Annotated in this window: 112 protein-coding genes, 3 tRNA genes, 1 pseudogene and 1 other annotated feature (1 of these 117 only partly in view); of the genes and pseudogenes, 63 read left to right on the top strand and 53 right to left on the bottom strand. The window is 41.9% G+C overall.

Features of this window, described 5'->3' with window-relative positions; all coding sequences use genetic code 11:
- Together V7K98_RS14920 and modB are read left to right on the top strand one after the other, a co-directional pair.
- On the top strand, positions 1-716 hold the 3' portion of the coding sequence (locus tag V7K98_RS14920; protein WP_335023061.1) for a class I SAM-dependent methyltransferase. The gene continues 184 nt to the left of window position 1, outside the view; 716 of the gene's 900 nt are visible here — the last part of the coding sequence; its start codon lies off the left edge, out of view; it ends in the stop codon at positions 714-716.
- A 162-nt stretch (positions 717-878) separates the two neighbouring features.
- Positions 879-2,681 (top strand): molybdate ABC transporter permease subunit, encoded by a 1,803-nt coding sequence (modB, locus tag V7K98_RS14915; protein WP_335023059.1) that lies wholly within the window; start codon positions 879-881, stop codon positions 2,679-2,681.
- A 394-nt stretch (positions 2,682-3,075) separates the two neighbouring features.
- Here modB and V7K98_RS14910 read toward each other — a convergent pair whose 3' ends face one another.
- From V7K98_RS14910 to V7K98_RS14880, 7 genes are all read right to left on the bottom strand, one after another.
- Positions 3,076-3,447, bottom strand: coding sequence for a four-helix bundle copper-binding protein (locus V7K98_RS14910; protein WP_335023057.1), 372 nt, complete (start codon positions 3,445-3,447; stop codon positions 3,076-3,078).
- 630 nt (positions 3,448-4,077) lie between these two features.
- Positions 4,078-4,350 (bottom strand): cupin domain-containing protein, encoded by a 273-nt coding sequence (locus V7K98_RS14905; protein WP_335023055.1) that lies wholly within the window; start codon positions 4,348-4,350, stop codon positions 4,078-4,080.
- A 22-nt stretch (positions 4,351-4,372) separates the two neighbouring features.
- Positions 4,373-4,732, bottom strand: a complete 360-nt coding sequence (locus V7K98_RS14900) for a Mo-dependent nitrogenase C-terminal domain-containing protein (RefSeq protein WP_335023053.1) — start codon at positions 4,730-4,732, stop codon at positions 4,373-4,375.
- 369 nt (positions 4,733-5,101) lie between these two features.
- A complete protein-coding gene (locus tag V7K98_RS14895; protein WP_335023051.1) occupies positions 5,102-6,547 on the bottom strand; it encodes a protein kinase domain-containing protein in 1,446 nt (481 codons plus the stop codon).
- Positions 6,548-6,595: 48 nt separating this feature from the next.
- Positions 6,596-7,144 (bottom strand): GIY-YIG nuclease family protein, encoded by a 549-nt coding sequence (locus V7K98_RS14890; protein ID WP_335023049.1) that lies wholly within the window; start codon positions 7,142-7,144, stop codon positions 6,596-6,598.
- Positions 7,145-7,197: 53 nt separating this feature from the next.
- Positions 7,198-7,527 (bottom strand): hypothetical protein, encoded by a 330-nt coding sequence (locus V7K98_RS14885; RefSeq protein ID WP_335023047.1) that lies wholly within the window; start codon positions 7,525-7,527, stop codon positions 7,198-7,200.
- A 335-nt stretch (positions 7,528-7,862) separates the two neighbouring features.
- Positions 7,863-8,060, bottom strand: a complete 198-nt coding sequence (locus tag V7K98_RS14880) for a hypothetical protein (RefSeq protein ID WP_335023045.1) — start codon at positions 8,058-8,060, stop codon at positions 7,863-7,865.
- Between the two features lie 738 nt (positions 8,061-8,798).
- Between V7K98_RS14880 and V7K98_RS14875 the strand changes: the two genes are divergently transcribed.
- Entirely contained in the window at positions 8,799-10,661 is a 1,863-nt protein-coding gene (locus V7K98_RS14875; protein WP_335023043.1) for a GAF domain-containing protein, read from the top strand.
- A gap of 7 nt (positions 10,662-10,668) precedes the next feature.
- Positions 10,669-12,168, top strand: a complete 1,500-nt coding sequence (locus V7K98_RS14870; protein ID WP_335023040.1) for a hybrid sensor histidine kinase/response regulator — start codon at positions 10,669-10,671, stop codon at positions 12,166-12,168.
- Between the two features lie 97 nt (positions 12,169-12,265).
- Here V7K98_RS14870 and trhO read toward each other — a convergent pair whose 3' ends face one another.
- Positions 12,266-13,186, bottom strand: a complete 921-nt coding sequence (trhO, locus tag V7K98_RS14865) for an oxygen-dependent tRNA uridine(34) hydroxylase TrhO (RefSeq protein WP_335023038.1) — start codon at positions 13,184-13,186, stop codon at positions 12,266-12,268.
- A gap of 71 nt (positions 13,187-13,257) precedes the next feature.
- Here trhO and V7K98_RS14860 point away from each other — a divergent pair.
- The 3 genes from V7K98_RS14860 (at position 13,258) to V7K98_RS14850 (ending at position 15,566) form a co-directional block, all read left to right on the top strand.
- Positions 13,258-13,330, top strand: a tRNA-Ala gene (locus tag V7K98_RS14860).
- Between the two features lie 264 nt (positions 13,331-13,594).
- Complete coding sequence (locus V7K98_RS14855) at positions 13,595-14,041, top strand: DUF2127 domain-containing protein (protein WP_335023036.1); 447 nt, start codon at positions 13,595-13,597, stop codon at positions 14,039-14,041.
- A gap of 118 nt (positions 14,042-14,159) precedes the next feature.
- Positions 14,160-15,566, top strand: a complete 1,407-nt coding sequence (locus V7K98_RS14850; protein WP_335023034.1) for a lysophospholipid acyltransferase family protein — start codon at positions 14,160-14,162, stop codon at positions 15,564-15,566.
- Between the two features lie 306 nt (positions 15,567-15,872).
- Here the strand turns inward: V7K98_RS14850 and rplL are convergent, their stop codons facing one another.
- The 8 genes from rplL to rplS form a co-directional block, all read right to left on the bottom strand.
- The gene (gene rplL / locus V7K98_RS14845) at positions 15,873-16,265 is read right to left on the bottom strand and encodes a 50S ribosomal protein L7/L12 (protein ID WP_335023032.1); all 393 of its coding nucleotides are present in this window, start codon (positions 16,263-16,265) and stop codon (positions 15,873-15,875) included.
- 94 nt (positions 16,266-16,359) lie between these two features.
- The gene (gene rplJ / locus V7K98_RS14840) at positions 16,360-16,974 is read right to left on the bottom strand and encodes a 50S ribosomal protein L10 (protein WP_335023030.1); all 615 of its coding nucleotides are present in this window, start codon (positions 16,972-16,974) and stop codon (positions 16,360-16,362) included.
- Positions 16,975-17,036: 62 nt separating this feature from the next.
- Positions 17,037-17,205, bottom strand: a sequence feature (ribosomal protein L10 leader region).
- A 64-nt stretch (positions 17,206-17,269) separates the two neighbouring features.
- On the bottom strand, positions 17,270-17,983 hold the full coding sequence (rplA, locus tag V7K98_RS14835) for a 50S ribosomal protein L1 (RefSeq protein ID WP_335023028.1): 714 nt from the start codon (positions 17,981-17,983) through the stop codon (positions 17,270-17,272).
- 113 nt (positions 17,984-18,096) lie between these two features.
- Positions 18,097-18,522: a 50S ribosomal protein L11 gene (gene rplK, locus V7K98_RS14830; protein ID WP_335018284.1), complete on the bottom strand. Its 426-nt coding sequence runs from the start codon at positions 18,520-18,522 to the stop codon at positions 18,097-18,099.
- Between the two features lie 6 nt (positions 18,523-18,528).
- On the bottom strand, positions 18,529-19,170 hold the full coding sequence (gene nusG / locus V7K98_RS14825) for a transcription termination/antitermination protein NusG (protein ID WP_335023026.1): 642 nt from the start codon (positions 19,168-19,170) through the stop codon (positions 18,529-18,531).
- The gene (gene secE / locus V7K98_RS14820) at positions 19,170-19,391 is read right to left on the bottom strand and encodes a preprotein translocase subunit SecE (RefSeq protein WP_094331819.1); all 222 of its coding nucleotides are present in this window, start codon (positions 19,389-19,391) and stop codon (positions 19,170-19,172) included. Before secE ends, nusG begins: the two co-directional genes overlap by 1 nt.
- 265 nt (positions 19,392-19,656) lie before the next feature.
- Positions 19,657-19,729 (bottom strand) — tRNA-Trp (locus V7K98_RS14815).
- Between the two features lie 146 nt (positions 19,730-19,875).
- Positions 19,876-20,238 carry a 50S ribosomal protein L19 gene (gene rplS, locus V7K98_RS14810; protein WP_334861752.1) on the bottom strand — a complete coding sequence of 121 codons (363 nt, stop codon included), beginning with the start codon at positions 20,236-20,238 and terminating at the stop codon, positions 19,876-19,878.
- Positions 20,239-20,397: 159 nt separating this feature from the next.
- Between rplS and V7K98_RS14805 the strand changes: the two genes are divergently transcribed.
- Complete coding sequence (locus tag V7K98_RS14805; RefSeq protein ID WP_335023024.1) at positions 20,398-21,342, top strand: glycosyltransferase family 2 protein; 945 nt, start codon at positions 20,398-20,400, stop codon at positions 21,340-21,342.
- 457 nt (positions 21,343-21,799) lie between these two features.
- Here the strand turns inward: V7K98_RS14805 and V7K98_RS14800 are convergent, their stop codons facing one another.
- Both V7K98_RS14800 and V7K98_RS14795 read right to left on the bottom strand, forming a co-directional pair.
- Entirely contained in the window at positions 21,800-22,207 is a 408-nt protein-coding gene (locus tag V7K98_RS14800; RefSeq protein WP_335023022.1) for a hypothetical protein, read from the bottom strand.
- Entirely contained in the window at positions 22,204-22,905 is a 702-nt protein-coding gene (locus tag V7K98_RS14795; RefSeq protein ID WP_335023020.1) for a DUF433 domain-containing protein, read from the bottom strand. The genes V7K98_RS14800 and V7K98_RS14795 overlap by 4 nt, the downstream gene beginning before the upstream one ends.
- Positions 22,906-23,279: 374 nt before the next feature.
- On the opposite strand from V7K98_RS14795, the gene V7K98_RS14790 reads away from it, so the two are divergent.
- The 3 genes from V7K98_RS14790 to V7K98_RS14780 all read left to right on the top strand — a co-directional run bounded on the left by V7K98_RS14790 (position 23,280) and on the right by V7K98_RS14780 (position 25,509).
- Complete coding sequence (locus tag V7K98_RS14790) at positions 23,280-23,765, top strand: hypothetical protein (RefSeq protein ID WP_335023018.1); 486 nt, start codon at positions 23,280-23,282, stop codon at positions 23,763-23,765.
- A complete protein-coding gene (locus V7K98_RS14785; RefSeq protein WP_335023016.1) occupies positions 23,719-24,141 on the top strand; it encodes a hypothetical protein in 423 nt (140 codons plus the stop codon). The genes V7K98_RS14790 and V7K98_RS14785 overlap by 47 nt, the downstream gene beginning before the upstream one ends.
- 321 nt (positions 24,142-24,462) lie before the next feature.
- Positions 24,463-25,509: a glycosyltransferase family 4 protein gene (locus V7K98_RS14780; protein ID WP_335023014.1), complete on the top strand. Its 1,047-nt coding sequence runs from the start codon at positions 24,463-24,465 to the stop codon at positions 25,507-25,509.
- Positions 25,510-25,583: 74 nt separating this feature from the next.
- Here the strand turns inward: V7K98_RS14780 and V7K98_RS14775 are convergent, their stop codons facing one another.
- From V7K98_RS14775 to V7K98_RS14765, 3 genes are all read right to left on the bottom strand, one after another.
- Positions 25,584-26,240 (bottom strand): hypothetical protein, encoded by a 657-nt coding sequence (locus V7K98_RS14775; RefSeq protein WP_335023012.1) that lies wholly within the window; start codon positions 26,238-26,240, stop codon positions 25,584-25,586.
- 440 nt (positions 26,241-26,680) lie between these two features.
- Positions 26,681-29,935: an efflux RND transporter permease subunit gene (locus tag V7K98_RS14770; RefSeq protein ID WP_335023010.1), complete on the bottom strand. Its 3,255-nt coding sequence runs from the start codon at positions 29,933-29,935 to the stop codon at positions 26,681-26,683.
- Between the two features lie 62 nt (positions 29,936-29,997).
- On the bottom strand, positions 29,998-31,548 hold the full coding sequence (locus V7K98_RS14765; RefSeq protein ID WP_335023008.1) for an efflux RND transporter periplasmic adaptor subunit: 1,551 nt from the start codon (positions 31,546-31,548) through the stop codon (positions 29,998-30,000).
- Positions 31,549-32,228: 680 nt separating this feature from the next.
- Between V7K98_RS14765 and V7K98_RS14760 the strand changes: the two genes are divergently transcribed.
- Both V7K98_RS14760 and V7K98_RS14755 read left to right on the top strand, forming a co-directional pair.
- Positions 32,229-32,771: a phycobiliprotein lyase gene (locus V7K98_RS14760; RefSeq protein ID WP_335023006.1), complete on the top strand. Its 543-nt coding sequence runs from the start codon at positions 32,229-32,231 to the stop codon at positions 32,769-32,771.
- A 268-nt stretch (positions 32,772-33,039) separates the two neighbouring features.
- Positions 33,040-33,390, top strand: coding sequence for an RNA recognition motif domain-containing protein (locus V7K98_RS14755; RefSeq protein ID WP_335023004.1), 351 nt, complete (start codon positions 33,040-33,042; stop codon positions 33,388-33,390).
- An 81-nt stretch (positions 33,391-33,471) separates the two neighbouring features.
- On the opposite strand, the gene phnE is transcribed toward V7K98_RS14755, so the two are convergent.
- The 4 genes from phnE to V7K98_RS14735 form a co-directional block, all read right to left on the bottom strand.
- Positions 33,472-34,266: a phosphonate ABC transporter, permease protein PhnE gene (phnE, locus tag V7K98_RS14750; protein ID WP_335023002.1), complete on the bottom strand. Its 795-nt coding sequence runs from the start codon at positions 34,264-34,266 to the stop codon at positions 33,472-33,474.
- A gap of 226 nt (positions 34,267-34,492) precedes the next feature.
- Entirely contained in the window at positions 34,493-35,227 is a 735-nt protein-coding gene (locus V7K98_RS14745) for a phosphonate ABC transporter ATP-binding protein (protein ID WP_335023000.1), read from the bottom strand.
- A gap of 56 nt (positions 35,228-35,283) precedes the next feature.
- Positions 35,284-36,258 (bottom strand): phosphate/phosphite/phosphonate ABC transporter substrate-binding protein, encoded by a 975-nt coding sequence (locus V7K98_RS14740; RefSeq protein ID WP_335022998.1) that lies wholly within the window; start codon positions 36,256-36,258, stop codon positions 35,284-35,286.
- 152 nt (positions 36,259-36,410) lie between these two features.
- On the bottom strand, positions 36,411-37,718 hold the full coding sequence (locus tag V7K98_RS14735) for a Rid family detoxifying hydrolase (RefSeq protein ID WP_335022996.1): 1,308 nt from the start codon (positions 37,716-37,718) through the stop codon (positions 36,411-36,413).
- Between the two features lie 216 nt (positions 37,719-37,934).
- Here V7K98_RS14735 and V7K98_RS14730 point away from each other — a divergent pair, with 216 nt between their 5' ends.
- The gene (locus V7K98_RS14730) at positions 37,935-38,246 is read left to right on the top strand and encodes a hypothetical protein (RefSeq protein WP_335022994.1); all 312 of its coding nucleotides are present in this window, start codon (positions 37,935-37,937) and stop codon (positions 38,244-38,246) included.
- Positions 38,247-38,303: 57 nt separating this feature from the next.
- On the opposite strand, the gene V7K98_RS14725 is transcribed toward V7K98_RS14730, so the two are convergent.
- A complete protein-coding gene (locus V7K98_RS14725; RefSeq protein WP_335022992.1) occupies positions 38,304-38,735 on the bottom strand; it encodes an NUDIX hydrolase in 432 nt (143 codons plus the stop codon).
- 13 nt (positions 38,736-38,748) lie between these two features.
- Positions 38,749-38,916: a hypothetical protein gene (locus V7K98_RS14720; RefSeq protein ID WP_335022990.1), complete on the bottom strand. Its 168-nt coding sequence runs from the start codon at positions 38,914-38,916 to the stop codon at positions 38,749-38,751.
- Positions 38,917-38,930: 14 nt separating this feature from the next.
- Between V7K98_RS14720 and malQ the strand changes: the two genes are divergently transcribed.
- A complete protein-coding gene (gene malQ, locus V7K98_RS14715) occupies positions 38,931-40,439 on the top strand; it encodes a 4-alpha-glucanotransferase (protein WP_335022988.1) in 1,509 nt (502 codons plus the stop codon).
- Positions 40,440-40,558: 119 nt separating this feature from the next.
- On the opposite strand, the gene V7K98_RS14710 is transcribed toward malQ, so the two are convergent.
- The gene (locus V7K98_RS14710) at positions 40,559-41,371 is read right to left on the bottom strand and encodes a helix-turn-helix domain-containing protein (protein WP_335022986.1); all 813 of its coding nucleotides are present in this window, start codon (positions 41,369-41,371) and stop codon (positions 40,559-40,561) included.
- Positions 41,343-42,158: a pseudouridine synthase gene (locus tag V7K98_RS14705; RefSeq protein WP_335022984.1), complete on the bottom strand. Its 816-nt coding sequence runs from the start codon at positions 42,156-42,158 to the stop codon at positions 41,343-41,345. The genes V7K98_RS14710 and V7K98_RS14705 overlap by 29 nt, the downstream gene beginning before the upstream one ends.
- Before the next feature lie 258 nt (positions 42,159-42,416).
- On the opposite strand from V7K98_RS14705, the gene V7K98_RS14700 reads away from it, so the two are divergent.
- Positions 42,417-43,130, top strand: coding sequence for an LmeA family phospholipid-binding protein (locus tag V7K98_RS14700; RefSeq protein ID WP_335022982.1), 714 nt, complete (start codon positions 42,417-42,419; stop codon positions 43,128-43,130).
- A gap of 388 nt (positions 43,131-43,518) precedes the next feature.
- On the opposite strand, the gene V7K98_RS14695 is transcribed toward V7K98_RS14700, so the two are convergent.
- From V7K98_RS14695 to cbiT, 3 genes are all read right to left on the bottom strand, one after another.
- Positions 43,519-44,400: a phosphatidate cytidylyltransferase gene (locus tag V7K98_RS14695; protein ID WP_335023430.1), complete on the bottom strand. Its 882-nt coding sequence runs from the start codon at positions 44,398-44,400 to the stop codon at positions 43,519-43,521.
- Positions 44,401-44,407: 7 nt separating this feature from the next.
- Positions 44,408-44,530, bottom strand: coding sequence for a hypothetical protein (locus V7K98_RS14690; RefSeq protein ID WP_335022980.1), 123 nt, complete (start codon positions 44,528-44,530; stop codon positions 44,408-44,410).
- Between the two features lie 166 nt (positions 44,531-44,696).
- Positions 44,697-45,299 carry a precorrin-6Y C5,15-methyltransferase subunit CbiT gene (gene cbiT, locus V7K98_RS14685; protein WP_335022978.1) on the bottom strand — a complete coding sequence of 201 codons (603 nt, stop codon included), beginning with the start codon at positions 45,297-45,299 and terminating at the stop codon, positions 44,697-44,699.
- A gap of 95 nt (positions 45,300-45,394) precedes the next feature.
- Between cbiT and V7K98_RS14680 the strand changes: the two genes are divergently transcribed.
- The 3 genes from V7K98_RS14680 (at position 45,395) to tatA (ending at position 48,387) form a co-directional block, all read left to right on the top strand.
- Positions 45,395-46,819 carry a serine/threonine protein kinase gene (locus tag V7K98_RS14680; protein ID WP_335022976.1) on the top strand — a complete coding sequence of 475 codons (1,425 nt, stop codon included), beginning with the start codon at positions 45,395-45,397 and terminating at the stop codon, positions 46,817-46,819.
- Between the two features lie 165 nt (positions 46,820-46,984).
- The gene (locus V7K98_RS14675; protein ID WP_335022974.1) at positions 46,985-48,067 is read left to right on the top strand and encodes a DNA-methyltransferase; all 1,083 of its coding nucleotides are present in this window, start codon (positions 46,985-46,987) and stop codon (positions 48,065-48,067) included.
- A gap of 146 nt (positions 48,068-48,213) precedes the next feature.
- Entirely contained in the window at positions 48,214-48,387 is a 174-nt protein-coding gene (gene tatA / locus V7K98_RS14670; protein ID WP_094344717.1) for a twin-arginine translocase TatA/TatE family subunit, read from the top strand.
- Between the two features lie 57 nt (positions 48,388-48,444).
- Here tatA and cphA read toward each other — a convergent pair whose 3' ends face one another.
- A complete protein-coding gene (gene cphA / locus V7K98_RS14665; protein WP_335022969.1) occupies positions 48,445-51,150 on the bottom strand; it encodes a cyanophycin synthetase in 2,706 nt (901 codons plus the stop codon).
- Between the two features lie 377 nt (positions 51,151-51,527).
- Entirely contained in the window at positions 51,528-52,391 is an 864-nt protein-coding gene (locus V7K98_RS14660; RefSeq protein WP_012412065.1) for a cyanophycinase, read from the bottom strand.
- A gap of 538 nt (positions 52,392-52,929) precedes the next feature.
- Here V7K98_RS14660 and trmD point away from each other — a divergent pair.
- The 7 genes from trmD (at position 52,930) to argH (ending at position 58,756) form a co-directional block, all read left to right on the top strand.
- A complete protein-coding gene (gene trmD, locus V7K98_RS14655; protein ID WP_335022967.1) occupies positions 52,930-53,661 on the top strand; it encodes a tRNA (guanosine(37)-N1)-methyltransferase TrmD in 732 nt (243 codons plus the stop codon).
- Positions 53,601-53,765 carry a histidine kinase gene (locus V7K98_RS14650; RefSeq protein ID WP_335022965.1) on the top strand — a complete coding sequence of 55 codons (165 nt, stop codon included), beginning with the start codon at positions 53,601-53,603 and terminating at the stop codon, positions 53,763-53,765. Before trmD ends, V7K98_RS14650 begins: the two co-directional genes overlap by 61 nt.
- 10 nt (positions 53,766-53,775) lie before the next feature.
- Complete coding sequence (gene ispF, locus V7K98_RS14645) at positions 53,776-54,261, top strand: 2-C-methyl-D-erythritol 2,4-cyclodiphosphate synthase (protein ID WP_335022963.1); 486 nt, start codon at positions 53,776-53,778, stop codon at positions 54,259-54,261.
- 63 nt (positions 54,262-54,324) lie between these two features.
- Complete coding sequence (locus tag V7K98_RS14640; RefSeq protein ID WP_335022961.1) at positions 54,325-56,106, top strand: ABC transporter substrate-binding protein; 1,782 nt, start codon at positions 54,325-54,327, stop codon at positions 56,104-56,106.
- A gap of 87 nt (positions 56,107-56,193) precedes the next feature.
- On the top strand, positions 56,194-56,982 hold the full coding sequence (gene larB / locus V7K98_RS14635; protein WP_335022959.1) for a nickel pincer cofactor biosynthesis protein LarB: 789 nt from the start codon (positions 56,194-56,196) through the stop codon (positions 56,980-56,982).
- A 106-nt stretch (positions 56,983-57,088) separates the two neighbouring features.
- Positions 57,089-57,295: a hypothetical protein gene (locus V7K98_RS14630; RefSeq protein WP_335022957.1), complete on the top strand. Its 207-nt coding sequence runs from the start codon at positions 57,089-57,091 to the stop codon at positions 57,293-57,295.
- A 75-nt stretch (positions 57,296-57,370) separates the two neighbouring features.
- Entirely contained in the window at positions 57,371-58,756 is a 1,386-nt protein-coding gene (gene argH / locus V7K98_RS14625; RefSeq protein WP_335022955.1) for an argininosuccinate lyase, read from the top strand.
- A 173-nt stretch (positions 58,757-58,929) separates the two neighbouring features.
- On the opposite strand, the gene V7K98_RS14620 is transcribed toward argH, so the two are convergent.
- Together V7K98_RS14620 and V7K98_RS14615 are read right to left on the bottom strand one after the other, a co-directional pair.
- Positions 58,930-59,097 carry a hypothetical protein gene (locus V7K98_RS14620; protein ID WP_012412073.1) on the bottom strand — a complete coding sequence of 56 codons (168 nt, stop codon included), beginning with the start codon at positions 59,095-59,097 and terminating at the stop codon, positions 58,930-58,932.
- Between the two features lie 406 nt (positions 59,098-59,503).
- Entirely contained in the window at positions 59,504-59,995 is a 492-nt protein-coding gene (locus tag V7K98_RS14615; protein ID WP_335022953.1) for a PEP-CTERM sorting domain-containing protein, read from the bottom strand.
- A gap of 522 nt (positions 59,996-60,517) precedes the next feature.
- Between V7K98_RS14615 and V7K98_RS14610 the strand changes: the two genes are divergently transcribed.
- Both V7K98_RS14610 and V7K98_RS14605 read left to right on the top strand, forming a co-directional pair.
- On the top strand, positions 60,518-61,012 hold the full coding sequence (locus tag V7K98_RS14610; RefSeq protein ID WP_335022951.1) for an NUDIX hydrolase: 495 nt from the start codon (positions 60,518-60,520) through the stop codon (positions 61,010-61,012).
- Between the two features lie 200 nt (positions 61,013-61,212).
- Positions 61,213-62,025, top strand: coding sequence for an alpha/beta fold hydrolase (locus V7K98_RS14605; protein WP_335022950.1), 813 nt, complete (start codon positions 61,213-61,215; stop codon positions 62,023-62,025).
- A gap of 259 nt (positions 62,026-62,284) precedes the next feature.
- Here the strand turns inward: V7K98_RS14605 and V7K98_RS14600 are convergent, their stop codons facing one another.
- Positions 62,285-63,067 (bottom strand): pantothenate kinase, encoded by a 783-nt coding sequence (locus tag V7K98_RS14600; protein WP_335022948.1) that lies wholly within the window; start codon positions 63,065-63,067, stop codon positions 62,285-62,287.
- A 143-nt stretch (positions 63,068-63,210) separates the two neighbouring features.
- Here V7K98_RS14600 and V7K98_RS14595 point away from each other — a divergent pair, with 143 nt between their 5' ends.
- From V7K98_RS14595 to V7K98_RS14575, 5 genes are all read left to right on the top strand, one after another.
- The gene (locus V7K98_RS14595; protein ID WP_335022946.1) at positions 63,211-64,935 is read left to right on the top strand and encodes a diflavin flavoprotein; all 1,725 of its coding nucleotides are present in this window, start codon (positions 63,211-63,213) and stop codon (positions 64,933-64,935) included.
- Positions 64,936-65,033: 98 nt separating this feature from the next.
- Entirely contained in the window at positions 65,034-66,746 is a 1,713-nt protein-coding gene (locus V7K98_RS14590; protein ID WP_335023429.1) for a diflavin flavoprotein, read from the top strand.
- Between the two features lie 72 nt (positions 66,747-66,818).
- Positions 66,819-67,292: a hypothetical protein gene (locus V7K98_RS14585; RefSeq protein WP_335022944.1), complete on the top strand. Its 474-nt coding sequence runs from the start codon at positions 66,819-66,821 to the stop codon at positions 67,290-67,292.
- A gap of 105 nt (positions 67,293-67,397) precedes the next feature.
- The gene (locus V7K98_RS14580; RefSeq protein ID WP_335022942.1) at positions 67,398-67,778 is read left to right on the top strand and encodes a hypothetical protein; all 381 of its coding nucleotides are present in this window, start codon (positions 67,398-67,400) and stop codon (positions 67,776-67,778) included.
- Positions 67,779-67,874: 96 nt separating this feature from the next.
- A complete protein-coding gene (locus V7K98_RS14575; RefSeq protein WP_335022940.1) occupies positions 67,875-69,848 on the top strand; it encodes an ATP-binding protein in 1,974 nt (657 codons plus the stop codon).
- Positions 69,849-70,094: 246 nt separating this feature from the next.
- Here V7K98_RS14575 and V7K98_RS14570 read toward each other — a convergent pair whose 3' ends face one another.
- The 3 genes from V7K98_RS14570 to V7K98_RS14560 form a co-directional block, all read right to left on the bottom strand.
- Complete coding sequence (locus tag V7K98_RS14570) at positions 70,095-70,460, bottom strand: hypothetical protein (protein ID WP_335022938.1); 366 nt, start codon at positions 70,458-70,460, stop codon at positions 70,095-70,097.
- A gap of 475 nt (positions 70,461-70,935) precedes the next feature.
- Entirely contained in the window at positions 70,936-71,604 is a 669-nt protein-coding gene (locus V7K98_RS14565) for a (2Fe-2S) ferredoxin domain-containing protein (RefSeq protein WP_335022936.1), read from the bottom strand.
- Between the two features lie 58 nt (positions 71,605-71,662).
- Positions 71,663-71,926 (bottom strand): Asr1405/Asl0597 family protein, encoded by a 264-nt coding sequence (locus V7K98_RS14560; RefSeq protein WP_335022934.1) that lies wholly within the window; start codon positions 71,924-71,926, stop codon positions 71,663-71,665.
- A gap of 458 nt (positions 71,927-72,384) precedes the next feature.
- Between V7K98_RS14560 and V7K98_RS14555 the strand changes: the two genes are divergently transcribed.
- Entirely contained in the window at positions 72,385-72,939 is a 555-nt protein-coding gene (locus V7K98_RS14555) for a Dps family protein (RefSeq protein ID WP_265274903.1), read from the top strand.
- Between the two features lie 348 nt (positions 72,940-73,287).
- Here the strand turns inward: V7K98_RS14555 and V7K98_RS14550 are convergent, their stop codons facing one another.
- Entirely contained in the window at positions 73,288-73,410 is a 123-nt protein-coding gene (locus tag V7K98_RS14550) for a hypothetical protein (protein WP_335022932.1), read from the bottom strand.
- Positions 73,411-73,540: 130 nt separating this feature from the next.
- Here V7K98_RS14550 and carB point away from each other — a divergent pair, with 130 nt between their 5' ends.
- From carB to nblB, 8 genes are all read left to right on the top strand, one after another.
- Positions 73,541-76,807, top strand: coding sequence for a carbamoyl-phosphate synthase large subunit (gene carB / locus V7K98_RS14545; protein WP_335022930.1), 3,267 nt, complete (start codon positions 73,541-73,543; stop codon positions 76,805-76,807).
- Positions 76,808-76,882: 75 nt separating this feature from the next.
- Entirely contained in the window at positions 76,883-77,014 is a 132-nt protein-coding gene (locus V7K98_RS14540; RefSeq protein ID WP_335022928.1) for a hypothetical protein, read from the top strand.
- A gap of 374 nt (positions 77,015-77,388) precedes the next feature.
- Positions 77,389-78,345 carry an RNA polymerase sigma factor, RpoD/SigA family gene (locus V7K98_RS14535; RefSeq protein WP_335022927.1) on the top strand — a complete coding sequence of 319 codons (957 nt, stop codon included), beginning with the start codon at positions 77,389-77,391 and terminating at the stop codon, positions 78,343-78,345.
- Between the two features lie 253 nt (positions 78,346-78,598).
- Positions 78,599-78,952, top strand: a complete 354-nt coding sequence (locus V7K98_RS14530; RefSeq protein ID WP_335022925.1) for a DUF760 domain-containing protein — start codon at positions 78,599-78,601, stop codon at positions 78,950-78,952.
- Positions 78,953-79,202: 250 nt separating this feature from the next.
- Positions 79,203-79,613 (top strand): 8-oxo-dGTP diphosphatase MutT, encoded by a 411-nt coding sequence (gene mutT / locus V7K98_RS14525; RefSeq protein WP_335022923.1) that lies wholly within the window; start codon positions 79,203-79,205, stop codon positions 79,611-79,613.
- 102 nt (positions 79,614-79,715) lie between these two features.
- A complete protein-coding gene (locus tag V7K98_RS14520) occupies positions 79,716-79,859 on the top strand; it encodes a hypothetical protein (protein ID WP_335022921.1) in 144 nt (47 codons plus the stop codon).
- Positions 79,860-79,917: 58 nt separating this feature from the next.
- A complete protein-coding gene (locus V7K98_RS14515; protein ID WP_335022919.1) occupies positions 79,918-80,382 on the top strand; it encodes a CBS domain-containing protein in 465 nt (154 codons plus the stop codon).
- Between the two features lie 44 nt (positions 80,383-80,426).
- Entirely contained in the window at positions 80,427-81,092 is a 666-nt protein-coding gene (gene nblB / locus V7K98_RS14510; RefSeq protein ID WP_335022917.1) for a phycobilisome degradation protein NblB, read from the top strand.
- A 258-nt stretch (positions 81,093-81,350) separates the two neighbouring features.
- Here nblB and V7K98_RS14505 read toward each other — a convergent pair whose 3' ends face one another.
- Both V7K98_RS14505 and V7K98_RS14500 read right to left on the bottom strand, forming a co-directional pair.
- A complete protein-coding gene (locus tag V7K98_RS14505; RefSeq protein WP_335022915.1) occupies positions 81,351-81,980 on the bottom strand; it encodes a PEP-CTERM sorting domain-containing protein in 630 nt (209 codons plus the stop codon).
- 425 nt (positions 81,981-82,405) lie between these two features.
- Positions 82,406-82,924, bottom strand: coding sequence for a DUF456 domain-containing protein (locus V7K98_RS14500; protein WP_335022913.1), 519 nt, complete (start codon positions 82,922-82,924; stop codon positions 82,406-82,408).
- A gap of 265 nt (positions 82,925-83,189) precedes the next feature.
- Between V7K98_RS14500 and V7K98_RS14495 the strand changes: the two genes are divergently transcribed.
- Positions 83,190-84,122, top strand: coding sequence for a M48 family metallopeptidase (locus V7K98_RS14495; protein ID WP_335022911.1), 933 nt, complete (start codon positions 83,190-83,192; stop codon positions 84,120-84,122).
- 183 nt (positions 84,123-84,305) lie between these two features.
- Here the strand turns inward: V7K98_RS14495 and V7K98_RS14490 are convergent, their stop codons facing one another.
- Complete coding sequence (locus V7K98_RS14490; RefSeq protein ID WP_335022909.1) at positions 84,306-84,959, bottom strand: cofactor assembly of complex C subunit B; 654 nt, start codon at positions 84,957-84,959, stop codon at positions 84,306-84,308.
- A gap of 103 nt (positions 84,960-85,062) precedes the next feature.
- Complete coding sequence (gene rpaB / locus V7K98_RS14485; protein ID WP_335022907.1) at positions 85,063-85,791, bottom strand: response regulator transcription factor RpaB; 729 nt, start codon at positions 85,789-85,791, stop codon at positions 85,063-85,065.
- Positions 85,792-85,961: 170 nt separating this feature from the next.
- Here rpaB and radA point away from each other — a divergent pair, with 170 nt between their 5' ends.
- The 5 genes from radA (at position 85,962) to V7K98_RS14460 (ending at position 91,653) form a co-directional block, all read left to right on the top strand.
- Positions 85,962-87,518: a DNA repair protein RadA gene (gene radA / locus V7K98_RS14480; protein ID WP_335022905.1), complete on the top strand. Its 1,557-nt coding sequence runs from the start codon at positions 85,962-85,964 to the stop codon at positions 87,516-87,518.
- A gap of 96 nt (positions 87,519-87,614) precedes the next feature.
- The gene (locus tag V7K98_RS14475) at positions 87,615-88,385 is read left to right on the top strand and encodes a Uma2 family endonuclease (protein WP_335022903.1); all 771 of its coding nucleotides are present in this window, start codon (positions 87,615-87,617) and stop codon (positions 88,383-88,385) included.
- A 188-nt stretch (positions 88,386-88,573) separates the two neighbouring features.
- Entirely contained in the window at positions 88,574-88,789 is a 216-nt protein-coding gene (locus tag V7K98_RS14470) for a DUF2283 domain-containing protein (protein ID WP_335023427.1), read from the top strand.
- A gap of 186 nt (positions 88,790-88,975) precedes the next feature.
- A complete protein-coding gene (locus tag V7K98_RS14465; protein WP_335022901.1) occupies positions 88,976-89,830 on the top strand; it encodes a Uma2 family endonuclease in 855 nt (284 codons plus the stop codon).
- Positions 89,831-90,399: 569 nt separating this feature from the next.
- Positions 90,400-91,653: a serine/threonine-protein kinase gene (locus tag V7K98_RS14460; protein WP_335022899.1), complete on the top strand. Its 1,254-nt coding sequence runs from the start codon at positions 90,400-90,402 to the stop codon at positions 91,651-91,653.
- A gap of 203 nt (positions 91,654-91,856) precedes the next feature.
- On the opposite strand, the gene V7K98_RS14455 is transcribed toward V7K98_RS14460, so the two are convergent.
- Positions 91,857-92,765, bottom strand: coding sequence for a c-type heme family protein (locus V7K98_RS14455; protein WP_335022897.1), 909 nt, complete (start codon positions 92,763-92,765; stop codon positions 91,857-91,859).
- Positions 92,766-93,059: 294 nt separating this feature from the next.
- Here V7K98_RS14455 and V7K98_RS14450 point away from each other — a divergent pair, with 294 nt between their 5' ends.
- Both V7K98_RS14450 and V7K98_RS14445 read left to right on the top strand, forming a co-directional pair.
- On the top strand, positions 93,060-94,949 hold the full coding sequence (locus V7K98_RS14450) for a serine/threonine-protein kinase (RefSeq protein WP_335022895.1): 1,890 nt from the start codon (positions 93,060-93,062) through the stop codon (positions 94,947-94,949).
- A gap of 319 nt (positions 94,950-95,268) precedes the next feature.
- Positions 95,269-95,493, top strand: a pseudogene (locus tag V7K98_RS14445) (SDH family Clp fold serine proteinase); the annotation flags it as partial.
- Between the two features lie 30 nt (positions 95,494-95,523).
- Here V7K98_RS14445 and V7K98_RS14440 read toward each other — a convergent pair.
- On the bottom strand, positions 95,524-96,225 hold the full coding sequence (locus V7K98_RS14440; RefSeq protein ID WP_335022893.1) for a peptidoglycan-binding domain-containing protein: 702 nt from the start codon (positions 96,223-96,225) through the stop codon (positions 95,524-95,526).
- Between the two features lie 699 nt (positions 96,226-96,924).
- On the opposite strand from V7K98_RS14440, the gene V7K98_RS14435 reads away from it, so the two are divergent.
- From V7K98_RS14435 to V7K98_RS14405, 7 genes are all read left to right on the top strand, one after another.
- Entirely contained in the window at positions 96,925-98,322 is a 1,398-nt protein-coding gene (locus V7K98_RS14435; protein WP_335022891.1) for a hypothetical protein, read from the top strand.
- A gap of 217 nt (positions 98,323-98,539) precedes the next feature.
- Positions 98,540-99,001 (top strand): ribosome maturation factor RimP, encoded by a 462-nt coding sequence (rimP, locus tag V7K98_RS14430; protein ID WP_335022889.1) that lies wholly within the window; start codon positions 98,540-98,542, stop codon positions 98,999-99,001.
- 156 nt (positions 99,002-99,157) lie between these two features.
- The gene (gene nusA / locus V7K98_RS14425) at positions 99,158-100,441 is read left to right on the top strand and encodes a transcription termination factor NusA (protein WP_335022887.1); all 1,284 of its coding nucleotides are present in this window, start codon (positions 99,158-99,160) and stop codon (positions 100,439-100,441) included.
- A gap of 148 nt (positions 100,442-100,589) precedes the next feature.
- Positions 100,590-100,859 (top strand): YlxR family protein, encoded by a 270-nt coding sequence (locus tag V7K98_RS14420; protein ID WP_292709822.1) that lies wholly within the window; start codon positions 100,590-100,592, stop codon positions 100,857-100,859.
- Between the two features lie 482 nt (positions 100,860-101,341).
- A complete protein-coding gene (gene infB / locus V7K98_RS14415) occupies positions 101,342-104,503 on the top strand; it encodes a translation initiation factor IF-2 (RefSeq protein WP_335022881.1) in 3,162 nt (1,053 codons plus the stop codon).
- 103 nt (positions 104,504-104,606) lie between these two features.
- On the top strand, positions 104,607-105,236 hold the full coding sequence (locus V7K98_RS14410; RefSeq protein ID WP_335022879.1) for a low-complexity tail membrane protein: 630 nt from the start codon (positions 104,607-104,609) through the stop codon (positions 105,234-105,236).
- A 187-nt stretch (positions 105,237-105,423) separates the two neighbouring features.
- Positions 105,424-105,621, top strand: a complete 198-nt coding sequence (locus V7K98_RS14405) for a hypothetical protein (protein ID WP_012412012.1) — start codon at positions 105,424-105,426, stop codon at positions 105,619-105,621.
- Here the strand turns inward: V7K98_RS14405 and V7K98_RS14400 are convergent.
- On the bottom strand, positions 105,618-105,755 hold the full coding sequence (locus V7K98_RS14400) for a hypothetical protein (protein ID WP_335022877.1): 138 nt from the start codon (positions 105,753-105,755) through the stop codon (positions 105,618-105,620). The two genes, V7K98_RS14405 and V7K98_RS14400, sit on opposite strands and share 4 nt — an antisense overlap.
- Before the next feature lie 402 nt (positions 105,756-106,157).
- Here V7K98_RS14400 and V7K98_RS14395 point away from each other — a divergent pair, with 402 nt between their 5' ends.
- Both V7K98_RS14395 and V7K98_RS14390 read left to right on the top strand, forming a co-directional pair.
- Positions 106,158-107,852 carry a DUF1565 domain-containing protein gene (locus tag V7K98_RS14395; protein ID WP_335022875.1) on the top strand — a complete coding sequence of 565 codons (1,695 nt, stop codon included), beginning with the start codon at positions 106,158-106,160 and terminating at the stop codon, positions 107,850-107,852.
- Between the two features lie 217 nt (positions 107,853-108,069).
- Entirely contained in the window at positions 108,070-108,768 is a 699-nt protein-coding gene (locus V7K98_RS14390) for an ankyrin repeat domain-containing protein (RefSeq protein WP_335022873.1), read from the top strand.
- 118 nt (positions 108,769-108,886) lie between these two features.
- On the opposite strand, the gene V7K98_RS14385 is transcribed toward V7K98_RS14390, so the two are convergent.
- Positions 108,887-109,168 (bottom strand): DUF3493 domain-containing protein, encoded by a 282-nt coding sequence (locus V7K98_RS14385; protein WP_335022871.1) that lies wholly within the window; start codon positions 109,166-109,168, stop codon positions 108,887-108,889.
- Positions 109,169-109,201: 33 nt separating this feature from the next.
- Here V7K98_RS14385 and V7K98_RS14380 point away from each other — a divergent pair.
- Positions 109,202-109,273: transfer RNA gene (locus tag V7K98_RS14380), tRNA-Thr, on the top strand.
- Between the two features lie 531 nt (positions 109,274-109,804).
- Here the strand turns inward: V7K98_RS14380 and V7K98_RS14375 are convergent.
- The 4 genes from V7K98_RS14375 to V7K98_RS14360 all read right to left on the bottom strand — a co-directional run bounded on the left by V7K98_RS14375 (position 109,805) and on the right by V7K98_RS14360 (position 111,382).
- Positions 109,805-110,242 carry a hypothetical protein gene (locus V7K98_RS14375; protein WP_335022869.1) on the bottom strand — a complete coding sequence of 146 codons (438 nt, stop codon included), beginning with the start codon at positions 110,240-110,242 and terminating at the stop codon, positions 109,805-109,807.
- Positions 110,243-110,370: 128 nt separating this feature from the next.
- The gene (locus tag V7K98_RS28915) at positions 110,371-110,730 is read right to left on the bottom strand and encodes a hypothetical protein (RefSeq protein ID WP_442940419.1); all 360 of its coding nucleotides are present in this window, start codon (positions 110,728-110,730) and stop codon (positions 110,371-110,373) included.
- 51 nt (positions 110,731-110,781) lie between these two features.
- Positions 110,782-111,126, bottom strand: coding sequence for a type II toxin-antitoxin system PemK/MazF family toxin (locus V7K98_RS14365; RefSeq protein WP_335022865.1), 345 nt, complete (start codon positions 111,124-111,126; stop codon positions 110,782-110,784).
- On the bottom strand, positions 111,113-111,382 hold the full coding sequence (locus tag V7K98_RS14360; protein WP_335022863.1) for a DUF2281 domain-containing protein: 270 nt from the start codon (positions 111,380-111,382) through the stop codon (positions 111,113-111,115). Before V7K98_RS14360 ends, V7K98_RS14365 begins: the two co-directional genes overlap by 14 nt.
- Positions 111,383-111,708: 326 nt before the next feature.
- On the opposite strand from V7K98_RS14360, the gene V7K98_RS14355 reads away from it, so the two are divergent.
- The 3 genes from V7K98_RS14355 (at position 111,709) to V7K98_RS14345 (ending at position 114,147) form a co-directional block, all read left to right on the top strand.
- Positions 111,709-112,770, top strand: coding sequence for a hypothetical protein (locus V7K98_RS14355; protein ID WP_335022861.1), 1,062 nt, complete (start codon positions 111,709-111,711; stop codon positions 112,768-112,770).
- A 74-nt stretch (positions 112,771-112,844) separates the two neighbouring features.
- Positions 112,845-113,804, top strand: a complete 960-nt coding sequence (locus tag V7K98_RS14350; protein ID WP_335023425.1) for a CHAT domain-containing protein — start codon at positions 112,845-112,847, stop codon at positions 113,802-113,804.
- A gap of 10 nt (positions 113,805-113,814) precedes the next feature.
- Entirely contained in the window at positions 113,815-114,147 is a 333-nt protein-coding gene (locus V7K98_RS14345) for a hypothetical protein (protein ID WP_335022859.1), read from the top strand.
- Positions 114,148-114,363 lie beyond the last annotated feature (216 nt).

The following is a 114,363-nucleotide window of genomic DNA, read 5'->3' as shown; positions in this document are numbered from 1 at the left end:
AAGATTATACTCTACTAACTGGCACACCTGGAGGGACATGGAACAAATTTCCATTGAATAAATCTGTTGGCACTATTCTAGAGATTGGTTCTGGTTATGGACGCGCACCTTTGCATCTCTCGAAAGCGAAAAATCTCAAATGCGAAAAATATTACGGTATTGATATTTCTGAACCTTTATTACGGCGGTTAATCAAGGTAAAACAAGAATATAATTTTTTCCCAGAAGCTGAATTTAACTTGATTTGCACTTCTGCTGAAATTTTACCTTTAGAAGAGAATTCTATAGATTTGGTAATTTCCAATTGCGTCTTTATGCATATCCCAGATGCACAATTAAGGAATTTGTTAGCTGATATATCTCGCGTACTAAAACCTGGCGGAATTTTTGTTTTCAATCATTCCTTTCACAATAAATCTTGTCCTTCTCATATTATCCACAATTTTATCAGAAAGCTAAACCCATTTGTGAGAAATCCAGTTTATCTCAAGCAATATTCTGCTGTTGAAATAAATCAAATGTTAGCAACTGCTGGTCTACAAACTAAGTGTCCAGAATACATTGTGGAACCAACGCAAGAATATGCAATTTTGCCGGAAACTATTAAAGGAATTCCAATACCCTTTGCTAATGCTATTAACAGAAGTCTTAAACCATCAGATGCTTTAAAAGAAACTTTGGCTTATGGTTTTAGTGCCTACAGCAGTCAACTATAGCAATCTTAAATAATTCGCAAACAATCAGATCCCCGACTTCTTAGAGAAGTCGGGGATCTTGTTTTTTAGGAGTTGTTATGTAACTTACCAACTTTTCCCGACATATTTAAATTAAAGTTGGTAAATTAGTAATTACTTAAGCTAATTCTTCCCTACGCAACTATGCCATCGGATTTATCGCCCCTTTGGATATCACTCAAAACTTCATTACTTGCCACATTTATCACTTTCTTTTTGGGTATCGCTGCTGCCTACTGGATGTTGGGATATCGTGGGAAAGGTAAATCGTTAATTGAGGGTATCTTTATTGCACCCTTAATTTTACCGCCTACAGTTGTCGGTTTCTTGTTGCTGCTATTTTTTGGCAAAAATGGCCCTGTAGGGAAACTCATGGAGACTTTTGACTTCACCATTGTCTTTACTTGGTATGGTGCTGCGATCGCAGCTACAGTAGTTTCTTTCCCATTAATGTATAAAACTGCATTGGGAGCCTTTGAACAAATAGATGGCAACTTACTACGAGTAGCTAGAACCCTTGGTGCAACCGAAGCTACAATCTTTTGGCGCATCAGTTTACCCTTAGCACTACCTGGGATTGTAGCGGCTACAATGCTCGCTTTTGCCCGTGCTTTGGGAGAATTCGGCGCGACATTAATGCTAGCTGGTAACATTCCTGGACAAACGCAGACAATTCCAATGGCGATTTATTTTGCTGTGGAAGCGGGAGCAATGAATGAAGCGTGGTTTTGGGCGATCGCAATTATGGCGATTTCTCTATCTGGAATAATTGGGGTTAACTTCTGGCAAGAATTGCGGGAAAAGAAGGGGGGAGTAGGGAGTGGGGAGTGGGGAGTGGGGGGAGAAAATCTTTATACTCCGCAATCTAGCTTTGAATCAGGGAGATTGTTAGTCAATATTGAAAAAATCCTTCCTAGCTTTGATTTAAAAGTTGCTTTCACTACTGATGAGCAACCTTTGGGATTGTTGGGGGGTTCTGGAGCAGGTAAGAGCATGATTTTACGCTGCCTTGCGGGAATAGAAACGCCAACAAGAGGGCGCATAGTTTTAAATGGCAGAGTCCTGTTTGACTCAGAACAAGGAATTAATTTACCCAGCCGCGATCGCCGCATTGGTTTTTTGGTGCAGAATTACGCCCTGTTTCCGAACATGAGTGTGGCGCAAAATATTGCTTTTGGCTTACCCAAAAAACTATCTGCCGGAAGCATTAGAGTGCAAGTAGAGGAGCAACTTATAGCCATGCAGTTGCAGGGATTAGGCGATCGCTATCCACACCAACTTTCTGGGGGACAACAACAACGGGTAGCCTTAGCAAGAGCATTAGCCAGTCAACCGGAAGCATTACTTTTAGATGAGCCGTTTTCGGCACTTGACACCCATTTGCGTAGTCAATTAGAGCAGCAAATGACAGAAACTCTGGCTGATTACCAAGGTGTGACTCTATTTGTCACTCATAATATGGAAGAAGCTTATCGGATTTGCCCGAATCTTTTGGTATTGGAGCATGGTAAAGCCGTTCATTATGGTAGCAAATACGATATTTTCCAGCATCCTGCTACCGTTGGTGTAGCTCAACTCACTGGATGCAAAAACTTTTCCCGTGCTGTTCTCCAGTCATCACAACAGGTAGAAGCGATTGATTGGGGTTGTAGTCTCCAAGTAATTGAACCAGTCACGAGCGAATTATCCCACATCGGCATTCGTGCCCATCAGTTCATTTTTACCAACGACTCATCACAAGAAAATACTTTTCCCTGCTGGGTAGTACGAATCAGTGAAACGCCCCATCGAATGACATTGTTTCTCAAACTACATTCTGCTGGTAAGAATTCTCAAGATTACCATCTGCAAGCAGAAGTCTTCAAAGAAAAATGGGCAACTATCAAAGATCAGCCTTTTCCTTGGTATGTGCGTTTAGATCCTCTGCGGTTAATATTGATGGAATGAACGCAGATATCTACGTCACAGGGGGTATTGCATATTTGGGCGTTGCATAAAATGCTTGTGGAGCGTGGGGTTAGAGTACAACCTGGAAGTTGTCAAACTCCAGTTCTCTGTGAAGTAAAAATCCCATCGGCTAAGGAACGTCGATTAAATAAAATGCAAAACTTCATCCTATCTCTAGCTTCCCTCTCCTTTATAAGAAGGAGAGGGATTGAGGGTGAGGTAAGCGAGGGACATAAAATTCCGACTCAGATTTTGTGGTGTAAACGTAGTTCCACAAAAGTGTGGGTAATACTAATTCTTTTTTTCGTTAAATCTTTACTTCAAGCGCCCAGACTCCAAAGAGTCTGAGCGCTTGAATATTAGGTTGCAGAGAAACTTCTGCTAGTTACGAGAATTAAACAGGCATCATTTGCATACTTCTGCAAGACTCTGCACACTTACGGCAAGCAGCAGCACATTCCATCATTTTCATGTCATCGCTCATCATCTCACAGGCCATTGCAGTGCGATCGCACATTTCAGCGCAAAGCATACAAGTGCGTCCCATAAACTCAGAACCGCTCATCATCATATTCATGCACATCATGCACATTTCAGCGCAATCACGCATCATGCTCATCATGCTCATCATATTCTTGTCCATCTGCATACCACCTTTGGCCATGCAGTAAGTCATGGTTTCCATGCACATTTTATGACAGTCCATACAAACTTCCATGCAGGCTTGCATTTCGGCAGTCATAGTTTCAGCCATCATCATCATCATAGGAAATACCTCTTGATTTGTTGATGCATAAATAGTGTCCTTAAAAGGACTGCTACTAACATTAATACTATCATTTTAAAGAGTCAATGGTAGTTTTTAATCCATAATTCATAAGACTACTATCCCGATATAATTACCGGGAATTGGGAGAAATTCTACAAAAGTTTAGTGTTGTTTTATTAGTTGTTCTTACAGATTAAGGCTTAGATACTCCCTCTCAGAAGTGGGGTTTGTTGAGCAAGCCAACTTTTACATCGGGGATCGCAAATTACAGTCAAGTAAACCGATGATAATTAATATTTTAAGCTATGTTAAGAAATCTAAATATAGGTAAGTTGCCACACATCATCAACAATTCCAGGTGCTTTATGCGATATGTTAAAGCACCATACCAGGACTTACGCAAAAAATAGCCCAAACCTTGAGTTTTCGGTAGGGGCAATTCATGAATTGCTCCTACGACGGATCTGGTTTTTTAAATCATCTATACTTGGTCTTTCCTATCAATGCGTAAGTCCTATATTTTTAATCAAATGCGTCAAAAAATTGAGCGCTATTTTGGTAGTTATCTTAACCAAACAAACCAATATAAAAGTTGTCAAATCGACGAGAATCGCTTTTGTCTATTGGTTAATCAAAGTAATAATGTTTTTTCACATCACTTGTAACTTCCCAGATACAGGACATGCCAGCAGGAAAAATCACCAAATCATCTTTACCCATTTGCACTGGCTGTCCACCATCAGGAGTAACAATTACATTTCCTTCCAAAAAGTAGCAAGTTTCTTGAGAATCATAAGTCCAAGGGAATTTTGAGACTTCCTTTCTCCAAATTTCCCATTTAGACACACCCAATTCATTGAGGCGTTCTTGTCTGGGCTGATGCTCAATTTGAATTTCCATATTGTGCTTTTTCTAGTTATGTTTAGCAGTAGGATTGAATATCCTCTCCACACTGATCTACTAGATAACACAAAGCGCGAAAACGCAAGTATACAAGTTCGTCATAAAGTGGATTTAGCTTGCACATTGGCGGAATATGGGCTATTTTGCGACCAAAAAGCATGATATCGCGCTCGAATGGACACTGGGCTGGAATTAGTTTAGCAATAAATTTGGCTAATTTCCGATTCTGAATCTCAATTGTGTCTAGCCATTGGCGTAATGGTTGCAGCAAATCTAATTTAGATTTAGCTAATTGGTTTTTACTATCTGCTTGATTATTTTGTCCTAAAGGCTGAATAAAAGCAGATAGAAAAATACGCCGATTGTTTGTTTTAAGCATAGTTTTAGGCAAGGTTTTCCTTGTGTAGACGAACTATTTGCCGATTGGGAATATTACCATCTCATTTCTCTAGTCAGTTTGTACTTTGCTTGTTTGTAAAGAAAGAAGCAAAATAAGTACAACCGAAAGAATTTACATGCATCTTTGGAGGTAAATGGTTCAACTAATTGTTATTTAAACCCACCAAATCAAGAAGAACTGTCCCGTTAAATACAAAATAACAAAGAAAATATAAAAATGGCATTTCTTTAACTTAGAGATTTCTAATCTTGTAGATAGTAATTTTATATATTAAATATAAATACCTGGTTCGTAAACGGTCTAGTATCTAGATTAGGTATATTTTTAAATGGTATAATGATAAAAATTTTATTTTTTAAAATATCTTAAGCCGTTACGATCTTGATATGTGTTGATATAGTCTACATTCTGTTGCTCGACTTTTGATAGCAATTTAGGTGGAAATTCTTGCGATGGATATATAGAACGATACCAAGGTTGGTTATTAAAGTAATATTGTAATTCAAGAGTATCAAAACGGCGGCCATGACTGGCAAAAATTGAATTTCGCATAATATCTAGCTCAAAACCATCTTTCCCATCCAAATCTGCATCAGTTACAAGTCTTTGGGAAAGCCAGAAATAAGTGTTGACAGCTGTAGTGGTAAGTGGTGCTATTGATTTAGCTGGGGAAGGTGTGGATTGAGCAGGAAGAAATGGGGTAGCTGGTATAACTTTGGGAGTTTCTACTACGGGGCTTGTGATAGTTGATGGTGTTTCTGAAGATGTAGATTGAGTAGATTTTGGTAACACTTGACTAATAATCACAGATGCACCAACTAACCCACCTGCGATTAAAGTGCCGATAAGAATATTATTCTGACTCTTACCTTGAGGAGTCGGCTGTGGTTTGACAGGCATTGCCTGATTTGCCGGTGCAGAGACTACAGTTAGTTGAGTCAAGAGGGGTTGTGTCGGTGGAATTGGATTTGCTATGCTCTGCAAAGCATCTAGCATTGCTCTGGCTGTGGGGTAGCGATCGCGCGGATGATAAGCGATCGCTTTATCCATAACTTCTGCCATAATTGGGCTAACATGACCAGCATACTGTCGCCAGACAATCTCACCAGTCTGGGAATCGGTTTCTAGTTGTTGCGCCTGTTTACCAGTCAGCAAATAAATTACCGTCATTCCTAAACTATATAAATCACTAGAAAAAACTGGTCTACCTGCGGCCTGTTCACTCGGCATATAACCAGGTGTACCAATCACAATCGAACTCGTAGGATTGCCTTGAGAGTTCACCACCGTTCCCATTGATTCCCGGACAGCACCAAAATCAATTAGCACTGGTTTACCATCTTGTTCACGGACAATGATGTTATCCGGCTTAATATCGCGGTGAATGATATGCTTAGAATGAACGTAATCCAGGACGGGTAATAAATTCAGAAATAATTCTTGGACAGCGCTTTCACTAAATAGCCCCTGCTTTTGAACTTTTCCAGTTAGGGTATCGCCTTCAATCCACTCCTGAACTAAGTAAAATTGTCCCTCAGAAGAAAAATAGGCATATAACGCCGGAATTTGGGCATTTGCGCCACCGAGTTCTTCTAAAATTGCTGCTTCGCGTTGAAACCTCTCTTGCACTAACTGGTAAATTTGAGGATTGTTGTGAATTGCTCTTAGCTGTTTAACGACACAACAGCGCTTTGAGGGCATATAGGTATCTTCAGCTAGATAGGTTTCACCAAACCCACCAGCCCCTAGTGTGCGGATAACTTGATAGCGATCGTTCAGCAGATGTATTGTCATGGAAGATTATAAGCGATATTCATGTCTATAGTTTTCCCAAAACAACCTTCATTTCAAATCTAGTAAACCTTCTTCTTTCAATTTAGGATTGAAACGAATTTGCATTTGCAAACCCCGCACTTCTAGCAATTGTGTTGAAATTTCTGCTTCTACTCTCCGCGCTACATTTTTAATAATTTTTATTTGTGCTAATTCATCATTAGCTGGGTTTTGATATTTTGCCTGTTCTTCAGGTGTCATGATTGCTTTGACATCAATGGGATGCGTCCATTTTTCCTTTTGCTCCCCATTTCCCCAAGGCACACTACCATTTTCACTAATCCAAGCATTTTCAGTATTTTCTAAAATTGCGCGACTAGGGCGTTCAATAGTTTGAATTTTCACCCAGTAGCAATGCTGTGGCTGGCGGACTAAATGCTGTTTTAGGCTGAGATAAACATCACGAGAATATCCTACAAATTGCAGATTTTTTTCTTGGTTAAAGATAGCATATACCCCGATTTTACCCTGAAATTCTTCGGGTAATTGACCAGAATTATCAATGTAAGGAATATATTCTAGGGCTGCTAAAGAAGAAAGATTAGTTTCAAGAGTCATACATTAAATATCAAGTTTAGTATTTGCCTATTAGGGAAAAATGAGCTTAAAAATTAACCATTGCCAAATTTTTGATAAATTGCACAAAGGCGACTGGGTTTGAAAATTTTAGAACTAAACATAAAATTTGGTGGTACATTAATGATGGCATATTCATCAGATTCATGATATTTTTCAAATTCTGCTGGCATTCCTTTAGTAGTAGTTAAGCTGTAAGGAACTGGTTGAAAAAGTAATTCTGTAAATTTAACTTGCTCACACTGCAACTGTTGACCAATTTGATTTAAGAAAGCAACGCTTGTCAATAAATTAAATAGAGTTTCTTGAGCTTGTGTTTCAAGTGTGAAACTGCCATCAAAGTCTTGAACGATTTTCAGGGGCATTTTCTGTATGGATAGTTATTAACGGCAAGTGAAAAATTACCACTTTAAGATCAGCCTATTAGATTGTGTGACTTCTGTCAGCCACAAGAGAAAGCTAACAGGATTAAGAATCATGAAGTTTAGCATATTTCAGCGATATAGCGGTTCTCGGTTGAGTGAGATACACCCGTAGGGGCACGGCAGTGCCGTTCCCTCACACCTTGCGATATGATGTTGTACTGCCCTCTCTAGAAATGATTCTTACACAAAAAAATGAGTAGATAATCGTGATTTAAACCACAAATATCCACTCAAAGTTTACTAAATGCGCGTTACTTGGGAAAAGTTCAAACCAATTAGCGTGACTCTGTTCCCTGATTGGGGCTACCTGCTACAGAATCCTCTCCTGGTGCTTCTGGTGTAGCACTGGGTTTAGCATCACTCTTTTCGGCATCGCCAGTTTTGCGGCTTTTTTCGTCGATGGGGGTTTGGTAGCCACCAGAAGCAGTAGGTGTGCTTTCTTGGTTAGATTTTTGTTTTTGTTCTTCAGCCATGACTACATTCCTAATCTTTTATTGTTGGAATTATCTTAGAAAAATCAGGAGTATGAGTGTATCTATCTAGAATATAGTTATCACTGATTTGCCCCTCTATCAAAAGTATTGTTTGGTAAGCCAAACAATATCTAATTTACATAATCGAATTAAACATAAGTCTTGTGGGGTGGGCAATATGAGCGCCCAGCTTATGCAATTTCAATGTGGAATAGCTTATGACTCATACATACTGACAAAAATCCAGAGTCAGTGAACTTCCTCACTCGACTGATATATCGATTATGTTGCAAAAACTGCCCATAGTTTGATAAAAATACTGATAGGGAATATTAGTTTTTTAAACCTACCCTTAAGCAACCTCAAGTACCTATTGACATAGAGTAAATTATTTTGAGAAAAAATAAACATCTTAACAATGTCTCTGAGTAACAACTTTAATTAAGGCATTTCCCAGAAAGAAATTATCCTATTTTATAGCGCTTCTCGAATAGAAGCAATACACTTTGACCTCTCTCCAGACCTCTCCCCTTGTATGGGAGAGGCTTTGAATCTTACTCCCCTTCCCTAGTAGGGAAGGCTGGGCTGGGGGTTAAGTCTGTATTTCGTGCAATTTAGAACCGCTATATTAGGAAAGATTATGATTTTAATTTCGCAAACTTTATCAAGTTTTAATCATATTTGGAGATTGAAACAAATTAAATATGGCACTTTTAAAAAAAATTAAAACAACCAATAATGCTACTTCCTGAAAATGAAAACCAACGGCTAGAAGTACTTAATCAGTATCAAATTTTAGATACGCTACCAGAAGAATTGTTTGATGAGCTAGCTCAACTAGCTGCTAACCTTTGTGAAACACCAATCGCTCTGATTAGCCTAGTTGATGCAGAACGGGAATGGTTTAAGTCCAAAATTGGGCTAACTACACCAGAAATTTCTCGAAGCATTTCTTTCGGTAGTTATACTATTTTGCAAAGTCAAATATTAATTATCCCTGACACTTTACAAGATGAAAGGTTTGCTAAAAGTCCTCTTGTAATATCAAATCATTATTTCCGCTTTTATGGAGGAGTTCCCTTAATTAACTCAAGCGGTTTTGCATTAGGTAGTCTTTGTGTGATTGATTTGATACCACGGAGCTTGACTATTAAAGAACAAGTAGCTTTACAACAGTTGGGTAGACAAGTCATGAGGTATTTAGAATTACATCGTCAGAATGTGATTAATTATATGCAGAATGCACAACGCAATTGGGGTGACTTTAGAACTCAGGTTCGGGATGCTGATTTCATCGATACGTCTTGGACTAGTGTTAAACTTTTAAATGGTCAAATTATTGGTATTGGACAAGATATCACAGAACGTAAGCGAACGGAACTAGCTCTAAAAGCTCAAGCCGAACGTGAGCAATTGATGCGAACTGTTGCTCAACGGATTCGTCAATCTCTAAATCTCCAAGATATTTTGAATGCAACAGTTCAAGAAGTGCGAGATTTACTTGGGGTTGATCGAGTAGTAGTTTATCAGTTTGACTCAGAGATGATCGGCACAATTGTGGCAGAGTCGGTAGAATCTGGATGGACAGTCTCTTTAGGTGTAGAGATTCATGATACATGTTTCCAAGCAGGCGAAGGAGCAGAGTATTATCAGAGACAGAAACGAGCGATCGCAAATATTTATAAAGCTGGGCTAACTGATTGTCATATTCGCTTGTTAGAACAGTTTGAAGTTAAAGCGAATTTAGTCGTGCCCATTTTACTAGAAGTCAGTTCTCAAAACCCTGGCTCTCGCCTTTGGGGTTTACTCGTTGCTCACCAATGCTCTAGTTTTCGAGAGTGGGAAGAAAATCAATTAGATTTGCTCGATGAACTTACAGTCCAATTAGCGATCGCAATTCAACAATCCAGCATCTTTGAGCAAGCTCAAACTGAACTAGTTCAAAGACAAAAAGCTGAAGTAAAGTTAAGACATGCCTTAGCTGAAAAAGAAGTCCTGTTAAAAGAAGTTCATCATCGAGTTAAAAATAATTTACAAATAGTCTCCAGTCTATTGCAACTCCAGTCTCAAACCCTCAAAGATCCAGAAGCGATCAAAGTTCTTCGAGAAAGTCAAAACCGAATTGAGTCAATATCTCTAATTCATAAAAATTTGTATACTTCCGCCAATATTGGACAAATTGATGTTGGTGATTATATCCAGAATTTAGCAGCAAGCTTACTGATTTCCTATCAAATATGGCCTGAAAAAATTGCTTTAGAAACTGATATAGATTCAGTCAGTTTGAATGTTGATCAAGCAATTGCCTGTGGACTGGTTATCAACGAATTAATCTCCAATGCTCTCAAACACGCTTTTCCCAACCAACAAGCAGGGAAAATAAGTATTAGTTTACGTAATATTAGCAAAAATATCGAGATGACAGTTCGAGACAATGGCATTGGTTTACCAGATAATTTAGATTGGACAAATACTGATTCTTTGGGTCTGTCGTTAGTATATGACTTAGTTACAGAACAATTAGAAGGCAATATTACTCTAGAACGCAATCATGGAACAGTATTTAAAATCCAATTTACGCAGTTAACTTTGCATCAGTAAATATCAAATGGGTCAAGCTAGGATTTTAGTTGTTGAAGATGAAGTGATTGTGGCTAGAAGTATTGCTAGCCAACTCAGTCAACTAGGTTATATTGTTACGGGAACAGCCTCATCTGGAAAAGTTGCCATTGCCAAGGCATTGGAAACTCACCCAGAATTAGTATTAATGGATATTATTCTTAAAGGTGAGATGGATGGTATTGCTACCGCTAGTAAGATTCGTGAACAGTTAGACGTACCTATAATATTTTTAACTGCTTATGGTGACGATCATACTTTAGAAAGAGCAAAAATTACCCAACCTTTTGGATACATAGTTAAACCATTTACGACAAAAGATTTAAAAATAGCGATCGAGATCGGTCTTTTAAAACATCAGTTAGAGCGTGAACTGCGGGAGAGTCGAGATCAGTTAGCAACCCTTTTAAACTCAATGAGTGATGCTGTCATCGCTACAAATGAGCAGGGAAAAGTAACATTTATAAATCCCGCAGCTGAGGCGCTAACCGGCTGGCAGCAAAAAGATGCTTTAGGAAATGAGGCGGCAAAGATTTTTCATCTTGTTAATGAAGTTACAGAAACTATATTAGAAAACCCAGTCACAAAAGTGCTACGGGAACAACAGGTTGTTTATTTAGAAGAATTCACATCCCTAATTAGAAGAGACGGAAAAAGAGTTCCAATTGGCGATAGTGCTTCACCATTAAAAGGACGATCTGACCAGATCAATGGTGTAGTAGTTGTTTTCTGGGATCTTAGCGAACGGCACCAAACAAAATTGCTAGAACAAGCATTAGAAAAAGAGCAAGAGCTTAACCGTCTCAAGTCTTTATTTATCTCCACCGTATCTCATGAGTTCCGTAATCCCTTAACTGTTATTCAAACAGCAGTAGAACTTATAGAAATGCAGGGAGCAAATTTGACAGATGCAAAAAGAGGCATTTATTTAAAGCGGATTCAAGCTGCTGTGCAATCTTTAGAAAAACTTATGGAAGAGGTTCTATTTATGGGTCGAGCGGAGGCAGAAAAACTCGTATATAATCCTGCGCCCCTTAACTTAGAGCATTTTTGTCGGGAGTTAATCAAAGAGTTTTCTATTGTTGAAAATAGCGGATGTGAAATTGTTTTTACCTGTAGTAGCATTTGTAACGACGCTGTAATGGATGAAGGACTGTTACATTATATGTTTGGAAATCTCCTCTCAAACGCGGTTAAATATTCTCCCAAAGGTGGTAAGATTCAGCTTGAATTAATATGCGATTCCATTGAGAAAGTAGCAATATTTTGTGTTCAAGATCAAGGTCTTGGCATTCCTGAAACAGACCAAGCCCGACTTTTTGAGTCATTCTATCGAGCCTCAAATGTCCAATCAATTCAGGGTACTGGATTGGGGTTAGTAATTGTTAAAAGGTGCGTTGATGCCCACAATGGTCAAATCAATGTTACAAGTGAAGTTGGAGTCGGTACTAAATTTACAGTAATTTTGCCTTTAAATTCCCAATTATAAGAATCTCGCCTGCAAAGCAAAAATTTTACTCCTCAAAATCCAAAAATACTTGAGGAGTAAATGTCTTTTCTGGTGCAGATTAAAATGATATTACAAGTTAGCTCAAATCCTGATTTTTGGAATTAGCAACTTGGCTTTGATAGTGCCGCCATTTTTTCTGTTGACGCGATCTTCTCTCCTCTGTGAGGCTATCAAAGCAATAGGCACAAGAGATACCTTCCTCATACTTTGAAGATGCCTTATCTTCCTCAGAAATCGGATACCCACAATTGAAGCACCGCTCATAATTCCCTTTCTCTAGTAGCCCATGACTAACAGCTACCCGCTCGTCAAAGACAAAACATTCTCCTTCCCATAAACTTTTCTCTGCTGAAACTTCTTCCAAGTATTTAAGAATTCCGCCCTTGAGATGATACACCTCTGCAAAGCCTTGGGCAAGCATGAAGGATGAAGCTTTTTCACAACGAATGCCACCTGTGCAAAACAGAGCAACCTTTTTGTGTTTAGTTGGATCTAAATGGTGGCGTACATAATCGGGAAATTCTCGGAATGAGCCGGTTTGAGGATTTTCTGCCCCTTGAAAAGTACCGACATTCACTTCATAATCATTGCGGGTGTCAATCACAGTTACTTCAGGATCGCAAATCAAATCATTCCATTCTTGGGGATTGACATAAGTACCCACTTGCTCATTTGGATCGATTTCAGGCAATCCCAAAGTGACAATTTCTTGCTTCAACCGTACCTTCATCCGCTCAAAGGGAGGGTTTTCGGTATGGGACTCTTTGTATTCTAGGTCTGCTAAACGGGGGTCAGTACGCAGAAACCAGAGAACAGAATCAATCGCCTGACGCGAACCCGCAATTGTACCGTTAATGCCTTCTTGTGCCAGCAAAATTGTCCCCTTGACACCTTGCTCTTGGCAGTAAGACAGTAGAGGATCTCGTTTCTCGGCAAAATCTGGCAGCTTGACGAATTTATACAGTGCTGCAACAACTTGGATATTTTCTGGCTTCATCCCTTTAGTAATGGAACAATATAAGTTACAATAACAACGGCAACCAAAGTTACCGACTATTTTAATTTTATGGGGGTTTGGCTCAGTTGGTAGAGCGCCTGCTTTGCAAGCAGGATGTCAGCGGTTCGAGTCCGCTAACCTCCATTACATGTGATTTGTGGCAATTTGCGATCTGCTTAGACTCTCCCAAGGAAACAGTCCTTACTAGGCAAATAGTAAAAGGTGAGATGCCCCTAATGAGAGGTCAATTGGTATTTCATCCAATTGCCTCAATCTTCAAAGCCCTACTTAATTAAAAAAATATCTAGGAAAGATAGTCCGAGAAAGTACTGCTACAATAAGCATCTTAGTTGGCATCATTAAGAGCCAGTTAATCAAAATTTGACTTATATATATTTAGGGGGTTATTTGAAAAAGCGTCCATTGGGGTTAGTGGCAATTGTTCTGTACAAATCATTTACCGCCTTGCTGCTTATGGTTACTTCAATCGCTTTATTATTGACGTTGAAAAATTATCAAAATTTAGAGGCTTTTTCAGACGATTATGTTTTAGAAGGTAAATCGATAATCATTGATTGGGTTTTACAAAAAGTTATCAACTTAAATCCCAGAACTCTGGCATTTAGCGGCATTGGCGCAGGAATATATGCTATTGTTACTAGTATTGAAGCTGTTGGGTTGTGGTACGAAAAACGTTGGGCACATATCTTAGTATTGGTGCTTGTGGGTATCAGTATCCCACCAGAAATTTATGAATTAATTCGGGGAATATCTCCTATAAAAGTATTAGTGTTTTTGCTGAATGTAGCAGTGTTTAGTTATTTATTACGAAATTTTCCTAAACATTCCACTTAATTTTTTATTCGGTTATGTAGTGCTGAGTTCTGAGTAAGAAGTAGTACTTATCAATCTTTTCACCCAGCACATTCCCAGCACATTTTACAATCGCTAGAAATACAATCTGGAGAGCGACTTGCCTAAAACGATTCACTCTACTCAACCACCACTAAAATTTATTCCCCAACGGCTTAATCTGCCAATACTCCAGATTGTTCGGTGGTTATTGCCGATCGCACTACGATTTCGTACTCGCCCTTGGCTACCGGCTGGTATTGTCAGCGTTGAAGCCCAGAATGTTGAGGTATTAGCTGAACTTTATCAACAATTCCAGGCTGGAAAAATTCGCCTTTTGTTGGCATTTCGTCACCCAGAGGTGGAAGATCCCCTCTGTATGTTGTATTTGCTTTCTCGCATTGTACCACGGGTGGCTCGTCAGAAAGGTATTACACTGCGATCGCTAGTTCATAGCTATTTTCTCTACGATCGCGGGATGACAGTTTGGGCTGGAGATTGGCTAGGTTGGTTGTTTTCACGACTCGGAGGTGTGCCGGTTCATCGCGGTAGGCGACTAGATCGACAAGCAATCCAAACAGCACGAGAGTTATTTGCTAATGGAAAAGTACCGATCGCAGTTGCACCCGAAGGAGGTACTAATGGTCATAGTGGCATTGTTAGCCCACTGGAACCTGGTGTTGCTCAAATGGGATTCTGGTGTGCAGAAGACTTACATAAAGCCAACCGGACTGAAACTGTAATCATTGTACCGATTGCCATCCAGTATCGTTACGTTAAGCCACCTTGGTCTAAACTGGATTGGCTGCTGAGTAAGTTGGAAACTGATAGCGGCTTGGGAGTAGGAAGAATTGATTCGGGCGATCAAGAAAAGATTTACTATCAACGCCTCTGTAGATTAGCAGAATATCTCATTACCGAGATGGAAGAATTTTATCGTCGCTTCTATCATCAAGACATTCCAAAAACCATTTCCACTGAAGAATCTACTAATCCTAATCAGGTGTTGATTGACCGACTACATCACTTGTTGGATAAGGCTTTACAAGTTACCGAGCAGTATTTTGGAGTTCAGGCGCAGGGTAATTTTATTGACCGATGTCGCCGCTTAGAAGAGGCTGGCTGGAATTACATTTATCGGGAAGATTTGCCAGATATCAATGCTTTACCACCATTTAAACGTGGTTTGGCAGACTGGATTGCAGAGGAAGCAGACTTACGAATGCGGCACATGCGGATGGTGGAAAGTTTTGTTGCAGTCACAGCGACTTATATTCAAGAACAACCAACGCCGGAACGCTTTGCAGAAACAGCTTTACTTTTATTCGATATGCTTTCTAGAATTCAGGATACAACACTTCCAGGACGACCGCGCTTAGGTTTGCGACAAGCACAAATTACAGTGGGAGAGCCAATTTCAGTTACAGAACGTTGGTCAAATTCTCATGGCGATCGCCAGGCATCTAAACAAGCTGTGAGTGATTTAACAAAAGATTTGCAAATCGCTTTAGAGAAAATGATTAGCTAAAGATTAAGCATTTCTTTTTATTGTGGGGTGGGCATCTTGCCTGCCCTATTAAACTGGGCAGGCAAGATGCCCACCCCACAAGATTGGATAATTTATTTGTTGGAAGTCCCTTAATTAAACCATATTACCTAATATCAAACTTTACATAGCGGTTCTCGGTTCAGTGAGATACAACCGTAGGGGCACAGCACTGCTGTGCCCTTACACTTTGCGATTAATGTTGTACTGCATCTGAATGGGAACCGCTATATAAAAAAAAGGAGCCTGAATCAGACTCCTTAATAAAAACTAGTAATCAAATTCTGATTACTTGATACTCACCTTACCGCCAGCTTCCTCGATGCGCTTCTTAGCATCTTCAGCAGCATCCTTAGTAATACCTTCTTTAACTGCCTTGGGCGCAGCTTCTACCATGTCTTTCGCTTCTTTCAGACCTAAACCGGTCAATTCCCGAACAATCTTCAGTACGGCAATCTTCTTATCAGCTGGGACTGATTCGAGAATCACTTCAAACTCGGTTTGCTCAACAACTTCCTCAGCAGCAGCAGCGCCACCAGGGCCAGCCATCATCATCATGCCGCCAACAGGTGCAGCAGCACTCACACCAAAAGCTTCTTCAATTTGCTTGACTAGCTCAGAAGCTTCCAGCAAAGAAAGGGTTTTTAGTTGTTCTAAAATGTTATCGGTTGCAGCAGACATGGATATAACTCCTGTAATTTTGATTATTTATTTGTCATGGGCCATTGGTCTGTAACTATAGACTTTTTGACTCTTGACTGATGAACCACGAAGTCTATTCAGCAGCAGGTTCAGTACTGCTATCAGCTTCAGTTGCGGTTTCGGTGCTGCTATCTTGGACAGCAGCAGTTTCGGTGCTACCACCACTTTGCTCTTGGTCAGCCACAGCCTGCAAAGCACGAGCTAGTGAACCAGGAACTTCGTTGATACCCACAGCAATCTTGGTAGCCAAAGCGTTGATAGCCCCAGCAATTTGTGCAATGAGTTGTTCCTTAGATGGCAAGTCTCCCAGTACCTTGACATCAGGTTCTTTGAGTAGGCGACCTTCCAATACACCACCGCGAAGTTCTGTCTTCTTGGTGACTTTTTGGAATTCTTGGTATGCCTTAATTGCCGATGAAAAATCTTCTTTTACCAGCAAAAAGGCGGAAGAGCCATTGAGCAATTCCGACAAAGGCTGCCATTTTTCATCATCTTTAATAGCAATGCCCATCAGGGTGTTCTTCGTCACCTTACAAACAGTGCCACTAGGACGCAGCCGCCGCCGTAAGTCTGTGATTTCGGAAACTGTTAGCCCCTGATAGTCAATTACCAGTGCCAGAGTTGACTTACTCAAAGTTTCTTTGAGGTCAGCTACTATTTCTTTTTTATTTTCTAGTGTTCTACCCATTCCAATCTCACCTCCTTAAAACAATCGGTGATTGCCCTACTTGTAAATTTCTTCTAAACCTGAACCCAAACAACAAACCCCAGCTAACTTAGCCGGGGTTGAGTATTAAGACTCGTGATGCCATAGTTATCACGCCTTTCGGGGTGGTAATTTTGACAATTAGAGTTTTAACCTCGGCAGGATATTTAAGCTATTAGCACCTGCTGTCTCCGGCTTTGCCTATTTAATTTTGTCATTAGTCATTTGTCCCTTGTCCTTTGTCTTTACAAATGACTAATAACTAATGACTAAAAAATTAACCAGCTTCGCTCAGTTTTAAATCTCGTAGGGCGGTGACATCAATTTTAATTGATGGCCCCATTGTGGCTGACACATAAAATGTGCGCCAATAACGACCTTTAGCTCCTGAAGGACGGTTACGGTCAATCGTCTCCTGCAATGCCTTCAGGTTGACTAACAAATCTTCAGGCGAGAAGCTTGTCTTACCAAACATAACATGGACAATACCAGTTCGGTCGGCTCGGAATTCTAGTTTACCAGCTTTGAATTCTGCGATCGCACCTGCTAAATCAAATGTTACGGTTCCACCCTTGGGCGATGGCATCAAACCACGTGGCCCAAGCAACTTACCCAGCTTTGCCACCTGTGGCATCACATCGGGCGTGGCAATCAGTTTGTCAAAATCCATTCTACCTTTTTGGATTTCGTCAATCAATTCTTCCGATCCGACTATATCAGCCCCAGCGTTGCTGGCTTCGTTTACCTTTTCGCCTCTGGCTATCACCGCCACCCGGACGATTTGTCCTGTGCCTTTGGGCAATGCTACAGTTGTCCGCAACTGTTGGTCTGTATATTTGGGGTCAATTCCCAACCGGATATGCGCTTCGGCAGCTTCAATAAATTTAGCTGTTGCTGTGTCTTTGAGAAGGGCTAAAGCCTCTAAAGGATGATAATCCTTATCTTCTACTTTTGCTTGCAGCGTCTTCAAACGACGCGATATTTTTACCATTTTTTTCTCCTGGGGTAATTCCGAAGCTTCGCCTCTCCCCCGATAATTTTTAGTTATTTGTCCTTTGTCATTTGTCCTTTGTCATTTGTTAATTTTTTACTAATGACCAATGACTAATCCGTGACTGTTATACCCATATTCTTAGCCGTTCCTGCCACAATCTTCATTGCCGCGTCGATGTCGTTGGCATTGAGGTCAGGAAGTTTGGTTTGGGCTATTTCTTGCAATTGTGCTTTGCTGATTGACCCAACCTTCTTTTTGTTGGGTTCATTGGAGCCTTTTTCAACCTTCGCCGCCTTCCGAATCAGAACTGATGCTGGTGGCGTTTTGAGTATAAATGTAAAACTCCGGTCTTCAAAAACCGAAATTTCTACAGGTATTACCATTCCAGCTTGGTCTGCTGTTTTGGCGTTGTACTCTTTGCAGAACATCATGATGTTAACACCATGTTGACCCAAGGCGGGCCCGACTGGTGGTGCTGGGTTGGCTTTGCCAGCATTCAGGGCCAGTTTAATGACCGCCACTACTTTCTTCGCCATTTGTATTTAACTCTGTTTCTCTACCTGATTAAATTCCAGTTCTACTGGTGTATCCCTGCCGAAAATTGAGAGCAAGGCTTTAAGTTTACTCCGTTCTGGAGACACTTCAATTACCTCGCCTTCAAAGTCTTTAAATGGCCCAGAAAGCACCAATATCTTATCACCAGTAGCCATGTCAATTTTGACAACAGCTTCTTGTTCGCTGGTTTGTTTGAATATACGTTCAACTTCTGAACCACTCAGTGGTATGGGGTGGACATGACCGCGACCCTTGCTGCTACCACGTTTTTGTTCTGAACCGACAAAGTTAATTACATGAGAGGTGTTTCGTACCACCTGCCAGGTATCATCATCCATCATCATCCGCACCAGCACATAGCCAGGAAAAACTTTTTCTTCTGTATGCTGGCGACTGCCATCTTTGCGGATTTTCACCGCCGGCGTTTGCGGAATTTCTACCTGGATAATTTTGTCGGCTACATCAAAAGTTTGAATGCGTTGCTCCAAGTTAGTCTTTACACGCTTTTCACAGCCTGAAGCTACTTGCACAGCATACCAGCGTGCTTCTTTTGACACTCCTTCTGCTGTTTCTCCTGTTTCGTCCGACTGCAACGTGGAGTTGCGAGGTTCATCTGTTGCAAAAGTCATCAGAACACCTGTTTTGCTGCCCAACCAAACAATCCATCGACCAAGTATATCAAAGATGCGGAGAGTGCCACCATTAACAATACAGCAGCAGATTCGCTCACTATCTGTTTCCGACTAGGCCAAACTACTTTGTCAAGTTCTTCTTTGGTTCCCTGTATGAAGTTGCCTAAGCTAAACCCGTTTGTAGTTTCTGGCAATTCTGCTTCACTTTTTTTAGCCACGACGGTTTATCCCCCGGTTTCTTAGTCAATTTTGGATTTTAGATTTTAGATTTATCCCATTTCAATCCAAAGTACTCGATTTAAGATTTTGGATTGAGAAGAAATCTAAAATTCGGTTATCCAGTTTTGCAGTTTCGACTCTATTTTACTTAGTTAACTGAAAGCAAAACAACTGCAAATACAATAAATTTACCCGAAATTATTATCGCTGGCTGCTAAATTAGCAACTGCGTAATTATTTCGGGCTTTGTTTTTTGCTCTTGAGCGCGCCCTGGAGGACTTGAACCCCCGACATCAGGTTTTGGAGACCTGCGTTCTACCAACTGAACTAAGAGCGCACAAGCTGTTTTTTACTCAGTTATTGCGCTGAACTAAATTTTAGTTTAACGCAACACGCGATTTCTATCATACTTCAATTTCGTTGAGAAAACAAGTTAGCGGCAGATGCCGCTTGAGATTTCTGCCACGATCAAAGAAGTTTGAATCACAAAGGGCGGTCAAACCGTTGCTTAATCCGGGTTGCCTTACCTACGCGATCGCGGAGATAATAAAGTTTAGCACGGCGGACTTTACCGCGACGTAATACTTTGATGCTGTCAATGCGGGGAGAATGCAACAAAAATACGCGCTCAACGCCTACACCTTGAAAAACCTTACGGACTGTAATAGTTTCGTTAATGCCACCGTTGCGCTTGGCAATGACTACTCCTTCGTAGGGTTGTACCCGGAATTTTTCGCCTTCTTTAATTTTCACTCCTACTTTTACTGTATCGCCCACATAAATGTCGGGCAGATTAGATTTTATGTGTTCCGCTTCAATGGAGCGGATAATCTCTTGAGCGTTCATAGTCTTTCTGTCTGCTTAAAAAAAACCCACGATCATCAATCATAAATCGATAATCCTATTTCAGTCTACTTCTACTTATTAGAGATTGAGAATTTTACTGAGACAAGACCCGATAAATCGAAGCTATATTGCAAAATGCTGTATCAGAAGTGGAAATCTATGAAATTTAGCGTCGTCATCAGTACTTATAATCGCTTGAACTTGCTGAAAAGAGCAATCGAGTCGGCTTGGAACCAAACCATTGAGTGTGAGGTGGTTGTTGCCGATGATTGTTCTTCTGATGATACCCAAACCTATCTCAAAAGCTTAGGGGATAAGGTTGTTTACCATCGGAACGAAGTGAACCTTGGCCATGCAGCAACGGTAAATGCTGGAGTTGCCAAAGCTAGCGGCGACTGGATTAAGTTTTTGGATGATGACGACTATTTAGCGCCTAACTGCATAGAAGAGATGGCTAAAGCGATCGCACTTCGTCCTGATGCTGTAATCTGCTCTTGTGTGGCGGCTCAGGTGGATGGTAATGAAGTTGAACTCAGTCGCACCCCACAAGTAGGCCCCGGTTTAGCTTTTTATATCCCCCAAGCCGATATTCACTACGGTATGCTATTGGAGCTTGTACCCTTTGGCACACCTGTACAAGTAGCTTGCCGTCGTGATGCTTTTCTGCAAACTGGTGGTTGGGATTCCACACTCGATGCTAACTGTGATGACATCGATTCGTGGATTCGCATTGCCCAGTTTGGCGATGCCATTTTCTTCAACCAGTGTCTTGCTTACCGCACTATTTGGCCCGGTGCGTATAATCAAAAGTTTTCTTTACCTCGGCGGTTGGCGACAAATATTTTGATGAAAGAAAAAATTTACGCCTTGGTAAATGAGCAACATCGCTCAAAGATTCCCAGATTTCAAGATATAAAAAATTACCTGAAGCTCCATTGGATTTTAGTCGCACTGAAGCAAAAAAATCTCAAGAGTCTTTTATCAATGATAGATTCTTCTATACTTTCTCCTAATTCTTGGAAGTTTTTGCTAACTGCTGCCTCATCACGCCGTTCTCAGGGACAAAATTCTGAGGTTCGTAAACTTGTGTTGATTGAGTCCTAATTTTTTAAGCGTTGGCGATGGTTTTTGCTGTCAAAACTTAGCATTTACAAAAGTGAATCAATAGACATCTCCAGAAATTAAAGATGCGTAACCTGAAACCCTTGTAGAGATGCGAAATTTCGCGTCTCTACATTCATTGTCGGAGATGTCTAATAGATGATTTTGTAAAGATTTTCAGCCTGTTATCTCAAAAGCAAATCTGAATTAACTGCGATAGACGCTTTTAGGAAAAATGATCACTCTTAGCTCTGCCTAGTAAGAGTGGATACTTGTGTGTCCAAGCTAAAAGGGATGCTTTTGGTGAGATGTAACAAGGCGCAGTGGTTGAAAAATTCTTTAGGTAGTGGAGCGATGGCGTAACCGCCCATCGCAGGGATCGCTATTCACCGAAGCAAAGCTGATTGCTCTTGACACCTATCGCAACGATGGTTTTATAAAAACCGCTTCAATTCTTCTGTTAGCGTTTGGTCATCTTTCCACATAGAAACCTTCCGTCCCCATAGATTTTAGCGATGAAGGGGGCGGGATGCTTGTGAACAAATCTTTGCATCGGTCCGATCGCTTTTAAAAAAATTTCTACCATGTCTTCCCCTGTGATATTTTGGGAAGCAAACACAAGCAACTTGACTTGAGCGCTTGCAACAGCAATTCTTTCTAAACAGTTATTAATAATTCTGCTATCTTTGGTCAGAACAACCCAGTCTCTTTTGCCAACTTCTGGCAACCAAGCTACATCTTGAGCATTATGGTCAAAGTGGTCATGATGAACTTCAATAGTAAGTCCTGCACCCTTAAGTGCCGATATAATGACTTTGGAACATAAGCATCGATCTATAAAAAAAGTGATGGACTGGGATTGTTTCATGCAGCAACGAACTTCTCGCAACGAATAGCTTCTTCAATTGCGAGGCGATCGCAGTCGTAATCATCGGCAAGATAGTCAATTGAGTCACCTGCTTGATAGCGTTCTGCTAACACGCGGGTAGCAATCCCTGTCCCAGCAATAACAAGGCGACCGAAAGCGATTCGGGAGTCCATGACAACGAATCGAGGATTGTCTTCCTCGTGAGAGCGAGTAAAGGGATAAAGTTTAATTGCAAGCCCAGTGTCATCGGGTTCAATCCGTTCGAGATGGGCATTCAAAGCGTCTTTCATTTCCGTTTGCCCGCGTTTAGAGGCATTAACGAGAGAGCCATATCGCTCAATGAAGAGGTCAACGCCATCAGTACGAAAGCGCTCACCTGCTAAGGGGCGGGATACTTGAAACTCCTCCTCGATGAAATCAAGGGCGTATCGCACCTTGTCCAAGTCAATTTCGTGGTGTTTACGAATCGCTCTTAGAACATGAACTTCAATTAGGTTAGTAAATGAGAGAAGTTTTGGCTTGAGATCGCGAATTGGAATCAGGGGTTTGAAGAAGTTGGAACCCTTTGTGATTTTATAGTGCCGCCCAACTGTCCAAGAGCGAATTGTGCCTGCTGGAATGTGTAAGTAACGAGCGGCATCACTAATGGAGTAGGTCGGAATGTCTCTAGGGTCAATTCCTCCGTAAAGCTCGGTCATAAGCGTGCCTGCCAGAGATGTGTATTTTTATTATCTCAAATACTAATATATATTGAACCAGGTAAAGCTTTAGCTTTGTGAAAAATTCTTCAATAAGTGGAGCGATCGCTTTGCTTGGAAGGCTCGACTTGATTGGATAGCTAGCTATCCAATTGTAAAACAAGCCGATCGCGCTTCGATTGCTTCTGTAACAGAAATAATCAAACATCCGCTTTTGTCTAATTGCGGAAGACAGCGAGTATCTATTGTCATAGAATAAAAATGTAGGGTGGCAACACCCGATAAGTAAAATTCTAAATACAGTTTGTAAAAGTCAAAAAGTTATTTAACTCTGTTGTTGTCCAGGAATAGCAGTAAATTGGGAGAGTGTAGCGGTGTCCACTGCGATCGTGATTTTTACTCATGAGTTTGAGCAGATTCGCCAAAGAAAAATCAGCCCATCATCGAATTTTGAGCAATTAACAGCCAAAATTCGTAAGTTAACCCGTAGAGTTAAGCAGGAGTGGAGCAATATTTCTGTTGAAGACCGCGAAGGGCTAAAAGAGTTTGCGTATGATTGGCTCGAACCATCTGCAAAAGGTGTGTTTGGCTTAAAAAGCAAAATTTGGTCAAAAATTTATCTATTGTTTTTAGTCGTAACCAATCAGACAGAAGCTTTTATGTCTTGCATTAAAGCTTTAGATACACTGGTTGACACTATTTTGGATGCTGTTGAGCGTCAAGATCCCAGTTATCAAGCGGTTTTATCTGATACTCTAGAACAATTGTACTCAGGTACAATCCAGGGGAAAGAGTTAAAGACAGAGGAAACCCGTGACTGGTTGCGAAGCATATCGGATAGAGCCATTAGAGAGGTTTGAGATTAGCCTCGAAAAGTTAATTAAAAGTCACTACCGTAAAAATGAAAGAGCTAGGAATTCTTTTTTGGAGTTAGTTAATGACTATATTGGTCAACTCCGCGAGAATCCTAGCTCTAATTCATTTTCAGACGACGAAGGTTTTCCCAAAGGAACGTATAAATCAGATTTTAAATTTAGAAAAATTCGATTTAGAGCGCCTGAGTTAGATGGAGCGGCAAAGAAATGTCGCTTCATGTATGTGGTTAACGAGGCAAAGCGCGTTGTTTATCTGTTGTGGATATACACCCACGAAGAATTTCGCACAAGACCGTCTGACGACGATTTAAGAAGAGAATTTGTAGGCATTCAACAAGAGCCAGAGCAGGAACAAGTCTAACCCCCTGAAAATTATTCATAACCCCACCCCCGAACCTGACAATCATTACATTAATTTCGCCGCATCATCTTGGCAGGACTAGCCCTTTCAAGGTGGGATGCTCCCATTGCTGCTTTTGGTAAGACATTAGAATTTTGGAGTTTTTCCCCGATTTCTTGAGCCGTTATTGAATAAATCTTTAAAGCTAAGTAAGTAGTTAGAAGCGCTATTGGTCAATTTTTTGCGCTGCTGACTAATCTTGAGTTGTTGCTAAATACCTCAAGAATTATGTTGGTTTACACTTATTACTTATCTTTATTTTTTATACATATCTCAAAGATTATGCGAATCATACATATTTTGAACCACGTTCAAGAAATAGGTAACGGTATTGTAAATGTGGCTGTGGATCTGGCTTGTTTACAGGCAAAATCTGGCTGTGAGGTAGCGGTTATTTCTGCTGGTGGTGAATACGAGAAATTATTAAATATATGTGGTGTCAAACACTACCAACTAGACCAAACGAGAAAACCGATAAGTATTATCAAAGCGGCTGTGCGCTATAGAGCGATCGCAGCAGAATTTCAGCCGGATATCGTTCATGCTCACATGATGACGGGGGTAATTTTAGCACGAATTTTTAAAGGCAATAAATATACTTTAGTTTCCACAGTTCACAACGAATTTCAGCGTTCTAGTTTGCTGATGGGTTTAGCTGATAAGGTTATTGCCGTTAGCAAGGCGGTGCGAGATTCTATGGCAAAGCGGGGTATCCCAGAAAATAAGTTGCGGGTAGTATGCAATGGAACTTTGGGCAGTCCCCGTACCCGGCAAATACAAGATTATCAGCCTTTAGGGTTACAACGTCCAGCGATCGCTACTGTAGCCGGTATGTATCAACGCAAAGGTATTGCTGAGTTAATCGCTGCCTTTGAACAAATTGCCCCAGATTTTCCCCAAGCACACCTTTATTTGGTAGGAAATGGCCCGGATAAACAGCTATTTGAGGCACAAGCACAAGCAACTTCTGTAAAAGAACGGATTCATTTTGAAGGCTTCCAGCCACAACCTCAACGCTATCTGATATCTTGTGACATATTTGTGCTAGCTTCTCATCGCGATCCTTGCCCTCTGGTACTTTCAGAAGCTAGGGAAGCTGGAATTGCGATCGTTGGTACTGAAGTAGATGGGATTCCTGAAGCTTTGGACAATGGGCAAGCAGGTCTTTTAGTGCCAGCAAAAGATAGTAAGGCTTTGGCTGGGGTTTTAGTCCAATTACTCAGTAATGCCGATATGCTGCATGAGTGGAAAAATCGGGCAAATCAAAACCTCGAATGGTTGAGTGTTGCCCGCGTTCATCAGGAAACATTGGCAGTCTATCGTAATTAAAGGGAATTGGGAATTGGGAATTGGGAATTGCTACTGTCCCCAGTCCCTAGTCCCTAGTCCCCAGTCACCAGTCCCTAATAACCAAGCGATCGCTTTAATTTTAAAGCTACGCCTAAAGCAGCAAAGGCTACTACACCCAAAACGTTAGTTGACTCAGGAATGGCGGTGTAATAAGCAGCGACTCTAATAGGCCCATCTTTATCTGCTTTATTTGATGGCACTGGTGGAATGATTCCAGCGCCTGGTGCTAGATTTGGTAGGGTAGCGAAGGGATTGTAAAACAGGCTTCCGTTTGGAATTACGCCACCACTAAAAGTAATAGTACTGCCACTGATTGTAATGTCTGTAAAAATATCCTTTAGATTGGGGTTATTGGAATAACCAATCTTTCCATCTCCATTAACATCTCCCCACTCCACAGGCTCATTATTATATGCTGGAGTAGAATCAGCATTACTATAGGACAGCGTTTTTAAATCAAAGACTAAGCTTTCTATATCGTACCCAGTGTTATTTAGAAAGTTATTAGCTACATCTGGAACACCATATTCTATTACTTGCCCTGGTTGATAATCTGTAAGAATTCTTGGGCTTTTAGTGTTGAGTATGTCTTGATCTTGAGTCGTCACAATGGATTCTACCAAGATAACGGCTTTTGCTGGTGTCAAAGACAAAAAACTAATTCCTACTGCTCCTAGAAAAGATAAGGCTATTTTGGTTACTATTGTCATATTTCTGTCCTCTTCGATATTGGTTGATAAAATGCTATGCCGGGTGGGTTAAATCAAACAGCAAAACCTCACTTTTTAACTGCTATATAATACTTGCTAGATAAATAGCGGTTAATGTGTGCTTGCTGAGTGAGTTTACATATACTCGTATGTTGATTTATAAAGCAATTCTTGTAAAGCTTTATCACAATAACTAGTAATTTCATGCAATCTTTATAAAAAAGCTCAGTTAGAACTTATATGTTGACAAATTCAGCAATATGTGCTTTGAGAAATGTGATTTATATCCTCAGTGTGCCGTCTCCCTACCTACGGTATACACAAAGTTGAAACCTCACCCTGGTTCTGCTACGCAAAACCTGTCCCTCTCCTTGGTAAGGAGAGGGATTAAAGTCAAGGCAGGGTGAGGTTTTTGTTTTGGTTAATTCGATATCAAGAATTCAAATCCATTTTTTCGTAAATCCACGCAACCTGTTTAACACTGGCTTCGCCCAATTTCCACCCATCAAATCGTGCAGCAGAGTATAAAAACAGGGGATGATAAACAGCGTCAGCACTGTTGCTAAAGACAAACCCGAAAACACTACTACACCTAATGGTTGCAAAAATTCTGAGCCTTCCCCAATTCCTAACGCTAGGGGGAACATACCTAAAACAGTGGTAATAGTTGTCATTAACACTGGTCGTAGGCGTTGAGGTGCAGCTTTCAAAATGGCAGTTTTCCGATCAACCTTTTCTCGTTCCAGAATTTGATTCGCCAATTCCACCATAATGATGGCGTTATTGACCACAATACCCACCAGCAAAACTGCACCGACAATCACTGTCGCCCCAATTGCAGTTTTGGTGATGTAAAGCCCGAAAATCCCCCCAGCTAAGGCTAAGGGAATTGTAAACATAATTACTAGCGGGTCAATAAGGGAATTGTATTGCACCGCCATCACTACAAAGACTAGAAAGGCAGCTAATCCACCTAAAAGTTGCAATGAACTTTGCAACTGCTGATTAGATTCAGCTGCTGCACTGGGTAAAACGGTAATCCCTTCAGGTAAATCTATACTATCTAGTACCGTACTCACCTGTTCTAGGGCAGTACTGAGACTAGCTCCCTGAGTCAAGTTGCCAGCAATTAATAAAACCTGACGCTGGTTAATTCGCTGAACTTCTCCTGGTGCTTGAGCTTCGGTAATTTTGGCAACATCACTCAAGCGGACTTGCCGATTGTTATTCACAAATAAAGGCAATCTTTCCAATTGAGAAGGTACTTGTACTGATGCTTCATTCAACTTTACCCGGACATCAACTAGACGGTTGCCGCGTTGCAACTGAGTTGGTACACTTCCTTCGATCGCAGTTTGAATTGTTTGTCCTATCTGTGTAGCAGTTAGCCCCAAAGCTGAAACCCTCTCCCAGTCAGGAAGAATTTGAATTTCTGGTTGGCGAGCGTCTGCATCAGGACGAAATCTTGCTAGGGTGGCTTGGTCTTCTAAGGCTTTTAACACCTGACGACTAGCTTCTTCTAAAGCATTTTCGTCATTTCCCTGAAGGATTACGTCAACATCAGCACCACGGACAGGAGAGTTGCTGAGAACCAAACCCCGTACTTGACCGGGGGCAAGGCGGAGGCGAATTCCTGCTAAATTTAGCTTGTTCAACTCTTGGGTAACTCTTTCTACGTAAGCTTGCACATTAGTACCCGTTTTCAAGGTAATATTGCTAGAAGCTCGTAGGGCATTAGCATTAGTAGTGTTGCCAAAGAGAGAGCCACCAATTGTAGAGAAAACATATTCTGTTTCTGGCTGCTTGCGGATAATCTCATCCACCGCAACCATAACTTTTTGGTTAGTTTCTAAAGGTGTACCGGGAGGAAACTGGGCATTTAAGTTAGCTTGTCCGGTGTTGATGCGGGGGAGAATTTCTTGGGGAATTTGCGGAGCCATCCACAAACTGCCGCCGCCGAAAACGATAATAGCGATCGCTACCGTAACCAATCGCCAGCGTAATATCCCAGTTAAAAAACTGCCATAACCCCTCGTAGAAGCATCAAAACGGTTATTAAACTGCCGCAACAGCCAAAAATTGCTCAAACCACTAGAAAACTTCCATGCCAACATCCGGGAGGCGAACATCGGTACAACGGTTACAGCAATTAAAATTGAAGCGGCTACAGAAAAGGTGATGGTAAGAATTAACTCATTGAATAGTAATGCGATAAAACCACCAATGAGCAAAAATGGCAACACCGCTACCAAGTTCGTACTAGTGGAAGCAACCAAAGCTGATTCTACTTCTTGGCTACTTTTTTCTGCTTGAGAAATTAGTTCTTGGGAATTTAGGCGGCTTTTATTATCCTTACCGGGAGTCATCCCAGCACCCTCGGCAATGTTCTCCAACATGACGATGGAGTTATCTACCACAATACCTACACCCAGCGCCAAACCACCCAAACTAAAAACGTTGATAGATAAGCCAAAAAGCCCCATCAAGATGATGGCAGCTAGGGTTGCTAAGGGGATGGCGAGAACGATGATGAAAGTTTGTCGTAGAGAACCGAGAAATAACAGAACTGCGATCGCTGCTAGTGCAGTACCGATCAATCCAGAACTGGTAACATTCGAGATCGAGTTACGAATAAACCGCGACTCATCCAAGGTTGGTGTCAGAACTGTCCCTTTGGAAATTACCCCAGATTGCCGGAGTTCTTCCAAGCGTTTTTTCACACCCTCGACAACGTTGATGGTATTAGCATCCGGCTGCTTTTGAATACTGACTTTTACAGCTTCTTCCCCGTTGAGGAGGACGTATACCCGTTGTTGTTCTGAGCCATCAATGACTTCGGCGAAGTCGCGCAAATAGACGCGGCGGTTGGGTGTAGAGGAGGTGGGGGGAGATGAGGAAGTGGAGGTAGTCGAGGAAGCAGGGGAAGAGACTTCAAAAGAAAGATTATTGATTTCATTGGCATTTTGGAATCGCCCGACTGTACGGGTTAATGGTTCAGCATTCTGCCCTAAAAGCCGACCGCCAGAGATATCTAGGTTCCGATCTCTGAGTTCATCTAAGATATCGGTCAAACCTACACCTACAGCTTGCAAGCGATCCAAATCAATATTGACCCTAACTTCTTCTAGAACTCCGCCCGATATGTCTACCCCTGCGACTCCGGGTACAACACCCAGTTCGCGGGCTAATTCTTCTTCAGCAAAAACCCGCAAATCCACGCCTTCTAAGGAGGGTGAAGTTAATGCCAATTCGTAAACAGGTAGCTGGGAAGGATCAACTTTAAATAAGCGTGGTTCTTCGATGGTTTCTGGTAATGTGTTTCTAGCTCTGTTAAAGGCAGCCGTAGCATCATTTAAAGCTTGGTCAATATTGCCACCTGGTTGAAAATACAGATCCAAATTTATCTGTCCCTCACGAGTTTGAGAAAAAATTTGAATCACGCCCTCGGTAGCACTAAAGGCTTCTTCTAGTGGCCTTGTGACTTCATCAACTGCTACCTCTGGGGATATTCCAGGTGCTTCTATTCGCACACCAATCCGAGGATAGGTAATTGATGGTAGTAAATCCACGGGCAATTTTACGACAAAAAAGACACCCATCACGATCACTGCCAACGTCAGCATCAGTGTCCCAATATGTTGACGGATTGATATGGCACTAATACTAAATCCGCCACTTTTGTTTAGTTGTTGCATTACTATTGCTTTGCTCCAATTAAAAAGGCAAAATTAAAAATTCTCAAAGAGATTTAGAATTTTTAATTTTCTTTAGGACTTACGTCTGCTGTTTCAGAAATAATCGATAAACGTACAGCGTCTCCATCTTTTAAGGGTTGACCACTGCGAACAACATAGCGTTCTCCCGATCGCAAACCAGATAAAATTTCCACTTTGCCATCGGCTCTTTTTCCTAATGTCACAGCACGGGCTGCCACTTTAACTTTGCCGTCTGTTTCTTTGACCACAAATAGCGTCCCAGCAGGGTTTTCTGCCTCGGCGGTATTAACTGCATTGGCCGGGGAAGATGACTTACCTATACTCTTGGAGTTGTTGCTCCCTGCTTGTTTCTGAATAGCTGTTTGCGGTACAACTACGCGCTGTTGAGTCTGGTTTTCAAAGTTGACTCGCGCCAGCAGTCCACTGCCAATTTTGCCTTGTGCGTTAGGAATCACTACCTCTACAGGTATCAAACGAGCGATCGCATCCGCAGCTGGAGAAATGCGCGTAACTCTCCCAATTAATGTTTCCTTGGGAAAGGCATCTAAACGAACTTCTACAGATTGTCCAAGCTGAATTTGTGCTAGTTCTAATTCGGAAACTTGCACAACGACTTTGACACGGTTAAAATCGCCAATTTTTACGACTTCATTACCTGCTTGCAGAAGATTGCCCGGTTCTGTCGCTTTTTCTGTAACTACGCCAGTAATGGGAGATGTCAGCCGCGCGTAAGACCTGCGTTCTTTGGTTTGGGCAACCAATGCCTGCTGCGCCAAGACTCTACCTTCGGCGGCGGCGACGGCTTGCTGTTCTGTACGGACTTGCTCTTGGGCAGCCCGCAGTGCTTGGGCTGCTGTTTTTGCCTGGGTACGTGATTGCTGGGCAGTTTGTTCAGCGATCGCTCCGGCTTTGAATAAATTCTGTTGCCGTTCTGAGTCTGCCTGAGCTTGCACAACCTCCAACCGCGCCCGTTCAACGTCAGCACGGGCATTACTTACCTGATTGTTTGCCCTAGCTACTTCTGATTTTAGGGCTGCTAATTCTGCTTCTGCTTGCTTTAATTGGGTCGAAAGTATGGCATCATCTAACTGCCCGACGTTTTGCCCAAGCTTTACTGTATCGCCCACATCCAGATTCAAAGCCAACAAGCGGCCTTCTACTTGCGATCGCAGTGATACAATACGGAATGGTGTTGTATTACCTGTATATTCTGGTTGTTTTTGTAGCAAGTCAGTTCTAGCGATCGCCACATCTACAGGCGTTGTACTACTACGTTCCCGATTACCAGGACTCTGAGATTGTGCATCTGCTGATTCTTTGGGCGACGAGCCACAACTCGCTGTCAGCAGTCCAATAGCTACCAAACAGGACATTAATAAACTTCTTACATAAGTGGAGCAAAGGAAGTAATTTTTCCCTTTCCCTTTTCTACCTGTTGAACAAATACTGTTTGCAAGAAGTCTACTCTTGAAATCTGCGGTAGGCACCTCAGTTTTCACAACTGCATCTAACTGGCTATTAATTAGTTGGTTAGCGACTACGGGATCTTTCATTTTCACCTGTTTGTGCGGCTTATTTGTGTCCAAAATCATTTGCTTTTCTCCTATTGGGGAGCTTTTGGGGTTAAACAGCCGTGTTATTACCAAGTAATTTTTAGAGATATCATTAACAAAAAACGGCGAGAATGTATAAGCTGTCTGACAGTAATTTTTGATGCCAAAAAGCACTGTTTTCCCACAAAATTCCAAAACTTCTCACCGCTCTACTTCTGACGCAGAGGTAGATAATCTTCTTGCAGCTAATAAATTATAAACTTAGTATAAATATTTTTCAGTTTTATAGAATCTACCTATAGGAGAAACCTAGTTTTTTCTAAAGATATGAAACTTTTTTGCTCTACATCATAATTTGAGCGGTATTACAACGATCGCTTTTGTTTTTATATACGACTTACGCAAAACTACACGCGGTAGGGGCAATTCATCAATTGCCCCTACTGGAAACTCAAGGTTTGGGCTATTTTTTGCGTAAGTCCTGTTATGGACTTGATTTATTCTAGTGTAGCTACTAGTATTTACTGATGCTTACTATTTTATTAAGAATATTAAAGATTTATTACTTTATTATGTCTATAATCGTAGTAGAAAACACTATTTATTCTTACCCCCTTTGCGTAATATGCCAAAAAACAAGGCGATAAGTACGTAGCAACAACCAGTAAGAATAAACTTTTTTGCCAAAAATATATTTACATAGGTGAGGAAGGTAAGGCGTGACATTTCTGTTCAAAACTGCACAAACCACTGATGAATCACAGATTTCTGAATTTTTCCAGGAATCAGCAGGTAAATGGCGATCGCAACGACGCTACTACACCCTACCGAAGGGAGAAACTAAGGAGATAGAGAGTATAGTTACAATCAATTTTCTAAAGCAGGGCTGTGATGAATTGCAAAAGCTAGCTCAGATGCATGATTTATCTGATGTAGGGAGTTTAATCTGTGGTGCAGCAGTTGTCTGGGAAAGTACTGATTTGCTCAAGACAAAGAAAGAATCGGAAGGTTCAACAATATTTGGAGTGAAGGGAAATACCTTGTACCGCGATCGCGGTTTTGCTATATCTAAACCAGTCACCGCCCAGTATTATTTCTCCAACCCGAAAACACTGTGTTTGCGAACTGAATACAACGGTTCAGTATTTGAAGAAGAGTTAAAGCTGATTGGCAGTCAATATCGCACCAGACAGACTATTATCTCTCGTGCTGGTGAGCAGTTGATGATTGGTCAATATTTAGAAAATAGAATAGAGAGTTAGTTTATCGGGTGGGTGTAGCTGACGGCTATAGCTTTACCCGCTTTGGAACTACCCATCACCTAGCTATCAACTGACAATATAACTTTTTATAACAGTTTTTCAAACTTTCCCCCAGAAAGTAAGTCGTCATGTAACAATGGGGAGTGAAATGAGAATTAATTCGGACGACAGTGTTTGATTTTAGTATTGACAGGCTTTTCCCTTTTGGTATTACAGACTTCTCTCCGAAATCTAAATCTCTACAAACTTATGATTTTGGAGACATTTAATGTCAATTTACGTTGGTAACCTCTCCTATGATGTTACACAAGATGCGCTGAGTACTGTTTTTGCAGAATATGGTTCTGTAAAGCGTGTTCAGCTACCTACTGACCGTGAAACAGGTCGTTTACGCGGCTTTGCTTTCGTGGAAATGAGTTCAGAAGACGAAGAAGCCAAAGCCATTGAAGCCCTTGATGGTGCTGAATGGCTGGGTCGTGACCTTAAAGTGAATAAGGCCAAACCCAGAGAAGACAGAGGCGGAGGTGGTTCCTTCGGTGGCGGCGGCGGTAATCGCGGCGGCGGTGGCGGCGGCTACAACCGTGGCGGCGGTGGCGGTGGCGGCGGTGGTCGCTACTAAGCTAAATAATTTAGTTTGATCTAGAAAAGGCTCAGGCATCAATGCTTGAGCCTTTTTTATGGAAAACTTGGACTTTAAATACTACATAGAATCGAGCCTATGACGTAATTGGCTACTAAAAGCATCAATGACGGTGACAACTACCAAAAGCACGAGCATCATGGTTGTTGCTTTGGTATACTCAAACCCGTCAATGTAACTTTTCAACTGAAAGCCGATACCACCGGCACCAACGACACCCAAGACAGAAGCAGCACGGATGTTGTACTCAAACATCCAAAAAGTGTAACCCAATCCCAAAGGTAGTACTTGAGGGAGAATGCCGTATTGAGCAATCTGTAGCTTCGAGGCTCCGATAACTTGCAATGATTCAAGAGAACGCGGATCAACCGCTTCAATTGCCTGTTGATAAAATTTAGCAAGGTAGCCGATGGTGTAGATTCCCAAAGCTAAAGTTCCTGCTGGTGCGCCTAACCCAGTAGCAGCAACAAAAATTAGCCCCAGAATAATTGAGGGGACAGAACGTACAGTATTTTGTAGTAAATTAGCTAGCGATCGCAACCACCCAGGCGCAACATTGCTGGCGCTAGCTACAGCAATCGGTACAGAAAGAATTGCTCCAATGGTGGTTCCCCATAAAGACATTTGTACAGTTTCAATTAGTGCCTTAACTGCAATATCTAAAACTTTCCAATCGGGAGGAAATAATCGGGTAATAAAATCGGTGATATAGGGCCAGCTAGATTGCAGCAGTTCAAAATCGAGTTTGAGTCCTCGCAAAGCCCAAGCATAAACGACAACGACAATTAATAAGATGAGTAGAGAACTCAGCCAAGGGTAGAAGCGTAAACGTTTTAATTTAAAAAAGGAACTCATACTGTATTAAATCTCATCTAGGTTGAGAAGCGTAGTCTTTGCGATTAGTCAAATTAATTACCCCCCCTTAATCCCCCCTTGGAAAGGCTACCGTGTACACACAAGTCGAATTACCCCCCTTAATCCCCCCTTGTAAAGGGGGGAAACCGGAAAATCCAGTTCCCTCCCCTTTATAAGGGGAGGGTTAGGGTGGGGTAAAACTGACGCGGTTTAATTCAAATCCCACTCAACTGGAAACTCTAGCAAATTTAGCTTGTAGGTTGTCACAAAGTCCTTGATAAACGACGCGTCCAGCATCTAAAACGATCGCTCGCCCTGCATATTTTTCTGCAATTCCCAAATCATGCAAAACTGCCACAATAGTCATACCTTGCTGAGTGTGTAACTCAGATAAAGTTTGCATGACTTGTTGGGATGCAATAACATCTAATCCAGTGATAGGTTCATCGACTAAAAGAATTTGCGGTGATTGAATTAATGTCCGGGCGATGGCTACTCTTTGTTGCTGTCCGCCACTAAGTTGACTGGTTTTTTGAAAAGCTAACTCTCCGAGTCCTAATTGATTTAGTAACTCTAGCGCTAAAATGCGATCGCGTTTAGAAAATCCCAACAGTGTTTGCCAAGTTGTCCTTTTACCAAGGCATCCGCACAAGACATTTTCTAGTGCTGATAACTGCCGAATCAATCCGCCACCTTGAAATAACATCCCAACATTATGCCGAATCTTTGGCAGTGTTCGGGAATTCATCTCAAGATTATTGATGATAATTTCTCCTTTTACTGATGGCACTAGCCCAACTAGCGATCGCAGTAAGGTAGACTTACCGGCACCGTTTAGTCCCAGCAAAACGACAAATTCACCCCGTTTAATCTGGCAATTAATCCCATTGAGAATCGGACGATTGAGAGATGCAGCGTAAGCTGTCTCTAGGTTATGACACTCAATCACATAATCATTCATAGTAATTTATTAGTTAACAGTTATTCACGATGTTTGCTGAATAACTGTTAACTGAATTATGGTTCAATGCCAGCAATTTGCAGAGCGTCACGCATAGTTGCTAGGTGACGATCGTGATTAACTCGCACTAATTCTGTGGAATTATACAAGTCGCTTAACAATTTATTATTTTCCGACTGATTTAATTTCAGTAAGGCGTTGATGATTTTTTCACGTGTTGGGGCTGGAACATCATCATCAATAGCAATACCGTGGGCAGGTACACCATTAATTTTGTGTAGAACTCGTAACTTACTCTTCTCTTCGGCGGTGATATAAGGTGGATTGAGAGCATATTCTGACACAACAGCCACATCAGCTTGACCGCGCACAACTGCTTGCAAGGCTTTGCTGTAATTGCCGCCATAAGAAACTTGACCAAAGAAATCATCTAAGCGATCGCGGTTGGGTACAAATTTTTGTTTGACCAACTCAGCGACAGGGATAATAAACCCAGAGCCAGAAGTAGGGGAAGTAAAAGCAATTTTTTTGCCCCGCAGTTGTTCTAAAGTGGCTTTAGCTGAATTTTGGGTTTTGAGGGGACTATTCTTAGGGACAACAAATGTTGAGCTATAGGTGTATCTTCCAGAATAAGTGGAACGAACTTCGGCTAGATACAAGCTGGCATTTGCTAATTGTTTTGCTTTTAAAGCCGGACGGCTACTTAAAAAAGCAACATCAGCCCGGTTTGCTCTCAAAGCTTCCACAGCAGCTGTATCATCACCAACTTGGGCGAGGACTGGAATTCCTAACTCTTTCGACAAAAAAGCTCCTACCGCATTTGCCTTATTTTGCAAGTCTGTAGAATCAGCACGACTAGGAAAAACTATTGTTAAAGTCTTCAGTCCTTGGGCAAGTAAGTGTGGCGGCTGTTGATTAGCGGTAGGATTGGCGATCGTTGCCTGTATAGCCCCTAATGTGCTGACTACTAAACCTGTAAGTACTGCAAATGCTGCGCCAGCACCCAATAAGCTCTTTTTTCTCACACTCATTTGCAACTCTCCATTAGGAAGTTTTCTAAGTTCTTTTGCTAATTAATTTTAATTAACCCCTAAAAAAGATTTATAGCTTTTAAGAACAAAAGTCAATAAGAAAGCCTAGTTTGTTTGGAGAGTTGTAGGCTTTTTTTGTGAGTGGATTGGGACTAAACGCTAATTACTGCGATCGCATCAATTTCTACTAACACATCTTTAGGTAAGCGCGATACCTGAACACAAGCCCGCGCTGGGGCTGTATCTTCCGGGAAATATTTAGCATAAATGGCATTCACTGCCGCAAAATCATTCATATCAGCTAAAAATACAGTGGTCTTCACCACATCTTGAAAAGTTGCTCCGGCTGCTGTGAGGATGGCTTCAAGATTAGCTAATACCTGCTCAGTTTGCTTTTTGACATCATCAGTGTAGACGACATCACCAAGGCGGGGATCGATGGCAATTTGTCCAGCAATGAATAGAAATTGACCTGAAGCTGCGATCGCTTGATTATAAGGGCCAACTGGTGCGGGTGCGTTATCAGTATTTATTACTTTACGGGTCATAGATATTACTTTCTCTAACGATGTTTCCTGTTTACCGATTTCTGCTTCAGCTGCGATCGGTTTGTAGATTTCTCCATCTGGCATTATCGCATCAGTCAGGTCTGCATCTTTAAAAGTTGCCCCATAGATATTTGCCCCAGTTAAATCAGCCCTTATCAAATTTGCTCCATCTAAATTTGCTTTGATTAAATTTGCCCATCGCAGATTGGCTTTTTCTAAATTCGCTCCTTGGAGAAATGCTTTTGTAAGGTTTGTACTTTGAAGAGATGCTGCGGTAAAATTTATATCAGCCAAATTCATGCCTGAGAGATCAACTTTGTACAGATTTGCTCTGTGAAATACACTTCCTTGGAGTTTGGCACTTTTCAATATTGCCTCAGTTAAGTTTGCCAGAGTAAAGTTTGATCCAATTAAGTACGCCTGACTCAAATCTGCCTTAGTTAGATCAGCTTTACTGAGATTAGCTTTAGCTAAAGAAGCGGCAGTCAGGTCTGCACTACTAAAATTTGCTCCACATAAATTTGCTGTATCTAAGTTTACGTAAATTAATTTTGCACTATTTAGATTTATATCTGTCAGGTTTGCCTGTTCTAAGTTTGCATAATTCAAATTTGCGCTATTCAGAGTTGACCGACTTAAGTCAGCACCATTGAGGTCTGTCCAAGCAAAAATTGCTGAAGAAGCACTTACAGAATTTAACTTTGCATCTGCTAGAGACGCTTTAGTGAGAGTTGTACTATTAAGCTTCGCTTTGGTTAGGTTTGCCCCACTTAAATCAACTCCAGTCAAATTTGCACTAGTTAAGTCTATCTCACTGAGTTCTGCACCTTTGAGATTTTCTTGACTCAAATTTACTGAATGAAATTTCCGTTCCCCTGCTGCGTATTTCTCTAAAAGTTCCTCAGCATCCATAATGCACCATTAAATACCACTGACACAGTATAATCACAAAAACTTTGTGTTAGGTATTCCTCTCTTTTCTTCCTCCGCGCCCTTTGCGCCTCTGCGGTTCGTCCCTCTTACCCCAACCTTGGACGTATCCCATAATGCCATCAGATCAGCATCTAGATCGCATTCGTATAATACTCTTACGACAAACTGCAAAACATCATTTATGAATAAACCAGAATGAATATTAAAGAAATACTCCTCCAAGAAATTGAATCATCCTCAGATGTTCTACTAGCCGAAACGCTAGATTTTTTGCGTTTTCTCAAAACAAAACCAAGAACCGAGCAAACATCTCTTGATGTTCTATCAACGGAAAAAAATGATGATACTTCCAATCATCAAACGAAACCGGAAATACGAGAAGCAACACCAATTCTTAGAGGCTCTAAAGCAGAAGACTTGCTAAAATTTGCCGGAACCTGGCAAGGAGATGATTTTGAAGAGTGCTTGCAACTAGTTTACGAAACCCGTTCTCAGGCTGAATTTTAGTGATATTCCTCTCCCCTCTTCTCTCCGCGCCCTCTGCGCCTCTGCGGTTCGTCCCTCTTACCCCAACCTCGGACGTATCCCATAATGCCGATATCGCCAATAATCGCGCAGAATGCGATCGTGGTCAAAACATAAATTACCAGGCACACACCAATACTCAAAAATGCCTACACCCTTGGCATCATCCCCAGCCACAGGTTCCCCCGTAGCCGTCGCTAAAAACACAATGCTAATCGTATGCTGACGGCGATCGCGATTAGGGTCAGAATACACCAGTAATTGTTCAACCAACTCCACCTGCAAACCCGTTTCCTCCTCAGCTTCTCGCCGCGCCGCCACTTCCACGGCTTCCCCATAATCTACAAACCCACCAGGAATAGCCCAACCAAGAGGAAGATTATGTCTTTCAATTAACACTATTGGCCGATGAGGTCGATCTACTAGTTCAATGATGATATCAACTGTTGGTGCAGGATTTCGGTAAGACATGGAATTTTGGATTTTAGATTTTAGATTTTGGATTAATTAGGAATTGGGAATTGGGCATGGGGCATGGGGCATTGGTTATTCTCTTTGTCTCCCTCATCTCCCTGATCTCCCACTCACTACTAACATCAGCTTTCAAAGCTAAACGTAGCATGATAGATTCGATGCGATCGCTCCCTCTCATAATTCAGGTTAATTATGCCTTTTCCTAGATCCAGTGGTATTTTGCTGCATCCTACATCCTTTCCCAGTCGATTTGGCGTTGGAGATTTAGGCTTAGAAGCCTATCGCTTTATTGATTTTCTCAAAGAGACTTATCAACAATACTGGCAAGTTTTACCCCTTGGCCCCACTGGATACGGTAATTCGCCGTATATGTGCTACTCGGCGATGGCGGGAAATCCTCTACTAATCAGCCCAGAAAAACTGCGAGACGAGGGTTTGCTAACAGAAGAAGACTTCGCCAATTTACCAGGATTTCCGGTAGAAAAAGTAGACTTTGACCAAGTTGTGCCGATTAAGATTGGGCTGCTGAAAAAAGCCTGTGAAAACTTCAAAACCAATGCTACGCCCATCCAAAAAAATGAGTTTGCAGGTTTTTGTGACAGCAAAGGCTACTGGCTAAATAATTACGCCTTATTTATGGCGTTGAAAGATGCCCATAATGGTGCAAGCTGGCATACATGGGAGACAGAATTTGTCAAGCGTGAACCAGAAGCATTAGCTGAGGTAGAAAGTCGGCTCAACGGAGATATCTTCTATTACAAGTTCGTCCAATTTGAGTTTTTCCGGCAATGGTCAGAGCTAAAAAGCTACGCTAACATGCGTGGTATTGATATTATCGGCGATATCCCGATTTATGTATCTCACGATAGTGCTGACGTGTGGGCACATCCCGACATCTTTTGTTTAGACGAAGAAACTGGAGAACCTGCTCAAATGGCAGGAGTCCCACCAGATTACTTTAGCGCCACCGGTCAATTGTGGGGCAACCCGGTTTATAACTGGGAAGAATTGCAAAAACAAGACTTTAAATGGTGGGTGCAACGCTTTGAAGCAATGCTGGATTATGTAGATATAATTCGCATTGACCACTTCCGAGGCTTCGAGGCTTATTGGTCAGTACCCAAAGGCGAAGAAACTGCCATGAATGGCGAATGGGTGGAAGCACCTGGAGACGCTTTTTTTGAAGCAATTAGACAAAAATTAGGTAAGCTACCTGTCTTGGCAGAAGATTTGGGAGTGATTACACCAGAAGTAGAAGCGCTACGAGACAAGTATGAATTTCCTGGAATGAAGGTTTTGCAGTTTGCCTTTGGTTCCGATCCCGGTAATCCATTCTTACCATTCAATTACCCGCGAAATGCTGTTGTTTATACAGGGACTCATGATAATGACACAACTTTAGGCTGGTTCAATTCAGCTAATGACTATGAAAAGCAAAACTTGTTGCTTTATTTAGGTTCTATTAGTCCTGAAGGCATCCACTGGGATTTGATTCGCCTAGCTTTGAGTTCGATCGCCAACCAAGCGATTATTCCCTTGCAAGATGTTTTGGGATTAGGAAACGAAGCGCGGATGAATTTTCCCAGCATTGCCGAGGGTAACTGGGGCTGGCGCTATCAAACAGAAGCGTTGAGAGATGAATTAAGCGATCGCTTAAAAGTTCTTACCAGGCTTAATGGACGCGCCCCACAAGCCCAGTAAGGAGTAGGGGAGCAGGGGGCAGGGGACTAGGGACTGGGGACTAGACAATATTCTTCATTCTTCCCAATGCCCAATGCCCAATGCCCAATGCCCAATTCCCAATGCCCAATTCCCATATTTCAAAACTTAGGTTTTGCAGCAATCCTAACCTCTTCTTCTTTTCCAGGTTCTCCCATCTCTTTGGCTTTCTCTTGATTGACGCTCATCAACACACCACCAGCATTATCAGTTTTCACTGTCAGTTGCTCTTGAGCTTTCCAAATCCGGTGAGTTCCCTCTGGGAGAATACCTTCAAACTCGGTTTTGCCATCGGCTACTACGCGAATCCAGGATGAGGCTTTCAAAGTGACACCAATTTGTACAACCTGTCCCTGTTGTCCACCGCTAGGGGGATCGCTGACAGGTTGAACTTTTAGTGAATCTTTTGGTTGGATTGGTTCTGGTTTTACAATGGACTTTTGATTTAGTGGTTGGTTTTCGCTATTACTTGCTTGTAGTACCGCGTTATTTAATAGCTGAGATAAGCCATTTACAGAGCATACAATTAGCAATATGTAAAGAAAGTAAAGATGAATCGGACGTAGTTGATTAATCGCTGAAGTGTTCCCCATCCCTTGGGGGTTTACTTGTGCAGAACTGATCGGAAAAGTGCCGGAAAATTCTACTCCATTCAAGCCTAATGCATCGGCAAATTGCCTGATTAAACCCTGAATATAGACTGGTTCAGGCAGATCGTTTAAATTACCTTCTTCGATCGCCTGTAATAATCGCTGGGGAATTCTGGTTAATACAACCACTTGCTCTAGAGATAGTCCCTGTTCTTGACGCAACGCCCAGAGTTGAGCGCCCAATTCTGCTAACTTTTCGGTTCGTTGTTGCTCTAATGAAAGTGATGGCTGGTGATTATTCTTCTTCTTTCTTAGCCATTTCATGCCTACTGACACTCCTTAACTCCGCTGAATCTTTAATAGGTTGCGTTATCTGATCTTGCAAAAAGCGAATCTCACGATCATTGAGGGAACGATATTTACCCTCTGACAATAAGGGTTGTTTTGGAGTTTGTAATTGAATAGGGCCGATAGCAGTTCGATGCAGCTTGATTACTGGGTATCCTAACTGTTGAGCTATCCGGCGAATTTGGCGATTTCTTCCCTCCTGCAACACTATTTCTAAAAAGCTTTGCTCGGCACGATATTCTATTAGGTGTACCTTAGCGGCTCTGGTTTTCCTCCCCTCTAACATCACACCCTCACGCCACATTTGTAGTACTGCTTCTGGGGGATGTCCTTTGACCAAAACACGATATGTCTTGGAAATGCTGTGACGGGGATGGGTTAATCCAAATGTCAGATTTCCGTCATTTGTCAGGATTAATGCTCCCGTAGAGTCTGCATCTAAACGCCCAACTGGGTGAATACCTGAACCCTCCCGTAATTCTTTCGGTAGTAAATCCAGGACTGTTGTTTTTCGATGAGGATCGTAGCAAGTCGAAACTACTCCCGCAGGTTTGTGCAGCAATAGATATATTAAAGCCGGACGCTGCTTTTCTGATACAGTTTTTCCATCAATTGCGATCGCATCTTTTTGGGGATCAACTTTTTGACCTAAATGTGCCAATACCCCATTGATTTGTACCCGTGAGTGCCTAATCATTTCTTCCGCTTCCCGACGTGAGGCGATGCCCCATTGAGCGAGAATTTTTTGTACCCTTTCCTCCATCTGGAATTGCTTATTTACTGTTAACAATTAAATGATATTTGCATTTTGTAGCGAGTAGGCATAAATGTTACATTTAAGACTTGTTTAATTTCTTAAAACAGAATTCAGGAGTCAGGAGTCAGAATTCAGAATTCAGCAATGTTTTCTGTGCTGCTGGCTGATAGCATCGGTAGCGAGTCCAGCAACGCCTTGATTCTGACTCCTCAATTCTTTTTCAAGTTCGCTTGTTGAGCAAATACTCATAAACAGATTGGTTAGATGCCAGAGCAATATTCCCAAACGACAAGTGCCAATAAAATCCGCATAATTACGCAGGTACTCACAAAAGCCCTTAAGCTCTGGTTAAGAACGCAGGTGAGCCAAATATCAGAATTAGAAGTGGAGATTAAAGCCAGCGATCGCCAACTTCTCTCTGGACGTATCCCCTTGGTATCTATTTTTGCTACTCATGCAGTTTATCAAGGTCTCCTGATTACACAACTTCAATTAACGGCAGAAAATATTCAGATAAACATTGGTTCCATACTTAAGGGTAAGCCTTTAAAATTGTTAGAAACAGTACCCGTGTTTGGCGATTTGATCGTAGACGAGAAGGATCTGAATGCTTCTCTCTCATCTGACTTATTATCGACTGCTTTGAGCGATTTACTGGTTAAGGTTTTACCAACATATTTCCCAAAGTCACAACCAATTAATTGGCAAGAAATTATCCTTGATAACAATCAAATTATACTGCGAGGTACGAAAGTAACCAATAGTGAAATAACACCTCTAGAGATTTGTTTGAGCTTAAATTTACTCAGTGGGCATGAGTTGCAAGTAGCACATATAAAAATCAAACCCGAACAAGCAGACATATTAGAGGGCGATCGCCAGTACAATTTGGATCTGGGCTCAGATGTCGATATCCAAGAACTAACGCTGATCCCAGGTAAGCTAGTGTGTCGAGGGCGGATTAACGTTAATCCTTGATGATGAAAAATAAAAAATATTAATATTTTAGGATTTGGGCATTGACAGGAAAGACCAAGTATGAATGATTTGAAAACCAGATCCGTCGTAGGGGCAATTCATGAATTGCCCCTATGACGCGGGTATATTTACCATCAATTAATGATTAATAAAAACCTGAAACAACGTATATACGTTGTTTCACTACATGATTATTTTGTACAGTGCGTAAGTCCTATATTTTCTTTGCGCTCCCTGGGCCTCTACGGTTTAAAAGTGATTTATTGAACCACAGAGGCGCAGAGAACACAGAGAAAAGAGTAATTATTATCCAAAAAACCAGCGCTAGACCTTTGGTATAGGCGCTCTCAATGGGATAAAGTGTGTATTTAACTCAAAGTCTGAAGCTCTATAGTAGCGGCAATAGTAGTGTCACAAAATAATAAACCAAAGGTGCGGTGAAAATATAACTATCAGTACGGTCTAAAATACCACCATGACCGGGAATTAATTGTCCAGAATCTTTAACTCCAGCATCCCGCTTCAGCATAGACTCGGTAAGATCCCCTAAAAGACTAGCAATGCCAATCAGTAAACCCAATGCTAAACCAGTGAAGAGGGATCTAGGCAAGTGGAGATAATAGGCTCCTGCGATCGCTACAGCAACACTTGAAGCAATGCCAAATACAGCACCTTCTACAGTTTTCTTCGGACTAATCTCAGACAGACGGGTTTTCCCAAAGAATTTGCCAATGGTGTAAGCGCCAATATCGGCTGCCCAAATACACAAAAAAGTCAGCATTGTTGCTGTAAAACCTTGTGGCAAAGAGGCAGAACTTGCTTTTTCCCAGAACTCCATCCACGTTGTAGGCCAGTAACCTCCTAAAGGGAGATTGCTGAAAATGGCACTATCAATTGCTCGTAATCTTACCCAGTAACTCGGTAAATAACCTACGTAAAATAGCCCCATTATAGAAGCGGAAACGTCAGCGATCGTGGCAAATTTGGGTTGAAACAGCAGGTAAAAACAAATAAATGTACCAGCTAAGGGCATCACAGCGTCAGCCAAACTGCCATCAATGGTACAAATTACTAGCAAAACTAGGCTGACAGCCATAGTGGTTTTAGCGGCGGGATCGATGCCTCTGGCTCGCACCAAATTAAAATATTCCTGTTGACCCAAAAAGATGACAACCGCAAAGGTGATGGTAAAGTACCAACCCCCCAAAAGGGTAACAGAAAGAGCAAGAGCGATCGCAATAATTCCACTAATAATCCGAGACCAAGGCATAGAAGTATTAAATATTGGGCATTGGGCATTGGGCATTGGGCATTGGGCATTGGGCATTGGGCATTGGGCATTGGGCACTTGTACTTAGCGGAGCCGTTGGCGCAGTCTCTTGTAGAGAAGTATTGGGCACTGGGAATTAGGCATTCATTCATTCATTCATTCATTCATTCATTCATTAATCAGTTACTCTTTCTTCCTCTAATTCCCTTGTTTCCCTTATTACCCCTACTATTCATCTCAATTTTGCCCCTTATCTTGCTACCTCTTCCAATGCCCCATGCCCCATTCCCAATTCCCTAATCCAGTTTCTCACCACTGAGGATAAAAATGGGATCAACGGCGGTAAAGGTTTGAGAAAAGCCGCGCGTCTCTAGGCGGTTAACCGCAGACTGCACTACTTCGATATTTCTAGCCCTTAACAGAGAAAAGCTCTGAGAAATAGCATACAGACTCTCTAGATTAGCAGCTGTAGCTACAACCCGACCGGATGGTGGCAAATAATGCCATGCTGCTTGTAGAATTTCCTGAATGGGTCTTCCTCCCTCGATACAAATACGGTGAGGAGCAACCTTAAGATTATGTAAACACTCTGGGGCGCTACCTTCAATTACTTCGACGTTTTTCACATCAAAGCGATCGCAATTACGCTTGATCAGATTAGCTACTTCTTCATCCCTTTCGATAGCAATAATCTTACCCTTTGGACACAATAGCCCCACTTCTACGGGAATTGTACCTGTTCCTGCGCCAATATCCCACAACACAGAATCTGATTTTAGTCGCAGTTGGGCAATTAATAATAGTCGGACTTCTCGCTGACTCAGGGGAATTCCTGGCAAATGCTCGAATAAGTCATCAGGAATACCAGGAGTAATATAAGGCCAAAGTTGGGAGGGCATAGAATTACGCAATTATACTAAAAATATCGATTTGTCAAAATTGAAAAGTCATAATCTCTAAAAACTTTTCAAACGTAGCATTATAAGAAACCATAATGATTGGCGAAATATTAAGCGCTCGCTATGAAGTTCAGCAGCTATTAGGAAAAAAAGCAGGACGGCGGACACTTGTAGCTCGTGATTTGAATACTCAGGAATTAGTCGTTATCAAGTTACTCTCTTTTGGTAGTGACTTTGAATGGGACGATCTCAAGCTGTTTGAGCGAGAAGCCGAAACTCTCAAATCTTTGTCACATCCCTTAATACCCCGCTATTTAGACTATTTTGAGGTAAATTCAGCGACAATCAAGGGATTTGCCCTAGTACAAAGTTATATCCCAGCAAAAAGTTTAGAGCAATACTGCCAATCTGGGAGGACTTTTACCGAAGCAGAAGTCAAACAGATAGCCAAAGCACTTTTAGAAATTCTCGTTTACCTACATGGTTTATATCCGCCTGTTATCCACCGTGATATTAAGCCTAGCAATATTTTATTGGGAGAGCGTTCTGGTAACAGTGTTGGTCAAGTTTACCTAGTTGATTTTGGTTCGGTACAAACTGTCCTCGCTACAGAAGGGGGAACTAGGACTGTGGTGGGAAGCTATGGCTATATGCCACAGGAGCAATTTGGCGGACGCACGGTTCCGGCTTCCGATCTTTATAGCTTAGGTGCAACTTTAATTTATTTAGTGACGGGTACTCATCCAGGCGATTTACCCCAAAAGGATTTCCGCATTCAGTTTGAACAAGTGGCTAATTTAAGTCCCGGCTTTAGCAATTGGTTAAAGTGGATGATTGAACCCAGTTTAGAACGACGTTTAAGTTCTGCTACCGAAGCGATGTCTACGACGGGCTTTACCTACGCAGCTTTAGAGAAAGCACAAACAACAAACTTACCTGCTTTGGCTGTGAGCAAACCAGATGGGAGTAAAATTCAATTAACTAAAAATGGTGATTCTTTAGAAATTATCATTCCACCGCCTGGTTTGAATTCATCAATATTATTTACAGGTGTATTTGCGATCGCCTGGAATTCATTTATCCTCTTTTGGACAATTGGCGCTCTTTCCGCGCCTTTTCCTGTCAACATCCCCTTTGCTTTGTTCTCACTTCCTTTTTGGGGTGCTGGCTGTCTGATGGTGTATAAATTTATCTTTAGTTTGTTTGGACGCATCTGTTTACGCCTAAATGCAGAACAAATTGCCCTAAGCAGGGAGTTGTTTAGTTGGAAATTTGAGCGTCCCCGGCCATCACCAAGGAAAAGTGTTAATAAGTTGGTTTACATTCCCAAATACTTTACTAAAGACCCCGAAGGCAATAGAGTTGCTGTTTCAGCACAATTATATATTTGCTCAGGAGTACAAAAATATCAGATTAGTGGAAACGATATCGGCATTAAATCCGAAGTAGAACTTGAATGGTTAGCTAAGGAATTAAGTGAGTGGTTAGGTTTGCCAATTACCAATCCAATGGGAAGTTAGTTGAACAAGCGATCGCTTTCTTTGCTCAACGTGTCCAGTTCTGTATCAACCATACTTGATATAGAGCCTATGTACTATTGTGGCTGATACTTGGTACATTGCCCTATTCATCCAGCAAGATGATACTGTCTTCATAGACCGTACAAATGTACTAAAAAAAATTAGATGAGACTTAATTGTAACCCTTACTACGAAACAAAATTCGGTGCTGCTTATTTAGGAAACAGCCTAGATTTAATGACATATATTCCCAACGAAAGTATCGACCTAATTTGTACTTCTCCACCATTTGCACTGATTCGTAAAAAAGAATACGGAAATGTTGATGCTGATGAATATGTTGAATGGTTTAAAGATTATGCGGCAGAGTTTTACCGTATTCTTAAACCAACAGGTTCACTAGTTGTTGATATTGGTGGCAGTTGGATTAAGGGGATGCCAGTTCGTTCTCTTTATCATTTTGAACTGGTTATTGCTTTGTGCAAAGCAAAAGAAAAAGGTGGACTGGGATTTTATCTGGCACAAGAATTATATTGGTATAATCCAGCAAAACTACCCACCCCTGCTGAATGGGTAACAATCCGTAGGGAAAGAGTTAAAGATTCAGTAAATACAATTTGGTGGCTGTCAAAAAATCCGCATCCTAAAGCTAATAATAGAAGAGTTTTAAAGCCTTATAGTGATGCAATGAAAAACCTTTTAAAAAATGGGTATAAACCAAAAGTTAGACCATCAGGTCATGATATTTCTGATAAATTTGGGAAGGACAGAGGAGGAGCTATCCCTCCGAATATTATTGATGGACGTTGTAGTACAAATAAAGAAGAAATAGGGCAACAAACTCTTATAAAAGAAACTTTATTTGAAGATTTAGTCCAGCCCGTAAATTTGATTTCTGCCTCAAATACTGCTTCCAACGATTATTACCAAAGGCGTTGCAAACAAGAAGGTTTTAAACCACACCCGGCAAGATTCCCTCAAGCTTTACCAGAGTTTGTCATTAACCTTTGTACAGAACCAGGTGATATTGTTTTAGAACCTTTTGCTGGTTCTAATATGACAGGTCGAGTTGCAGAAACTTTACAAAGACGCTGGTTAGCTTTTGAGATTGATGAAAACTACATCAAAAGCTCAAAACTGAGATTTGAAGAAAATGCTCCTTTGGTTGTTGAACCTCAAGCAGATTTACCAGTAATAGCCATAGAAAATGCTGATAAGAACCAGTCAGTACAGTTAGGACTGTTTTAAAGAAGGCGCTCCAACTAATCACAATAGCATTAATTATATTAATACCCTGTTCCTGTAAAAAGGTCGAGCGCTTATCAGTTGTGAAATCATCAGATTTGAGCCATCAATGTCTATATTTAATTACAGATGCTTTTGAGGAAATATCTATGTTTGGACTAGGATGGCCAGAAATCGCTGTAATTAGCATAGTCGCTATTCTAATTTTTGGCCCTAAAAAAATTCCCGAACTGGGTACTGCACTAGGCAAAACCCTACGAGGTTTTAAGGAGGAGATGAAAACCCCCAGTGATGAAACCAATCCAGAACAAGAAAAACAATAGTCAAGAGTCAAGGGTCAAAAACTTTTAAATGCTGAATTTTAGACTCTTGACTTTTCACTACTGTAGTGTATTGACTACAGAAGAAGGTGCGATCCCATTTTGGGAATCGATAGCAGTTGTGCCAGTATTTTGTTGATGTGTCTCTTCTTTCGCTAAACCACGCAGCTTAATTAACTTAATAGCCCTAGTCACGCTTTCTGGTAGAATAACCACCAGGCTGTTATCAGGAGCCATGTCTAAGCCTTTATTGATGGCTTGGGTTTCATCCAAAATTGATTCATAGCGGCTATCAGGCTTCACCTGGGTGATGCCTTGAATAATCAACTGAGCGGCTGATCCCCGTAAACGTCCCCGTGTGTCATCATCTTCTTTAACGATGATGTAATCAAAAATTTGTGCTGCTAATTTGCCCAAAGTCACAAAGTCCTCGTCGCGGCGATCGCCCGGGCCACCAATTACGCCAATCCGTTGTCCTGTAGTCCAGTTCCGCACAAAGGAACCTACAGCTTCGTAACTGGCTGCATTGTGGGCATAATCTACCAAAGCGTGGTAGTTGCCTAAATTAAATAAATTCATTCGTCCCGGCGTTTGACTAACCGAAGCCCGAAAGGTCTTCAAACCAGCCCGAATCTGCTCAATTGTGACGTTTTGCACGAATGCAGCCAAGCTTGCTGCTAAAGCGTTGGCAATCATAAACGGCGCACGTCCGCCCATTGTTAAAGGTATATTTTCCGCTCTTTCTATGCGGTGTGTCCAATCACCTTTAACAATTGACAAATAGCCACTTTCATATACTGCGGCCACTCCACCCTTTTGGATGTGCTTTCGCACCAATTCCGAGTCGGGGTTCATGGTGAAGTAAGCAATATTAGCCTTGGTTTTTTCTGACATGGCAGCGACGCGGCGATCGTCGGCGTTGAGTACGGCGTAGCCATCAGGGAATACGGCTTCCGCTACTACACTCTTGAGGTTAGCTAACTGGTCAATGGTATCTATATCGCCTATCCCTAAGTGGTCAGAGGCTACATTCAATACCACTCCGACATTTGCGGCTTCAAAGCCCAATCCAGAGCGGAGAATGCCACCACGAGCCGTTTCTAATACTGCTACTTCCACCGTGGGATCTTGGAGGATGACGTGGGCGCTTTGGGGGCCTGTGTTATCGCCAGCTTCTACTAAGTAATCACCGATATATGTCCCGTCAGTAGTGGTATATCCAACTACCTTCCCAGTCTGTTTATAAATATGTGCTAGTAGTCGGGTAGTAGTGGTTTTACCATTAGTACCAGTAATGCTGAGGATGGGAATTTGGCTAGATTGCTCGTTGGGAAACAGCATATCCATCACTGCGCCGGCGACGTTGCGGGGAATACCTACACTTGGAGCAACGTGCATCCGAAAGCCAGGAGCAGCGTTAACTTCGACAATTACACCATCCACTTCCCGCAGAGGACGGCCAATATCTGTGGTGACAATATCGAGTCCGGCGATATCCAAACCGATAATCTTGACTACCCGTTGTGCTAACCACAGATTTTCTGGGTGAATTTCATCAGTACGGTCTACGGCGCTACCACCTGTACTTAAGTTTGCCGTTGCCCTGAGATAACAAAGGGTTCCTTTGGGTGGCACACTGTTGAGGGTGTAGCCTTGTCTTTCTAATAATTGGTAGCTGGTGCGGTCTAGTTCAATCTTGGTCAGGACGTTATCATGTCCTTCACCGCGATTCGGGTCGAGGTTTGTTTCCTCAATCAGTTCGGAGATAGTCGATCTGCCATTGCCAATGACGTGAGCCGGGACACGTTCAGCTACTGCGACTACTTTGCCATTTACTACCAGCACCCTGTGGTCGCGCCCAAGGTAATATCTTTCGACGATAATTGACCGGGAAACCTGTCTAGCAGCTTCATATCCGGCTTCCGCTTCTTCCCAAGTTCTGATATCAATGGTGATCCCGCGTCCATGATTGCCATCAACTGGTTTCAGGACGATGGGATAGCCGCCAACGTATTCAATAGCTTGTTCTAAATCGTCTAAAAAGTTGATTACCGTACCTCTGGGTACTGGCGCACCAGCCGCAGCCAGGATGCGTTTCGTGGCTTCTTTGTCGCAAGCTAGTTCTACGCCTAGAATGCTGGTGTTGTCAGTCATTGTGGCTTGCATCCGCTTCTGATTCACGCCGTAGCCTAGCTGAATCAAAAAGCGGGCTTCCAGAGACATCCAGGGAATACCTCTTTTTTCTGCTTCTTTGATAATTGCTTCAGTGGAAGGGCCTAATGAAGCATCACGGGTGAAGTCTTTCAGGTCTTGGATATCTTGCTCTAGTTCTGCTTTGGGATAACGGCCTCGATCGACGATACTCTGGCATAGCCTGACTGCGGCTCGTCCAGCATACCGTCCCGCTTCCTCATTCTGGTACTCGATTACTACTTGATAAATTCCGGGTGTGGCAGTTTCGCGGGTGCGACCAAAGCCAACATGCATACCAGCTAATTCCTGGAGTTCTAGGGCTACGTGTTCTACGATGTGGCCGATCATCGTGCCTTCTTTGACTCGCATCAGAAAACCACCACGACAGCCAGGCGAACAATAATGACCCTCCAGACTCGGCAGCGCCTCAACTAGTCCTTCATAAAAGCCAGGGATTTCATTCGAGGGCGACTCGGCAAGGGTTTCTAAATCGAGGCGCATGACGATCAGCTTGTGGCGTCGAATGCTCCAATAGTTTGGGCCGCGTAAGGTCTGGATCTTGAGGATTCTCATGGGAATAGGTAGATGGAGATTCGGAACCAAAATTCTAGTTTCTTACTGAAATTGACCGCTAAACTGTTTGCAACGAACAGTTTTTTGTTTTTACATAGTATTCTCATCATTTTTCTACAACAAGAAATAAATGTGCGGTCAACCGATTTTAGATTTATGATTTTGGATTAAAAGAGACAATTAGGGTACTTAGCTCTGGTAATTTTAGATTTACGATAGCGTAGCGTCAACGAGTCATCGAGGGGTTTTTAGATTTGTTTCGCCCACTTTCTGGCAGCATCTGCCGAAAAGCTCTTCTTTTTCTAAAATCCAAAATCCAAAATCCAAAATCTAAAATTTGTGGTCAACGTCAGTGTAACCTCAGATACTCCATCCCGTCAGCTGGATATCCGGTGTACGGCAGGCAATACAGTGCGCTGGTACAAGTGGAAGCGATCGCCGTAGCTGAGGATATGGAGACGTAAATTATGTACGGTTAATGGTTCATTAGCACCAACATGGGGTTCGTTGGTGTGGGTGGCCTCAGTGGGATCAACAATGGTGACACTGCCTTTACCCATAACTTGTAACCAACCATCACGTTCAAACACTGCACAAGTATCTTCGTCAATGCCAATACCTAAGCGATCGGGGTGGGCTGCGATCGCACTAATCAGCCGCCCCATCCGATTCCGGTTATGAAAGTGTTGGTCAACGATGACTTCAGGAATAAATCCCAAACCCGTTGCCATATCGACTAGGGAACGATTTGGCGACTCCCCACTCCCGCCGCCAGCAATCATGTGATGTCCCATCACTGCCGCTCCTGCACTGGTGCCTGCTAACGTCAGTTGCCCTGCCCTCACCCTCTGCCGAATAATTTCCATTGCTGGCGTATCTGCCAATACGCCACAGAGACGCAGTTGATCTCCTCCCGTCAAAAATACCCCACTACAGGCTTCTAAGGATGCTTTGATTTGAGAAGCTTCACACTGTTCGCGTTCGCGGATGTCTAAAATTTCTACCTTTTGGGCACCCATTTCTTCAAAAATGCGAATGTACCGACCACCAATGATGGCTGGTTCACGAGAGGCAGATGGAATAATTGTAATATAAGCCTTACTAGCACCGGCACGTCCAAAAAAAGTTCGTAGGATTTCGCGCCCATGAACTTTGTCTTCTGCACCTCCGATAACCAGAACGGCGGTTTTAGTTGCTTGGGGTGTCCTCATTTCTAGCGATTTAGCTTGTAATTGCGGCATTTTGTTTCTCCTGTCAACAACTTCAGGTGAATTTAACAAGTTTAGAAGCCTGGTGATTTTTGCGCTTTGCAACTTTTGAGAGGACACTTTTTGGAAGTTTTGGAACTGGGCAGCCACTCTTCAAATTCTCGCTTAACGCTTGCGAAGCCTTCAGTCTAAACGTGTTTGTTCCCATTTTTCAAAGCTAGGGCCTTGTTTTTCACCTGTCCACTTGCAGCAGGGCAAAATAGTCTTTAGAGGGCTAGATTCCCCCTCTGGGGCTGGGAACGAGCAGGTAAGACTACGCTTTTTTCTGAGGCTGGATCGATGCATCCTGGAAGTTGTTAACTTGATATGATTATTAATTTAAATGTACTTGTGACAACATTTAAACATAAATTAAGTAATTAGAAAAACTTTTGATCCCATCTAAAATCCAATAGTCCTGGTAGTTTTAGATACTATTGATAAAGTTTAACTGGAGTTTGACTCGACCTTTGCTTGGCGGTGTTTGCTAGACATCCAAATTTAAGATTAGTGTCCTCGAATACGAATAACTGTGCGCTTTGATATAGTTACACTTTTTCCTGACTGTTTTAACTCTGTTCTCAATTCGGGATTACTGGGTAAAGCCTTAACCAAACAGATTGCCGAAGTGCATCTGGTTAATCCACGGGACTTTACCACTGATAAGCACCACAAGGTGGATGATGAACCCTACGGCGGCGGTGTGGGGATGCTAATGAAGCCAGAACCGATTTTTAGGGCTGTAGAGTCGCTGCCGATTCTTCCCCGAAGAGAAATAATTTTGATGAGTCCACAGGGGCAAACAATTAATCAACCTCTTTTGAAAGAATTGGTGACAAATTATGACCAGTTAGTAGTTATTTGCGGGCATTACGAAGGAGTAGATGAGCGGGTGCTACATTTGGTAACTCGTGAAGTATCTTTGGGCGATTTTATTCTGACTGGTGGGGAAATTCCGGCAATGGCTTTGATTAATGGTGTAGTGCGACTAATACCAGGAACCGTGGGCAAAACCGCATCCCTCACCGCAGAAAGTTTTGAGGAAGGGTTATTGGACTATCCTCAATATACTCGTCCTGCCGATTTTCGCGGTTTGAAAGTGCCTGATGTCTTACTCAGTGGCAATCATGCAGCGATCGCCAAGTGGCGTTACGAGCAACAAATTCAAAAAACCCGCGATCGCCGCCCCGATCTATTGGAGGAATGGGAGCAGGGGGAGCAGAGGGAGCAGAGGGAGCAGGGGAGCAGGGGAGCAGGGGGATAAGGGAGAATTATTTAACAAGTTTCTTGCCCAATTCCCAATGCCCAATGCCCAATTCCCAATTCCCAATGCCCAATGCCCAATGCCCAATGCCCAATGCCCAATAATAAATAACAAATGACAAAAATTCGTATTGGTAACGGCTACGATATTCATCAATTGGTGAGCGATCGCGCTTTAATTTTAGGTGGAATTCAAATTCCCCATGAACTGGGTTTATTAGGACACAGTGATGCTGATGTGTTAACGCACGCGATTATGGATGCCATGCTTGGGGCATTATCCTTGGGGGATATTGGTCATTACTTTCCGCCGAGCGATCCTAAATGGGCGGGAGCAGATAGTTTAGTACTATTAACTCAAGTACATCAATTGATTCGGGATCGAGGCTGGCAGATAGGAAATATTGACTCGGTGGTAGTAGCAGAACGTCCAAAATTAAAGCCGCATATTAACAACATGCGCGATAAACTAGCAGCAGTTTTAGAAGTAGAACCAAATCAAATTGGCATCAAAGCTACTACCAACGAAAAATTAGGCCCTGTTGGACGTGAAGAAGGTATATGTGCTTATGCTGTCGTCTTGCTAGTTGCTTCCGAATGACTTTTCTTTTAGCCTCTCATAAAGATATTGAAGACTGATTAAGATGGAAATAAATTTGAAGTTATGAAATTTTTTAGAAAAATATTTCTGGAAATTAAACGTTTCTGGTTGCCAATAATTTTGATTTCAGCAACAGCACTTACACTTACTGCATGTAACCCCACTAACTTTAAAAGTGCATCCGCTAAAGTGCCGCAATTGGTAAACGCCATTCTCAGCGATCCCAAAACTTTTAATTATCCTCTTAGTCAAGAGTCTCCAAATGTTTTTCCTCTAATTTATGAGGGGCTAATTGGCCAAAACCCGATAACTGCTAAAGTCGAACCAGCCTTAGCGGAATCCTGGCAAATTTCCGATGATAAATTAAAGATTGTTTTTACCCTACGCCAAGGGTTGAAATGGTCTGATGGTCAGCCGCTAACAGTAGATGATGTGGTGTTTACCTACAACGATATCTACTTTAACGAAGCAATTCCTACAGATGTGAGAGACGGCTTGAGGATTGGTGAAAGTCGGAAGCTACCCACTGTACAAAAAGTGGATGAACGTCGAGTTGAGTTTAGCGTACCGGAACCTTTTAGACCTTTCCTGCTGAGTACTGGTTCTCCAATTTTGCCCGCTCATGTGCTGGAAAAATGGGTAAAAACGAAAGACCAAGATGGGAAACCGATTTTTTTAACACAATGGGGCGTTGATACTCCTCCCGACCAAATTATTGTCAACGGCCCTTACAAAATAGAACGCTACGATACGAGTCAGCGTGTATCTTTCCGACGCAACCCTTACTACTGGCGTAAGGATGCTCAAGGCAATTCTCAGCCTTATATTGAACGGGTAATTTGGCAAATTGTGGAATCTACAGATACTTCATTGCTGCAATTTCGTTCTGGTGGATTAGATACTGTGGCAGTATCACCAGATTACTTTTCTTTGTTAAAGGTGCAAGAAAAGCAGAGTAATTTCACCATTTATAATGGTGGCCCAACATCCAGTACCTCGTTTGTTTGGTTCAACCTCAACAAAGGTAAAAGGGATGGAAAACCACTAGTCGATCCAGTTAAGTCTCAGTGGTTCAATAATGTGCAATTTCGGCAGGCTGTAGCTTATGCAATTGACCGCCAGACGATGATTAATAACACTTTTCGCGGCTTGGGTGTAGCACAAAATTCACCCATTTCCGTGCAAAGCCCCTATTACCTTACCCCAAAAGAAGGGTTAAAAGTTTACGATTATAATCAGCAAAAAGCCAAGGAATTACTACTAAAAGCAGGATTTAAGTACAACAACAATCAATTACTAGATGCTCAAGGAAATCGCGTCCGTTTCTCTTTGCTTACCAATGCTGGAAATAAAATACGTGAGGCAATGGGATCGCAGATTAAACAAGACTTGAGTAAAATCGGCATTCAAGTTGATTTCACTCCGTTAGCATGGAATACTTTTACTGATAAAGTTTCTAACTCATTAGATTGGGAAGCTTCTTTGATGGGTCTAACTGGCGGATTAGAGCCGAATGATGGTGCTAATGTATGGGCACCTGAAGGTGGATTACACATGTTTAATCAGAAACCACAAGCAGGACAAAAGCCGATTCAGGGTTGGGAAATTGCTCCTTGGGAAACGGAAATTGGAAATCTTTACATTCAAGCTGCGCGAGAATTAGACGAAGCAAAAGTTAAAGCGATTTATGCTGAAACACAGAGAATTACTCAAGAAAATTTACCTTTTATTTTCCTGGTTAATCCTTATGCAATGTCAGCCGTGCGTAATCGTTTTGAAGGCATTAAATTCTCTGCCCTTGGTGGTGCATTCTGGAATATTGAACAAATAAAAGTAACTGATTAGGTATTGGGAATGGGGAATGGGGCATTGGGCATGGGGCATTGGTTATTTACAGAGGAAGAATGACAAGTAACAAAGGACAAATAACCAATGACTGATGAAAAAACTTTGCGATCGCTACTCGTTGCGGTTGCTAATGGTAAAGTTACGCCAGATACGGCATTAGACTCGCTCAAAGACTTAACTTATGAATCTGTGGGCGAGTTTGCCAAAATTGACCATCATCGCCAGCTAAGAACTGGTTTCCCAGAGGTGATTTGGGGGCCTGGTAAAACTCCAGAACAAATTGCTCAAATTATGGAGGTGATGCGCCTTCGTAACCCGGTGGTGATGGCAACTCGCGTTGAACCAGCAGTTTATACCGCACTGCAATCAAAAGTTAGCGGTTTGCGATATTACGAATCGGCGCGAATTTGTGCGATCGCTCCCCCTACCATCGAACCACAATTCCAGGGGGAAATTGCCATTCTTTCGGCTGGTACTGCCGATTTACCCGTTGCTGAAGAAGCGGCTGTCACTGCTGAACTTTCCGGCTTCCAGGTACAGCGTCTTTGGGATGTTGGTGTTGCAGGAATTCACCGTTTGCTGAGTAATCGCCACCTGATTGAGTCAGCATCGGTGTTAATTGTCGTGGCGGGGATGGAAGGCGCTTTACCCAGCGTTGTCGCGGGTTTAGCGAGTTGTCCTGTAATTGCTGTACCCACCAGCATCGGTTATGGCGCAAGTTTTGGTGGTTTAGCACCTTTATTGACAATGCTTAACTCTTGTGCTGCGGGAGTAGGCGTAGTAAATATCGATAATGGTTTTGGCGCAGCAGTACTGGCGGGGCAAATTTTGCGAACTGCCGAGAAATTGCGGTTGGCATCGGCTGGATCTTGAGTTAAGACATTAAAGTTATACCCAAGATTTCAGGATATTATCAGTAATTTTTCTGAAAAATAAACTGATCCTGAAATTTGCCACCCCAACCTCTTAATCAGCAAATATGAGCCATTACAGCGATTTGATATCTCAGTTATATTGGCAGTTGCCTGTCAATTTGATGGCATTAGCACAAACAATTACCGATCCAGACGTTATGGGTCAGATGCAAAAAGCTTGGAGCCACTTTATACAGACAGGTCAAGTGTGGGCATTGTTGATTGGTGTAATCATTGGCTATATGGTTCGGAATTTAACTAGCTACGGTTAAAGTAATTTTAGATTTTGGATTTTAGATTGATGATTAATCTAAAATCCAAAATTAATGCCCACTCCCTTGATATTTATGACCAAAGAACAAACTTGGAGCCAGAGATTTGAATCAGCGTTGCATCCAGCGATCGCTCGTTTTAATGCCAGTATAGGTTTTGATATTGAATTAATAGAATACGATCTGACTGGTTCTCAAGCCCATGCCAAAATGCTAGCTCACACGGGCATTATCTCCTCAGAGGAAGGTGAGCAACTGGTTACAGGTTTAGAAGAAATTCGCCAAGAGTACCGTCAGGGTAAATTTCAGCCTGGTGTCGATGCTGAAGATGTGCATTTTGCAGTTGAACGACGACTAACAGAAATTGTCGGCGATGTAGGTAAAAAACTGCATACCGCGCGATCGCGGAATGACCAAGTTGGTACAGATACTAGACTCTACCTCCGCGATCAAATCCAGCAAATCAAAAGCGAATTGCGAGAATTCCAAGGGGTTTTACTGGATATAGCCGAAAAACACGTTGAAACCCTAATCCCAGGCTATACACACCTACAACGCGCCCAACCAGTGAGTTTAGCTCATCACCTCTTGGCATACTTTCAAATGGCGCAACGCGATTGGGAACGCTTAGGAGATGTTTCTCGCCGCGTCAATATCTCACCCTTGGGATGCGGTGCTTTAGCGGGAACTACTTTCCCCATCGATCGCCACTACACAGCCAAACTATTAGATTTTGACGATATTTATGCTAACAGCCTCGATGGAGTGAGCGATCGCGATTTTGCGATCGAATTCTTGTGTGCTGCTAGCTTGATTATGGTTCACCTCAGCCGTCTTGCCGAAGAAGTCATTCTTTGGTCATCTGAAGAATTCCGCTTTGTCACCCTTAAAGATAGCTGTGCCACAGGTTCCAGTATCATGCCCCAAAAGAAAAACCCCGATGTACCAGAATTGGTGCGGGGGAAAACGGGGCGTGTATTTGGTCATCTCCAGGCAATGCTGGTGATTATGAAAGGGCTACCCTTGGCATATAACAAAGACTTGCAAGAAGACAAAGAAGGTCTATTTGATAGCGTTAAGACAGTCAAAGCCTCTCTAGAAGCAATGACGATTTTGCTCAGGGAGGGTTTAGAATTTCGTACCCAGCGTTTAGCAGAAGCTGTAACCGAAGATTTTTCTAACGCTACCGATGTAGCAGATTATCTTGCAGCGCGGGGCGTTCCTTTTCGGGAAGCCTACAACCTTGTAGGTAAGGTGGTAAAAACTAGTATTGCCGCAGGTAAACTCTTAAAAGATTTGAAATTGGAAGAGTGGCAACAACTACATCCGGCATTTGCAGCAGATATTTATGAAGCAATATCCCCTCGTCAAGTAGTCGCAGCCCGCAACAGTTACGGTGGTACTGGCTTTTTACAGGTTAGCAAAGCACTCATAGCCGCCCGCGCTCAAATAGATCGATAGGGGGAATGGGGATTAGGGGCGTGGGGAGAATGAGGGAGATGAGGGAGAGAATGAGAATAACCCAATTCCCAATTCCCAATTCCCAATTCCCAATTCCCAAAAATAAATAAAGGCGTACATTTGTACGCCCTAAAAGATAAATAATCTAAATAAAAAGGATTTAAGCAGACAGCTTAGTCAGTGTCAGCTGCTGTTGCTGCGCCTTCTTCTTCTTCACTCTTCGGTGGTCTTTGTTGGAACCTTCTCTGCATTCTTCCTGTCGTAGTTCGTTTACGAAACTTTCTGGCATACGCCTGGTTCCGTAGCGCCTTTTCTTTTTTCGGGTTACGGCGCTTGGCCATGTTCACCTCATTAAATAAACAACAAAAGAGTAGCAACTAGGCATCACGTAGGCAATATTAGCTACCAATATTATTGATATACTTGTAGCCTAGTGCAGCAATCAATACACTTTAAACAGTGTACTAGTCTACCGCATTTGACCTTACTTTGTCAATAAAAATTTTAAATAGTCCCCACCAGCTAGACGTTGCTACTTTATTCCTTAGACCTGAACCGAGTAACTTGTTTTCACCTCCATCATTCAACCCAAACTGGAGTACATACAAGAAAAATTTACTGTTTTTCCCTATTCGGGCAATAATGCATTTTGTTGATGGTTTGAGGAAAATTTTTCAAGCTTATTCTCAGTTAATTTTGGATGGCTTAAAGAGTAGCGAGGGCAAATAAGCTAGGGATATAGGTGTGTTAAGGGGTAATTATGGTTGCAGAAAAACTAATAGGTAACTCACTATCTTCCGTCCCCAAATTTTCAGAACCCGGTGTCAGTGGTGGCGCAGAAAAAACTTCTAAATAACTTGGTGTTGGCAAGAAACTAGCAAAAAGCGGACTAGAATAGTTTCCCCCCGATGTAGAATACCCAAAACCATCACGGGTTAACTGCTGAGTATTAAGACTAATTAAATTGTTAACATCAAAAGGTTCGTTTCCTGGTATTGGAGTCTCTACAGGTTGTAGACCAGTAATTGTTTCACCATTTCGTGTACCAGTAATTTTCAAAATCTGATAAAAACCCAAATCGTTAGGGGTGTTATCAGTGGTAAAAGTACCAATTGCCTCTATACCAGTACCAGAATAATTCCACTTCCAAGTTAAAGCAGAGGCGGCTTCCATTGTACCGAAAACCAATCCAGATATGATAGTGAAGACTATGGCAGATATTAGAGCTAGATTTTTCATAGATATTTTTTGGGCGATCGCAGTTTTTGTAAAGGATTTTCGTATATTAAGCTTAATTATCAAGAATTTGGTGGCAATCTCAAGTGCGGCTTAATTATCTCTTCATAATTCAGAATTTAGGCTTAATTATTCAGATTAATTTTTTGAAAGTTTCCTGAAAAAATATTAATGATAGCTAATTTGAGCAAGGCTAATGTTATTTATATAGGACTTACGCAAAACTACACGCGGTAGGGGCAATTCGTCAATTGCCCCTACCTGAAACTCAAGCTTTGGGCTATTTTTTGCGTAAGTCCTATTATAAAGTGAAAAGTTTTTTGACTTAACAGATATCATGTATATATAAATACAGTGCTTCTATTGAAACTTGATGTTAATATTAATAATATTCTACGTAAATCGTCAGAATAAAATCTCAACCCACAAACATTTTTGTATAAAACAAAACTCAACGAAAATTTTATGAGTTGAGTTGATGTAAGTGGTAGAGAAATATAGAATACAACATATAAATTTTGAAGATTGAACGTTATTGCTTTTTTTCCGTCAGCAGTCCAGTCCACACGTAGCTTATGGCGTATTGGACAAACAGTATTGGGTATTATATTTCGTCATCCCATTACTGGCACTAGTATCATCCCAATTTTACCCGACGGTCGGATAGTACTGATCCGGCGGCGTGATGATGGTCTTTGGGCATTGCCTGGAGGCATAGTCGATTGGGGAGAAGATATTCCCAACACAGTCCGCCGGGAATTGGTGGAGGAAACCGGGCTAGAATTGCTCAAAATTAACCGTTTGGTAGGAGTTTACTCTGCACCAGACCGCGATCCCAGAATCCACTCAATTTGTATTGTGGTTGAAGCCGAGGTACATGGGACAATGGAAACTCAGGATTCTTTAGAAGTGATGGAAATCCAAGCTTTCTCTCCCAATTTTCTACCTTTAGGACAGATGTCTCATGACCATACTCGGCAGTTGCAAGACTACTTGAATGGCTTGACAACACTGGCATAATAATATTTTGTCAATGGTCATTTGTCCTTTGTCATTTGCCGCAAAATTTCTGATTTAAGGAAGCCTCTCTTCTCTACGAGAGGCTGCGTCAACGAGACGTTAAGCCAATGGCTCAGACTTCTCTGTCTATAATTTGTCCAAAACTAATGACTAATGACCAATGACCAATGACTAATGACCAATGACTAATCTAAATTAAAATGAATACACTATTCCGTAACTCCCGGATAAAGCTTTCTCAAGGGCTAATATTCTGGCGTGAAGTCGGTGAAAAAACTCCTATAATTTTTTTACATGGTGCTTGGAATGAGAGCAGTCAATGGTTGTCTGTAATGGAGTCCCTCACACAAGATTTCCATTGCTTTGCACCTGATTTGTTAGGATTTGGTGAGTCAGAGAATCCAAATATCCATCATTCGATAGATTTACAAGTGGAGTGTTTGGCAGAATTTTTGCAAGCTGTCAAGCTAGAAAAAGTATATTTAGTAGGGCATTCTCTTGGGGGTTGGATTGCTGCTAGCTATGCTTTAAAGTATCCAGAGAAAGTTGCTGGTTTGGTGCTGGTTGCACCAGAAGGTGTAGAGATAGCTGGACTTGAAGATTATTGCCGGAAGATGCGGCGATTATTGAATTATCCACCACTAGTAGTTAAATTGTTGCGATCGCTAATTCCCTTAACTAAAATGCTGGGTTGGCATGAAAAAATTGCCCAAGACTTGCAGTTACGTCAGGAATTGTTACGTTACCCCATAGCTTGCCAGTTACTTTTCAAACGACGACAATCAGAAATTGATGCAGAATTAGTACAAAAGCGGCTTTACATGATAGATGTGCCGGTTTTTATTCTACAAGGTGGCCAAGATACGCCAGATGCTTTAGCCAAGAGTCGAGTTTATGCTCAACTGATGCCGAAAGTTGAGTTAAAAATGATTTCCCATGCCGGAAACGACTTACCAGAATCTTGTGCTGGGGTTGTGGCGATTGAGATTCGGGAGTTTATTAAAGAGAATTGATAATTATATCAAAGCAGGTTCAGAAAGTTTATATCTATAAATAAACGTAAGGATAAATAATAGTAATCTTAAACGAGTTGCAAAATAAAAAGATCCCCGACTTCTTCAAGAAGTCGGGGATCTGGGCTTCTGGGTGGAGAATAAATCAAATAGCATTGCTATAGCTATATCTGTATCTGTATCTGTTTCCCAATGTATACTTTTTATGAGTATGTTAATAACCATATATTTACTGATTAGCTAACGAAATTTTATGAAGCTAATCTAAACACATTCCCCAGAAAATCAAATTTGGTTCCACAATTAAAGGTGCTGCAATTTCAGGATATAAGGCTTGCAAATAGTTAATTATCACAGTCCGATCGCCCCCTTTAATCGCAATCTTCCCATTAGGAAATAATTGCAGCCACGCTTCAATAAAATCTTTAATTCCAGCTATTAAAGTGTAAATTACCCCACTTTGAATAGCCTCTATAGTATTAAGAGCAAAACGTGTTGGTAGAGACGTAAAAGTTTGCGTTTCTAATAATGGTAATTGTCCTGTTTGTTGACCGAGACTCGCAAATTGCAAACCTAATCCCGGCAAAATTGCCCCTCCAACTAGACACTCATTAGCATCAGCAGCCGTAAAAGTTAGCGCTGTTCCAGCATCAATTACTAACATGGGAAAACCCCACTTTTTCCCTGCACCCCACAAAGCTAAAGCGCGGTCAATTCCTAGTGTGGGATAAACACCTTTTAGTGGTACTTGGTCTAATGTAATAACATGAGTATTTGGGTAAGTTTGCCAAATAGCAGTTTGGCTGGGAACTACGGAGGCGATGAGTAAGGGAGGGGAGGATGAGGGGGATGAGGGAGATGAGGGAGATGAGGGGGAAATTGTTAGGAGTAAATCATCTAGGGTTTGAGATTTGCCCAATTGCTGGATAACAGACTCAGGTAGATAGTCAGTATCCCAGGCTGAATCAAGCGTCTCGCCAATAAACAATGCCCAATGCAACCGGGAATTCCCAATTTCCAAAGCTAGCCAAATCTCCCTCATCCCCCTCATCCTCTCTCTGCCTCTGCGGTTTCACACTTTTAACTTTTTTAAGTCAGTCATAGATTTTTTAATAAAAATTAACATTCAAGGCGTGTCACAATAAACTGAGAGGAACAAATACTCATTGTGATAAGGAGGGAGTTATGGTAGCGCTCACCGAAAAAACTGAAAAACGGCTCACCATACAGACTGTAAAAATCGGTCAAGAGACGACGGCTATTCGCTCTTTGGACTGGGATCGCGATCGCTTCGATATTGAGTTTGGTTTGCAAAATGGCACCACTTATAACTCGTTTCTCATCCGTGGGGAGCAGACTGCCTTAGTTGATACCTCTCACGAAAAGTTTCGTCAACTATATTTTGATACCCTCACCGGACTAATCAAGCCAACAGATATTGATTATTTAATTATCAGCCATACTGAGCCAGACCATAGCGGTTTAGTTAAAGATTTGCTGCAAATAGCTCCAGAAATTACTGTTGTCGGTTCTAAAGTGGCGATTCAGTTTCTTGAGGATTTCGTACATCAGCCATTTAAGCGGCGGATTGTGAAAAATGGCGATCGCCTAAACTTAGGCAATGGACACGAATTTGAATTCGTGATTGCCCCAAATTTACACTGGCCGGATACCATTTTCAGCTTCGACCACAAAACTAAAACTCTCTACACCTGCGATGCTTTTGGGCTACACTACTGCTCAGATAGCACCTTTGATGAAGACTTAGCAGCGATCGAAGAAGACTTTCACTACTACTACGATTGCTTGATGGGGCCAAATGCTCGGTCAGTTTTGTCTGCCCTGAAGCGGATGGGAGAACTCAAAACCATCGATATGATTGCCACAGGACACGGGCCATTATTATCTCACAACGTTGAGGAACTAGTTGGACGCTACCGCACTTGGAGTCAAACCCAAACCAAACCAGAAACGGTGATTGGGATATTTTACGTTTCCGAATATGGATATAGCGATCGCCTCGCCCAAGCAATTGCCAACGGTATCGGTAAAACTGGTGTCGCCGTGGAAATTGTTGATTTGGGTTCTGAAGTCGATTTACAAGAACTGCGGGAACTTATTAGTCGGTGTGCGGGGCTAATCGTTGGTTTACCTCCGGCTTCTGGGGCTGCGAGCATCCAATCTGCACTCAGCACAGTTTTAGGATCTGCCAAAGAAAAGCAAGCTATTGGCGTGTTTGAAAGTGGCGGTGGCGATGATGAGCCGATAGATCCTTTGCTGAGTAAATTCCGTAATTTAGGTTTGATCACAGTTTTTCCAGCCATTCGGATTAAAGAAGCGCCTACAGAAAATACCTACAAGTTGTGTGAAGAAGCGGGTACAGACTTAGCTCAATGGGTAACACGCGATCGCAGCATCAAAGCGATGAAATCCCTTGGTGCTGACTTAGATAAAGCCCTTGGTAGACTTAGCGGCGGACTCTATATTATTACTGCTAAAAAAGGTGATGTATCCAGTGCCATGCTAGCCTCCTGGGTTGCTCAATCCAGCTTCAAACCCTTGGGATTTTCCATTGCAGTCGCCAAAGATCGGGCAATTGAATCACTCATGCAAGTAGGCGATCGCTTTGTTCTCAACATCTTAGAAGAAGGCAATTTCCAACCACTTATGAAGCACTTTTTGAAACGGTTCGCCCCTGGTGCCGATCGCTTTCAAGGAGTGAGAACCCAGCCAGCCGAAAATGGTGCCCCCATCCTCAACGATGCCCTCGTCTACATGGAGTGCGAAGTCGTCAGTAGAATGGATTGCGGCGATCATTGGGCAGTATACAGCACCGTTTACGCCGGACGAGTTTCTAAACCAGACGCTTTAACTGCTGTGCATCATCGCAAAGTTGGAAATCACTATTAACAAGGGGAGCAAAGGGGTAGAGGAGCCGGGAGAATAATTAATAACCAATGCCCTATGCCCTATGCCCCATGTCCAATGCCCAATTCCCCAATAAAGCCATGTCAAAAAATAAACCTCGTGATGTTCAAGTTTATCCAATAGCTACAGATACAAGAATACTGCGATCGCGTAGTTGGTCAAGGCTCAGATTTGAAATTGAATATGCTCTAGCTAAGGGTACAACAGCTAATTCTTATTTAATCGAAAGCGATAAAACTGCCATCATTGATCCTCCAGGGGAAACGTTTACGGAAATTTATTTAGAAGCGTTGCAGCAGCGTTTTCATCTCGAAGACTTAGATTATGTAATTTTGGGACACGTAAATCCTAACCGCGCTGCAACTTTAAAAGCTTTATTAGAAATTGCCCCCCAAATTACCTTTGTCTGTTCTAATCCAGGCGCGATAAATTTACGTAGTGCGCTAGAAAATCCAGATTTGCAAATTCTGGTTATGCGGGGTGAAGAAACCCTAGATTTGGGTAATGGGCATAATTTAGAATTCATTCCCACCCCTAATCCCCGCTATGCAGATGAACTTTGCACCTACGATCCGCAAACAGAAATTCTGTACACAGATAAGTTATTTGGGGCGCATGTTTGCGGAGATCAGGTATTTGATGAAGGCTGGGAAGTATATAACGAAGATCGGCGCTATTATTTTGATTGCTTGATGGCTCCCCACGCTCGTCAAGTAGAAACAGCGTTGGATAAACTAGCCGATTTTCCCGTGCGAATGTATGCCACTGGACACGGGCCTTTAGTGCGCTATGGCTTAATTCAATTAACCCAGGCTTATCGAGAATGGAGTCGGCAGCAAACATCAGCTGATTTGACAGTAGCGTTGATTTATGCATCAGCTTATGGAAATACAGCCACATTAGCCCAAGCGATCGCTCGTGGGATCACCAAAGCTGGCGTTGCTGTAGAATCGATTAACTGCGAATTTACCGAACCAGAAGAAATCCGGGCGGCTGTGGAAAAAGCCGGTGGTTTCATCATGGGTTCTCCAACTCTCGGCGGTCATGCACCTACACCCGTGCAAACAGCTTTAGGAATTGTCTTATCTACCGCAACGAACAATAAACTTGCTGGTGTTTTTGGTTCCTTTGGCTGGAGTGGGGAAGCGGTTGATTTAATCGAAGGAAAATTAAAAGATGCTGGCTATCGGTTTGGTTTTGATACCATCCGCGTAAAATTCAAACCCGACGATGCCACCTTACAATTGTGTGAAGAAGCTGGAACTGACTTTGCCCAAGCATTGAAAAAAGCTAGAAAAGTGCGATCGCCAAGTCAACCTGCTACTACTGTAGAACAAGCAGTTGGTCGCATTGTCGGTTCTCTGTGCATTCTGACAGCCAAAGAAGGCGATCGCGCCAGTGCCATGTTAGCCTCTTGGGTAGCTCAAGCTAGCTTTAATCCCCCTGGTTTAACTATAGCCGTCGCTAAAGAGCGGGCAGTAGAAACACTGACGCACACAGGAAACAAATTTGTCCTCAATATCCTTAAAGAAGGGAATCATTTGGGATTGATGAAGCACTTTCTCAAACCCTTTGGCCCAGGACAAGACCGATTTGCCGATGTCGCCGCAGAAGTTGCTGAAAACGGTTCTCCCATACTTACCGATGCCCTAGCATATCTGGAATGTTCCGTACAAAACCGGATGGAATCTGGCGACCATTGGCTGGTTTATGCAACTATCGAGAATGGCAAATTGTTAGATAATGACGGCATTACAGCCGTGCATCATCGCAAGTCAGCAACTCATTATTAATCAGTTAACAATAGCGATCGCCTCTATAACTTTGGGAATACTGAAATTAAGTACCCTAAAGGAGTATTAAAAATGGCAGATAATCGCATCAGTGCCACCTTATCCCCAGCCGATAAAGAAGCAGTCATGCAAGCGATCGCTACAATTAAAGAAAAGTTACCGTTTTTGGTTGATTTGACCCCCGAAGAACGGCGAACAATGTTGAAGATGGGAGATAAAAGTCGGGCTTTCGTCAGCAAAGCCTTAGAAGTGGCGACACAGAATCCTAACTTTTTGCCCCGTTCTTTTGATTTAGAAGAGATGCGCCGAGATTTAGCGCTATTTGAATCGTTGTATCCAGTGTTTTTGTCTCTAACCCAACTGCAAGAACTGGTAGATGATACCTGTATAGCCTCTGCCAGCGAAGCATACACAGCAGCATTAGCAGTTTATAGCTATGCCAAAGCTAGCGGTGATGTCACAGGTTTAGATGGAGTCATAGATGAGATGGGACGCAGGTTTAACCGCCGTTCTAAGAAAAAGCAACCTGAAGCCACAGTTAGCTAAAGCTTAAGACAGGTAATCATACCACTGGTAAACTTGCTAAAATACACATAATTTGTAGGGGCATAACATTGTTATGCCCTTTTCGCGTTTTATATCCAAAGATTCTTGAAACCCACGCAGGTTGGTTTTGTCTGTATAGCCGCGATTTCTAATCGCCAAGGCATTTTTGAGCCTCAGAAGGTCAACATCGAGCCTCAAAAGGTCAACATCGAGCCTCGGAAGGTCAACATCGAGCCTCGGAAGGTCAACATCGAGCCTCAAAAGGTCAACATCGAGCTTCAGAAGGTCAACATTGAGCCTCAGAAGGTCAACATTGAGCCTCAGAAGGTCAACATTGAGCCTCAGAAGGTCAACATTGAGCCTCAGAAGGTCAACATTGAGCCTCAGAAGGTCAACATCGAGCCTCAAAAGGTCAACATCGAGCCTCAGAAGGTCAACATCGAGGCTCAGAAGCTCAACATCGAGCCTCAGAAGCTCAATGCATAAAAATTACTTAAAAAAAATTTAATAAATTCCGAAATACACCTTGTTTATTTAGTAGTTCTTTTTAGATAAATTAGCGCCTCAAAATTAAATCTTGTTATGAATACGCAAAACAAGCCCAAGAGTTTACAAGATATTATTAAGCAACGTCAACAATCAAATTTTGTGGGACGTGAAGACCAAATAAACCGATTTAGCCAAAATTTAGCATTATCCCTAGAAGACAATCGCCATTGTTTTCTGTTTAATGTTTGTGGTCAAGGCGGAGTTGGTAAAACTACCTTACTGCGGCAGTTTCGTAAAATTGCTGACGAAGCAAAAATGATTTCAGCTTACATTGATGAAGCTGAAAAAACTATACCAGAAGTCATGGGGCGTATAGCTGAGGAGTTAGAACAGCAAGGTTACAGACTAACGCAATTTAGCGATCGCTACAAACTTTACTGCCAAAAGTGCCAAGAGTTAGAAACAGATCCAGAAGCGCCTCAAGGTTTTTCCGCTTTTGTCGGGAAAACTATGGTAAAAACTGGTGTGCGTCTAGCACGTCTAGCTCCCGTTGGTGGTGCTGTATTTGATGTTATAGATGGGGATGCTTTGGCTAACCAAGCCGGAGAATGGGCATCTTATATTGCTAAGAAAATAACTAATAAAGATGAAGTACATTTAGTTAAAAAACCAGAAGAAGTTCTGACCCCGCTATTTTTGCAAGATATTTCTAAAATTGCTGATAAAATTCCTGTTCTTCTGTTTTTCGATACCTCAGAACGCACCGGAGAATTCTTAGAGAACTGGCTGCGAGAGATTCTGGAGGGTCGCCACGGTGAAGTATCTCTCAATATATTGATAACTATTGCTGGTCGGCAAGAATTAGATAAAAATGACTGGGCATCCTACGAAGGATTAATAATTCGTTTGCCTCTGGAACCCTTTACAGAAGAAGAAGCCAAACAATATCTAACTCGTAAAGGCATTACTAACAATCGCATTATTGAAGTGATTTTAAACGTTTCTGGAAACTTACCCCTGCTAATGGAAATGCTAGCAGATGCTCATCCCAATGACCCTAACCAAATAATTGAGCCTAGCAGCAGTGCTGTAAAAAGCTTTTTAAGATGGATTGACGATCCCAAACGGCGACAAGTGGTGCTTGATGCTGCCATTCCTCGGTGCTTGAACCGGGATATTATAGCCCAGTTAAGAACAGAAGAAGAAGCTGATGAGCTATTTACTTGGCTCAAAGAAACATCCTTTGTCAACGAACATAGCAACGGCTGGGTTTATCATGATGTCGTCAAAACCCAAATGTTATGCCACAAACGCCTTTCATCGCCACAAGGTTGGGCTGAGATACATAATAAATTAGCAAAATATTATGACAACCTACGGAATGATTTGCAATTAGAGGAAGATAACAAACAGCGCGATCCTAGCTGGCAAAGTCACACATTAAACGTGTTGTACCATAAGTTATGTCAGTCACCGCAAAGAAATTTACTTGTAGCTCTTAAGGAATTTCTGGCTCTACTCAAAAATCAACCCATTTTTGCCCAACAATATGCAAAAACAATGCTTCAAGCTGGTAAAGATGGCGATTCTGCTGAAGTTAAGTATTGGGGTAAGCAATTAGCAAATGGGTTAAAAGCTTATGAGGAAAAACGTTATGAAGATGCTATGTATAATCGCGCTTTAGTATACTTAGCTGTTAACCAACCAGACAAAGCACGAACTGTACTAGTGCCTGCCATCAAGCTTAGTACAGAGCATTGCAAAAAAAATGCTAAAGACTGCCGTAATGCCTTTAATTTAGCCCTTTACTATTTGGCTGCTCAATACACTCAACAAGCAGACCACTTCTATAGCTATGCTTTATCAAAGGGTGCTTCCTCAGAATCTATTGGTGAAGCTATTCAAGACCTAAATGACTTTTTAACTATCTTGCCTGACCATAAGGAAGCTTCATCCATCCTATACTTATTGCAGTCTTTTCTAACTAAGTCATGTAATTCTCAACCTACCCTCCAGAAAACCCAAGAATCTCAACAACAAACTGCTAATCAATTCCCTCTCTCATAATGCAAGTCTATTCAAATGGACTTGCATTATGAGCCTGAGATTTCAACCTCTGGCACAGATACAGCAGATTGCAACAGGCGTGAGGTACAGATCATCGTAGGGGCACAACATGTTGTGCCCCTACCCGTATACTTCATTTACCCGCAATACGCTGTATGCATTTAAATGAGACACTACACATAGCTTGCTTCACCCGAAGAGTACACAATCCAAAATGGCATTTGCTAGGTAAAAACCGGGACTTGTCTAAATCCACTCAAACCCCTGTGTCGCTAAAAATTCTTTCCCTGATTCCAAAACATCTTTGCTTAAAATCAAAGTGACTTTTGGCGAACTAAGATACAAACGAAAACGCTCAAAAAATAGTTGGTTAGCAGACTCAATTTTCCTAATGGCACTCCAGGGAATCAACAATGGCGTAAGTCCCAAGCGAAACAATGGGAAAATGCTTAGATAAATCCCTTGAGAAGTTATACCAATATTTAAAGTCCCTTTATAGTGAACCAAACCCACAGAACCGCTTTGCATCCGGGAGAAGTTTTGTGGTGGCGCTTCTTTGGTGCGGTAGAGTTTAGCGAGGCGATTCCAGTCATGACGGAATAGAAAAATCATGACTATGTTAATAAGTGTAAAAAAAACTATGTATACCCAATTAGGGATATGTGACATTTATTTTTAAGTCATTGATGATGAACGCTTTAACTGTAAGCGATGTCTAACGACAAGTCTCTTTACATCTACGTACTCACCAATCAACCACATTCCCTTGAATTTTTGCAAACTACCGGAGCATCCCGGTTAAAAATTGCTTAAGGGACTTCCAAATAAAAAATACTCAACTATTTCCTGTGGGGTGGGCATCTTGCCCGCCCTCTTTAACTGGGCGGGCAAGATGCCCACCCCACAAGATTGGATAATTTATTTGTTGGAAGTCCCTAACAAAAATCCTATTCATTGAAAAAACTGGCCTTAATGAAAGCCAGTTTTTTGATTTTATTGCAAACTTCTAGTACGATTTTACAGCCGAGTATTAACCGAACACACTTGACAAGATATTGTGAAGCTTTTTCATGGAAATGTCAAGATTTTATGAATTATTTCCCCAAAGCTTGCTATTAGATACCACCACTTCCCTTAAATTCTCCGGCTGTGCTGATAAATTCTTGTCACCAAAATGCTTATCCATCAATGCGGGAACTTGCCCAGCTTGAATTCGGCTATGGCGTGTTTTATCTGGCATAACTAGGTTTGGCCCAGCTTTACAATCTTTCATACAACCAGTGCCCTTGATTGTAACTTGGTCTTCTAAACCGCGATCGCTTAAAGCTGCCTCCAACGCCTGACAAACTGCTTTACCACCGCGTTTCATACAATCAGACTTTTGACACACCAAAATGGTGGCTTTAGCCTTAGCTGGCTTTACCTTGACATTATCAATATATGGGGGTTCTTGTACTGGTGCGATCGTTCCAACTTTCCCCATCTCAGAACGCGCCGCCATCACCCGTTCAGCTTTCAGAGTGACTGTACCATCCTTCAAATCATGCTTTTTGTAACCAACAACTTGCAGCCAAGTACCTGGTGGTAAGCGCAAGTCAAAAGCAGCCCGTAAATGTTTAGCTAGTTTAATGTAAGACTCACCCTCATGAGTCCCCAGCATTAAGCCCTTAAGCTTATAGCCATCTTTAATAACAAAATTTATAAATCTGCCCTCAAGACAAAATTCCGATCCTTCCATACTGTCAGATGCACCCATTTTTTTGACCTCTTTCTAACTAAGTAAAAGCTATCAAGCAATACACTCTCAGCAGCAGCTAAAAATTAGAACTATTGTTAGCGATTTTCCAACAGTACTCAAGAGTCCAAATTTGGTCTTGACGGGAGGCTGTTAATCGCCGGATCACACTCCAAAGTTGAACAGCTGTCACAGGAGTGCCAATTTCAACTTTCAATGGCTGGTTAGCCGTACAACTACAGGGAATGTCTAACTCCTTTAGGCGTTGATAGACTTGCCAGCGATCTGCCCAATTCACCTCTACAAGGTGGTTGCTTTCTATTTCTGAACTAAACGATTTCAAGAGAATTGCCCTCAAAGTGCAACAAACTTGCAGTAACTACCGCGAATTAACTTTCTGTTTTTTGAAAGTTTTAGGAGTGTAACCTCTTAAAACCAGCATACCTTAAGTGCAAAGAATTCTCATTAATTTTGGAAAAATAAAATGGAAATGGGGAATAGGGCATTGGGCATTGGGCATTAATTTAGTTATTTTATTTTTTCTCCCCCTGCTCTCCTACTTCTTACCCACTCACCCTTCAGGCGCTATATCCATAGTTAAATTCTTATATCAACGACAGGTGTAGGTAGATACAACATTTCTGGGTGTGATATTAGTCATCAAACAAACTTGAGAATTTTATTTAGTAAGCAACAATACAAAATATTGTGATGGCGAATTGCCTTGTTCTTATTATTAAAATGTTAATATGTTGAGAATAAGCAGTTAAAATCTACAACTGTTAAAAAGAGAGAAACACAATGTCTGAAACACAAACTTTGTTACGAAATTTTGGTCATGTATATGACAATCCCGTGTTGCTGGATCACAGCGTAACTGCTCCAGTCACAGAAGGATTTAACGTTGTATTAGCTAGTTTCCAGGCACTGTACTTGCAGTACCAAAAGCATCATTTTGTAGTTGAAGGCTCAGAATTTTACTCTCTGCATGAGTTTTTTAACGAAAGCTACGACCAAGTACAAGACCACGTTCATGAAATTGGAGAACGTTTGGATGGACTGGGTGGTGTACCAGTAGCGACCTTTAGCAAATTAGCCGAATTAACCTGTTTTGAGCAAGAATCTGAAGGCGTATATTCCTCTCGCCAAATGGTGGAAAATGATCTAGCTGCCGAACAAGCAATCATTGGCGTAATTCGTCGTCAAGCTGCTCAGGCAGAGAGTTTAGGCGATCGGGGTACACGCTATCTGTACGAAAAGATTTTGTTGAAAACTGAGGAACGTGCTTATCATTTGTCTCACTTCCTCGCTAAAGACAGCTTAACTTTAGGGTTTGTCCAAGCGGCTCAGAGCTAAAACTTTCATAATCTAGATTTGTCTACCTAGACTCAAAGAAAAAGTTGGCAGCACGAACTCTTAAAATATTATAAAGAATGGCAGAGAATTTTATCCTTACTTCTCTGCCATTTTTAATTTAAGTAAATATATTCTCATAATATTTAACGTTGAAAATATTTAGCAATTAGCTAGTTAATAAATATTTGTAGCTAAGAAATTTATTTCTGTTGAATAAGCAGACAAATATATGCAACAATAAATCACTATTTGTTGCAAAGTATTATCAAATTAAATAGTAAAAATTTGTAATGTAAAAGCTTAAAAATTTGAACATCACAATTAAATAAAATTAAAAATACAAAATAATCATTGGGAATTGGGAATTGGGAATTGGGCATTGGGCATTGGGCATTGTACTGAGCGTTTATGCAGCATCTCATAGAGAAGTATTAGGTACTGGGCATTGAGTATTAAAAAACTCTTCCCCATTCCCCAATCCCCAGTCCCCAATCCCCTTTCTGTCATCAAACCTAGAAAACTTAATAATAAAAAGCACGAAAGGGTGTAAAGACCCTTAAAATAATCAGGATTTGTATTCTCATACTCCAAGGCAACGACTATGCCCCGCCGTGATGACCTCCAGAAGATTTTATTGTTAGGCTCTGGCCCAATTGTGATCGGACAAGCCTGTGAGTTTGACTACTCTGGCACTCAAGCCTGCAAAGCGCTGCGAGAAGAAGGCTATGAAGTGGTTTTGGTCAACTCCAATCCTGCAACGATTATGACCGACCCAGAAACGGCCGATCGCACTTACATTGAGCCGTTAACTCCAGAATTGGTCGAAAAAGTCATTGAGAAGGAACGCCCCGATGCTTTACTACCAACGATGGGAGGGCAAACCGCCCTCAACCTCGCTGTTGCTTTAGCGAAAAATGGGGTGTTGGAAAAGTATGGCGTTGAGTTAATCGGCGCTAAACTACCAGCCATCGAAAAAGCCGAAGATCGAAAACTTTTTGGTCAAGCAATGGCCAGGATTGGGGTAGCTGTATGCCCTAGCGACACAGCCGAATCTTTGGAAGAAGCCAAAGCTGTTGCTCGTCAAATTGGTACTTATCCCCTAATTATTCGTCCTGCTTTCACAATGGGAGGAAGTGGTGGCGGTATTGCTTACAACCAAGAAGAATTTGAAGAAATGGCACAGGTAGGTATAGATGCTAGTCCTGTTTCGCAAATTCTCATTGACCAGTCTTTACTCGGCTGGAAAGAATATGAACTCGAAGTGATGCGTGACTTGGCAGACAACGTGGTGATTATCTGCTCCATCGAAAACCTTGACCCTATGGGCATTCACACCGGAGACTCTATTACCGTCGCTCCCGCGCAAACCCTTACTGATAAAGAATATCAAAGGCTGCGGGATATGGCAATTAAAATCATCCGCGAGATCGGTGTGGAAACTGGTGGTTCTAATATTCAATTTGCTGTTAATCCGGTTAATGGGGATGTCGTAGTAATTGAGATGAATCCCCGCGTTTCACGCAGTTCGGCTTTGTCTTCTAAAGCTACGGGTTTTCCCATCGCTAAAATTGCTGCAAAGCTAGCTGTGGGCTACACTTTGGATGAAATTCAAAATGACATCACCAAGAAAACTCCAGCATCCTTTGAACCGACAATTGACTATGTGGTGACAAAAATCCCCCGCTTCGCCTTTGAAAAGTTCCCCGGTTCTGACCCTGTGCTGACAACCCAAATGAAATCAGTCGGGGAAGCAATGGCAATTGGACGGACTTTCAACGAATCCTTTCAAAAGGCATTGCGATCGCTCGAAACCGGACGCGCTGGTTGGGGTTGCGACAAAGCGGAGAAATTACCCAGTGGCGAACAAATCCGCGCCCAACTGCGAACACCTAACCCCGATCGCATTTTCTCCGTCCGTCATGCCTTGCAGCAAGGGATGACCATTGAGGAAATCTACGAACTTACTGGTATCGACCGATGGTTCTTGGACAAATTGCAGCAACTCTTAGATGTCGAGAAATTCTTGAAGCGGACACCTTTGCAGCAATTGACAAAAGAGCAAATGTATGATGTGAAGCGGGATGGATATAGCGATCGCCAAATTGCTTATGCCACCAAAACCACCGAAGATGAAGTTCGCGCTTACCGCAAGTCATTAGGTATTATCCCAGTTTACAAAACTGTAGATACTTGCGCTGCTGAGTTTGAAGCCTTTACCCCCTACTATTACTCTACCTACGAAGAAGAAACAGAGGTAATGCCCGCAACTAAGCCCAAAGTATTGATTTTGGGTGGTGGCCCTAACCGCATTGGGCAGGGAATTGAGTTTGACTATTGTTGTTGTCATGCCGCTTATGCCTTGAAAGATGCGGGGTATGAGACGATTATGGTCAACTCTAACCCAGAGACAGTTTCGACAGACTACGATACTAGCGATCGCCTTTACTTTGAGCCTTTAACAAAAGAAGATGTCCTTAACATCATCGAAACTGAAAATCCAGTGGGGGTGATCATCCAGTTTGGCGGACAAACCCCGCTAAAGTTGGCTATTCCTTTACAAGAGTTTCTTAACAACAACACATCAGGACTCCTGACTAAAATTTGGGGAACATCACCAGATTCCATCGACATGGCAGAAAACCGGGAACGGTTTGAAAAGATTCTCCAACAGTTGAATATTGCTCAACCACCCAATGGGATTGCGCGGAGTTACGAAGATGCGCTAATTGTTGCCAAACGTATTGGCTATCCGGTGGTGGTTCGTCCCAGCTATGTATTGGGGGGACGAGCAATGGAAATCGTCTATTCGGATACTGAGTTGGAACGCTACATGAGCTTTGCGGTACTCATAGAACCAGAACATCCGATTTTGATTGATAAGTTTTTAGAAAATGCCATCGAAGTCGATGTAGATGCGATCGCCGACCATACAGGACGAGTCGTAATCGGTGGTATCATGGAACACATCGAACAAGCCGGGATTCACTCAGGAGATTCTGCTTGTTCTTTACCTTCCATTTCTCTATCACCAGCAGTTCTCAATCAAATTCGCACTTGGACGGTGGAGTTAGCACAAGCGCTTTCAGTCGTGGGATTGATGAATATTCAATTTGCGGTTGTGGGTGCAAGTAGCTATTCTCCGCAAGTTTACATTTTAGAAGCCAACCCTCGCGCCTCCCGCACAGTTCCCTTTGTCTCTAAAGCAACGGGCATACAGTTGGCAAAATTAGCATCCTTAATTATGTCGGGTAAAACCCTAGAGGAGCTACATTTCACCGAGGAAGTCATTCCTACACATATTGCTGTAAAAGAAGCGGTATTACCCTTTAATAAATTCCCAGGAACTGATACAATATTGGGCCCAGAAATGAGATCCACTGGTGAGGTGATGGGGATTGATACCGACTTTGGCCGGGCTTTTGCCAAAGCGGAATTGGGTGCTGGGGAGCGTTTACCACTGACCGGAACTGTATTTGTATCAATGAGCGATCGCGATAAAGCTGCCGCCAGTACTGTGGTGAAGGAATTTATCGATTTGGGCTTTACAGTGATGGCTACCCTTGGTACACGGCAAGTTCTTCTTGAACAGGGGTTAAATATTGAATTAGTGTTAAAACTCCATGAAGGCCGTCCCCACGTCTTAGATGAAATCAAAAATCAAAAAATCCAACTTATTATCAACACACCTTCCGGGGAAGAAGCCCAGACTGATGCTAGGTTAATCCGCCGCACAGCCTTAGCTTACAAAATTCCCATCATCACTACCATTGCCGGCGCAAAAGCTACCGTCGCCGCCATCCGTTCTTTACAAAATACTACTTTAGACGTAAAAACCATTCAAGAATACTGCCCAATTACGAAGGAGTAGGGGGCAGGGGGCAGGGAGTAGGGAGTAGGGAGTAGGGAGATAATAAATCATACCCAATGCCAATGCCAATGCCCAATGCCCAATGCCCAATTCCCAATTCCCAATTCCCAATTCCCAAGAAAATTAAGTAATTGTTATGAGGGAATGACTATAGTTCTCATTAGATATACCTTAGCAAATATGAGGAAGCTTATGTTAGCCAGATAATTTATTAAATTGCCTTCTATTAAGCCTTGAGACAGAGGGCGAGATTGCATAAACTGGAACAACCAGGAAATTTAATGTCGCCATATAGCCAAATCATTCTCATAAATGTTACAATTGTTAATAAGACTCCCATAAAAGAATGTTTAATAAGCTACCTTTTATCTAACTGTAGATACTTGTGACAAGTAGGAAATAACTGTAACTTTTAGCAGTTAAGAAGCCTAAATTTGATTATTATGACCAGCCGAGTTTATCGGGCGCGTGAATTGCAAACCGTAGCATAGGTTCCCAGTCTGACTGGGTAGCACCCTAACTAAAGCATCTATCCCTTAATGACCCTACCGCCAAACCCATCATTACCAAAGAGTAGCGCCATGAAGACCGCTCAGACAGCGACAGACCTCGTGCGGACTTACCTGCGTGAGATTGGACGTGTGCCACTCTTAACACACGAGGAAGAGATTTTTTATGGTAAACAGGTGCAACGTTCCTGTACTTTGCACGAATCAAGAGAATCTCTTGCCACCCAGTTAGGTCGTCAACCGACTTTAGAAGAGTGGGCTAAAGCGACAGAGTTAGAACCAACAGCATTGAACGAAGCGATCGCTGATGGTGAGATTGCCAAGCGTAAGATGGTAGAAGCCAACTTGCGGCTGGTAGTCTCCGTTGCCAAAAAGTACATCAAGCGCAACGTCGATTTACTGGACTTGATCCAAGAAGGTAGCATTGGTATGCAACGCGGCGTTGAAAAGTTTGACCCCACCAAAGGGTACAGATTTTCTACTTATGCCTATTGGTGGATTCGCCAAGCTATTACTCGTGCAATAGCCGAAAAAGCTCGTACCATTCGGCTCCCCATTCATATTACTGAAAAACTAAATAAGATTAAAAAAGCACAGCGCCAATTATCGCAAAAATTGGGACGCGCTCCTACAGCTGGTGAGCTAGCTGAAGAATTAGAATTGACCCCTAAACAAGTCCGAGAGTATCTAGAAAAGGCGCGTTTGCCCCTTTCCTTAGATTTGCGGCTTGGTGATAACTACGACACTGAACTAGGAGAAATGCTGGAAGATCCAGGAGCATCTCCAGAAGAGTTTGTCATGCAATCTTCCCTATCTTATGACTTAGATCGCTTGATGGGCGATCTTACGCCACAACAGAGGGAAGTAATCACGTTGCGTTTTGGTTTAACTGATGGGCAAGCGCTGACTCTGGCTAGAATCGGTGAAATACTGAATATTAGCCGCGAACGAGTTCGGCAAATTGAGCGGGAAGCTTTAACCAAACTTCGCAAGTCTAAAGCTAACATGGGTGAATATTTGGCAAGTTAGAGACGCAATTAATCGCGTCTGTACAAGAATTAGGAGTGAGGAGTTTTTAATTAACTTCTCACTTCTTACTTTATTTGTTAGGGTGAGAAAATACGCCGACTTTAGTACGGTTACACCTACTTCCACCAGAAAGCGAGGCTGTTACATTAGTTGATAGGAAGACAAACAGCTAGCTAAGTCAAATCCAAAACAAGAATATTAGTATTTAAATCACAAGCACCATAGCCAGTAGTGGTAGTTAAGGAGCTAAAAAATGAGTAACCCATCCAATCGTGTCTCAGAATTTTTCAATAGCGAATCAGAAACTAGCGATTTACTATGGCAGTACGTTAAATCCTTGAGTCCAGAGACAGTTACCCAGCTATCTAAACCTACATCTGCCGAAGTTTTTCAGGTGATGGAACGGAATATTACAGGATTATTGGGTAATTTACCTTCAGAACATTTTGGAATTACCGTCAGCACCAGTCGGGAAAGTCTAGGTCGGCTTCTCGCTTCTGCTATGATTAGTGGTTATTTCTTGCGTAATGCTGAACAGAGAATGGATTTTGAACTTGCTCTGGAAGGAACTGAAGCCAACAACAGCGAAGTTAGCGAAGTTGACTAGAAATATAGAGTTTGCTAAATTCTATATTGTTGTTGGTTTGATAGCTAATCATAGTTACAGCGATAGGAATTAAAAATAAGCCTTTGGAAAATCTTTGCCCTTAATTCCTAAACCTATATGAGCTAAAATTTTTAAACTATCCAAAACAGTGACGCATTAAGGTTGAAATTTAAAAAATAAAAACTCGGCAGAGTTAAAACTAATCTGCCGAGTTTTGTTATTAATTATCTCCCCCTCTTATCAATTAATTATGAGTGAAACCAGTTCTTTCCCGCCCCATAAAATCATTGGTGTTGCAGTAATTTGGAATAACCAAAAGCAAATTTTAATCGATCGCCGTCGTCCAGAAGGGACAATGGGTGGTTTGTGGGAATTTCCTGGGGGTAAAATTGAGCCTGGAGAAACTATCCAGGAGTGTATTCAACGGGAAATTTCCGAAGAACTGGGAATAGTAATTGAAGTAGGAGAACATCTGATTACTATTGACCACACCTATACAAATTTGCGCGTCACTCTCACAGTACATCACTGCCGCCATGTTACAGGTGTTCCCCAACCTTTGGAATCCGATGAAATTCGCTGGGTAAATCTGGAAGAATTAGAGCAGTTTAACTTTCCGAAAGCAAATACTCAAATTATTGCTGCTTTAAAAGGGAATTAGGAATTGGGCATTGGGCATTGGGCATTGGGCATGGGGCATGGGGCATGGGGCATGGGGCATGGGGAATAGGAAAGAGTTTTTTAATACTCGTGTTCGTGTCCTATGCTCAATACTTATCTAGAAGAGGCTGCGCCAACGGCTGACTTCGGCTTCTCTACGAGATGCTACGGGAACGCTCAGTACAATGCCCAATGCCCAATGCCCCATGCCCAATACCGTAACAATCTATTAATTGCATCAGGTTGAGTCCCGCAATTTTCTACAATAGGCGCAGAGACTTTGATTAAAGGTATCAGCAATATCAATGCCTAAAACCGTTGCCGATGTGATGAGCCGCGATCCGATTGTCGCCCGTGCGGAAACTCCACTGAAGGAAGCTATCCAAATTCTCGCAGAACGCCACATCAGTGGACTACCTGTTGTGGATGATGTTGGTAAATTGGTGGGCATTATTTCAGAAACCGATTTGATGTGGCAAGAAACTGGTGTAACTCCACCTGCGTACATTATGTTTCTTGATAGCGTTATCTATTTAAAAAATCCTGCTACGTATGAACGTGATTTGCATAAGGCACTAGGACAAACCGTTGGGGAGGTGATGAGTAAAAACCCGATCGCTATTTCCCCTGATAAAACTTTAAAAGAAGCCGCTACAATCATGCACGATCGCAGCGTCCATCGCTTGCCAGTACTTGATGAGACAGATCAAGTAATTGGTATCCTGACTCGTGGTGATATTATTCGGGCAATGGCAGCAAGTCAAGATTAATCACATCTGTCTTTTTTACACCTTTGAAAATCAAGGATAACTAAATGAGTATTACTTCGGAGTCTGTTAAGCAATTACTCAGTTCTGAGGATTTAGGCGATCGCTTACGTGCAGTAAATCAAATCCGCCAACTGGAACCTGCCGTTGGCTTTGAATTAATTCAAACTGCCATTAGCGATCGCAATTCCCGTGTCCGTTACTCGGCGGTGAGTCAAATGGATACATTGGGATCGCAAGATTTACAATTATCTTTGGATATCTTGCGCGATCGCTTGCTTCATGACTCCGAAGTAGATGTCCAAGCAGCAGCAGCAGACTGTATAGGCGCACTTCAACTACATGATGCTTTTGAAGACTTACAAGAGGTTTACCACAAGACTGATGAATGGCTAATACAATTTAGTATCATCGCTACATTAGGAGCATTAGGCGATCCACGAGCCTTTGAATTGCTCAAAGAGGCACTTTCATCAGAAACAGAATTAGTGCAAACTGCTGCTATTAGTTCTTTCGGTGAATTAGGAAATGTAGAAGCAGTTCCTCTTTTAGCTCCTTTTGCTAACAATCCAGACTGGCAAATGCGTTACAGAGTTGTACAAGCGCTGACTCTTTTAGGTGGTGCAGAAGCCAAATCCATATTAGAAACATTGGCGAATGATGAAGTCGAAGCGATCGCTAATGAAGCCAAAAGTTTTTTGCAATCGGTTTAAGTCTATCTGAAGTTAAGAAAAGTCATTCTTAAATAAATCAGGACTTACCCAAACAATAGCCGAAACCGTTATTTTCAGGTAGGGGCAATTCATGAATTGCCCCTACCGCATGTAGTTTTGCATACATTATATAGATGTATCTGACAGAATAAAAAAATTCGACCTGGTTAGGAAAATTGTGCATTCCAACCAAATCGAATTGATTAATTAAAGTTAGTTTTAGCAACTAAAAGTAACTTTTTTATATTTAGAATAGGTCTATTGAGCGAAACTTTTGCGACGGCGAGACATAGCCATTACAGCACCGACTGCACCCAAGCCTAGTAATGCAGCAGGTTCAGGAACTGAGGTTACTGCAAGACCTGTGAAACTTGCATTAATTGTTTTACCACTCTTATAATTTGCTTCTGCACTCTTATCTTGAGTAGCAAAAGTAATATATCCTTCTGCTTTAGTTCCATCTTCAAAGAGTCCCAGGAAAGACAAGTTGATGTCTGTTCCTCCATTTTGTGTAGTAAAAATTGCTGGGTTTAGACTGGTCAAACTAAGTAATTTAGTTCCGTCTAAAGCACCAACATCAATAAACTGGGAAGGTGAAATGAATGGACTTGTTTGGAAGCTTTTGATATAACCTGTAAAATCAGATGCAAAATCTCCTGTCCGGTGTGTAAGTAAAATTGCTCCTGGATCGGGAATAAAGCTTACAGAGGTTTGGCTAAGGGTGGCTTCAGTTGGGCCATTGATACCATTTAGAGAAGGACTGTAGTTAAAGCCACCAGTGTATGCTTGAGCAGATCCAGCAGAGGTAAATAATCCCGCAGTAGCTAAGGGAAGTGCAGCAGTAATAGCTAAAGTTGCATTTAGTAATGTAGATTTAAAACTAACCATTGTCTTCGAGGCTCCTAGTAATAACCTTAAATCAGGCAATTGCTTTACTTTTAATCTCAGTAATTTATGGAAAATACTGTCAGTGAAAGCGAAACTTGCGTGATGTATTTCTTATCTCCATAAAATCACATAGATTCAAGGTAGGCAAGATTTACTTAGTTGTCCTCATCACATCTTTAATTAATGTGTCGTCTTCATAAAATTTTAATTGCTTGTATAACTGGTCTTCGTATATTTTTCATTCTATATGGTTGTAGAGAGGCTCTGGATGACGGTAAAACCATCAAAAAGAAGGATTTACCCTGATTGTGACAGTAATGTACAGATCGCATCCCTACCTATGTATAGGAATCCGATTTTATTTTGAAAGCATTACGTATACTTAAGGCAAGAGGTAACTAATCTTTCGCTCTTGCCTGAAAATCTTAAGAGCCAAATACTTGCGGCCAAGTTGTGACAACAAAAACTACCACTGCGGCGATCGCTAACAACCCTTGAATCAAATTTCCTACCAAAGATCCGACTATAATTCCTATACCAGCCTTAACCGCCAAACCTAATTCACGTCGGTAAAGATACTCACCAATAATTGCTCCCAAAAGTGGCCCTAGTAAAATTCCTAAGAGTGGTCCCCCAAAAGGCAAGGTTGGCAATAGTCCCAAAAATCCCACTACCAAACCGACAATTGCGCCAATTTGCCCCCACTTGCTAGCTCCAGCTTGTTTTGCTCCTACATAGCTAGCCAAAAAATCTACTCCGATGCTAAGGAGTAAAACAATAATTGTCACAATTAAAGGAATCTTGATAGCTGCAAAGGAACTACTAACGATTCCCCAGACGATAATTGCAATTAAAATTAAGCTGCTACCGGGAATAGCTGGAACTACAGCACCCACGATACCCACAACCATTACGGCAATTAATAGCCAATAAACAATTTGCATTGATAAAATTGTAAATTTACAAATTTCCGAGGCGCATAGATATGCGTCTCTACTGTATATTCTATCTGAGTAAGATTGTGGGGAGGCTTACGGCAAAATAGCTAAGTAGATAGGCGTAATTAAATATAAGATCAAACCTCACCCTCAATCCCTCTCCTTAGTAAGGAGAGGGAAGCCGGAGGCAGGGTGAGGTTTTATATTTATTTAATTTGACTCACTTACTTAACTGAATTTCCCAAATACTCCAAGATAAAACTCAAAACTTATGACGAGAAAAATTTTAACTGGATTGAGTTCAGCAGCCTACGAACACCCTTTTGATCGCAAAGCCTTGGCTTCTTTGCAAAATATGCCTGGTGTTTCTTTGCTACTCAAGAAAATTAACGAATACGGCATCGATCGCTTACTCAGGCTGCAAAGCCTTGGTAGTGAAATTAGAATTTCGCCTCGTAATTTTCCCCAATTACATGAAGCATTTGTCGAAACTTGCCAAATTCTTGATGTTGCTCCACTTCCTGAACTGTATCTGTTTCGAGGTGCAGGCCACATTGAATCTTACATTGTTGGGGTGGAAAAACCACTTGTTGGGATCAATTTAGATGCAATGGAGTGGCTTGGCGCAGATGAGTTGCTTTACGTTTTCGGACACGAAATTGCTCGCATCAAGAGTCAGCACATGGTATATCACCAAATGGCAATAGTGATGCCAACTTTAAAAAATTTATTAAGCAGTACTACATTGGGTGTAGGTGGCTTGCTAGCTGGTGGGATGGAATTGGGTTTATATAATTGGCGAATGATGGCTAGGTTCACTGCTGATCGGGCTGCTTTATTAGCTTGTCAGGATATTGACGTAGCAACTACTACACTGATGAAACTCGCAGGTTTGCCAGATGAGTATTTGACTACTTCTGTAATTGAAGATTTCCTTGTGCAAGCTCGTGAGTTTGCAGCCAATAACTTTGATAGTGTGGATAAAGTTACTAAAATATTAAGCTATACAGAGCCTGGACTTTCTTGGGTAGTTATGCGGGCTGGCGAATTATTGAAATGGGTTGATTCTGGAGCTTATGATAATTTAATTCAACAGACAGATTTAAATACACTAGAAGAATCAGAAGAACCAGAAGAATCAGAAGAAAAAGAAGATAAGACACCAGAAGAGAAAGAAGGATGGAATTTTTTGACTTCTTGGTGAAGGAATTTTAAATTTTAAATTGCTCAATTTTAGATAAAATCCCAAATGCGATTATGATGCTTACAAACACCCAGAGGCTCAGTCAGATCCCCGACTTCTTAAAGAAGTCGGGGATCTGTTTGTTCGCAACTTATTTAGTAATTACAAATTACGAGTTATTGTTACAAATGACTAAACTAAATTTTACGTTGCTTGATTGGATAAAGTAGAGTTAATAGTAACGGCTAATTTATCAGCAATTCCTGCAATCCAATTTTCATCTTGTTTGGTATAACTACGAGGAGCATTCGCTCCTAAAATTAACGCACCTTGGTTGCCAATAGGTTGACAAATTACACCTTGAGTATTCTCTGGTAAATAATCAAATTCAAGCCTACCTGGATATATTTTTAGAGCAACTAGATAAATCGGCTTTTGTTTTTCGATTACCTGTTTTAAGATTACTCCTGGTACAACTTCAGATTTAGTACCCAGAATCCCGCGACGTAACAAAACTTTGCCTTGATAATAAATCACTAGCGATCGCGTTACTGTATTAGTCAACAATAAATGAGATGCCCAGGCTAGCTCGGTTTTCACGGCTTCGGGTAAATCTGCTGCTAGTACAAAACCAACTTCACCAATTAGTTCTACAATATCAGGCGATCGCGGCTGAACTTGCTGCCAAATTAAACCCGTCAAAATTAATACCGCACTCAAAATCACGCCCACCACATCACCACGCGATTGTGACTGGGTTAATTCTGTTGTCAACAAACGGTTAATTAATAAAAGCACAGCGCCTAGCCCACCCACAACAATGGGTAGACGGCGCAAAACTCGATTGTCATTTGTCATTTGTCATTTGTTATTAGTCATTTGTTATTGGGCATGGGGCATTGGGCATTGGGCATTGGTTATTAATTATCCCCCTCGTCTCCTACCCCTGCCCCTCACCTCCTTACTCCTCCCCTGGTTCAATAATTCGCTGAAAAAGATAACCAGTTCCCCTCGCAGTTAGAATCAATTCTGGGTTACTAGGATCATCTTCTAACTTTGCCCGCAAACGTGATATATGCACATCTACTACACGGGTATCTACATGACGTTCTGGTGTATAACCCCAAACTTCCTGCAAAATTTCCGAACGAGAAAAAGCTTCTCCAGAGCGACTGACTAACAACTCTAACAAGCTGAACTCCATACCCGTCAATCGAATCCGCTCATCGCCTTTGTAGACTTGTCGCTTATTTGTATCGATTCTAATGTTAGCAACATGGATCACCCCAGAACTAGGAATGCCAGAAGCACTATTTTTGTCTACTCGCCGCAGTACTGAGCGAATCCGGGCTTCTAACTCCTTGGGGGAAAATGGTTTAACTACATAGTCATCAGCACCTAATTCTAATCCGGTGATGCGATCGGCTACATCACCCAATGCTGTTAGCATAATAATCGGGACATCTGATTCTTTTCGTAATTCTTGACATACACCATAGCCGTCTAGCTTTGGCATCATTACATCTAAAACTACCAGATCAGGATCAGTTTTGCGAAAAATTTCTAAAGCTTCTTCCCCATCTCCAGCAGTCACTACATCGTAGCCAATCATGGAAAGGCGCGTTTCCAAAATCCGGCGAATGCTGGCTTCGTCGTCTACCACCAAGATTTTTTCTTTATGACTTTCCAAATTTATCAACGCTCCTTAACTAAAAATTTACATGATTAATTTTTAATACCATAATATTAAGATATCATTCCATCAATTGATTTGGAAAAAGCTCTAAATACTACTATTATTGGTTTTTAGTTTTTCCCAAGAATTAAGTAAATATTAAGAATATTTAATAAGAGTTAAGAATGGCAAAGCCAAAAACATTTTTCACTTGTAACGAATGTGGAGCAGAATCTCCTCAGTGGTTTGGGAAGTGTCCAGCTTGCGGTACTTACAACTCTCTAGAAGAACAAATTTCTATTCAATCCTCAGTAGATGTACCCAGTCGGGGAGGAGTGAGTAGTTGGCAATCGGCTCAAGGCAATGGCAAATCTCACGCTAAACCAGCTAAAGCAAGAGCTTCTTTAACGTTCGATCAAATTACCGATCGCCAAATTGCGCGTTGGGAGTCTGGTTATGGAGAATTAGATCGCGTCCTTGGAGGTGGAATTGTCCCCGGTTCTATGGTGCTGATTGGTGGCGATCCGGGTATTGGGAAATCGACTTTATTATTGCAAGTATCAAATCAATTAGCACAGAAATATCGCATCCTTTACGTAACTGGTGAAGAATCGGGACAGCAGGTAAAATTACGAGCTTCTCGTTTGGGAGTATCAAAACCTGCCAGTGAGGTTAATGAAGAGAAGATAACAGTAGTAGATCCTACACTACCCATAGAAGTGGTAGATTCTACACTACCCATAGACCCTGACAGTATAGGCGCAAATTTGTATGTACTACCAGAAACAGATTTAGAAGAAATTTTACGGGAAATTGACTCTCTAAAGCCAAATGTGGCGGTGATTGATAGTATCCAAACAGTGTTTTTTCCGGCGCTGACTTCAGCCCCAGGTTCAGTGGCTCAGGTACGCGAATGCACAGCAGCACTGATGAAGGTGGCGAAGCACGAAGATGTCACCATGCTGATTGTGGGACACGTCACCAAAGAAGGAGCGATCGCAGGGCCAAAAGTTTTAGAACACTTAGTAGATACAGTATTGTATTTTGAAGGCGATCGCTTTGCCTCCCATCGGTTATTACGGACAGTGAAAAACCGCTTCGGTGCAACTCACGAAATCGGCATCTTTGAGATGGTGGCGGAGGGATTACGAGAAGTCTCCAATCCCTCAGAGTTATTTTTAGGCAATCGTGACGATCCCGCTCCCGGTACGGCTATTGTCGTTGCTTGCGAAGGCACTCGCCCCATAGTTGTGGAATTGCAAGCTCTTGTAAGTCCCACCAGCTACCCTTCACCCCGTCGGGCTGGTACTGGGGTAGATTACAACCGCTTGGTGCAAATTCTCGCCGTCTTAGAAAAACGGGTGGGAATTCCCATGTCAAAGTTAGATTCCTACGTTGCGTCTGCGGGTGGGTTGAATGTGGAAGAACCGGCGGTAGATTTGGGAATAGCGATCGCAATTGTTGCGAGTTTCCGCGATCGCATCGTCGATCCCGGTACAGTATTAATCGGTGAAGTTGGGTTAGGTGGACAAGTGCGATCGGTTTCCCAAATGGAACTGCGGTTAAAAGAAGCTGCTAAATTGGGATTTAAAAGAGCGATCGTGCCAAAAGGAACAAAATTCCCCGACTTGAATATTGAAATATTACAAGTATCTAAAGTAATAGATGCCATTATCGCCGCCATCCCCCATCAAGAATTAACAGCCGACGATTTAGAACCCGATGAAGAGGAGCAACCATAACGAGGTAAACAAGGGGATAAAGAAAATAATTCTTAACTTCTAACTCCTCACTACCTAACTAAACAGTCCCTTTTACACCCCAAAGGACAACCCATCATGACAACCCTCACCCAAGACTACCAAATCACTTGGGAAAAACTACCCGATGATTACAAACTCCCGGATGATCCAGTGGACAACATCAACCAACCAGCCTTAGCTGCTGCACTCACAGAAAGCCTACAATTAGCCGGAAAAATTTCAGTTAACGCCCTAACTCCAACTAATTACGGCATTTGCGCCACCCTAAACAACAAAATGGTCATTAAAGCCCCTGATTGGGCTTTTATTGCCAAAATTAATGTTAGTAGAGAAGAAGTAACACGCAGTTACACCCCTCAACTACAAGGTGAGGTTCCCGTAATTGTGATGGAATTTATTTCCGATACACAGGAGACAGAGTATTCTATTAAAGCGACATATCCGCCAGGAAAATGGTTTTTCTACGAGCGCATATTAAAAGTACCAAACTACATCATCTTTGAACCAAATAGCGGTAGTTTCGAGATGTATCGCTTTCACAGCACAGAACAGTACATTTTGCAAGAGCCTGATGAAAATCAACGCTACTGGATAACAGAAATGAATCTTTACCTTGGGGTGTGGCAAGGTACTCGTGAAAACCGCACAGGAAAGTGGTTACGGTGGTGGGATGAACAAGGAAACCTTCTACTTTGGGGTTCCGAGTTAGCCGAACAGGAACGCCAACGTGCCGAACAGGAACACCAACGTGCCGAACAAGAACGCCAACGTGCCGAACAAGAACGCCAACGCGCTGAACGACTAGCAGCACAATTGCGGGCGGCGGGAATTGAACCAGAGGTGTGATTGAAAGCCAGAGATCCCCGACTTCTTAAAGAAGTCAGGGATCTTGTTTCTCACAAATTGGCAAGTTTTCTACTACTAAAAAAATTGAAGCAATAGCTGTTCAAGAGGAAGAAGACTGGTTAGTTATTACAGTCATCGTCAAATACTTTTAAAGATAAAATTCCAATGAAAATTACTTACGATCCAAGATACAACATAGCTTATATCTATCTCCAAGAAAAACTGCACAAGTAGAAACAATTCAAGTCAGCGGCGAAATGAATGTAGATATTGCTCCTGATGGCACAATTTATGGAATTGAATTGCTCAATGCTAACCAGCAATTAGGTGCTGACGAACAGGGTAAGTTAATCGTAGTCAATGAAGCATTAGGAGAATCTGCGGAAATGAAGCTGTTACTCTGATGGCTCCAAAAAACTATTTACGTTATGCAATATGTTACAGCAGATTGCAACTTAGTGAGGTACAGATCATCGTAGGGGCACAACATGTTGTGCCCCTACCCGTGTACTTCATTTACAACCAAATGATTGGGAAAAAGTGCGTCAACGCATCCAGCAAATATGGTCTTTTATTGAATAATTAAAGATATGACTATATCTTCTAACTATATCCCTCAATCTGATCCGCCCCTTCCTCCTTGGCAAACCCTACCAACGATGTATGATTTACCAAGTGACAACCCAGAGGAACCAGGTTTGCCAGACGATTTTCACTTTTTACAGCCCCTACTTTTATACTTAACTTTTCAGCCAATTAACTGGAATCCAGAATTAGTTTACAGTGCTGCTGACCTTAATCTTTACTATGATTTAGAGCATCCTTTATGGTATAAGCGCCCAGATTGGTTTGGTGTAGTAGGCGTAGGAAAATTATACAAAGGGCAGGATTTACGATTAAGTTATGTAACTTGGCAAGAATCAGCAAATCCTTTTGTGGTTGTTGAGTTATTGTCTCCAGGTACAGAAGACGAAGATTTAGGCACAAGAAGAACAAGTACAACAGATAAACCTCCTAGTAAATGGGAAGTTTATGAACGAATTCTGCGGATTCCCTACTATATTGTTTTTAGTCGCTACACTAATGAACTCCGGGCATTTCAGTTAGTAGGCGGTCACTATGAACTTATGAATTTGACCCAAGGGCGCTTACTAATGCCAGAGATAGATTTAAGTTTAGGCTTATGGCAGGGTTCATTTCAAGATATTGAAAAGTTGTGGTTAAGGTGGTTCACTTTAGCTGGAGAATTAATTCCTGTACCCACAGAAGAAGTTGCTGCTGCTACCAAACGAGCTATGATTGCCGAACAAGAAGCTACAGAAGCTAAACAAGAAGCCACTCAAGCGAAAGAAGAAGCTGCCCAAGCTAAACGAAAAGTGGAACAATTAGCAGAACGTTTGCGTCATCTAGGTGTAAATCCTAATGAACTAGATGAATTATTTTAGCTTCAGGAATGTTTTTTATACATGGTATAATTTTCAATTTTAAAGAATCACCTGTACTAAAAGCTTTGGTAGCTGATGCTGAAATAGCTATCAAATAACAACATTGGCTCCCATAAAGATTAATTTTTGAGAGCGATCGCATATTCGGCACTTGAAATACATATAATATTTACCTTCGGCAAGTCTATGGCAACCTCAGTTCTCTGAAAAACCATCAAGTCACCCTATTCCCCAAATCAAGGTCAATTCGGTTACTAGGGGCAAAATGTGGTTCAGATGCCAATCTCAAAGTTGATGCTCTGAACATTTGCAGATATTACCGCAGACACTGGTTCTATTCCGACTGCTAAAATACCTAAGTATGGATAGTACGATCGGACTATTCAGATAGAAGTTGTCTATTTGCTCACACAACGCCCTCAAAAGATTGTAGAAAAGTGTATTTCCTTGTGTTGATAGTGGTGCTAACCTCAATTTTAAGGATGTTATCAGCCTTTATCTGCTAGAGTTTCTGACTTTCAGCAAACTAGATAATCTATCAACAACAAAATCGCTAGGAGTGCGATGAGATGTCACAGTCCCATACCACAAGACCAGAAATAGCATCTGGAACTCTAATTGATAACCGCTATATTATCCAAAAACTTCTGGGACAGGGAGGATTGGGGCGGACTTACTTGGCATTTGACACTCGGCGGTTTAATGAAGCTTGTGTTCTCAAAGAATTTGCACCCATTGGTACAGGGGAAAGTGGACTAGAACAATATCGCAACTTATTTAAAAGAGAAGCAAAAATTCTTCATCAATTGCAACATCCTCAAATTCCGAAGTTTTTGGCTTGCTTTGAAGGGGATGGTCGGTTATTTCTAGTACAAGAGTATGTTGACGGTAAAACATATTCTAGGCTGTTGGGAGAATTTCAACGTCAAGGAAGAAATTTTTCTGAAGACGAAGTTATACAGTGGCTAAAGAATCTGCTACCTGTTTTGGAATATGTCCACCAGCACAACATTATCCATCGAGATATTTCTCCTGACAACATCATGTTACCTGATGGCGAGGAGATGCCAGTGCTGATTGATTTCGGTGTTGGTAAGCAAATTGCTGACATGAACGAGCCGAAAAGTTCTAACCATCAGGTAACATTTGTTGGCAAAATGTCCCTTGTAGGTAAAGTGGGATATGCTCCCCGCGAACAGATTAGCTTGGGTTTATGTTCGCCCTCAAGTGACCTTTATGCTTTAGGTGTAACAGCTATTGTACTGCTCACAGGTAAAGATCCATCTTTACTAATGGATCAATACTCACTTGAATGGAACTGGCGTTATTATACTTATGTTACTGATGAGTTCGCTCAAATACTTGATTGCATGTTGGCAGACAGACCTAACAAGCGATACCAAACAGCTAAGGAAGTTATTCAAGATTTAGAGCGGATTGGAGAACTAGAAGAAGTGGCGATATCTCCTGCAATAATACCTGATGATTTGCCTGCCACAATATTTAATCCTGAGTTTCAGGCTATGTCGGCAATATCACAGTCATACAACCAACCTATAGAAACAATTTTTAGTTTGCCTGGTTTACCTATTAGTCCACAAACTAAGCCAATTGAACAACAACAACCTTCGCTCCAAACGGGATTTATCAAACATTGTCAGCAACAGTTAGCCTACCACATCGGGCCGATGGCAAATCTAATTATAGATGAAATATTATCTGAAAATCCTTACATTCCACCTGACCAATTCGTTGAACTCATAGTGAGAGAAATTCCTGACTCTCAAGCAGCTTTTGAATTCAAAAAAAGCTTATTATCATAAATATTTGGAATCCCATTAATTTAGAAATAATATTGAATTAAAAAATTCAATTCTAATGTTTTAAGTTAATAGCAATTCAACGCCACCACTATAAATGGCTGTATCTAATAAAACAAAATCATGAATTACTTAAAGCCTGCCCCATAGCTCTGCTTAGAGCCTAGCCGTAGCAATTCCGCTAGCGTCATTACGTACGAATTACTTTAATCCCCTATACCTCCCTGAGTACGTTTGATTCTTTTCATTGCCATTTCTAAACTTAACTGCATCCGTTTAAAGGCTTTAGCTAAATTACCGATTTCATCATTAGACATCTGCTCAAATTCAACTTCCATGTGTCCTGTACTAACTTCTTCAGCTATGCGAGTCATACGTTTTAGAGGTATAACAACCTGTCGATTCAAGAACAAGTTAACTAACAAGATCGTTGCTATAAAAATAGTTGATACAATTAGGATAATTACTAAAGAAGACTGATTGGCTTTGCTGATGACATTATTCGCTGGTACTGATATGATTTGAGCGCCGATAATTTCATTCAGCTTCCATCCAAATCCATTAGCTGTACCATAAAGAGTAATCATGCTTTGAGGTGCAGCTTCGGGTACGCTATGACACTTAAGACAGCTTTCTTCAGAAATTGGTAGTGGGCGAGCAATATAAAAGATATCCCCTCCAGGAATTGAGCGAAATCCACTCAGTTCTTTAAGGTCTGATTTGTTTCTAAATTTCTCGACAATTTCCGTCTCAAAACCGTCAGCTTTATCCCGAAGATTTGTAGGATTGAGAGTTGCTTCTTTATAAAAAAAGTCACGATAATCTGCTGTTTTTCGTAAAATCTCAAATACTTCCCGCGCTGAATATGCAGGCACACTTTGCGGCAAAAACTCTGTTGCCAATTTATCAGCTAGCTCTGGATTAACTTGAGTACTGGTGTATTTACGAACAGAACTCATGGTTTGCATGAGCATGAGACCAGTTGAGCTAATATCTTGTTTAGCATTCTCCCTAAGCAGAGAAGAAAGAGCAAATCCAGTCAAGCTCAAACCGAATGTCAAAATTATCAGTAACAAAATTGTAAACTTTTGTTTCAAATTGAGATTTTTTAGCATAATTACAGATTACCTACAAGTCAAATTATTATGAACAAATATAGCGAAAGTCATCGTTTACTTTACCATTATCAATCAATTCTCATCTTTAGGTATCAAGGCATCGTTTAGCTAAAACTATTAGGGTATACACAACTTTATACTATTAGTAATTATTGAGGTTAAGGAAAATGTTTTCTAAGTAACTTAGTTCCAAAAAGCTACAACAGCAATTCAAATGGAATTCCCAAAAATTCCTATTGGCTGTTTTAATACTGTGCCAAAATAAATACCAGCAATTGTCAAATATTACTAATGGTGTGGAATGCAGGAAAGTCTCTATTCGGGGGACGCTACATTATCGAAAGCCAACTAGGTGAAGGCGGAATTGGCATTACTTATCTTGCCAGAAATCAACGGAATCAACTGCGAGTGATTAAAACCCTCAAAGAAGAAATCCTGAACCACCCCGCTTGGATACTCCACCGAAACAAGTTAAGGCAAGACTTTCGTGATGAAGCCGTTAGGCTGGCTGTGTGTCACCATCCCCATATAGTAGAAATAGAAACCATCTTTGATGATGGAAATTTTCCTTGCATGGTGATGGAGTACATCGAAGGTGAAGACTTAGCACAGTACCTAAGACGGGTTGGAGTGCTATCAGAAGCAGAAGCATTGCTGTATATTCGACAAATTGGCGATGCTTTGACACTAATCCATTCTAAAGGATTGCTGCATCGGGATCTCAAACCACGCAACATTATGATCCGCATTGGGAAATTAGAAGCAGTGCTGATAGACTTTGGCATCGCCAGAGAATTTATCCCCAATGTAATCCAAAGACATACAGTGTATCGTACTCCTGGTTTTGCCCCACCTGAGCAATATGAATCGGAAGCGCCGCGAGGAGAATACATTGACATCTACGCCTTAGCCGCTACTTTATATAATTTGCTTACCGCAGTGATACCGACGAACGCAGATGATAGACGACACAATATTAATTTAGAACCACCGCAATATTTTAATCCCAATATCAGCGATAGGGTAAATCAAGCTATTATGTGCGGCATGGATTTGGAGTCTACTTATCGTCCTCAGTCTGTGCAGGAGTGGTTAGATTTATTGGGCACTGATACTAGTAGAGATATAGCACCAGCAACATCTACCTTGGTAATAACACCTAGAGTAAAATTACCTCCGCCTGTTGTATTAGATCAACAAAATTGGCAGTGCGTACAGACCCTCAAAGGTCATTCTAGTATGGTTCATGCGATCGCCATTAGCCCAGACGGACAATTTATTGCTAGTGGCAGTAATGACCATACTATTAAACTTTGGCAACTGGCTACTGGCAAGCTAGTGCGTCAACTGGGTCGTTGGTCTTCTGGTCATTCTAGTATGGTTCATTCCGTCGCCTTTAGCCCAATTTCAGCAAAGCTTTCTTATCAAGGAGAGTCAGGCAAATCTGCGGGAAGCACAGATTTGAATTCGGGGATCTTAGCTAGCGGTAGCTGGGATAATACAATCAAATTGTGGGATGTAAATACAGGCAAAGAAATTCGCACTCTCATCGGTCATAGCAACTGGGTAAATTCTGTTGCCTTTAGTCCAGATGGCAAGTTTCTCGCTAGTGGCAGTGCTGACTGGAAAATTAAACTATGGCAGGTACACTCTGGTATAGAAATCCAAAGTCTCACAGGTCATTCTGACTCAGTTTCGTCCGTCGCCTACTCTCCGAGAACACCTGTAACTAACAGCCAGGATAGACAACTAGTAGCTAGTGGTAGTAATGACTACACTATCAAACTGTGGCAAGTATACACAGGCCGAAACATCAACACATTAGTGGGTCATTCCTTCTTCGTCAACTGTATCGCCTTCAGCCAGGATGGGGAAATTATCGCTAGTGGTAGTGGTGACAACACAATTAAATTGTGGCATGTAAACACAGGCAGAGAAATTCGGACTCTTACAGGTCATTCTGATTCGGTTTGGTCAGTTGCTTTTAGCCAGGATAGGCAATTTCTCGCTAGTGGCAGTTGGGATAACACTATCAAACTGTGGCATTTACACAGTGGTAGAGAAATCAGCACACTTATCGGACATTCTAGCTATGTTCGATGCGTCGCCTTCAGCCCAGATGGGCAAACCCTAGTTAGCGGTGGTGATGACGATACTATAAAAATTTGGCGACGGGGATAAGAAATAATTCGTAATAGAGCCTCCGGCACGCTCCGCGAACGTAATTCGTAATATTTTTGTTGAGTGTGGTTCGATGGTTTTAAACCTACAGGTAGAACTGCGATCGCTTAAAGCTTGTCACAATGACGGCAAACGTTATTTTTGGACAAAACAATAATTTTATGGGCTTTGGTATTGGTGATTTATCAAGAAAGGCAGAGGGCAGCAGGCAGAACGGAATTCTGATTCCAGCACTGAAGCCCGTGACCTTACCGAACTTGGGTTTAAGACCCCCACTAAACTCTCATTTCAGTGGCTCCAAGTCAGGAGGGGCCTGAATCGCGTCATCCACGATTATCCCATAACTATTGAATAAGCAACAGAAATGGGGCTGCCCGACAGTTATGGGCAGCCCCATTCTATTTACGATCTCACGGATTTGTACCCACAGCCACAAGGTGGCCGACCCAGCGTACAGTACATTCCTATGCCTTACAATGACCCCCGTCGAATTCTACCTATGCCCAAGGGCAGACCCTTAGAAGAACCAAATCAGATGCTTTGATGGGTTTTGGGCAGGAGTTTTTTGTGACGATTAAGGTGTAGATGTTGGCGTAGCAGTTGGTGTCGCAGTTGGTGTTGCCATTGGTGTTGCCATTGGTGTCGCCGTTGGTGTTGCCGTTGGTGTCGCCATTGGTTTTGTTGTTGGTGTCGCCATCGGTTTTGTTGTTGGTTTAGCCGTCGGTTTTGTTGTTGGTTTAGCCGTCGGCTTAGTTGTTGGTTTAGTCGTCGGTGTAGGTGATGGTGTAGCCGTTGGCTGACTGAAGACTGTCTTTGCTTCTTCATTCAGCTTTTGGCGGAGTGCTAAATTAGCAATCCCAGTTTCTTGCAACTGATATTTCTTCTGATACACCTTTACTGCGGCTTCCATCTGTGGGCCATAAAAATGATCCCTCGGTAGGGGAGGATTAGGCTTAACTACTGCATTCAAATTTCTTTGCAGAATTTGAACGATGTTAGCAGCATAAGCTTGGGTTTTTGGCCCTGCTATCCCATCAGCTGGTTTTAGCTTATAACCTGTCTGAAATTCACGAATTGCCTTTTTAGTTTCTTCATCCGTCAAAGCACCATTTGTTAACTTGACGTTATAGCCTAGACCTCGCAACACAGCACGGAATTGCTGGGGCGTATAGCTACGTTGAGAGGCAGCGAAACCTGTATCTGCAATTACTACACTAGCACTTATCAGGCAAGTAACAGCAAAAGTCGCGCTTGATTTTCCAAAACCACACCACATATTTAAAACTCCTTTGGATTAAATCAGCAGGATTATAAATGTTAACAGCTGCATTTTAAGTTTGTTTAATAACTTTTTTCGCAATTTTTTAATGATTTTTGAATAATTTATGATTTATTTTTGCCAAAGTTAGCCAGATACACAAACAAGATATTATATCATCTATCAAAAGAAGTATCTTGTATTGGCAGAGATATAGAGGTTATCATTTGAATCGAATACACCCTTTGAACGCTAAATTTCGACGCAGACGCATATATGTGCATTTGTGTCAACTTAAACCCCAGCAAAGCAGCAATTCTAGATTTGGCTTTCTAAGAGGAATTGGCTAGACAAATGAGGTCAAATTCATTTCGTGCCTACACAAACTAAGCCCCGCGACCTGGATTAAGAGAAAATTAACAAAGGGCTTAAGCACTTTGTTTCTAAGCATTTTTTTAACCGGAAGTTGACATAAATACATATACATACATTTATACTGAGGTCTACTCAACTTGCAAATTGCTGTACTTGGTTGGAAAAAGACGAAAATTAATAGATGAAACCTGTCTATAGGCGATCGCCAGTAATGAATGTAAAGAAACATTTCTGTTTCTTCGCAGAGCTTATATTCCAAATGTCCAAAAAATGTCTAGTATGCAACAAAAAAATAGAGACATAAAATCTTCTAAGCAAAGGAATCTTTGGTTTGAAAGATTTATGGCACTTGCTGCCACTGTAAATTTAGGTTTAGTTTTGTTTAATTTAAGTTACGTACCTTGGCGAGATTTCTACTTGCGAAAACTTCCCCAAGTTATTCAGATTTATGACCCAATAAAAGGTATTGAACCCCATCGAGACACAAAAAGATATCTAGAAACAGTAGACGGATTAGAAAAACAAGTCAGCCAAACAGGATTAGAGTCTTCTGAGGTAAATAGCAGACTTGAGCAAATAAGGCATTTCAGTAACGAGATGATTGACAGTAACCCCTTTGCGGGAGTCAATAAAAGTGGGACTCTGGAAAAAATCAAAAAGCGGATGCGATCGCACATTGGTAGCGAATCTGCAAAACAGTCCTTTGCCACTTTTTGGAGTCAACCTTACTTATCACAAAAGGGCTGGCTTGAAGAAATTAATTTTTTTAACGAAAGCATTCGCCCTTTGATTGCCACAAACTACTACCGCCAAATCGGTGAAAATGGCGAATTTGTGGATAATTTCTGGATTCTTGACTTACCCTTTGTGATTTTATTTGGCGTAGAATTACTGGGGCGTACCTTCTTCATCAAACGCCGACATCCTGGTTTAAGCTGGTTTGAAGCATTATTGTGGCGTTGGTACGACCTACTTTTACTACTACCATTTTGGCGGTGGCTGCGAATCTTACCTGTATTAGTCCGCCTCGATCAGGCGCATTTATTGAATTTCCATCCAGTGCGAAAGCAAATTCATCAGGGGATTGTCGCCAATTTTGCCGAAGAACTCACAGAAGTAGTAGTGGTGAGAGTAATTAACCAAGTTCAGGGTTCAATTCAGCGAGGTGAGTTAACACGCTGGCTTTCACAACAAGAAAATTTACGTCCCTACATAGATATTAATAATGTAAATGAAGTAGAAGCGATCGCCAGTCTTTTAGTCAAAACAATTGTTTACCAAGTCTTACCTGATATTCAACCTGCGATCGTTGCCATCTTGCGCCACAACATCGAAACCGTCTTGCATCAAGTCCCCGTTTACCGCAACCTCCAGAATCTCCCTGGACTTGGACAGGCTCAAACCCAGTTAAGCGAACAACTTGCGACGCAAATCACAACTAATCTTTACAAAACTTTAGTTAGCGCTGTTGAAGATCCTGTTGGCGCAAAACTCACCAGTCAACTCGTAGAAAAGTTTGGCGAAGCCCTGGGCTCTGAAATGAAGGAAAAACACGTACTTTCCGAAATTCAGAGTTTACTTTTTGACTTCTTAGAGGAAATCAAAATCAACTACGTCCAGCGTTTGTCTCAAGAAGACATAGATCAAATTATCGAGCAAACCAGACAGCTACGCACCCAAGCATCAGTTCAAACAGTCGTTGATAAAAGTACCACTCTCCCAAAAATACGGAAAGGGTAGAGGGGGAAGCAGGGGAAGCACGGGGAGAAAGAATAACTAATTAATTGCCAATCCCCAATCCCCAATCCCCAATTCCCAATCCCCAATCCTCGACTATCCATTAAATGCGCTAAACTCGAATGAGGGCGAACCATCATTGATTCGTCACAAGACTTCTTGGAAGATATACCTATCGCAGGAAGTGGGTCAGTGCCCACTTTTTTTATTGAATTCTCACATGGCTCATCCTTTAATTCCACAAATTATTGATTTGGCGACACCAGTAGCAGAAGAACTGGGATTGGAAGTGGTTGACGTGGTTTTTCACACTCACCAAAGTCCACCAGTGTTGCGGGTAGACATTCGCAATCCTCAGCAAGAGACCGGATTGAATGATTGCGAGAGGATGAGCCGTGCTTTAGAAGCCTCCTTAGATACTGCGGAATTCGTTCCAGATAAATACGTCTTGGAAGTGTCTAGTCCTGGTATTTCGCGGCAACTGGTAACAGACAGGGAGTTTATTTCCTTTAAAGGATTTCCTGTCATTATCTCCACAACGCCCCCCTACGACGGACAACAAGAGTGGATTGGTCAGTTGATTCGCCGGGATGAGACAACACTTTACTTAAACCAAAAAGGTCGTGTAGTCGAAATTCCCTGCAACCTAATTACTAAGGTGCAGCTAGACGAGCGCCGATAAACGAGTGATTAAAGGCTAGGGACTAGGGACTAGAGATTGGAAGAGCAAAGGAGCAAAGGAGCAGAGGGGAAGTTGCTGCAAGTCTTTCCCCTTTGCACCCAATGCCCCATGCCCAGTGCCCCATGCCCATTCCCTAATTTTTAAAGGAGATTGCTTATGTCAATGGTTACTTTACCTGGATTAAAAGAATTAATTGAAAGTATAAGTCGTGAGCGGAATTTACCCCGTCTTGCAGTTCAATCAGCTATTAGAGAAGCACTACTCAAAGGCTACGAACGTTATCGTCGTGCCCAAAATTTAGAGCGCAAACAGTTTGATGAAGATTATTTTGAAAATTTTGAAGTAGAACTCGATATTGACGGAGAGGGTTTTCGCGTTCTTTCCACCAAAACCATTGTCGAAGAAGTCAATAACACAGATCATCAAATATCCCTAGACGAAGTTCAACAAGTAGCTCCCGAAGCGCAGTTAGGGGACTCTGTAGTACTGGATGTGACCCCAGACCAAGGAGAATTTGGTCGGATGGCGGCCATGCAAACCAAGCAAGTATTGGCGCAAAAATTACGGGATCAACAGCGCCAAATGGTGCAAGAAGAGTTCCAAGATTTAGAAGGAACTGTTCTGCAAGCAAGAGTCCTGCGGTTTGAGCGGCAATCAGTAGTTTTGGCTGTTAGCAGTAATTTTGGTCAGCCAGAAGTAGAAGCCGAATTACCAAAGCGGGAACAGTTGCCCAACGATAATTATCGGGCAAATGCCACCTTCAAGGTCTATCTCAAAAAAGTTTCTCAAGGTCAGCAACGAGGGCCACAGTTACTTGTGTCTCGTGCCGATGCTGGTTTGGTAGTTTATCTATTTGCCAACGAAGTCCCAGAAATTGAAGATGAAGTAGTACGGATTGTTGCCGTAGCAAGGGAGGCAAACCCCCCTTCCCGTTATGTCGGCCCCCGGACTAAAATAGCAGTAGATACCCTCGATCGCGATGTAGACCCAGTTGGTGCTTGTATTGGAGCCAGGGGATCGCGGATTCAAGTGGTAGTAAATGAATTACGCGGTGAAAAAATAGATGTAATTCGCTGGTCGCCAGACCCAGCAACATATATTGCTAATGCCTTAAGTCCGGCACGAGTAGATGAAGTGCGCCTGATGGATCCAGAATCTCGGCAAACTCATGTCCTCGTGGCCGAAGACCAACTAAGTCTAGCCATTGGTAAAGAAGGGCAAAACGTTCGTTTGGCAGCCCGTTTGACTGGTTGGAAAATAGACATCAAAGACAAAGCTAAATACGACTATGCAGGAGAAGATGAAAAATTTATGGCTGTCAGAGCGAAATATCAGTCAGAGCAAGAGGAAGATGATCTTGACTTTGAGGAAGAATTAGAGGATGAAAATGAGGATGAATTAGAAGAGGAGGATAGTTTTGATAATAACGATGATGAGTAATTGATCAACCTTGTAAAGTTTTGATAATGTTAATTGTAGTCCGAGCCTCAAGGATTATTTCCTGAAAGACACCTTGATATAAGTAAAAAATAGTAATAAAAAACTTATTTTTACACCCAGAATGCTGGACTGCGATCGCAGAAAACTGATGAAACCAAATTATCGGCGCTGTATTAGTTGCCGCAAAGTAGGCTCAAAAGATGAGTTTTGGCGGATTGTCCGCGTCTTTCCATCGGGAAAGGTACAATTAGATCGGGGCATGGGGCGTTCCGCCTATATTTGTCCGCAAACGAGTTGCTTACAAGCGGCTCAAAAAAAAAATCGACTAGGGCGATCGCTACATGCATCAGTGCCAGAAACACTGTACCAAAGCTTGTTGCAACGTCTAGCCAGCAGCAATACCCAAAACCAAATTTAATTGGAACAACTTTGTGACATCATCATCAGAGGAATTGTGCGAAAGCCGAAGTCGTGCTTTTATCACACCCTCTGTTGATTGTTAAGGTTAGTGCCAAAATAGTAAATGGGTGTAAAAAGCATTCGACTCTCCAATAACTTAAGAGGGGCGAGGCAACATTCCCAGAACAAGATGTAATCGATTGTGTTGTGGAAGATTCAGAATCAACAAAACAAGAAACTACAAAATGGCAACCTGGTAGCGCTCAGGCGCAGTTCGGCATCAAGGGTTCCGATAAAAATCTTTTATTTAAAAAATTTTTATGGGTGTCCCTCAACCATCATTCCTGGTGGGGATGCCATTATTAAACCGAAACATCTCTCTTTCCTGATTGGAGGCACCGGCAAAAACTAAACGGCAGTCTAAAAACAGTAATCCAAGGATGGAGATGTCGCAAACCAGGCAACCATCCGCTAAAACTGTAAATTAAAGGGGAAGAGTGGATGACCAACGGCAAAGTTAGAATTTATGAATTATCAAAGGAATTGAATTTGGATAACAAAGAGCTATTAGCAATTTGCGAGCAGCTCGACATCTCAGTCAAAAGTCATAGCAGCACGATTTCAGAATCCGAGGCAGAAAACATCCGGGCGGCAGCAGAAAAGCTTGCAACTACGAATGTGTCGGCCAAAAAGGAACTAGGTACAACCAGCCATAAGCCAAATTCACCACCAAACGGCGGACGTAACCGACCTGCTGCACCCCACAAACAGCAAATTTTGGAAATACGCAAACCCACAATATTGAGAAATACTACCTCCAACGCCCCTGATGCGTCAGTTGCCAACAATACCCAAGCTGCCTTGTCTGAAGCTAATCCTCCCTCTCCTCCACGGCCTTTTGCTACACCAGTCTCACCCATGAAGCCGGCAGCACCAACTCGACCTGTGCCCCGGACTCAATCTGAGACTCAAGAGCAACCTCCTGTCACCGACTTGGAACAAACGCCTAATCCAAATCAGGCACCGGAAAAAGTAGCATCGCAAAAACCAGAAAAAGTAGTTGCACCCAGACCGAAATCGGAAAAACCTCAAAAACCACAATTAGTTGCCCCTCCGTCAAGACCGGCGACTGAAGTTGCCGAGGTGCAAGAGGTGCAAGATGAGCAAGTGTCTCAAGCAGATAAACCGATTCTCAAACGCGACCAACGGGTAAAACCTGTTGAAGGCGATCGCGAGCAAATTAAGCCCAGAGTTGCAAAACTTCCAACCGACCAGTCTGCACCAGGCGCACCACAAAGACAGGCTCGATCCACCCCTGCACCCACCAGACCAGAGCAGAGGGTCAATAGACCATCTGCACCATCAGGAGACGGGCCAAGACCAAGGCCAGCGCGTCCTGGTGAAGGTGTAGCAGCCGCAATGCCGATCGCTACTCCACCGAGACAAATGTCAGGATTAGCCGGCAAATCTCAAGGAATGGGTGATGAGCCAGTTTCACCACCCGATCTCCTCGACTTGAAACGCCCAAGTCCACCTCGCCCGACCAAAGGCGGCAAGAAGTGGGTAGAAGAGGAAATAATCGACGAAGTTAAAGAGAAGGCTAAAGCTGGCGTTAAAGGCAAGCGGATCAAGCCCATACTGGACGATGAATTTGAAGAAGATTTGTTGGATGATGACGATATCGACTCACCAGCAACCGTCCAAGTTAGCCTTTCCATCGCCCGTCCTCCCAAGCCAAAAGCGACTCGACCTGTACAGATGCCAGGTGTAAGCCTTGTTAGTGCCCCAACTGCTAGAGGAAGTCGAAAACCTGGTTCTAAGTCTGGTTCTGGCCGTGACCATCACAATAACCGTCGCCAACAAGAAGTCGATCCAAAGCGCGATCGTCCAGCAAAAGTGACGATCACAGGCCCCTTGACTGTGCAAGAGTTGTCTGACGTTTTAGCCGTTGCCGATACAGAGATTGTAAAAATCCTGTTCCTCAAAGGCATGGCGGTGAGTATCACCCAAAATCTAGATATTCCCACAATTACCCTAGTAGGAAAAGAACTAGAAATAGAAGTTGAAACTGTCGAGCGAGAAGCAGAAGCTCGGAAAATTACCGAAATGGTCGGCGCAGAAGACCGAGAATATCTCCACCGCCGTCCGCCAGTCGTGACAATCATGGGTCACGTAGACCACGGTAAAACAACCCTGCTCGACTCAATTCGCAAAACCAAAGTGGCTGCTGGTGAAGCTGGTGGTATCACACAGCACATCGGTGCGTACCATGTGGATATAGAACATGAGGGCAAACCACAGCAGATAGTCTTCTTGGATACCCCTGGTCACGAAGCCTTTACAGCGATGCGGGCTAGAGGAGCTAGGGTGACAGACATTGCCGTGTTAGTAGTAGCTGCTGATGATGGTGTGCGTCCCCAAACCATTGAAGCCATCAGCCACGCCCAAGCTGCGGGAGTGCCAATTGTCGTTGCAATCAACAAGATTGACAAAGAAGGGGCACAGCCAGAGCGAGTGAAACAAGAACTTACGCAATATGGTCTGACCGCAGAAGATTGGGGTGGTGAGACAATTATGGTTCCCGTGAGCGCCATCAGAGGTGAAAATCTAGATACGCTCTTAGAGATGATTCTGCTAGTAGCAGAAGTTGGAGAACTATCTGCTAACCCAGATCGTACTGCCAAAGGAACTGTCATTGAAGCCCATCTGGATAAAGCGAAGGGAGCAGTTGCTACCCTGCTAATTCAGAATGGTACCCTGCGTGTGGGAGATATCTTAGTAGCTGGTTCGGCCTTCGGTAAAGTCCGGGCGATGGTGGATGACAGAAGTAAGAGAGTAGACATTGCTTCTCCTTCCTTTGCTGTCGAGGTATTGGGTTTAAGTGATGTGCCAGCAGCAGGCGACGAGTTCGAGGTATTCCAGAACGAAAAAGAAGCCAGATCCCTCGCTAGCGATCGCGCCGATAGACAACGCCTATCCCGCCTGTTACAAGGTCGTGTTACCCTGACTACCTTGTCGGCTCAAGCCCAAGAAGGCGAGTTGAAAGAACTCAACTTGATCTTGAAAGGAGATGTACAAGGTTCTGTAGAAGCCATTGTGGGAGCGCTCAAGCAAATTCCACAAAACGAAGTCCAAATTCGGATGCTCTTGGCTACTGCTGGGGAAATCACTGAGACAGATATCGACTTAGCATCTGCCAGTAACGCTGTAATTATTGGCTTCAACACCACCTTTGCCAGTGGCGCTAGACAAGCCGCCGATGAAGCAGGTGTAGATGTTCGAGAATACAACGTCATCTACAAACTCCTAGAAGATATCCAAGATGCCTTGGAAGGTCTTTTGGAACCAGAGTTGGTGGAAGAACCCTTGGGTCAAACCGAAGTCCGTGCTGTATTCCCAGTCGGTCGCGGTGCTGTTGCCGGTTGCTACGTTCAATCTGGCAAGTTAGTTCGCAACTGCAAAGTCAGAGTGCGACGTGGCGGTAAGGTGATCTTTGAAGGCGTTCTTGATTCCCTAAAACGGATGAAAGAAGATACCCGTGAAGTTAACGCCGGTTACGAATGCGGTGTCGGCATGGATAAATTCAATGATTGGGTTGAAGGTGACATCATCGAATCCTATCAGATGGTTACGAAGCGCCGCACTCTCACCTTAACGAGATAGTGTTAAGGGTAAAATGGTTAGAGGTTAGGAGTAATAAATTAGGAGTTAGGAGTTAAAGTCTACTAATTCCTAACTCCTAACTCTTAACTCATAACTTTTTATTATGCATTCATTTCGCTCTGAACCTATTTTGTGGATTCACGTTGCTGGATTAGCGACGTTGCCTGTTTTTTTAGTCCTCTGTTTATTATTTTTGTCTGTAGGCGAACCGTTTTTGCCAGTCTGGATGGAGCTATCTTTAGTTGCTGCAATTGGTATTCTCCCCCTGCTATGGATGCAGTTACGTCGCCCCTTTTATATATTTGCTCTTTTAGGAATAGCCCTAAAGCCAGAAAATCTGACTGAACGGCAGCGAAAAATTCTCTGTTTAATTAATACAAAGTTAAATCGGATTCTGGCATTAGTAGCAGCAGTATTGTCGGTTTGGGTATTGTGGCATCTTTACCAAATTGCCCCATTAGTAGCCAATTCAGCTAAATTTCTTCCTCAATGGCGCAGCGTTGCACTAGTGCTTGCCGGGTTAGCCTTTTTGGGTAGTAATCTATTTTTACAAATACCTGTGAGTGTAATGCGAGTTTTAGTGACTAATGACACAGAATTTGCTGGCATAGAACCATTATCTTTAGAAAAGATTAAGCAAGATTTTACCATTTTAGGGGTGCGGGTTAATCAAATCGTGCCCCAAATACTGCAATCCTTGTTTAGGATTAACACAGATTCATCACAACCCTGAAAGTAATATTATTTACTTCACAAGGCTATAAATAACCAGCAGGGAAAGCAAGAAACAGTAGGGCGAGATGAGGGGAATGAGGAAGCACGGTAAGAATAACTATTGATTATTGCCCCATGCCCAATGCCCCATGCCCCATGCCTAATGCCCAATTACCCTTGAAGTTAAAACAAAGGAATGAGGAACTATGGCTCAAATTCCAGCTTCTAGCGATCGCCAATTTTCTGCCGACACTGAAATTTGGTATAGCCTCAAATGTGCGATTTCCACTAGTTCCGGTTTTCAACGCTGGCAACTAGAGCGTGATGCTCAATTACACGGAATTCGCTTGGAACAGCAAGTACAACGGTATTTAAGGGAAACTTTAGAAACTTTAGCTTACTAAACAGCAAATAAATCTTCTAGGGTTGTTTGCAAGCGGCGGAGTTGACGGTATGCAGTTTCCAAGCGATCGCCATCAACTTCCACTTTATTTATGTGAACAATTCTTAATATTTTTAATCGGCGACACCTGCCCATCTTGACTCCCAGATGCTTCTAGAGAGGCTCACAAAGCTTATCGCCGAATAACTTGACTAGATTTGATCCAAAATAATATTGTTACGATTCCAGCTATTCAGCACTCTATCTAAAAAATACAGGGTTTACTTTTATTGGTTGGCAAAAATCCAGCGACTATCTCAACCAGATAATTTGCTCAGAGTAACTTGTTAAGAGCAGGTAAACTTCCGCCACAGTCTACGTAGTAAAATTTTCTGAATAAAATAATATAACTAATGTATAAGTTCTGTGATGTATCTAAGGAAATTAGCTGAATCAGTGCTAATCATCCAGTATAGTTTTGCATGGGTTTTACAGCAGCTACAAGGCTGTTAGCTTTAACCTTGTTCTACATACTTCAGCACATCACAGACTCAAAAAATGAAATATCGGGGTTTTCACATTACTCTTGCGAAAAATCTTCGCCTTCTCTCCAGCAGTCATCTTAGATATACTTTGCGTGTGGGAGCCGGACTAACGGCAATGCTTGTTGTTTCTAGTGGATCAATACTACTACCAGGTGCGGTTAACGCTGGTGCAACTCACCAACAAAGTACTGCCCCAACTCTCACAGCGCAAGTTCCGACAACAGCCGCAGCCATTTACGTTAATCCCGCAACTGGTGCAGATAGTGCTGGTGCTGGTACAACCTCAACTGCACCCTACAAAAGCATCAGTTTTGCTCTCAGTCAAGCCCAAGCAGGTGCAGTTATTCAATTAGCACCTGGGAACTATAACCAGGACAGTGGCGAAACTTTTCCATTGTTGCTGAAACCAGGGGTGACACTGCGGGGTGATGAAGCTAGTAAAGGTCAGGGGATATTAATAACAGGTGGAGGTTTCTACACTAGTCGCACCTTTGCCAGACAGGATATTACCATCCTTGCCGAACAAGATACCACTATTACCGGTGTAAGCGTCACCAACCCAAATAGTCGGGGTACGGGTGTGTGGGTGGAATCAACTAATCCCACTATCAAAAACAGTACTTTTACTAACAGTGTCAGAGAGGGTGTTTTTGTTACGGGTACAGGTAATCCCAAAATTGAAAGTAACGCCTTTGTGCAAAACAAAGGCAATGGGATTTCAATAGCTAAAGCTGCTCAAGGAGAAATTCGAGGTAACTTATTTCAGGATACTGGTTTTGGTCTAGCGATCGGTGGTACTTCTACACCCCTAATTGTAGAAAACCAAATCGTCGAAAACCAAGATGGTCTTTTTATCTCAGAGTCAGCAAAGCCTGTATTGCGTAAGAATGTCATTCAGAATAATAAGCGAGATGGTGTAGTAGCAACTGTCAACGCTCTACCCGATCTCGGCACTAACGAAAATCCTGGTGGTAATCTGATCCGCAATAACACTCGTTATGATGTGAACAACGCCACTAAAACCAGTAAAATTATTGCTGTTGGTAACGATATCGATCAGAAAAAGATTTTTGGCTCAGTAGATTTTGTTGCCGCAGCCGTTGATGTACCCACTGGAGGGCCTGTTGCATTTAAAGATGTGCCCGCAAATTTCTGGGCAAAAGCCTACATCGAAGCTTTAGCCTCTCAAAATATTATTGCTGGCTTTCCTGATGGCAGCTTTAAACCCAATGAACCTGTAACCCGCGCTCAATTCGCTACTATTGTCACTAAAGCTTTAACACCACCAGTTAAACGCGCAGGTATTAAGTTTAAGGATGTAGCAACAAATTTCTGGGCTTACGCTGCAATTCAATCTGCTTACCAGAGTCAATTTGTTTCTGGTTATCCCGATGGCACTTTTAAGCCACAGCAGCAAATTCCTAGAGTGCAGGCGTTAGTATCTTTGGCTAATGGTTTGGGCTTAACTGCGAGTAATCAGAATGTCCTTTCTTTTTACACCGATGCTGCCCAGATTCCTAATTATGCGATCGCACCTGTTGCAGCTGCAACTGTACGGCAACTAGTAATTAACTATCCCACAGTCAAGCAACTCAATCCTAATCGTCAAGCAACTAGAGCCGAAGTTGCTGCCTTTGTTTACCAGGCACTTGTCAATGCCGGACGTGCCCAACCAATTCCTTCATCTTATTTGGTAACAGGCCAGTAAATGTCTAGTTAGCAAATTGGAAGTGCCAGACTGATAAATTGTTAGTCTGGTGCTTCCAAATATTACGATTTTTATTAATTTTAGGAGTTTTTAAACATAAAACTTGAGTTCTTTAAATATAGCTGACCCCGTTTCAACAAATGTCTAGTTTATTAGAAATTTTTGCAATCAGTAACTCACGATAGAATTATGCTTAGTACTGATCTAAACGTGAACGATGACTGAGCAACCTGAAAAATATTTTCAATGGTGTCTAGTTGCAAATGTTGTTTCGGAGCAACCGTTTGATGAGAACAATGAAATCCAGCATGGAACAAAGCATTTCAGTTCAAACACAAAGGTTTACTGTTCCGCTCCAACTTGGGGTGATGGTTACGAGAAAATAGTTGTTGTAGGTCGTCATCGTGGCTCATCCAGATTAGTCACAATGATTATCAATGAGAAACGATTAACCAATTGGCGGGCACGATATGTCTATTTACCAAAGCTGAAAGGATCGTTTTTTCGCTCTTGGGACTCAAAAGAAGACGTAGAAGGATGGGCTAAGAGTATACCCCGATGGCAAGAAGCAAGAAATGCGAGGAAGAAAGGCTTTGAAAAATTACATCCAAATGAAGTTTTGATTCATGCTCTCATGCTTGATAGAATTGCTGATGTGCAACAAGCAATTGAGCGAGGAGCAGATGTTAACTACTTAAGTCATGATGGACTTACACCTCTAACACTTGCTCTCAGTCGAGGCGAGTACTCAATCTTAACTCAGTTCCTCTTAGAGAAAGGTGCTGATGTTAAAACCATTAGCTATCAGTTCCTTGAAAAAGTAACCCAAAAACCATCGAAGTATCCTGAAGCTGTATTTAGGTTAGTTGAGCAAGCAATTGATGAGCTATTTCCACACTCTCAAAGGTTTGATTAACGTTTTTTAAATTGCCGTAGTCTGAGCGTTCTAGCGAGAATGTTAATATAGGGTGATCGATATCCCTTTTAAATTTCAACTAGTGAGATTTAAATGTGGCGAGCTAAAATTTCTCCCTTCAAGAATTAGAACTTTTACCTGATTGGGGGCGCTGTTCCCAGCGCCAGAGGAAGACCATTAGGGCAACGATTCCTAACTGGAGAGCTAAACTTGGAATTGCACTCTCAATATTGCGTCCAGCGAGGACTTGGAAGAAAAAGACGAATGCACCGAGTGAGCCAGAAGCAGCGAAAGCGATGTAGAAAAATTGTCGTAACCCGCGATAAGGAGCGGCTATTTCTGCTTTGAGGCTGGCATACTGTTCGGGGTTAAGGCGATTTTTAGGATTTTGATCTACCATAATTTAATTATGTTATACTCTTAGATTGTGTAGGCCGATGTGGCTCAGTGGTAGAGCAGCTGATTCGTAATCAGCAGGCCGTGGGTTCAAATCCCATCATCGGCTTTGGTAAAAGTATTGCTCAATAGTAAATTTTGGCATAAATCAAGTGTACAGTGACTAATTATCTGTCATCGGTGACACATTGATGTCGTTGTGACAAATTATTGTCATCAAAGCGAGTAATCCGCTTCCGTATGTATTGGTGACAAATTATTGTCATCTTTCTGAAAAGCAACAATTTATATATGGAGGGTGGTTTCATACTAAAAAAGAAAAATACATAAGTCTTGATTTATCGTTTTGCGGCATAGCTTTTTACCCCTCTCCAAGCCTATCTCCGTTGGCGTAAGCCTACCGTTAGTCAAGGGTAGAGAGGCTTTGAAACCAAGTTTTAGTTTTTCTCTGGTTGTATGAAACCAACCTGCCCTACTCCAATACGGTTCGGTTAAGGTTATTTTATGAAAAAATAGATCCCCAAGACGCGATAAATCGCCGTCTTTACAATAATCAGTGCTTCGTAGAGACGGCGATTTATCGCGTCTCTTGCCTTAACCGAACAGTATTGGCCCTACTCCCATTTTCAAGTCAGGTGGATTATTGCAACAAAGGAGTTGTGCCATTACCGTTAGTTGACGCATTGGCAATTGCAGCTTGAGTAGGTTGAGTAGCAAGAACCGCTACAAGTGGAGTAACTTTTGAACTAGATTGTTTATTTCGTTTGCGATTAGAGCCGCCAGCCTTGGAATACTCTATACTGTTTCTGCCGTAGACAGTTGCAACTCCACTTAGCATTCGTTCAGACATTTCGGAGAGAGTTTTATCCATCTGGGTTACTGTTTTACGCGATTCTTCCAGATTGGACACCAGCGTATTATTCGCTTCTACCATCGCACGGGTAGAGTTGATTAAGTGGTTGTAGGCTTCAATAGTTAACCCATGTCCTAAATCCAGATTTTCATCAATAGATTTAAGCAAGGCGAGACGAAGTTGGGCTTTGTCAACAGCAGCAGAACCACGAGTTTTTAAAGACATAACACATCCTTTTTTAATAATTCCTTTTTCAACATAGTGGAGTATCCTTTTGCCTGAGATGGGTAGTTTTGTGGATTTATTTCATTAAAAGTTCAACGAAATAATTACGAGTTTGCCTGTGTTTTTACTCATTTTTCAGATCGATTTGTTGTTTGAGAATAAGTGCAATCAGCAACAGTAATCACAAAATCAATAAATGCGTACCCCGAAATAACAAATGAGTATCCTGAAATAACAAATGAGTACCCCGAAATAACAAATGAGTACCCCGAAATAACAAATGAGTACCCCGAAATAACAAATGCGTACTCCGAAATAACAAATGCGTATCCCGAAATAACAAATGAGTACCCCGAAATAACAAATGAGTATCCCGAAATAACAAATGAGTACCCCGAAATAACAAATGAGTATCCCGAAATAACAAATGAGTATCCCGAAATAACAAATGCGATCGCCAAATCTATAAACGGAATCGCCGAAATCACAAATGCGTTGGCGTAGCCCGCACTATTTTGTAGGATTGATATCTGCGGCGATTACTCTATTAATTGAATTAGATATTGACTAAGATTATGTAATAGTTTGTTATACCTTTCTATTGATATTGTGCGAATCGAGACAATTATACTGTTACGATTAATGACAGCTAAAAAACTTAATCTAATCACAGATTGACGAACTAAACCACTGGATTGAAAATCATCATCATTAGGTGAAATGATTTCGTCAAAGTTAGGAATATATTGTTTTAATTGTGTACTAATGCCACATATCAAAAAGTCTTGATATTTTGGCATTTCTCTCAAAATCAGCGTAGGACGGTTTTTGATTTCTCCATTTGCTTGAGGAATAGGAGTTAGTATGATGTTACCTTCTTTCATAACTAGGGTTATATTCTTTAATTGATTCTATAGGATATTCTGGTTCATCTTCTGCATAACATTGATTTAAGTTATTTAAAGATAAAGATTGCCAATTTTCTCTTTCTTCTGTATTGGTTTCTAAAACGGTTACATCTTCGACTTGTGGAAGTGTTGAAGATTTAGTGATTAAATATTCGGCATAATGTAAAAGTTCAATTTTCAGGGAACTGGGCAAACTTTCTATGATTTTCCATAGGGCTGTTTCGGTACTCATAATTACTCCTTTTGGAATTTATAAGGATTAATATTACTTATTATTTTGATTGTAAGGTAGAAGATCGGCAATCGCACTATTTTATAGGAGTGATGTCTGCGACGAGGAAGGCGATAAGCCTAACGGCATAGCTTCTCTACGAGACGCTCCGCGAACGCTTACCGCAAAATCAGTGTATTGTCTGTTCACAAGTAAAAACACTCATCCACGAGGTTCTTTCATTGTCAGAAACACATCATTTGTGATGAAATTGTACCTTTTTCTGGAATTTAGGGCGTTGTTGTTGTATTTTTCTCATGATATAGTTGCGTCTCACACCCTTACCCATGAACGAACAGCGACAGCAAGCCTATCTCAACCTCATTGAACGCCTGTTGAATTGCGGTAGTGACGATGAAGTCCGAGAGATTTTAGCAGCAAACCAAGATTTAATTGATGCTGGCTTAGTACAAAAGATGCTGGAAATGGCAAATAATCTACTAAGGCAGGGCGAATTAGACCAAGCTAATCGTTTAATGAATATAGCAGGACAGCAACTTGGAGTTTCTAGTAAATTATCATCGACTGCCACACAAAAAGAATACTTAGATTTCTTAGAGCAAGTGCTGAAAGTAACAGCAGATACTAGAGGTAACGCACAGGTAATTTACCCGATGCTGGCAAAGAATACAGACAGACTCGACGGTGTGTTAGCAAAAATATTGCGTCGTTGGGGGACAAATAGACTGAGAGAAGCCCAAGCAGATGAGGCGGAACACTTTAACCAAGTTTATAGCCGCATTGTAGAAGTTTGCAGGGAATTAAATAAGATTACCGAAGCAATTGAATATGTTGAGCGTAGTAAAACCCGCAATTTAGTCGAACAAATCCTCGAACGCGACTCTAAAACCATCTTCCCTCCAGAAGTATTCACTCAATTAGAAAAATACAGGGATGAAATAGCCGTAGGACAATATCAAATCCAAAATGGTAAAGCTGAAACTTCCGAAGTCTTAGCACAACATCTCCAAGAATTGCGACAGCAGCGTAATGAATTGCAAAACCAATACTTACTTATTGGTCATGGTTTCAAATTCGACTCCTTCCAAGATTCTTTGGATGAGCATACAGCCATTATCGAGTGGTATATTCTCAACGATAAAATTCTGGCATTTATTGTCACAAAACAAGGAGAGGTAACTGTTTGCCAATCCCAACCAGAAGACCGAGAAGCTTTGTATGATTGGGGAAATCAATATTTGCAGAATTACTACAATCAAAACGACCAATGGCTTAATAACTTAGGAGAATCACTCAAAGAATTAGCCTCAATTCTGCACATAGATGAAATATTAAACCAGATACCAAAGCACTGCAATCAACTCATCCTAGGGCTTTCCAAGAAATAAATTATCCATTTGTGGGATGGGCATCTTGCCCGTCCTAATATTGGGGACGGGCAAGATGCCCATCCCACAAGAAAATTTGGGATATTTTTTTATTTGGAAGTCCCCTAATTCCCCATCAGTTCTTGCATTTATTACCCCTTCATGCCCTCCCAGTCAATCACAATGCTGAAAATTCGCGCTGTCTTCTGGATTTATTTGTTGGTGGTGTGAGTTATGCACCCAGTTGTCAACTACTGCAACAGGTACAACAGCGCAAACGTCCTGATTTTCAATCTCTATTTGCAATTCAAAATCCTACAGAAGACCTTGATTTCACCAATTTGGAAGTGGAAAGCATATCATCTTACTTTCCCTCCCATCAAGTATTATCCAAAAAACAAGCCACAAAAGCCGCCTTATCCCAAGCAGCAACACAATTAAAACAAGCAAATTATCTCCACTTTTCTTGTCACGGTTCTTTCAACTTAGATTCTCCCCAAAATTCTTTTTTATTATTAGCAGATGCCTATATTTCCCCTATTCCTGATGATGCTAACCCAGAAAGATATCTCAAAGTTTCCGACATGGAAGCTGTAGATTTAAGTAAATGTTTGACATTGGGTAATTTATTTGAACGAACCTTCGACTTTAGTCAAACTCGTCTCGTGGTTCTCTCAGCCTGCGAAACAGGTTTAATTGACTTCAATAATACCACTGATGAATATATCGGCTTACCTAGTGGCTTTCTCTATGCAGGTAGTAGCAGTGTTGTAAGTAGTTTATGGACGGTAAACGATTTATCAACATCCTTTTTGATGATTAAGTTCATTCAAATTTTGAAGTCTGCTACAGATATGTTAGTACCACTTGCTATGAATCAAGCGCAGCTTTGGCTACGGGATGCTACTAAAGAAGAGTTAGATAAATGGACTACTCAATTGTCTTTAGATAGCACCAATAAAGGAAAAATACGTCGTCAAATTAATAAGATGACTGGAGAGAAACCATTCAACTCTCCTTATCATTGGGCTGCATTTACTGCTGTTGGCAAATAGGAGAATAATTATGTCTGATTATGAAACAACTGTTAACATTTTTATTCATCTGCTGAAAACTCAGCCTTCTCTATTTTCAGGAGAGGATAGAATCACACTAATGGAATTGATTAATAACCAACCTGATGACGTTAAATCTTTATCCAATGCTATCTCAGATTGGTTATCAGAACATCCTGAAGTAGATGAGGCTTTAGCAGAATTTGAGGAAATAGGAACAAAAGCGCCAGGAGATAAGAAAGCAAATATAAATATTCCCAAATACGAACTCGATAAAAAGAATATACTTAATGAGATTCAACAAAGTTCGTCATCTTCTCAAGAGACAAAAAAACCGACTTAGGCTAAGAGGTTGTTTGAAAAGTGGTATGTTGTAATTTTTATCGAATTATTACCCCCCTTAGTCCCCCCTTATAAAGGGGGGAAATAAGAAAATCCGGTTCCCTCCCCTTTATAAGGGGAGGGTTAGAGGGTGTTTGAAAAGTTTTGAGGAGTAAAATTTTATGCCAATCGCCTCACCATGATCCGGATCATGGCAAGGTAGATAAACGTCTCTGAT

This window comes from Nostoc sp., from assembly GCF_036917435.1.
In the GTDB taxonomy this organism is placed as follows: Bacteria; Cyanobacteriota; Cyanobacteriia; order Cyanobacteriales; family Nostocaceae; genus Nostoc.
Note: the sequence above shows the minus strand (reverse complement) of the source record. Positions and strands in the feature narration are given on the sequence as shown.

What these genes read in the sequence shown, in the direction of transcription:
- V7K98_RS14570 (WP_335022938.1), bottom strand. Translation starts at nt 70,460, where the DNA reads ATGATTTTTCTATTCCGTCATGACTGGAATCGCCTCGCTAAACTCTAC.
- rplS (WP_334861752.1), bottom strand. Translation starts at nt 20,238, where the DNA reads ATGAACGCTCAAGAGATTATCCGCTCCATTGAAGCGGAACACATAAAA.
- V7K98_RS14895 (WP_335023051.1), bottom strand. Translation starts at nt 6,547, where the DNA reads ATGACAATACATCTGCTGAACGATCGCTATCAAGTTATCCGCACACTA.
- V7K98_RS14890 (WP_335023049.1), bottom strand. Translation starts at nt 7,144, where the DNA reads ATGACTCTTGAAACTAATCTTTCTTCTTTAGCAGCCCTAGAATATATT.
- V7K98_RS14585 (WP_335022944.1), top strand. Translation starts at nt 66,819, where the DNA reads ATGGCAGATAATCGCATCAGTGCCACCTTATCCCCAGCCGATAAAGAA.
- V7K98_RS14650 (WP_335022965.1), top strand. Translation starts at nt 53,601, where the DNA reads ATGGGAGCAGGGGGAGCAGAGGGAGCAGAGGGAGCAGGGGAGCAGGGG.
- V7K98_RS14365 (WP_335022865.1), bottom strand. Translation starts at nt 111,126, where the DNA reads ATGAAAGAAGGTAACATCATACTAACTCCTATTCCTCAAGCAAATGGA.
- V7K98_RS14705 (WP_335022984.1), bottom strand. Translation starts at nt 42,158, where the DNA reads ATGGAGGAAAGGGTACAAAAAATTCTCGCTCAATGGGGCATCGCCTCA.
- V7K98_RS14460 (WP_335022899.1), top strand. Translation starts at nt 90,400, where the DNA reads ATGTCACAGTCCCATACCACAAGACCAGAAATAGCATCTGGAACTCTA.
- V7K98_RS14520 (WP_335022921.1), top strand. Translation starts at nt 79,716, where the DNA reads ATGCTCAATACTTATCTAGAAGAGGCTGCGCCAACGGCTGACTTCGGC.
- trhO (WP_335023038.1), bottom strand. Translation starts at nt 13,186, where the DNA reads ATGAAGCCAGAAAATATCCAAGTTGTTGCAGCACTGTATAAATTCGTC.
- V7K98_RS14795 (WP_335023020.1), bottom strand. Translation starts at nt 22,905, where the DNA reads ATGACCGAGCTTTACGGAGGAATTGACCCTAGAGACATTCCGACCTAC.
- V7K98_RS14735 (WP_335022996.1), bottom strand. Translation starts at nt 37,718, where the DNA reads ATGGATGCTGAGGAACTTTTAGAGAAATACGCAGCAGGGGAACGGAAA.
- V7K98_RS14620 (WP_012412073.1), bottom strand. Translation starts at nt 59,097, where the DNA reads ATGGCCAAGCGCCGTAACCCGAAAAAAGAAAAGGCGCTACGGAACCAG.
- V7K98_RS14900 (WP_335023053.1), bottom strand. Translation starts at nt 4,732, where the DNA reads ATGCTTAAAACAAACAATCGGCGTATTTTTCTATCTGCTTTTATTCAG.
- V7K98_RS14345 (WP_335022859.1), top strand. Translation starts at nt 113,815, where the DNA reads ATGTCTGATTATGAAACAACTGTTAACATTTTTATTCATCTGCTGAAA.
- rplA (WP_335023028.1), bottom strand. Translation starts at nt 17,983, where the DNA reads ATGGTAAAAATATCGCGTCGTTTGAAGACGCTGCAAGCAAAAGTAGAA.
- V7K98_RS14875 (WP_335023043.1), top strand. Translation starts at nt 8,799, where the DNA reads ATGCTACTTCCTGAAAATGAAAACCAACGGCTAGAAGTACTTAATCAG.
- V7K98_RS14780 (WP_335023014.1), top strand. Translation starts at nt 24,463, where the DNA reads ATGCGAATCATACATATTTTGAACCACGTTCAAGAAATAGGTAACGGT.
- V7K98_RS14615 (WP_335022953.1), bottom strand. Translation starts at nt 59,995, where the DNA reads ATGAAAAATCTAGCTCTAATATCTGCCATAGTCTTCACTATCATATCT.
- V7K98_RS14730 (WP_335022994.1), top strand. Translation starts at nt 37,935, where the DNA reads ATGAATATTAAAGAAATACTCCTCCAAGAAATTGAATCATCCTCAGAT.
- V7K98_RS14710 (WP_335022986.1), bottom strand. Translation starts at nt 41,371, where the DNA reads ATGAAATGGCTAAGAAAGAAGAAGAATAATCACCAGCCATCACTTTCA.
- mutT (WP_335022923.1), top strand. Translation starts at nt 79,203, where the DNA reads ATGAGTGAAACCAGTTCTTTCCCGCCCCATAAAATCATTGGTGTTGCA.
- V7K98_RS14880 (WP_335023045.1), bottom strand. Translation starts at nt 8,060, where the DNA reads ATGGCTGAAGAACAAAAACAAAAATCTAACCAAGAAAGCACACCTACT.
- V7K98_RS14695 (WP_335023430.1), bottom strand. Translation starts at nt 44,400, where the DNA reads ATGCCTTGGTCTCGGATTATTAGTGGAATTATTGCGATCGCTCTTGCT.
- V7K98_RS14500 (WP_335022913.1), bottom strand. Translation starts at nt 82,924, where the DNA reads ATGCAAATTGTTTATTGGCTATTAATTGCCGTAATGGTTGTGGGTATC.
- V7K98_RS14745 (WP_335023000.1), bottom strand. Translation starts at nt 35,227, where the DNA reads ATGAATGATTATGTGATTGAGTGTCATAACCTAGAGACAGCTTACGCT.
- modB (WP_335023059.1), top strand. Translation starts at nt 879, where the DNA reads ATGCCATCGGATTTATCGCCCCTTTGGATATCACTCAAAACTTCATTA.
- V7K98_RS14455 (WP_335022897.1), bottom strand. Translation starts at nt 92,765, where the DNA reads ATGCTAAAAAATCTCAATTTGAAACAAAAGTTTACAATTTTGTTACTG.
- V7K98_RS14490 (WP_335022909.1), bottom strand. Translation starts at nt 84,959, where the DNA reads ATGACAAATGACAATCGAGTTTTGCGCCGTCTACCCATTGTTGTGGGT.
- V7K98_RS14600 (WP_335022948.1), bottom strand. Translation starts at nt 63,067, where the DNA reads ATGAGGGAGATTTGGCTAGCTTTGGAAATTGGGAATTCCCGGTTGCAT.
- V7K98_RS14720 (WP_335022990.1), bottom strand. Translation starts at nt 38,916, where the DNA reads ATGAGAGGGAGCGATCGCATCGAATCTATCATGCTACGTTTAGCTTTG.
- V7K98_RS14660 (WP_012412065.1), bottom strand. Translation starts at nt 52,391, where the DNA reads ATGCCGCAATTACAAGCTAAATCGCTAGAAATGAGGACACCCCAAGCA.
- V7K98_RS14755 (WP_335023004.1), top strand. Translation starts at nt 33,040, where the DNA reads ATGTCAATTTACGTTGGTAACCTCTCCTATGATGTTACACAAGATGCG.
- V7K98_RS14390 (WP_335022873.1), top strand. Translation starts at nt 108,070, where the DNA reads ATGACTGAGCAACCTGAAAAATATTTTCAATGGTGTCTAGTTGCAAAT.
- V7K98_RS14870 (WP_335023040.1), top strand. Translation starts at nt 10,669, where the DNA reads ATGGGTCAAGCTAGGATTTTAGTTGTTGAAGATGAAGTGATTGTGGCT.
- V7K98_RS14530 (WP_335022925.1), top strand. Translation starts at nt 78,599, where the DNA reads ATGAGTAACCCATCCAATCGTGTCTCAGAATTTTTCAATAGCGAATCA.
- V7K98_RS14410 (WP_335022879.1), top strand. Translation starts at nt 104,607, where the DNA reads ATGCATTCATTTCGCTCTGAACCTATTTTGTGGATTCACGTTGCTGGA.
- V7K98_RS14605 (WP_335022950.1), top strand. Translation starts at nt 61,213, where the DNA reads ATGAATACACTATTCCGTAACTCCCGGATAAAGCTTTCTCAAGGGCTA.
- infB (WP_335022881.1), top strand. Translation starts at nt 101,342, where the DNA reads ATGACCAACGGCAAAGTTAGAATTTATGAATTATCAAAGGAATTGAAT.
- V7K98_RS14385 (WP_335022871.1), bottom strand. Translation starts at nt 109,168, where the DNA reads ATGGTAGATCAAAATCCTAAAAATCGCCTTAACCCCGAACAGTATGCC.
- V7K98_RS14400 (WP_335022877.1), bottom strand. Translation starts at nt 105,755, where the DNA reads ATGGGCAGGTGTCGCCGATTAAAAATATTAAGAATTGTTCACATAAAT.
- V7K98_RS14805 (WP_335023024.1), top strand. Translation starts at nt 20,398, where the DNA reads ATGAAATTTAGCGTCGTCATCAGTACTTATAATCGCTTGAACTTGCTG.
- tatA (WP_094344717.1), top strand. Translation starts at nt 48,214, where the DNA reads ATGTTTGGACTAGGATGGCCAGAAATCGCTGTAATTAGCATAGTCGCT.
- V7K98_RS14475 (WP_335022903.1), top strand. Translation starts at nt 87,615, where the DNA reads ATGACAACCCTCACCCAAGACTACCAAATCACTTGGGAAAAACTACCC.
- phnE (WP_335023002.1), bottom strand. Translation starts at nt 34,266, where the DNA reads ATGAGTTCCTTTTTTAAATTAAAACGTTTACGCTTCTACCCTTGGCTG.
- V7K98_RS14640 (WP_335022961.1), top strand. Translation starts at nt 54,325, where the DNA reads ATGAAATTTTTTAGAAAAATATTTCTGGAAATTAAACGTTTCTGGTTG.
- V7K98_RS14535 (WP_335022927.1), top strand. Translation starts at nt 77,389, where the DNA reads ATGAAGACCGCTCAGACAGCGACAGACCTCGTGCGGACTTACCTGCGT.
- ispF (WP_335022963.1), top strand. Translation starts at nt 53,776, where the DNA reads ATGACAAAAATTCGTATTGGTAACGGCTACGATATTCATCAATTGGTG.
- larB (WP_335022959.1), top strand. Translation starts at nt 56,194, where the DNA reads ATGACTGATGAAAAAACTTTGCGATCGCTACTCGTTGCGGTTGCTAAT.
- V7K98_RS14465 (WP_335022901.1), top strand. Translation starts at nt 88,976, where the DNA reads ATGACTATATCTTCTAACTATATCCCTCAATCTGATCCGCCCCTTCCT.
- V7K98_RS14770 (WP_335023010.1), bottom strand. Translation starts at nt 29,935, where the DNA reads ATGCAACAACTAAACAAAAGTGGCGGATTTAGTATTAGTGCCATATCA.
- V7K98_RS14910 (WP_335023057.1), bottom strand. Translation starts at nt 3,447, where the DNA reads ATGATGATGATGATGGCTGAAACTATGACTGCCGAAATGCAAGCCTGC.
- V7K98_RS14575 (WP_335022940.1), top strand. Translation starts at nt 67,875, where the DNA reads ATGAATACGCAAAACAAGCCCAAGAGTTTACAAGATATTATTAAGCAA.
- rplL (WP_335023032.1), bottom strand. Translation starts at nt 16,265, where the DNA reads ATGTCTGCTGCAACCGATAACATTTTAGAACAACTAAAAACCCTTTCT.
- nusG (WP_335023026.1), bottom strand. Translation starts at nt 19,170, where the DNA reads ATGACTTTTGCAACAGATGAACCTCGCAACTCCACGTTGCAGTCGGAC.
- V7K98_RS14420 (WP_292709822.1), top strand. Translation starts at nt 100,590, where the DNA reads ATGAAACCAAATTATCGGCGCTGTATTAGTTGCCGCAAAGTAGGCTCA.
- V7K98_RS14360 (WP_335022863.1), bottom strand. Translation starts at nt 111,382, where the DNA reads ATGAGTACCGAAACAGCCCTATGGAAAATCATAGAAAGTTTGCCCAGT.
- V7K98_RS14565 (WP_335022936.1), bottom strand. Translation starts at nt 71,604, where the DNA reads ATGGGTGCATCTGACAGTATGGAAGGATCGGAATTTTGTCTTGAGGGC.
- V7K98_RS14765 (WP_335023008.1), bottom strand. Translation starts at nt 31,548, where the DNA reads ATGATTTTGGACACAAATAAGCCGCACAAACAGGTGAAAATGAAAGAT.
- rplJ (WP_335023030.1), bottom strand. Translation starts at nt 16,974, where the DNA reads ATGGGTAGAACACTAGAAAATAAAAAAGAAATAGTAGCTGACCTCAAA.
- cbiT (WP_335022978.1), bottom strand. Translation starts at nt 45,299, where the DNA reads ATGCCCTCCCAACTTTGGCCTTATATTACTCCTGGTATTCCTGATGAC.
- carB (WP_335022930.1), top strand. Translation starts at nt 73,541, where the DNA reads ATGCCCCGCCGTGATGACCTCCAGAAGATTTTATTGTTAGGCTCTGGC.
- nblB (WP_335022917.1), top strand. Translation starts at nt 80,427, where the DNA reads ATGAGTATTACTTCGGAGTCTGTTAAGCAATTACTCAGTTCTGAGGAT.
- V7K98_RS14450 (WP_335022895.1), top strand. Translation starts at nt 93,060, where the DNA reads ATGGTGTGGAATGCAGGAAAGTCTCTATTCGGGGGACGCTACATTATC.
- V7K98_RS14800 (WP_335023022.1), bottom strand. Translation starts at nt 22,207, where the DNA reads ATGAAACAATCCCAGTCCATCACTTTTTTTATAGATCGATGCTTATGT.
- V7K98_RS14440 (WP_335022893.1), bottom strand. Translation starts at nt 96,225, where the DNA reads ATGTGGTGTGGTTTTGGAAAATCAAGCGCGACTTTTGCTGTTACTTGC.
- V7K98_RS14885 (WP_335023047.1), bottom strand. Translation starts at nt 7,527, where the DNA reads ATGCCCCTGAAAATCGTTCAAGACTTTGATGGCAGTTTCACACTTGAA.
- V7K98_RS14555 (WP_265274903.1), top strand. Translation starts at nt 72,385, where the DNA reads ATGTCTGAAACACAAACTTTGTTACGAAATTTTGGTCATGTATATGAC.
- V7K98_RS14405 (WP_012412012.1), top strand. Translation starts at nt 105,424, where the DNA reads ATGGCTCAAATTCCAGCTTCTAGCGATCGCCAATTTTCTGCCGACACT.
- V7K98_RS14630 (WP_335022957.1), top strand. Translation starts at nt 57,089, where the DNA reads ATGAGCCATTACAGCGATTTGATATCTCAGTTATATTGGCAGTTGCCT.
- V7K98_RS14675 (WP_335022974.1), top strand. Translation starts at nt 46,985, where the DNA reads ATGAGACTTAATTGTAACCCTTACTACGAAACAAAATTCGGTGCTGCT.
- rimP (WP_335022889.1), top strand. Translation starts at nt 98,540, where the DNA reads ATGGCTCATCCTTTAATTCCACAAATTATTGATTTGGCGACACCAGTA.
- V7K98_RS14725 (WP_335022992.1), bottom strand. Translation starts at nt 38,735, where the DNA reads ATGTCTTACCGAAATCCTGCACCAACAGTTGATATCATCATTGAACTA.
- V7K98_RS14740 (WP_335022998.1), bottom strand. Translation starts at nt 36,258, where the DNA reads ATGAGTGTGAGAAAAAAGAGCTTATTGGGTGCTGGCGCAGCATTTGCA.
- V7K98_RS14595 (WP_335022946.1), top strand. Translation starts at nt 63,211, where the DNA reads ATGGTAGCGCTCACCGAAAAAACTGAAAAACGGCTCACCATACAGACT.
- V7K98_RS14700 (WP_335022982.1), top strand. Translation starts at nt 42,417, where the DNA reads ATGCCAGAGCAATATTCCCAAACGACAAGTGCCAATAAAATCCGCATA.
- V7K98_RS14905 (WP_335023055.1), bottom strand. Translation starts at nt 4,350, where the DNA reads ATGGAAATTCAAATTGAGCATCAGCCCAGACAAGAACGCCTCAATGAA.
- malQ (WP_335022988.1), top strand. Translation starts at nt 38,931, where the DNA reads ATGCCTTTTCCTAGATCCAGTGGTATTTTGCTGCATCCTACATCCTTT.
- V7K98_RS14590 (WP_335023429.1), top strand. Translation starts at nt 65,034, where the DNA reads ATGTCAAAAAATAAACCTCGTGATGTTCAAGTTTATCCAATAGCTACA.
- nusA (WP_335022887.1), top strand. Translation starts at nt 99,158, where the DNA reads ATGTCAATGGTTACTTTACCTGGATTAAAAGAATTAATTGAAAGTATA.
- V7K98_RS14505 (WP_335022915.1), bottom strand. Translation starts at nt 81,980, where the DNA reads ATGGTTAGTTTTAAATCTACATTACTAAATGCAACTTTAGCTATTACT.
- V7K98_RS14495 (WP_335022911.1), top strand. Translation starts at nt 83,190, where the DNA reads ATGACGAGAAAAATTTTAACTGGATTGAGTTCAGCAGCCTACGAACAC.
- V7K98_RS14540 (WP_335022928.1), top strand. Translation starts at nt 76,883, where the DNA reads ATGCCCAATGCCCAATTCCCAATTCCCAATTCCCAATTCCCAAGAAAA.
- V7K98_RS14775 (WP_335023012.1), bottom strand. Translation starts at nt 26,240, where the DNA reads ATGACAATAGTAACCAAAATAGCCTTATCTTTTCTAGGAGCAGTAGGA.
- radA (WP_335022905.1), top strand. Translation starts at nt 85,962, where the DNA reads ATGGCAAAGCCAAAAACATTTTTCACTTGTAACGAATGTGGAGCAGAA.
- rplK (WP_335018284.1), bottom strand. Translation starts at nt 18,522, where the DNA reads ATGGCGAAGAAAGTAGTGGCGGTCATTAAACTGGCCCTGAATGCTGGC.
- V7K98_RS14550 (WP_335022932.1), bottom strand. Translation starts at nt 73,410, where the DNA reads ATGGGGAAGAGTTTTTTAATACTCAATGCCCAGTACCTAATACTTCTC.
- V7K98_RS14375 (WP_335022869.1), bottom strand. Translation starts at nt 110,242, where the DNA reads ATGTCTTTAAAAACTCGTGGTTCTGCTGCTGTTGACAAAGCCCAACTT.
- V7K98_RS14680 (WP_335022976.1), top strand. Translation starts at nt 45,395, where the DNA reads ATGATTGGCGAAATATTAAGCGCTCGCTATGAAGTTCAGCAGCTATTA.
- cphA (WP_335022969.1), bottom strand. Translation starts at nt 51,150, where the DNA reads ATGAGAATCCTCAAGATCCAGACCTTACGCGGCCCAAACTATTGGAGC.
- V7K98_RS14355 (WP_335022861.1), top strand. Translation starts at nt 111,709, where the DNA reads ATGAACGAACAGCGACAGCAAGCCTATCTCAACCTCATTGAACGCCTG.
- argH (WP_335022955.1), top strand. Translation starts at nt 57,371, where the DNA reads ATGACCAAAGAACAAACTTGGAGCCAGAGATTTGAATCAGCGTTGCAT.
- V7K98_RS14395 (WP_335022875.1), top strand. Translation starts at nt 106,158, where the DNA reads ATGAAATATCGGGGTTTTCACATTACTCTTGCGAAAAATCTTCGCCTT.
- V7K98_RS14435 (WP_335022891.1), top strand. Translation starts at nt 96,925, where the DNA reads ATGGCACTTGCTGCCACTGTAAATTTAGGTTTAGTTTTGTTTAATTTA.
- V7K98_RS14515 (WP_335022919.1), top strand. Translation starts at nt 79,918, where the DNA reads ATGCCTAAAACCGTTGCCGATGTGATGAGCCGCGATCCGATTGTCGCC.